The sequence below is a fragment of the Vibrio sp. CDRSL-10 TSBA genome, assembly GCA_039696685.1.
GTDB lineage: Bacteria > Pseudomonadota > Gammaproteobacteria > Enterobacterales > Vibrionaceae > Vibrio.
Window position 1 is genome coordinate 1,095,760 of the sequence record CP155566.1, and the last position, 115,343, is coordinate 1,211,102.

Below are 115,343 nucleotides of genomic sequence, written 5' to 3' on the forward strand. Positions count from 1 at the left end.
CTCCAGTAGCCAACAATGAAGGCGAAGATCTAGTATTTACAGCGACTTTCGAAGTTTACCCAGAAGTTGAACTGAAAGGCCTGGAAAACATCACTGTAGAAAAACCAACTACAGAAATCACTGATGCAGACGTAACTGAAATGCTGGACACTCTGCGTAAGCAGCAAGCTTCTTGGACTCAAGTTGACGAAGCAGCAGCAGAAGGCAAACGCGTAACTATCGATTTCGTTGGTTCTATCGACGGCGTTGAATTCGAAGGCGGTAAAGCAGAAAACTTCCCTCTGGAAATGGGCGCAGGCCGCATGATTCCAGGTTTTGAAGACGGTATCGCAGGTAAGACTGCTGGTATGGAATTCGAGATCGACGTGACTTTCCCAGAAGATTACCACGCAGAAAACCTGAAAGGTAAAGCAGCTAAGTTTGCAATCAAAGTAAGCAAAGTTGAAGCTCAGGAAACTGCCAGAACTGAACGACGAATTCGTTGCTAAGTTCGGTGTGGTTGAAGGTGGCGTTGACGCACTGAAAGCTGAAGTTCGTAAGAACATGGATCGCGAACTGAAGCAAGCGATCAAAGCTCGCATCAAAGAGCAAGCTCTGGAAGGTCTGGTAAAAGAGAACGACATCGACGTTCCTTCTGCTCTGATTGACCAGGAAATCAACGTACTGCGTCAGCAAGCTGCACAGCGCTTCGGTGGTAACGTTGAAGCGGCTAACCAGCTGCCACGTGAACTGTTCGAAGAGCAGGCTAAACGTCGCGTAGTAGTAGGTCTTCTGCTGGGTGAAGTGATCAAAGCTGAAGAACTGAAAGCAGACGAAGAGAAAGTGCAAGCGCTGATCGAAGAGATGGCGACTGCTTACGAAGATCCTTCAGAAGTGATTGCTTACTACGAGCAAAACCCTCAAATGATGGACAACATGCGTAACGTTGCTCTAGAAGAGCAAGCAATCGACGCAATCATTGCTAAAGCAAACGTAACTGAGAAAGCAGTTAGCTTCAACGAGCTAATGAACCCTCAAGTTGCTGCTTAATAAGCAAGTTCTCGTGTAGAAAGGTTGACGAGACGTTAACTATTCTGCTAACAATGGTCCGTGTGATTACCCATCATCCGGGCCATTTATTTTAGGGACATAAGACTATGAGCTACCAAGAAAAAAATGCAATGTCGCCAATCATTGACGCGCTAGTACCCATGGTGGTCGAACAAACTTCTCGTGGTGAGCGCTCATACGACATCTATTCTCGCTTATTAAAAGACCGCGTGATTTTTTTAACTGGTCAAGTAGAAGATCACATGGCGAACCTTGTCGTGGCTCAGCTGCTTTTCTTAGAATCTGAAAACCCTGATAAAGACATTTTCCTTTACATCAACTCTCCGGGCGGCAGTGTAACCGCTGGTATGTCAATCTATGACACCATGCAGTTTATCAAGCCAAACGTGAGCACACTGTGTATTGGTCAAGCTTGTTCAATGGGTGCGTTCCTGTTAGCTGGCGGTGCGCCAGGTAAACGTTACGTGTTACCGAACTCGCGTGTCATGATTCACCAACCACTGGGTGGTTTCCAGGGTCAGGCTTCGGATATTCAGATCCACGCTCAGGAAATCCTGACCATTAAGAACAAGCTGAACCACTTGCTGGCAGAACATACCGGCCAGCCTCTGGAAGTGGTTGAACGTGATACTGACCGAGACAATTTCATGTCTGCACAGCAGGCAGTAGATTATGGTCTGGTGGACGCAGTTTCTGACCCATCGTGGCGAGTAACAGTTCCGGGAATTGTTTAACGCAATTTGGTTCAAATTGTTATACACTCAAACCATAGAGAGTAAAGGCTAAGAGGTTAGCGAATGACAGACAAAAGCAAAGAGGGTGGTAGTAGTAAACTGCTGTACTGCTCTTTCTGTGGCAAAAGCCAGCACGAAGTTCGCAAGCTAATCGCAGGTCCTTCTGTTTACATTTGTGACGAATGTGTCGACTTATGTAACGACATTATCCGTGAAGAAATTAAAGATGTTTTGCCTAAGAAAGAGTCGTCGGCGCTTCCTACGCCGCGTCAAATTCGTGAACATCTGGATGACTATGTGATTGGCCAGGAACACGCTAAAAAAGTGCTCGCGGTTGCAGTATATAACCACTACAAGCGTTTACGTAACGGTGATACAACAAGCGAAGGCGTAGAGCTGGGCAAGAGTAACATTCTGCTGATCGGTCCGACCGGTAGTGGTAAGACTCTGCTGGCTGAAACGCTGGCTCGTTTCCTTGATGTACCGTTCACGATGGCAGATGCTACGACGCTGACTGAAGCGGGTTATGTGGGTGAAGATGTTGAAAACATCATCCAGAAACTGCTGCAGAAGTGTGACTACGACGTTGCGAAAGCAGAGCGTGGTATCGTCTACATCGATGAAATCGATAAGATTTCACGTAAAGCTGAAAACCCATCTATCACCCGTGATGTATCTGGTGAAGGTGTGCAGCAGGCGCTGCTGAAACTAGTTGAAGGTACCGTAGCTTCCGTTCCGCCACAAGGCGGTCGTAAGCACCCTCAACAAGAGTTTCTGCAAGTAGACACGTCTAAGATCCTCTTTATCTGTGGCGGTGCATTCGCTGGCCTGGATAAAGTGATTGAACAACGTGTGGCAACCGGTACCGGTATCGGTTTTGGCGCAGAAGTCCGTTCGAAAGATCAAAGCAAATCTGTGGGTGAACTGTTCACTCAGGTTGAACCGGAAGATTTGGTGAAGTACGGTCTGATTCCTGAATTCATCGGTCGTCTGCCAGTTACGGCGACGCTGACTGAACTGGATGAAGAAGCGCTGATTCAGATCCTGTCTGAGCCTAAGAACGCACTGACTAAACAGTACTCTGCGTTGTTTGAGCTTGAGAACGTGGACCTGGAATTCCGTGAAGATGCACTGCGTGCCATTGCCGCTCGCGCAATGAAACGTAAAACCGGTGCACGTGGCCTGCGTTCTATCCTTGAGAAACGTGCTGCTGGAGACCATGTATGAACTGCCTTCAATGAACGAAGTTGAGAAGGTGGTGATTGATGAGTCTGTGATCAATGGCGAGTCTGACCCGCTGCTGATCTACTCTGGTAGTGAAAGCCAGGCTGCCGGCGCAGAGTAAATCCCGTCACTAAATGAGAAAAGGAGGTAATTATTACCTCCTTTTTTTTATTCTGTCATTGAATCCAGTCAGTTAGCCCCCATATACTGCGATATATAGAAAGCAGAAGAGAGAAAAATATGAACTTGGAACGTTCCGAGCGTATCGAGATCCCAGTACTACCTCTGCGCGATGTGGTGGTCTATCCACATATGGTGATTCCTCTGTTTGTTGGTCGCGAAAAATCGATTCAGTGCCTGGAAGAGGCAATGGATAACAACAAGCAGGTTCTTCTGGTCGCTCAAAAGCAACCGGAGACTGACGAACCTAAAATCGCCGATCTGTTCGAAGTCGGCACGGTTGCCACCATTCTTCAGTTGTTGAAGCTACCTGACGGTACCGTGAAGGTGTTAGTGGAAGGTCAGCAGCGCGCTAAAATTCACCAATTTCATGAAGGCGAGTTCTTCTCGGCAGATGCTGAGTACTTGCTGACACCAGAGCTTGATGAAAAAGAGCAGGAAGTGATTGTTCGCAGTGCGATCAATCAGTTCGAAGGCTTTATCAAGCTTAATAAAAAGATTCCGCCGGAAGTGCTGACGTCACTGAATGGTATCGATGAGGCTGCTCGCCTTGCTGATACTATCGCTGCGCACATGCCACTTAAACTGGTCGATAAGCAGAAAGTATTGGAAATCCTGGACGTGTCTGAACGTCTGGAGTTTTTGATGGGTCAGATGGAGTCAGAAATCGATCTGCTTCAGGTTGAGAAACGCATTCGCAACCGTGTTAAAAAGCAGATGGAAAAATCTCAGCGCGAGTACTACCTGAATGAGCAAATGAAAGCGATTCAGAAAGAACTCGGCGAGATGGATGATGCGCCGGACGAGTTTGAAGCTCTGCAGAAGAAAATCGAAGACGCGAAGATGCCTAAAGAGGCTCGCGAGAAGACCGAGCAGGAACTGCAAAAGCTGAAAATGATGTCACCGATGTCAGCGGAAGCGACCGTGGTGCGCAGCTATATCGACTGGATGGTCAGCGTGCCTTGGAACAAACGTTCCAAAGTGAAAAAAGACCTGACCAAAGCGGAAGAGATCCTTAATGCAGACCACTATGGTTTGGATCGCGTGAAAGAACGCATCCTTGAGTACCTCGCCGTGCAGAGCCGAATCAACAAGCTGAAAGGCCCGATTCTATGTCTGGTTGGTCCTCCGGGTGTTGGTAAGACGTCGCTGGGACGTTTCTATCGCATCGGCGACGGGGCGTAAGTATGTGCGTATGGCGCTGGGTGGCGTGCGTGATGAAGCGGAAATTCGCGGTCACCGCCGTACCTATATCGGCTCTCTGCCGGGTAAACTGATCCAAAAAATGTCGAAAGTCGGGGTTAAAAACCCGCTGTTCCTGCTGGATGAAATCGACAAGATGGCATCCGACATGCGAGGCGATCCGGCTTCAGCTCTGCTGGAAGTACTGGATCCGGAACAGAACAACTCGTTCAACGACCATTACCTGGAAGTGGATTATGATTTGTCGGACGTCATGTTTGTGGCCACGTCAAACTCAATGAACATTCCAGGCCCGCTGCTGGACCGTATGGAAGTGATTCGTCTGTCGGGTTATACCGAAGATGAAAAACTCAACATTGCCAAGCGTCACCTGGTTAATAAGCAGATTGAGCGTAACGGCCTCAAAGCCGGCGAAATCGAGATTGAAGATTCAGCCATCATTGGTGTGATTCGTTACTACACCCGTGAAGCGGGCGTGCGTAACCTGGAACGCGAAATCTCCAAGATCTGTCGTAAGGCAGTGAAGAAGATTCTGCTGAACGGTGGTACCAAGCAAGTGGTCGTGAATCAGGAAAACCTGAAGGAATTCCTGGGCGTACAGCGTTTTGACTACGGTAAAGCGGATGAATTCAACCGTGTAGGCCAGGTTACTGGTTTGGCTTGGACTGAAGTCGGCGGCGATCTGCTGACGATTGAAGCGCAGTCAATGCCGGGTAAGGGCAAGCTGACTCAGACCGGTTCGCTGGGTGATGTGATGCAGGAGTCTATTCAGGCAGCCATGACTGTGGTTCGCTCACGTGCTGAAAAACTGGGTATCAATCCTGATTTTTACGAGAAGCGTGATATTCACGTTCACGTGCCTGAAGGTGCGACACCGAAAGATGGCCCGAGCGCGGGTACAGCGATGTGTACTGCGCTGGTTTCCAGCCTGACCGGTAATCCGGTGAAAGCGGAAGTGGCGATGACGGGTGAAATCACTCTGCGTGGTGAAGTACTGCCTATCGGCGGCCTGAAAGAAAAACTACTGGCTGCTCACCGTGGCGGTATTAAAACTGTGCTGATCCCTAAAGATAACGAGCGCGACCTGGAAGAGATTCCGGATAACGTCATCGCAGATCTTAAGGTTATTCCTGTGCGCTGGATTGATGAAGTGCTGCAGGTAGCGCTGGAAAATGACCCGACTGGTGTCGAGTTTGGCGCTAAAAAAGAGTGATGTGCAGCAAAAATAAGTAAAAGTTTACGCTGATAGGCCTAAAAAGGCTTGTCAGCGTTTTTTTTTGGGCGCTAACGTTACTCACTAAGCCTTGAGCCCAGTTGTAACAAGGCTTTAGGCCAGTTTTTACATTAATGGAACGAAATAGGCACCGAACAAAATAATAATTGGTGACCGAAGGGGAATTCACAGTGAATAAAACACAATTAGTAGAACAAATTGCAGCAAATGCTGATATCTCAAAAGCTTCAGCTGGTCGCGCACTAGACGCATTCATCGACGCAGTTAGTGACACTCTTCAATCAGGTGATCAGGTGGCTTTGGTTGGCTTTGGTACATTCGCAGTTTCGCACTCGCGCAGCTCGCACTGGCCGCAACCCTAAAACAGGTGAAGAAATCCAAATCGCAGAAGCTAAAGTACCTGCGTTCAAAGCTGGTAAAGCGCTGAAAGACGCTTGCAACTAATCGGTTCATCGGTTGCGACCCATCAGTTTTTAATCAAACAGAATGATTTTGGCCGTTTAGAGGCAAAATTAATTCGAACCTTTTGAAATTATGCGCATCATACTGATGCGCATTTCTTTTTCTGATATTATCGCGCTATTCAATTTTTGGCTGAAGTGTGTCACTTCAAACCCGGAGAGCAGTAAAACTATGATGGATCGATTACGCGAAGGCGTGAACAGCATCGCGGTAAAAATTATCCTTGGATTAATCATCCTTTCTTTTATCTTCGCAGGGGTAGGTAACTACCTGATTAGCGGCAGCAATAATGCAGCAGCCAAAGTCGGCGGAACCGAGATTGCGCGCGGCGAATTTGAACAAGCTTACCAAAACGAACGTAACCGTATGCAGTCGCAGTTGGGTGATTACTTCTCCAACCTGCTGGCAGATCCGTCTTACGTCGCATCATTCCGTAAATCTGTCCTGGATCGCATGGTCAACGACCTGCTGCTTGAGCAGCATGCTGAATCTCTGGGTCTGCGCGTGAGTGATGACCAGGTACGTCAGGCGATTCTGGAAATGCCTCAGTTCCAAAGCGAAGGCAAATTTGACCAGGATATTTACCAGTCTGCGTTACGTCGTGCTGGCTTCTCACCGGATTCATTTGCTGAGTATCTGCGCCGCGACATGGTGCGTAACCAGCTGGTTTCTGCGCTGCAGGGCAGCGAGTTTACCCTGCAGGGTGAAGTCACTGCGCAAGGTGAGCTGGTTGCTCAAACGCGTGACATCCGCACCATTACCCTGTCTCCGCAGGAGTTTTCTAAAAACGTAAAACTGACGGATGACGAGATTACCCAGTACTACAAAGAGAATCCGGATAACTACACGCGTCCTGAACAGGTAAAACTGGCGTATATCGAACTGTCAGCCGAGCAGTTGAAGAGCGATTTAGCGGTTAGCGACGAGCAGGCTAAACAGTACTATCAGGAGCACCTGGACAAGTACTCTTCGGCAGAACAGCGTAAAGTCAGCCACATCCTGATTCAGGGTGACGATGAGAAAAAAGCGCAGGCGATTCTTGATGAGCTGAATGGCGGTGCCGATTTCGCAACACTGGCACAAGAAAAATCTGAAGACATCGGCAGCGCACAGGACGGTGGTTCGCTGGGTTGGATCGAACGTGACACTATGGACCCGGCATTTGATGCCGCGGCATTTGCCCTGCAAAAAGCCGGTGATGTGTCTGGTCTGGTCAAATCTGACTTTGGTTACCACATCATCAAGCTTGATGAGCTGAAAGCGCCGGTTGCTAAGCCTTACGAAGAAGTGGCCGAGCAGATCAAAACCGAGCTGACTGACCAGCAGGCCGTTGATCGTTACTACGAAATGCAAACTGAGCTGCAGAAAGTCGCTTTCGAATCGCCGGATTCGCTTGATGATGCCGCCAAAGCGGTGTCAGCCAAAATCGAAAAGACCGATTTTGTCTCTGAGCAGGATCTGCCATCAGTGCTGAATAACCCAAGCGTGATTCAGGCGATTGACTCTCCGGAAGTGAAAGAAGATGGCCTGAACTCAGAAGTGATTGAAGTCGCTCCTGAACATGTGGTTGTGGTTCGAGTTGAAGAGGCGCGTCCGCAGGTGGTTCTGCCACTGGATGAAGTGAAAGATAAGGTTGTTGCTGAACTGTCTAAGCAAAAAGGTCAGGAGCAGGCCGAAGAGCTGGCTACCAATCTGGTTGATGCGCTGAAACAGGGTGACAAATCTCTGCTGCAAGAGCATAACCTGGCGTTTGGCGAGCTGGAGATGATTGATCGCAGTTCACCACTGGCTGAAACGGTTTATGCGATGCCTAAGCCAGAGCAGGATGCCGTGACGTACTCGCAGACCACAGATTTCGATGGCAACGTCGTGGTGGTTGAGCTGAACAAAGTGGAAGCGAAAGTCAATGATCAGTACCAGGACCAAATTGGTGCTCAGCTTTCCCGTATCGGCACTCAGCAGGACCTGTCTGGTGTGATCAGCGTACTGCGCGATAATACAGATATCGAATATTACCTTGCGAGCCAGTAATGGCTGCAATGTAACTGAGATGTTTAACAGAATGGGCTGCGAATGCAGCCCATTTTACTTTGTTGTGTTGGCGTTAGATGCGCCTTTCTGCTTCCCCTATTATCGGGGCTCATAACCTAACAAGGAGAGTCCACGATGAAACTGAAATCTTTACTGTTATCTACATTATTGGCGTTGAGCTGGCCTGCTGCGAATGCATTGGCTGCCGCAGAAGAGAATCCTGTGCAAGCCGAAACTGCACAGGGTATCGAAATTACAGTGAATGTTAATTCGGCTTCTGCCGAAGAGATCGCGACGCTGTTGTCCGGGATCGGGCTTAAAAAGGCGCAGGCCATAGTCGACTACCGTCAGGCAAACGGAGAGTTTCAAACCAAACAGGACCTGACCAAGGTTAAGGGGATAGGGGAGGCCACCGTGGCGAAAAACGAAGCGCGCATTCTGCTCTAAGCCTCTAGTCAAAATGCCCGCTATCGGGTCATATGCCGGTTGGTGCGGTTCAGAGTACGTTGCTACTGTCCAAGTGCTATTATCTTGCTCGTTGCTATTGCCTGCTGCCTGGCACAGCCCATAATGAGAAAAAACTCAGATCCCAGATCTGAGTTTTTGTTTTCTGTTTTGTAGCAAAATATAACCGTTTACCCAATCCTGCCTAGCACCCGAAGACGATTCCAACTATAATTTGCCGCCGGTAAATCGCAGACATAATCCGTCGCGAACAAAAACAAAGTGGAGTAAAACATGTCCTCTCAAACACCGGTGATTACCGTGGATGGACCAAGCGGAGCGGGTAAAGGTACGCTTTGCATGCTGTTGGCTAACAAACTCGGTTTTCATCTTTTAGATTCTGGTGCCATTTATCGTGTGCTGGCTCTGGCCGCCATTCATCACGGTGTCGATATCGAATCAGAAGATGCACTTGTGCCGCTGGCAACACACCTCGATGTCCAGTTTATTGCGGAAGGCGATCTCGTCAAAGTGATTCTGGAAGGCGAGGATGTGTCTAAAGAACTGCGCAAAGAAGAGACCGGAATGGCAGCCTCAAAAGTTGCTGCTTTGCCACGTGTTCGTGAAGCATTGTTGCGCCGCCAACGTGCATTTGCCGATGAAAAAGGTCTGGTTGCGGATGGCCGCGATATGGGAACCGTTGTCTTCCCGCAGGCTGAAGTGAAAATTTTCCTGGACGCCAGTGCCGAAGAGCGTGCACGTCGTCGATTCAAGCAGTTGCAACTGAAAGGGCTTGATGTTAAATTTGACGCCCTTTTAAGCGAAATCCAAGAGCGTGACGATCGAGATCGTAACCGCCCAGTGGCTCCATTACGCCCTGCAGAGGATGCGCTGTTGCTTGATTCTACCGAAATGTCTATCGACGAAGTGGTAGAAAAGGCACTACAATATATCGAATCGAAGCTGGCGGAATAAACCACGTCAGTTAAGAGCGTTGGTCGCAAGGATGATGACCGGCGAATTTAATAACCCCATGTGGTAGGACACCCGTGGTAGTTTACTTATTGAAGATTAATTAAATGACTGAATCTTTTGCTCAACTCTTTGAAGAGTTTCTAAACGAGACTGAATTCCAACAAGGTACTATCGTTAAAGGTACTGTAGTTGCTATCGAAAACGGCTACGTACTGGTTGACGCTGGTCTTAAGTCTGAGTCTGCAATCCCTGCTGAACAGTTCAAGAACGCTGCTGGCGAACTTGAAGTTGAAGTTGGTTCTGAAGTAGACGTAGCACTTGACGCTGTTGAAGACGGTTTCGGTGAAACTCAACTTTCTCGTGAGAAAGCGAAACGTCACGAAGCTTGGATCGTTCTTGAGAAAGCTTACGAAGAAGCTGAAACTGTTGTTGGTATCATCAACGGTAAAGTTAAAGGCGGTTTCACTGTTGAACTGAACGGTATCCGTGCATTCCTGCCAGGTTCACTGGTTGACGTACGTCCTATCCGTGACACTGCTCACCTGGAAAACAAAGAGCTAGAGTTCAAAGTAATCAAGCTTGACCAGAAGCGTAACAACGTAGTTGTTTCTCGTCGTGCTGTTATCGAATCTGAAAACAGCGTTGAGCGTGACGAACTTCTTGAGACTCTGCAAGAAGGTACTGAAGTTAAAGGTATCGTTAAGAACCTTACTGACTACGGTGCATTCGTTGACCTTGGTGGTGTTGATGGTCTTCTGCACATCACTGACATGGCTTGGAAACGCGTTAAGCACCCATCTGAGATCGTTAACGTTGGTGATGAAATCACAGTTAAAGTTCTTAAGTTCGACCGTGAGCGTACTCGCGTATCACTAGGTCTGAAACAGCTGGGCGAAGATCCATGGGTAGCAATCGCTAAGCGTTACCCAGAAGGTCACAAACTGACTGGTCGTGTTACTAACCTGACTGACTACGGCTGCTTCGTTGAAATCGAAGAAGGCGTTGAAGGTCTGGTACACGTTTCTGAAATGGACTGGACTAACAAGAACATCCACCCATCTAAAGTTGTTAATGTTGGCGACGAAGTTGAGGTTATGGTTCTGGATATCGACGAAGAACGTCGTCGTATCTCTCTAGGCCTGAAACAGTGTAAAGCTAACCCATGGCAGTCATTCGCTGAGCTACAAGCTAAAGGCGATAAAGTAACTGGTAAGATCAAGTCTATCACTGACTTCGGTATCTTCATCGGTCTTGACGGCGGCATCGACGGTCTGGTTCACCTGTCTGACATCTCTTGGAACGTTCCAGGTGAAGAAGCAGTACGTGAATACAAGAAAGGCGACGAAATCTCTGCAGTAGTTCTAGCAGTAGACGCAGAGCGTGAGCGCATTTCTCTGGGCGTTAAGCAAATGGAAAATGACCCATTCAACGCTTACGTTGCAGACAACAAGAAAGGTGTTCTGGTTAACGGTACTGTAACTGCAGTTGACGCGAAAGGCGCAACTATCGAGCTGGAAGACGGCGTTGAAGGTTACATCCGTGCATCTGAAGTTTCTCGTGACCGCGTAGAAGATGCAACTCTGATCCTGAACGTTGGTGATAGCGTTGAAGCGAAATTTACTGGTGTTGACCGTAAGAACCGCGTAATCAACCTGTCTATCAAAGCGAAAGACGAAGCTGAAGAGCAAGAAGCAATGGCATCTATCAACAAGCAAGATGACGGCGCATTCGGTAACGCAATGGCTGACGCTTTCAAAGCAGCTAAAGGCGAATAATTTAATTATCGCTGAATAAAAAGGAGCCGTAAGGCTCCTTTTTTTATCTTGCTTGACCACACACTTGAAAGCCTCTGTTTTTAAGCCCTACAGCGTGCTGACACAGTCAACGGCTGATTTGAGTGATGAAAAGATTTAGTTAAGTTTGAAATCTTTTCCTACAATATTAAGCAAGTGTTTGTTGGAACTGAGAATACTGACTATAATCAGGATAAAAACTCGAAGAGGGAAACTATGACTAAGTCTGAATTAATTGAAAGACTCTGTGCTGAGCAAACCCACTTGTCTGCGAAAGAGATCGAAGACGCGGTGAAGGACATTCTTGAGCACATGGCGAAAACCTTAGAAGATGGGGAACGCATCGAAATTCGTGGTTTCGGTAGTTTCTCTTTGCACTATCGTGAGCCTCGAGTCGGACGCAATCCGAAAACCGGTGAGAAAGTGGAATTGGAAGGTAAGTACGTTCCACACTTCAAACCAGGTAAAGAACTTCGTGAACGTGTAAACGAAGCTATCTGATTTAAGTAGTGAATTTTGTTAAAGCGGCATACTGTCTCAGTGTGCCGCTTTTTTGCGAGCTGATGTCGTGCTCGGCCTGTCAGTGCTGTACTGACTATGGTGAGATCCCGGATTGGTGTTGAATTGGACACACTCTTTATCGGGCAGCGGTTAATGCGTCTACATACGCCGCAAAAATAGGTTTAAAAGCGCTGAAGTACCGATAATAGCCATGGTTTGTCAGGCTGTTTTCCTGCATAATCAGGGTGCTTGTGTTCGTGAATAGATAGGTAATGGATTATGAAAATAATAAAAATCGTGGTGTTACTTGCTCTCTTCCTGATTGCGTTGGCATTAGGTTTCGCAGAATCAGGAGATAGTGACTTTCAATTATCTGCTGGCACAGGGCGAGTTCCATTTATCTACCCTTCTGGGTTCAGTGTTTGTGGTTGGTTTTCTGATTGCCTGGCTCATTTTTGGCAGCATGCATTTAAAATCACAACTTGAAATTCGCAAGCTAAACAGAAAGCTGAAAAAACAGTCATCGGCCAACGACGTTTCAGAGCAGAAAGCGAATATCGAATAAGGTCGTTTTTAGATGTTAGAAATCCTCTTCTTGTTATTGCCAATTGCTGCCGCTTACGGGTGGTATATGGGTAATCGTAGTGCCCAGCAAGACAAGCAGAAGCATTCCCACCAAATCTCCCGTCAGTACGTGACGGGTCTTAACCTGCTGTTGTCTGATCAGTCAGACAAAGCGGTTGATCACTTTATTGAACTGTTGCAAGTCGACAATGAAACCATAGATACCCATCTGGCGTTGGGTAACCTGTTTCGTTCGCGCGGCGAAGTGGATCGCGCTATCCGCATCCACCAGAATCTTATCTCCCGCTCCGGGCTGACCATCGACCAGAAAAACCTGGCGCTGCAGCAACTGGCTAAAGATTACATGGTGTCCGGTTTCCTCGATCGGGCCGAGAAAATCTTTGAGCAGTTGGTCGATGAGCCGGAACATCGCGAGTCGGCGCTGCAGCAACTGGCGTCTATCTACCAGCAAACCCGTGAGTGGCATAAAGCCATTGATGCCGCTCAGGCACTGGTCAAGATGGGCCGTAAACGGATGAAAACCAGTATTGCCCATTACTGGTGCGAGCTGGCCATGCTGGAAAAAGCAGACAGCAATAACAGTAAAGCGATTAACCTGTTTAAAAAGGCGTTGCAGGAAGATCCGAAATGCGTTCGAGCCAGCATCTCTCTGGGTAAGCTGCATCTCGAGAATGAAGAGTACGACAAAACCATTCAATACATGGAAAAGGTACTCGAACAGGATATCGATTTCATCGGTGAAGTCCTGCCGACGCTGGCGGAATGCTACCATCACCTCGGCCGTGAACAGGAGCTGGTTCAGTTCCTGCGTGAATGTATCTCGAATAAGGCAGGGGTATCCGCGGAGCTGATGCTGGCTCAACTGGTCGCACAGCATGAAGGCGTTGCTTCGGCACAGGAGCTGTTGACCCGCCAGCTGGTTAAAAACCCGACCATGAAAGGCTTCTATCGTTTGATCGATTACCATATTGCCGAAGCGGAAGAGGGCCGTGCCAAGGCCAGTTTGTCGACTTTGCAAAAACTGGTTGGTGAACAGCTCAAAGTCAAACCGCATTATCGTTGCCGCCGCTGTGGTTTTTCTACCCATTCACTGTACTGGCATTGTCCTTCATGTAAGGGATGGGGTTCGATCAAGCCGATCAGAGGCTTGGACGGAGAATAATTAATGATTGGCCTTACGCCGGTTATTTCAGATTTGCAGCTTGTATGAGCTGCATTTTTATAGGCTAAAAGCATATCTTAGGAGTAGAAATGAACGACCAGAAAGTGATCGTTGCACTGGATTATGACAACCAAGCGGATGCCCTAGCATTTGTCGACAAGATCGACCCTGCCAGTTGCCGGTTAAAAGTCGGCAAAGAGATGTTTACGCTCTTTGGTCCGGAATTCGTTCGTGAACTACACAAAAGGGGCTTTTCGGTTTTTCTGGATCTGAAATTCCACGATATCCCAAATACCTGTTCCAAAGCGGTCCGTGCTGCGGCTGAACTGGGTGTCTGGATGGTCAATGTTCACGCCAGCGGTGGTGAACGCATGATGACCGCATCACGCGAAATCCTCGAGCCTTACGGCAAAGATCGTCCGTTGCTGATCGCAGTGACTGTACTCACCAGTATGGAACAGAGTGACCTGGCCGGGATCGGCCTTAATGTCGCGCCTGAGCAGCAAGTGATGCGTCTGGCTACTCTGACCAAGAATGCGGGTCTGGATGGCGTGGTGTGTTCGGCACAGGAAGCGTCAGTGCTGAAACAGGGCCTGGGTCAGGAGTTCAAACTGGTGACTCCGGGTATTCGCCCGGCAGGCTCTGATGCGGGCGACCAGCGCCGTATTATGACGCCATATGAAGCACTTCAGGCGGGGTCGGATTACCTGGTTATTGGTCGTCCTATCACTCAGGCCGCCGATCCGGCGAAAGTTCTGACAGCGATTAACGCCTCGCTGGTGTAAATCCTTTTCAGGCTCGGACAATACAAAAAAGGTCAGCTTACAGGCTGACCTTTTTACTGTCTGGCTTTAATAGCCAAGCAGTGAGTATTCAGTTTAACACCGGCTTACCGCTGTGAAATTTAAAATCACTGTCCGGCGAGCGAATCAATTCAGCTTCTATCCGGCCAAAATAGGCAATGCGCTGTGAAATGTCTGTCCCGGCAATCTGCTCAGCCAGACTGAGGTAATCCTGATAATGACGCGCTTCGGAGCGCAGCAGCGAGATATAAAATTTGGCGATATCCTCATCAAGGTGAGGTGCCAGACGTGCAAAGCGCTCGCATGAGCGGGCTTCAATGTACGCGCCGATGATCAGTTTGTCGATCAGGGTTTGCGGCTCATGGGTTTTCATATGCGACAGTAACCCCTTGGCGTAGCGACTGGCCGGAATCGATTCGTAACTGATGCCTCTGCTGTGCATGATTTCCAGTACCTGATAGAAGTGGTGCAGCTCTTCTTTGATCAGTAATACCATCTTATCAATCAGCTCCTGGCTGTAGGGCGAATCTGATTTGGCCATGATGGCCTTAGAAATCTGACTTTTGCCTTTCAGCGTCTCAATGCTGCCAATGTTGCGATAGGTAAAGTCTTCATAAGGTTTAAACCAGTCGAGCAGCGAGTGCTGGCTCTGTTGGTCTACCGCATACTTACGAATCAGATACATGGCTGACTGGCCAGCCTTGAGTTCACACATCAGGTGATCAAGCAGAATGACCGGCAGGTTGTCGGGCTTACGCGCTTCCTCTATCCATTCAACTGGGGTTTCACAATGCAGAAACTGATGGATAGGCTCGAGAAGTTTTTCAATCGCTGGGGTATTTATCATGGTCGCAACAATAACAAAGGCCGCCTTGGCGACCTTTGTGTTAATTAATCGGTTCGAAAACGGCTAGTATATTACCATTTTTTCTTTTCGCCAAAGAGCATGTCCATGTCGTGCTGGCGCTCGTTTCTCTTCTTTCTTCTCCAAATCCGCCGCATTTTTGCTCTGGCGACGTTTTTCGAGATCATCGTACATGGTCTGTAGTTTTTCCCGTGCCTGTACTGAATAGCTGTCGCTCTTCGAACTCAGAACATCAAGGCCCTTGCGCAGCAACTGTATTGCTGTTCCTGGCTGACCACGCACAATCGAGTCGTTGGCGCGTTTGATCACGTTCTCGATGTTGATGCGAATTTGAATGGTCTCCAGGCGTGCATTTTCTGCCACATAAGCCTGAGTTTCAAAACGGCCTTTATTGTGTTCACTGCGGATAGTATCGCGCAGACGCTTCACCAGTTTGAGCATCACAATCGCCTGCTTATCGCTGCTCGGTACTTTAAAGGTTGTACTCTCACTGCCGGAATGATTTTGCTGCAGATTGTTGATCTGCACTTTCATGTTCTCGATGCGCTGTGCCAGTTGCTTGTTCTTCGGATCGAGTTCATACATGTTTTGCAGTGCGTCAAGAATCCGGTTGTTGAGGCACAACAATAACTCTTTGCTGTATGGCAAATGGTGCGCATTACCGATGAGATCCTCAGTGGCATCGATGATGGTCAGGTAACGGGATGACTCTTGCTTCTTCACGGTTTCAACTTTGACTTTGTACTGAAGCATGATGTTATAGCCCAAAACCAGCACCAATAAGATGGCAATCAGAGCGATAATTAAACCGATATTCATATAATCCGTGTCTTCATTTTCAAAGGCCTATTGACAAAGGATACACTATCCTAACTTTCTACTACACCAACAATTTTATAAATCGTATTATCGTCTGTTTATTGCGCAGACGCCTTAACGGATTGGTGACTTTGGGTGCCCGGTGGCAGTTTTTTCTTCAGTTGCCCGAAAAGGGCAGTATTTTCAAAAACAATTTCGTCGTTCCTCTTTGAATTATGTCCTCAACGCGTTATAACTAATAATTATAAACTATGAATTTGCGATGGCGTGCGTCGCTCAAAATCTACAGGGTCGGTTATGAAGTTGCAGCAGTTGAAATACATTGTTGAAGTGGTCAATCACAATCTGAACGTATCAGCTACCGCCGAAAGTCTTTATACCTCTCAGCCCGGCATCAGTAAGCAAGTTCGCTTGCTGGAAGATGAACTGGGTATCCAGATTTTTGAACGCAGCGGTAAACACCTGACTCAGGTCACTCAGGCCGGCGAAGACATTGTCAGAATCGCAACCGAGATTCTGTCGCGGGTGGAAAGTATTAAATCGGTGGCCGGTGAGCACACCCATCCTGAAATGGGTACCTTAAATATTGCCACCACCCACACTCAGGCCCGTTACGCGTTGCCCGAAGTCATTAAAGGGTTTACTGCCCGCTACCCGAAAGTTTCACTGCATCTTCATCAGGGCAGCCCGGCGCAGATGTCAGAAGCGATTGTCAAAGGCAGTGCTAATTTTGCCATTGCGACCGAGGCAATGCACCTGTATCAGGATGCCATTATGCTGCCTTGTTACCACTGGAATCGCGCGATAGTGGTCAGCAAAGACCATCCCTTAGCCAAGAAGGAACAGGTCAGCGTCGCTGATTTGGCCGCTTATCCGCTGGTGACTTATGTGTTCGGTTTTTCCGGCCGCTCAGAGCTGGATGCTGCCTTTCACCGTTTCGGTCTCAGCCCGCGGGTCGTGTTTACGGCCACGGATGCGGATGTGATTAAAACCTATGTCCGCATGGGGATTGGTGTCGGCCTGATTGCCAGTATGGCGGTGGACAAAGAGCAGGACAAAGATCTGGTTGCGATTGATGCCAGCCATATCTTCGGCCCGAGTGTAACCAGTATCGGTTTTCGTCGCGGCACATTCCTGCGTTCTTATATGTTTGATTTTATGGAGCGTTTTGCCCCTCACCTGACTCGCCCTGTGGTTGAGCAAGCCATTTCACTTAAATCGGGTGCCGAGATTGAAGAGATGTTCCGCGATATCGACCTGCCGGTACGCTGATGATTGGTTTGCTAAACACTGAGTTGGTTTTCTAACGATTATCGTTTCTCGCCAGCGACTGCCGAGCCGATTGCGCGGCGCAATGATTGATCTTGTAGGCGGGATTCATACAATAGCGTTCCCCGCAACAAGGCGACACCGGTGCGTATGCAAACTCTATTTCAACAGCTCGATACCTTTCTGACTCATACCCAGAATTACTGGCGTTTCGAGCCATTTCATCACAGTGCTGAGCCCCTACTTCCGTGGTCAGATCCAGCGCTGAAAGAGTGGTTACTTGGCCTCTCTGAGCCGCAGATAGAGACGTTCAAAGCGCAGCCGGATACGCTGATTGAGCAACTGGCGCCGTTTATTGCCAATCTTACCGATTTACATGCTTTGACAGAGCTGCACAAGAGTCAGCACAGTGCGCCTGATCTGACCGCGATTGAGCAGGGTGTGCCGGGTCGTAAGTACGATCAGGTCCGGTTAATGGGCGGGGCAGCGTTAGCACACCATAATGGCAGCGAGTGGCTGGAGTGGTGTTCCGGTAAAGGATATCTGGGCCGGGTGCTGGCACAAAACAGTCAGCAGCGCGTGACCAGTTTTGAGTTTCAGCACGAGCTTTGTCAGCGTGGTCAGGCAGAGGCTGATGCGCTGCAACTGGACATGCGTTTTATTCAGGGTGATGCGTTTGATGGCGCGAGTCAGACGGTTTTTCATTCGGCGCAGCATGCGGTCGCGTTGCACGCCTGCGGCGATCTGCATGTTCGTTTGATGCAATATGCCAGCCGGGCATCTCTGAGTGCGATTACCTTATCTCCGTGCTGTTACCATTTGATTGAAGATGAAACGTATCAGCCACTGTCACGATGCGCCCGCAATTCAGCTCTGAATCTTTCACGGAGCGAATTGCGTATTCCGCTTCAGGAAACGGTCACCGGAGGTGAACGGGTACGACGCCATCGTTTTGCTGAAATGAGTTATCGGCTCGGATTGGACGAGTTGCTCAGGTATGAACTGAGCATGGAGCAATACCTGCCCGTGCCGAGCATTAAAAAGTCTCTGTTGAGTGCCGGCTTTGAAGCTTTCTGCCAGTGGGCGGCGCAGCAAAAGCAGCTCAGCTTGCCTGAGGTCGATTATGCGGTTTATCAGCAGCGCGGTGAGCAGCGCTTTTGGCTCATGGAACGACTGAGCCTGGTTCAGCAAGGGTTCAGACGTTTACTGGAAATGTGGTTAGTGCTGGATAAAGCGCTTTACCTGCGCGAGCAAGGCTACCAGGTGACGGTGAGCGAATTCTGCGACCGGGCAACAACGCCGCGTAATATTCTGATTCATGCCGTTAAGGCCGGGTGATGAAGCCGGGCTGTCAGATTTTTTTCTCATAATTAATAACTAATTTATCGAATAACGCGACGCTCCTGTCGTGCCTTTGTGGCAGGAGCGCCGTGTAACTGAATCGTCTTCGTTTAACTAAACATGGTTAGCGCATGTGCCGGGTCTACGTAGTCGAGGTTAAAGTTTTCAGCGACCTGCTGACAGGTCACTTTCCCGTGAATGACATTCAACCCTTTTAGAAAGCCGGGATCTTGGCTCAGTGCACGCTGATAACCCAGATTGGCCAGTTTGATGATATAGGGCAGGGTTGCATTATTGAGGGCAAAGGTTGAGGTTTCGCGCGACTGCACCCGGCATATTGGCGACACAATAATGCACCACCTCATCGACGATAAACGTAGGATCGGCATGGGTGGTCGGGTGGGAAGTGGCAAAGCAGCCGCCCTGATCGATTGCGACGTCAACCACCGCAGAGCCTGGCTTCATGGCCTTGATATGCTGCTCAGTCACCAGTTTCGGGGCAGCCGCTCCCGGGATCAGGACCGCACCGATAACCAGGTCAGCATTCAGCACATGGTGCTCAATGGCATCTTCCGTAGAAAAGACCACGTTGGCCCGGCCCTGAAACTCTTGATCAAGGCGGCGTAATACGTCGAGATTGCGATCGAGAATCGTCACATCTGCACGCAGGCCTATGGCCATGCGCGCCGCGTTGGCACCCACGACACCACCGCCGAGAATAACCACTTTGGCTGGGGCGACACCCGGGACGCCACCGAGTAATAATCCACTGCCACCGCGTGATTTTTCGAGTACAAGTGCTCCCGCTTGAATAGACATGCGCCCGGCGACTTCAGACATTGGTGCTAATAGTGGTAAGCGACCCATATTATCTGTTACAGTCTCGTAGGCTATGCAGACAGCTTTGCTCTTGATTAGCTCTTCAGTTTGTGGAAAATCTGGAGCGAGGTGCAAATAAGTAAATAATATTTGTCCTTCTCTGAGCATAGCTCGTTCGACAGCTTGAGGTTCCTTAACCTTTACAATCATATCTGCCTGCGTGAAAACGTCGGCGGCAGTAGGAAGAATGGATGCGCCTACGGCGATGTAGTCATCGTCTGAAAAGCCGATACCGGCTCCGGCGTTTGTTTCGACAAACACTTGGTGGCCGTGTGAGAGCACTTCTCTCACGCTTGCCGGAATCATGCCCACACGATACTCGTGGTTTTTGATTTCCTTCGGTACGCCAATGATCATCCTGACTCCTTATCTTTACGTGGTTGTATTGACTATTAGCAGGGTTTTTGTATCGAATTTATTGCTAGTATAGTCAGCGTTATGTGGGATTTGATACCGAATATTAGAAAGTTGTAGTATATTTTTTTGCAAGGAAGTAATAAGGTGGAATAAAAAATGGCAGACAACTATAAAAGGCCGTCCAAGGATCTAGACCGTATCGATCGCAATATTTTGAATGAATTGCAGAAAGACGGTCGCATTTCGAACGTTGAATTGTCTAAACGTGTTGGTCTTTCGCCAACACCCTGTTTAGAACGCGTTCGTCGTTTAGAACGTCAGGGTTATATTACGGGCTACACAGCATTGCTGAACCCGCAATATCTTGATGCTTCGCTTTTGGTGTTTGTCGAAATTACGCTGAACCGTGGCGCTCCGGATGTATTTGAACAGTTTAATACTGCGGTTCAAAAGCTGGATGATATTCAGGAATGCCACCTCGTATCGGGTGATTTCGACTACTTGCTCAAGACTCGCGTATCCGATATGGGCGCGTATCGTAAACTGCTGGGTGATACGCTGCTGCGTTTGCCGGGTGTAAACGACACGCGTACGTACGTGGTTATGGAAGAAGTGAAGCAGACTAACCAGCTTGTCATCAAGACCCGCTAATTCAGTAAAAGTCAGAATAGTGGTACTTCTTGCCACATTCTGACTTTGTACAATTGGGTTTTTGTGCTTGATATGGTTAAATCTTCGAACAAACCGAGCGGCTTTTGCCGCTCGGACTGTTTTCACCAGACCAACCTGCGTATAGTGTTAGCCAGGTTGGCCATCATCATAGTCAAGTTGGTTTATGTTCAAAGAGAACAACAATAAAGTTGAGACCATTATTAAGACGAGTGAAGAGCCTCAGTCTTCTCGCCTCAATGGAGCACAACGTCTACGTGAATGCGGCCTGATTCTGGCCGTATTGGCTTCTATTCTTCTTGCCGTCGCCCTGCTGACTTTCAATCCGGCGGATCCTTCCTGGTCGCAAACGGCCTGGGGCTCAGATATCCAGAAACGCCGGTGGCATCGTCGGTGCCTGGGTGGCCGATACCCTGTTTTTTGTTTTTGGCTCATTGGCCTATCCGCTACCGGTCATCCTGACCGCAACAGCCTGGATTTTGCTGCGTAACCGCGATGCCGATGAAAACATCGATTTTATGTTGTGGGGCACCCGTCTGCTGGGCTTAGTGGTTCTGATGCTGACCAGTTGCGGTTTAGCGGATATCAACTTTGACGATATCTGGTATTTCTCCTCCGGCGGTGTGGTCGGGGATGTGCTCTCCAGCCTGGCTCTGCCGACTCTCAACGTGCTTGGTACCACTCTGGCGCTGCTTTTCCTGTGGGGGGCGGGTTTCACTCTGCTGACCGGTATTTCCTGGCTGAGTATTGTCGAGCGTCTCGGTGAAGCGAGCATCCGTGGCTTTAACCGTTTCTTGAACCGCATGCGCGGTGAAAAAGATGAACTGGTCTCACCACAACTGATGTCTGCGCGAATCGACGAGCGCAGTGAACCTGCCTTTGCTGCCGATAACCATTTGTTGGATGGATTCGGAGCAGAAGACGATGATTTAGCGGCAGATCCGCTCACCGGCAAGTCAGAGCCGATGTTGAGCGCGCAGGCTGCCCGACAGGCGAAACCAGAGCCACAAGCGCAGGTTAGTTCCCCTCGGTCTGCAGACAATGAACGCCGTTTTAATATTCATATGCCGGAACGCAGCGAGCCTGTGGTCAGCAAAGCGCAGCCAGCGGTTGAGCCGGTGTCAAACCAGGCAGCGCCTGGTCAGACTATGTCAAGTCAGACAAGCCAGCCAGTTCAGGCTCAGCCTGTGAGTAAGCCGGCACCGGTTTATCAATACGAGCAGGATGAGTCCGATAAGCCGGATCGCACGAGTCAGTTGGCTTCTACGATTGAAGAACTGGAGTTTGCTGCCCGCGAGCAGGATGACTGGGCAGATGATACCTTGCCTTGGGATGAAGAAAACGATGATCTCCAGCCTGAGCCTGTTCAGTCACAGCCTGCGGCCTACACCGCAGAACCTGTCATTGAGGAAGAACCATTCAGAGCACCTCGCGTTGATGTCCAGGAATTCGATCAAACCATCGCTGATGTCGAGCAGGATGACACGCACATTGAGCCGACGATTTCTAATTTTGATGTGCTGGATGACGAAGAACCGCGACAGCCTGAGATGTCGGCTGGCTACCAGGATGCTGCTGAGGATGATCAACCGGAGTGGCTGGACGAAGAAGACGATGAGCAGGATCAGGATGTGACAGCGTTCCAGAATATGGTCTCTGAGGCTCAGGCCAATATGGCCGGCAAACAGAATCCGTTCCTGGTGCAGCAAGAGGTCAATCTGCCTAAGCCGGCTGAACCGATGCCGACTCTGGAACTGCTCTATCATCCTGAGAAACGTGAAGACTTTATTGACCGCGAAGCGTTGGAAGAGATTGCCCGTCTGGTGGAGTCCAAACTGGCTGATTACAAGATCCAAGCTGAGGTTGTGGATATCTTCCCTGGACCGGTGATCACCCGTTTTGAGCTGGATCTGGCTCCCGGGGTTAAAGTCAGCCGTATCTCCAGCCTGTCGATGGACTTGGCGCGTTCCTTGTCTGCGATGGCCGTCCGGGTGGTGGAAGTGATTCCTGGTAAACCTTACGTTGGTCTTGAATTGCCAAACATGAGCCGTCAGACCGTGTATCTGTCAGATGTAATTAACAGCCCGCAGTTTGAGCAGTCTAAATCACCGACAACTGTGGTACTGGGCCAGGATATTGCCGGCGAAGCAGTAGTGGCCGATCTGGCCAAGATGCCGCACGTACTGGTGGCAGGTACCACGGGCTCAGGTAAATCGGTCGGTGTGAACGTGATGATCCTGAGTATGCTGTACAAATCCACGCCGGAAGATGTACGTTTCATCATGATTGACCCGAAAATGCTCGAGCTGTCGATTTATGAAGGTATTCCGCACCTGCTGTCTGAGGTGGTGACCGACATGAAAGACGCATCCAACGCCCTGCGCTGGTGTGTGGGTGAGATGGAGCGCCGCTACAAGCTGATGTCTGCTTTGGGTGTGCGTAATATCAAAGGCTTCAACGATAAGCTAAAAATGGCGGCTGAAGCGGGTCATCCGATCCATGACCCATTGTGGCAGCCTGGTGACAGCATGGATCCTGAAGCGCCACTGCTGGAGAAACTGCCTTATATCGTGGTCGTGGTCGACGAGTTTGCTGACCTGATGATGGTGGTGGGTAAGAAAGTCGAAGAGCTGATTGCTCGTCTGGCTCAGAAAGCACGTGCTGCGGGTATTCACCTGATACTGGCGACCCAGCGTCCGTCAGTGGATGTCATTACCGGCCTGATTAAAGCCAATATTCCGACCCGGGTTGCGTTTACCGTATCAACCAAGACGGACTCGCGTACCATTCTTGACCAGGGCGGGGCAGAATCACTGCTCGGTATGGGTGACATGCTGTACTTGCCGCCTGGCTCAAGCCACACGGTGCGGGTGCATGGTGCGTTTGCCTCAGATGATGATGTGCATGCGGTGGTGAATAACTGGAAAGCACGCGGTAAACCTAACTATATCACTGAAATTACCAATGGCGATCAAGGGCCGGAAGGCTTGCTGCCAGGTGAAAAAATGGAGAGTGACGAAGAAGTGGATCCGCTGTTTGATCAGGTGGTCGAACACGTGGTGGAAACACGTCGTGGTTCTGTTTCCGGGGTGCAACGTCGCTTTAAAATCGGCTATAACCGTGCCGCACGTATCGTCGAACAGCTGGAAGCGCAGGGGATTGTCAGCGCGCCAGGCCACAATGGTAACCGTGAGGTTTCTGGCTCCGGCACCGCCCCGTGACTAAGTCAGCCTGCTAGCTGCAGGTTAAAGACTTTGAGCAAATAAAGAAGGCGCCTTATCGGGCGCCTTTTTGTCATTCTGGTCTCAACTAATATTCGTTTATCAAGCTTCTCAGCGTTTTGGTTTGGCGTATTGCACCACGATAAAGAGCGCAACGGCTGCCAGGTTGGCTGCAAAAATGATGACCAGCCACTGTGGCATCGACAGGGTCAAAAATTGCCATACTACCTTACTGCAATCACCGTACGCTTCAAACATCCACGGTGCCCACTGGTTGAGTGGCGCCCAGTCCGGAAAGGTAACAAACAGGTCACAGGTTTTAAACGGTGACGGATGAAACTGGTAATCGACATGCTGTAAAGCGAGCTGCAGACCAGAGTAGGCACTGCCACCCCAAACGGCTAACCCCAGCCAGCGTATCACCGGATTCTGTGGCGCCACTAAGCCGATAAGACCGGCTGCCCCTATACCGAGCATGGCAATACGTTCATAAATACACATCACACACGGCGCCAGCATCATCACATGCTGGAAGAACAGGGCACAGGCCTCGAAAAAGAGGACAAACAGCAGCAGTAACAGCCATGCCAGACGTGATTCGGAAAAGGTTTTAAGGCTGGATAAAATATTCACAGGACAGTCCTTAGCTAAGAATAAAAAAGCTCTGATTACTCAGAGCTTTGTATCTTGGAATAGTTTCCTATTCAATCAATTTTTTAATGGCCGCTGGAGACAACGCTTTCCATATGCGGCACGCTGTGATGAGTAATCCAGCCCAAATCGTAGAACTGTGCTGTCATCGGTTCAACCAGATAGATGATACCGGCTAAGCCCACCAAGGTCAGTACCACAGTGTAAGGCAGGGCCATGATCACCATACGACCGTAAGAGAGACGGATGAGTGGTGCCAGGGCTGAAGTCAGCAGGAACAGGAACGCTGCCTGGCCATTAGGTGTAGCAACAGAAGGCAGGTTCGTACCTGTGTTGATAGCCACAGCCAGTAAGTCAAACTGGTCACGTGAGATCACGCCTTCCATCATCGCGGTTTTCACTTCGTTGATATACACAGTACCGACGAACACGTTATCCGAGACCATCGATAACAGACCGTTGGCGATGTAAAACAGCGCTAACTGAGTTTCGTTGTCCTGGATATGCAAAACCGCATCGATAATCGGTTTGAACAGTCCCTGATCGATAATCACCGCCACAACAGAGAAGAATACCGCCAGCAGAGCCGTAAATGGCAGGGCTTCTTCAAACGCTTTACCCAGTGAATGCTCTTCAACCACACCGGTAAACGCGGTCGCCATAATAATCACCGACAGACCAATCAGACCCACGGCGGCTAAATGCATCGCCAGGCCAAGGATCAACCAGAGTGCGATAAGCCCTTGAATCCAAAGTTTCGCCACATCCTGTTTGGTGCGGGTTTTACGCTCTTCTGTATCGAAGTCGATCAGGATTTTACGTACGTTTGGCGGCAATTTAGCGCCGTAACCAAACACTTTGAACTTCTCGACCAGGAAGCAGGTTGCGATACCACAGATGAACACCGGCAGAGTAACCGGAGCCATACGCACCAGAAACTCACCAAAGAACCAGCCGGCCTGGTCTGCGATAATCAGGTTTTGCGGTTCGCCGACCATAGTGGTCACGCCACCCAGTGCCGTACCGACACCAGCATGCATCAGCAGCGAACGCAGGAAGGCACGGTAGTTTTCCAGGTCATCACGGGTCAGTTCAGGGATCTGTTCATCCTGAGTATGGTCATGGGGCTGGTTAAACGGCCGTCCGGAAGCGACTTTGTGGTAGATAGAGTAGAAACCTACCGCTACGCTGATGATTACCGCGATAACAGTCAGTGCGTCCAGGAATGCTGACAGGAAGGCTGCAGCCACACAAAAGGCGATTGATAAAATCGCTTTTGAGCGAATCCCAAGTAAAATTTTGGTAAAAATAAACAGCAGCAAATGCTTCATAAAGTAGATGCCCGCTACCATGAATACCAGTAACAGTAGCACTTCAATATTGGCAACCAGCTCGTGTTTTACCTGCTCCGGACTGGTCATGCCAATCGCAACGGCTTCGATAGCTAATAAACCACCAGGTTGCAGCGGATAGCATTTTAATGCCATCGCTAAGGTGAAAATAAATTCCGCGACTAATAACCAGCCGGCAACAAAGGGATTTATTAAAAAGAAAACTATCGGGTTTATTATCAGAAAGGCGATAATGGCAACTTTGTACCAATCTGGCGCTTTACCTAAGAAATTTTTGATAAATGCGCTTCCAAGCGACATGGGCATGGTGATTACTCTTAAATTAGTTATAGATAGACATAGCTCTGTAGCTGCATATTTAATTTTGCAGTAACGTCTGATGAAAGTCTAAACAAAAATCTTTATCAACAATGACTTAGAACAATAAATGGCCGGGTTTTGCCTCTTTTCCTGAACCGTCATTCCCTAAAAACACGCTTTCCTTACGTTGTCAGCAACAATACAGCGGGCGGTTTTTTAGTCAATAATCAAGGTCGAAATGCTATACCTACCTCAACTATTTTGCAGTAAAGATCGTTTGAAGCGACGCTAGCATAACACAAAACATCGGAAAATTTCATTTAGCAGGGTAGAGCAAGAGCAGGCGCGAGTAAATATCACTTGGCTGGTTAAAAATACCACTTTTCAGTAAGTTTATATTGAAATAAATAAAAAATAGTTATGTGAGCAAGTTCTCTTTATATATTTACTAAATGTGAAGTGAATTTTATTTTGATACATTTTGAAACAAATTTAAGCAGCTATTTTGTGAGCAAGTCAGGCTTACTTTGAGCGAAATCAAGTGCATATAAAGTTTTTGCTCTATTTGAGTGGTTGTTACCAGTTTACCAACGGTTTGTTTCCGCTGGATGAAAACTAGTGGTATGATGAGTGCCATTCGACCCGAAAAAATAGAAAACTGGATAAGTACTTAATGGTCATCAAGGCAAAAAGCCCAGCAGGCTTTGCAGAGAAATATATTATTGAAAGCATTTGGAATGGTCGCTTTCCACCTGGTTCCATTCTGCCTGCCGAGCGAGAGCTCTCCGAATTGATTGGTGTTACACGAACCACGCTGCGTGAAGTGCTGCAGCGTCTGGCTCGCGATGGATGGCTGACCATCCAGCACGGCAAACCGACCAAAGTAAACCAGTTTATGGAAACATCAGGTTTGCATATTCTGGATACCTTAATGACGCTGGACGTGGATAACGCGACCAACATCGTTGAGGACTTACTGGCGGCTCGTACTAACATCAGCCCAATTTTCATGCGTTATGCTTTTAAAGTAAACAAGGAAAACAGTGCTCGTACCATTCACACTGTGATTGAATCGTGTGAAGCGCTGGTTGCTTCTGAATCCTGGGATGAGTTTATTGCGTCGTCACCTTATGCAGAGAAGATTCTTCAGCAAGTCAAAGATGACGGTGAGAAAGATGAAGAGAAACGTCAGCAACTGCTGCTGGCCAAAACGTTTAACTTCTACGATTACATGTTGTTCCAGCGTCTGGCATTCCACTCAGGAAACCAGATTTACGGCCTGATTTTTAACGGTCTGAGAAAGCTTTACGACCGGGTAGGCAGTTACTACTTCTCTAATCCGGAAGCGCGCCAGTTGGCATTACGTTTTTACCGTGACCTGCTGGACGTATGTGAAAGCGGTGACCGCGATCAACTGCCAAACCTGATTCGTCAGTACGGTATTGCCAGCGCACAGGTCTGGAACCTGATGAAGACCACGCTGCCATCCAGCTTTACTGAAGACGACAGTTAAGTTGTTATCATTGCTCCTCACCGCTGAAACACATGGCGTGTCAGAGTAGTGAGGAAGGTAAACGCAGTGAGGACGATATAAGCGAACAGAAAAAGCCCGCGTTGAACGCGGGCTTTTTGTTGCTGTGATTGATCCGTCTTGTTGCCTGTTAACGTGGTAAGAACACATAACATAGCAAGGAAGCCGATTGGCGGTTACAAATCTTCGCTGCCGCCTGCTGCCATAAACCAGTTTTTGAGATGGTTTTTCAGATCTTTCAGTTCATCCGGTCCAATCAGTGCCAGACCGAGATCTTCGGCGCGGGTGATGTCGTTATAACGCAGCGGACGGAAGCTGACCAGCATGGCTCTTGCCTGCAGTCCTCCGAGCAAATCACGCAGCGATTCCAGTTTATACAGGGTATCGTCACCGTCATCACGCATGCCTTTGGTCTTACATTCAATGATGTGCAGCTTATTGTTCACGACTGTCGCGACGTCTAGTTTCGTTGCGCACTTCGCGTTCGCCAAGCTGGCGGTAGACCTGCACGTTAAGAGAGCGATCCTGAATGGTTGGCATGTCGTCCTGAATCTGACGTACCGTGCTGTGAACCAGGGTTTCCAGCCATTCACCGTTAGAGAAGCGGCGTGCGTCTTCGTTAGCAAAGGTCAGAATGCCATTCTCGTAGGTTGCGATCTTCGCCTCGACCAGATCGGTCAGCAGCATGTTGAGTTCACGATAGCCTTGTTGTTTTTCTGACAACTCGACATCAAGACACTGCTCTTTACGACACGTGGTGGCAAGATAGTTAAGCGTGGCCAGACCCGGCCCCAATTCCAGTGCGTTGCTCGCCCAGCGTTCACCCAGTTCATACAGTTTCTGGTCAAGCTGCGGAGGCAGGTTGTGCTCGCTGAATTCGCCGCGCGCACCAAAGATGGTCAGATAGTCAGAGATGGTGATCCGGTCCTGCACCTGGGTATCTTTGTTGCCGTCCGGATAGAGCCAGCACAAACGGTCGCTGCTTGGTTCGACGACAAAAATCGGCCAGTGGTAAGTGCGGAACACTTCATAGACGGATAAAAGGCGATGACGTAAGCCACAACTGGCGTTGAGCCTGACTTCCAGATTGCGTTGTTTAAGATCTTCCGCTAACTGCTTAATAGAAGACTTGATTTCAGAGATATTGGAGCCGTTGGGAATTTCAAAAAATTCAGACGTGATGCCGCGTTGAGTCAATACGGTGTGCAACCGCTGATACATGGTTTGTTGCGAATTGTCGCCAATAAAGACGATATGACGACTCTGGGTTCGGTTATCCAGTAACGGAGTGATCAGGCGAACCGGATCCTGATCTATGATGCCAACATGAACGGCCATACGTTATCCTCATGTTTGGCTTGCGAAATTTTTGGAATAGGTAGAGCAAAAGCGTGATGCAAGCCATACTATTCATATAACGATCCCCCACATAAAAAACAAGGGTGACTCCTGATAAAAGTCACCCCTGATAGCGATATTTTACCTGGTCCTTACAAAACCAACCCGGAATTGTCTAAAGCTTGAATCTGTGCACCAGATGACTTTGTTGCCCGGCCAGTTGGGTGAGGTCGCCACTGGTGTGTGCGATGTTGCTCATTGCCTGCAAGCTTTCGTCTGCAATATGATTGATGTCATCAATGCGTTGTGCGATATCACTGGTGGTATCACTCTGTTCAGCTGCGGCCTGGGAGATGTGGGTACTCATCTGGCTTATCTCCATGATAAGCGCCTGAATTTCTTCCATGGTGCTGTTGGCGTTAGAGGCCTGATGTACCGATTGTTCCATACCTTGTTTGCAGCTTTCAATCACCTGACTTGCGGCGTTAGAGCTGCTTTGCAACCTGCCGATCATGTTTTCGATTTCAGTGGTTGAATCGGTGGTGCGCTGTGCCAGTACCCGCACTTCGTCAGCCACTACGGCAAAACCGCGACCTTGCTCACCCGCGCGCGCTGCCTCAATTGCGGCATTAAGAGCCAGTAGGTTGGTCTGCTCGGCTACGCCGCGAATCACATCCAGAATGGAACCAATCTGGCTGCTCATGTTCTGCAATTCTGTCACTGCCGCCACCGAGTCATTCAGGCGGCCCTCAAGCTGCTTGACGGTGCTGATGTTATCGCTCATCACCTGGCGACCCGATTGGGCTGCGCTTTCGACTTGCTGCACCATCTGCAGAGAGCTTTGTGCACTTTGTGCGACTTCTTGGACCGAGTGCGCCATCTGAGTCATTGCAGTCGCCACATTGGCGGTCTGCTCTCGCTGATTGTTGAGCTGCGACTGGGCGTGCTGTGAGGTTGCCTGGTTGTGTCCTGCTGTTTTGGTCAGGTTGTCGGACGCGTCATTGAGTTTAACCAGAATATCTTGCAGGCTGTCAGCCAACGAGTTGATATGACGGCTCAGGCGCGCGAAACTCATTATTATGCGTGATGCGAATGCGCTGGGTCATATCGCCTTCTGTCAGGCTCTCCAGTGTGGTTAGGATCTGTTTGAGCGGTGAACGAACGCTGCTTGCGATGTGGTAACCGATAGCGCCTGCCACCAGGACTACAAGCAAACCAATACCAACGGCTTTGTAAACGCCTTGCTGATAGACTTGGCCGGCGTCAGCCAAGGCCTGGTCGAGATCCTGTGAAGCGCTCTGGTTAAAACTATCGAGCAGCGCCATTGCGTTGTCGACTTCCCGGGCCAGGTTGGTGATATTGGCGTACAGAGCCGCGCGGGCTTTGAGATATTCGTTGTGCTGGTCAAGAACACCCCCTTTCTCACCGATATCCTGAGTGAATTTTTTTACCGGTTCATCAAACACTTTTTTAAGTTCAGGCAGTTGTGAGGTCAGCCCGCGATAGGCGTAGTTAAGATGACTGACGGCTTTATTATTTTTTTGCACCGCACTGTCGACAAACGCCATATCTGAACTGGCCAGCGCATCAGATGTGATCAGCTCGGCATCTTTGAGTTTGATGAAATAGCTTTTGGCCATCACCTTCACTGAAATGCTGCTCTGATCATCCACATACTCCTTCATGCCAATGCTCAGCTCTGAGTGCAGGCGCTGGAATTCACGCACGGATTTTTGCACTTTGCTCTGAGCGGTAAACATGGCTTGATAGTTGTTCATCGCATCATTGGCTTCACCGAAGTAACGGGTTTCCAGTGCATTGAGGGCATTCATTTTTTCCTGCAGATCAGGGTGACTGGCGCTGGCCTGTTCCAGTTGCCCTAATACCTGACTGAAATCTTGTTTGGCCTTATCGAAATCCTGTCGCATGCTGACCATGCGTTCAGCATCCTGAGTCGTCAGAAAATCTTTGAAAGACTTGTCGGCGGTCAGCAACTGAACACTGGTTTTGTTCGACAGTGATACTAAAGGTAAGGCGGTTTTGGACACGCCTTCAAAATTTGAATGAATCTGACTCATACCACTCATCATAATGGCGACCGTGACGGCAAACATTACAATGATGATTGCAAAGCCGGCGTACATGCGCCTGATGACTGAACCTTGCATACGTCTCTCCCTTGTTACATTCATGTTCTGAAATCTCGCAAAGACAGAAAAACTGTCTAAAAATTAATAAAATGAGTCACATTCTATGAATTGAGACGCGCACATTTCATGATCGGGGCGACAAAAGCAGTTTTTTGTGTAAAGCAAACTCGGTTTCTGTTAACTGAACGGTGTTTATTATTGAGCTTTGATCCGCCTTGTCGCATACTCATTCCAACAACGATTATTGCAAACACGTCTGGTGGAGACCTTCATGGCTGAAGAAACAATATTTAGCAAAATCATTCGCAAAGAAATTTCGGCTGATATCCTGTACCAGGATGATTTAGTGACGGCGTTTCGTGACATCAATCCGCGCGCACCAAGCCATGTGCTGATCATCCCGAACAAACTGATCCCGACGGTCAACGATGTCCAGGAAGCTGACGAACTGGCGTTGGGCCGTATGTTTACCGTAGCGAAAAAAATTGCCGAGCAGGAAGGCATTGCCGAAGATGGCTACCGTCTGCTGGTCAACTGTAATTCACACGGTGGGCAAGAGGTTTACCACATTCATATGCACCTGGTGGGTGGCCGCCCGCTGGGACCGCTATTGATGAGCTAATTCCGGCCGGTTACCCGTATCAGTCGGGTAACCGTCTTCATTTCTTAAAGCGGAGTGTGCAGTGAAGTTTGATTTACGACACCTGACGGTTTCGCTTAGCTGTATTTGTCTCAGTGCCTGTGCCAATTTCACTGCCGGCAATCTGTTCAGTCATTACAGCGCGCAAAATTCAGATCTCTACCAGTCATTGCAAGCGGGTGATTACCAGCAGGCGAGCGAAGAGCTGCCTGATTATGTCGCCGGTGACATTCTGGATAACCTGGAAAAAGGCCGGGTCTATTTTCTCAACCAACAGTATCCCGACAGTCAGGCGGCATTAGATCTGTCAGATCAGGCGGTCAGAGAACAGCAGGAACAAGCCACCATTTCACTGAGTGAGAGCGCCGGCAGTATTGGGTCTCTGGCTGTGAATGACAACTTGAATAGCTACACGCCAGCTGATTATGAACTGGGTTTTTTGCATCTTTATTTGGGGTTGAACTATATTCAAAACAACAGATTAGAAGATGCTTTGGTGGAAATGCGCCGCGCTAACCAAGTGCAGGAACAGGCGCGTAAAACTCGGGAAGCCGAACTTGAGCAGGCGCAGCAGGAGCTGGAAGAGAAAGGCGTTACGCCTAATCTTGGCAGTGTGCTGGCCCGTTATCCGGATGGCGGTAAAACTTTGCAGGCGGTACAAAACGGTTATTTGCTCTATCTATCGGCGCTGCTGTACGAGGCTGCGGACGACCCGAATAACGCGTATGTTGATTACCGACGCGCTCTGGCTGTCGCACCCGATAACCGGGCGGTGATCGACGGCACTTTGCGCGTTGCCAAGCGCTTGGGTATGCAGCAGGATTTGCAACAGCTCAAAGCGCGTTATGGTGATGTGTCGTCCTTGTCGGAACAACAGGGCCGGGTCATTGTATTGGATGAACAAGGTGTGGTTCAGGCGCTTGACAGCTGGCGTTTATCTTTACCGCTTTTTGACAGCCGGGGCAATACGGCGTTGTATTCTATAGCGTTGCCGTATTATCCCAAGCAGTCTCGGTCTCAATTTGCACCGTTATTATTGAACAAGCAGCCGTTGAACAGTGAGCGACTGACTGACGTGGATCTGATGGCGCAACGTGATTTGTCCGAACGCATGCCCAAAATGGTGATTCGTCAGGCGTTACGTGTCGTGGCTAAAGATCAGGTTCGCAAAGAAACGACCAAGGGTGATGGCCTGGGCAATCTGCTCTTTAACGTCCTCAACACGTTAACCGAGCAACCGGATACGCGCAGTTGGCTGACATTGCCTGCGGCGGTAAATGCGACAGAGCAGACGGTTGCCGCTGGTGAGCAAGCCCTCGAGGTGGAAGGGCGCACCTATACTTTCAATGTACCGCAACAAGGTACAACCTTGGTGTGGCTGTCGCGTCAGGGGCGTAACGCCACAATATGGCATAAACAACTGGGAAGATTGTGATGAAAAATTGGTTTGTCAGTGTATTGGCCGCTCTGGCGCTACTGGGCTGTGCCGATAATACCGCAGGTTTACGGGTAGACGGAGCGACTCAGCGAGTGCTGATCGGCGATAACGTCCTGGCCGGGCGTCTGCATATCGAAGATATCTCATCCAGCATGGTTAACGGCCATACCCGGGGTGTGGTTCGTCTTTTGAGTAATTACCGGGGTGATCAGAATCTGCAATACCGCTTTTACTGGTATGACGCTCAGGGATTAGAAGTGAACACTCAGCCTGGTGCCTGGAAACAGATCGTGATCCATGGTGAAGAGACAGTGTCGCTGTCTGAAGTGTCGGTTAAACCGGACGGTACACAGTTCCGGGTGCAAATTCGTGCAGCAAATGATTAATTTGTAGTTTAAGTTTAGAGGAAGCGTCATGAAAAAAAGTGTTATTGCATTGCTGGGTCTGGTAATGCTGTTAGGTGGCTGTGCTAACCGGGTCAGCTATGGTGATGCACAAGCGGTTGAAACCGTTACTGTGGATTTCGGTTCTACCGATTTGCAAAAAATTGCGGCGGACATGGTCGACAGCATGATGATGTCAGGCTCAGTGGCTGCCATCACCCGCGACTCTCGTCCGATTGTTTTTGTTGAACGGATTAAGAACAAAACCAGTGAGCATATCGACACCGAATCTGTGACTGACACTATCAGCACCAAGCTTCTCAATTCGGGTAAGTTCCGTTTTGTGGATATGGACCGTGTCGAATCAGTACGTGATCAGCTTAAGTTCCAGAACAATGATGAACTGGTCAACCAGAGCACCGCAATCCAGTTCGGTAAAATGGTCGGCGCGGAATACATGCTGTACGGCAACCTGTCGAGCATTGTGAAAAATGCCGGTAGTGACAAAGACGTTTACTACAAAATGACCATGCGTTTGATGGATCTGAAGACTGGCCTGATTGAATGGGCGGACGAAACTGAAATTCGTAAACAGCAGTCTAAGAGCCTGTTCGGACTGTAAACCGTCAGTAACCCGGTGACTGAATACTATGAGGTGAGTCATGGCAAGAATGTCATGGAAAGAAGCATGCAAGCTGGATCCGACCCTGCAAGGGTTGACTCACTTTTTTAGTTTCCCGCCTGAATACGCGCAAACGCTGACAGGCGGTCTCACCAACCGCTGCTGGAAAGTGGTCTGTTCGCAAGGCAACGCGTATGTCTGGCGGCCGACGACACTCATCACCAAAGCCTTTTCTATTTCCCGTTATCAGGAATACCAAATTCTTAAAGCCATCCAATCCAGTCAGCTCAGCCCGGCCGCAATGCTGGTCAACGAACAGGGGTTGCTGGTGGAATGGATAGAAGGTGACTCGCTCACCGATCAGCTCTCCTTTGATGGTCTGCTGCGTATGCAGGCGCGTATTCATGAACTGGCCATTAATCATATTCCGGTGGTTCCGTTCAGTTTCACCGCCCGGGTTGATCACTACTGGATGCAGATAAAGCCAGAGCTGAAAACGGAGCAGGTCCGGGCCTTGTATGAAGACTGGCGTAATCCCCCTAATCTGGCCGAGGTTGCCCAGTGCCTGTGTCACTTTGATCTGGCGGGCTACAACATGGTCAAAACAGAATCGGGTAACAAGGTCATCGACTGGGAGTATGCCGGTATTGCCGATCCGCGCCTCGATTTGGCATTAAGCATCAATGTGGCGGGAGAGAAGATACTCGATGCGGTGTTCCGTTATTGCCAGCTGCGTGAAATTGAAGATGTCGATAAGTGGGTCAGCGGGGTGAAAGCCTGGCTGCCAAGAACCAATATGATGGCTTTGCTGTGGTATCTGCTGGCCTACCAGTTGTGGGGTGATGAAGAGTACCATCGGCAGGCGCTCCATTTGCAGGAAACGTTCTGTTGATAGGATCACGCTTTGCAGGCTTTGCGCTGTCAATCCGGTAAAAGATTCATCAAAGCCTTACTGTTCGTGGTAGATTAAAACCTTAAGGGAATTGGGGGATAATATGATTATTTATTTGCATGGGTTTGATTCAACCAGCCCGGGAAACCACGAGAAAGTTCTGCAACTTCAGTTCATCGACGACGATGTACGTTTCATCAACTACAGTACGTTACATCCCAAACATGATATGCAGCATCTGCTGAAAGAAGTCCATAAAGCCATCGAGCAGTCGGATGACCCGCATCCGATCATTTGTGGTGTTGGCCTGGGGGGCTACTGGTCTGAACGTATCGGCTTTCTGTGTGGTATTAAACAGGTAATATTCAATCCGAATCTGCATCCGGAGCGCAACATGGTCGGCCGTATTGATCGCCCGGAAGAGTATGATGACATCGCAACCAAGTGTGTTGAGCAGTATCGGGTTAAGAACAAAGGCCGCTGTCTGGTGGTGCTGTCACGTAATGATGAACTGCTGGATAACAGTCAGACAGCCGCTGAATTACAAGATTACTATCAGATCATCTGGGATGATGCCCAGTCACACAAATTCAAAAAGATTTCCCATCATCTCCAGGCGATGAAAGCGTTTAAAAATGCCTGATTATATTGGATGAAATCAGTTGCAGCGGTCCGCGTTATGGGCCGCTTTTTCATCTATTGGTGTCGCTTTCGAGCTATGATTATTGGCTTGCGTGGCGCATTTAGCTCTATATAATGTCGGACTAACAAAAAAATTTGATAGCCGTCAAAAAAATACAGTAAGAGCAAGAAAGCAAACTTGCCCGAAATTCGCGTCCCGGGACGCCTTTTAGCCGATATCCAGGCCAAAATTTGTGACGATAGAACACAGTGAAACCTCAGACAGGCATTGATACCCAAACGACAGTTTAAACAGATTCCGCTCGGTATGAGTTTTCGTGCCGAACCATAAAAATTGATCTATGTTTTTTGAGGATTGTTGTTGTGACACGCATTATCGTAGTAGGCGGTGGCGCGGGTGGTCTTGAGCTTGCAACCAAGCTGGGACGTACCCTTGGCCGTAAAAACCGCGCAGAAATCACGCTGGTAGACCGTAATTCAAGCCATCTGTGGAAACCTTTGTTACATGAAGTAGCAACGGGTTCTCTTGATGAAGGCGTTGACGCACTGAGTTACCGTGCGCATGCGAAAAACCACTGTTTTGATTTCCAATGGGGTAGCCTGGAAGCCATTGACCGGGACAATAAAACCATTCAGTTAAGTGAACTGCGCGACGAGCACGGTGAACTGCTGATGCCAACCCGCAAACTGAGCTATGACCTGCTGGTGATGGCGATCGGTTCCACTTCTAACGACTTCAACACGCCGGGTGTACGTGAAAACTGTATTTTCCTGGACAGCCCTGAGCAAGCCCACCGCTTCCGTACCGAAATGAACAACGAGTTCCTCAAGTTGCATGCGAAGAACGGTAACGGTACCGTCGATATCGCGATCGTTGGCGCAGGTGCGACCGGTGTTGAATTGTCGGCAGAACTGCATAACGCGGTGAAAGAGCTGCGTACTTATGGCTTTGGCGATCTGGATTCCAGTAAGCTGAATGTTAACCTGATTGAAGCCGGTGAACGTATCCTGCCTGCACTGCCGCCACGCATTTCTGCTGCAGCCCACAGTGAGCTGACCAAGCTTGGAGTGACCGTGCGCACTGCCACTATGGTCACTCAGGCGGACGAGGATGGCCTGACGACTAAAGATGGCGAGAAAATCTCGGCGCAAATCATGGTTTGGGCGGCAGGCATTAAAGCCCCTGACTTTATGAAAGATATCGCCGGTCTGGAAACTAACCGCATTAACCAACTTGTGGTGAAAGACACGCTGCAAACCACGCGTGATGACAACATTTTTGTTATCGGCGATTTGGCCCAGTGTACCCAGGCGAACGGCTCATTCGTTCCGCCTCGTGCTCAGGCCGCACACCAGATGGCGTCTCAGGCGTTTAAAAACATCGTGGCTAAGCTCAACGGGCGTGAAATGAAAGCGTACGTGTACAAAGACCACGGTTCTCTGGTTTCTCTGAGCCGTTTCTCCACAGTCGGCAGCCTGATGGGTAACCTGACCAAAGGTTCGATGATGGTCGAAGGCCGCATTGCCCGCGTGGTATACATCTCGTTGTATCGTATGCACCAGATGGCGCTGCACGGTGTGGTCAAAACCGGACTTATGATGCTGGTCGGACGCATCAACCGCGTACTGCGACCAAACCTGAAGTTACATTGATTCAAGTTGTACCGATAACTGAAACGCAAAAAGCCCCGCCAGGGGCTTTTTTATATCCGGAATTGCTAAGTTGAAGCGTTGTTATGCTCTTAAGCTGTTCTGGTTATCCGCCGCTCTGGTTTAAATGAATAGGTTTAAGTGAGCGGGTTTGAGCGAAGACGTCAGGGGATCAAAGCAAACACGATACCGTCTCTGGGCTGGCCGTTAAACAGGTAGCGATTACGAGCCAGGCTCTCTTGCTGCGCGCCACAGGCTATAGCGAGACGTTGGCTGGGGACGTTATCCGGGTCACAGACGATTTCCAGCCGGGTCAGTTTCATGTGGCTGAAGCAGTACTCAATCAGAGCGTTCAGCGCCTCACGGCCCACACCCTGTTGCTGATGATGGTCAGCAACCCAGTAGCCAAGGCTGGCCATATTAAAGGTGTGATAGAACTCGTTAATGGCGACCATGCCAAGCAGGGTTTGTTGCCGTTTGTCGAAAATACCAAAACCGTAGGAATCGGCCTTCACCCAATTGAGGCGGGTGGCCAGCACAAAACGCTCGGCTTCCAGATCAGAAAAGTCAGCACTGCACCAGTCTACCCATTGATGCAGTGACGGTGACTGACGCACACAGTTTGCTAACTGCTCAGTTTCATCGAGAGTGATTAAGCGCAGCTGCAGGCGTTGGGTGACTATCTGAAAATCAGGGCTCATAGCGATAACCTGGTTTTTTGCCATAAACATAAACGCCCGCATGGGGCGTTTACACAGATATCTTTACTGGCTGTCGGCGACTTTACGTACCTGAATGATCATGCCCATCAGCGGGTGATCCAGATAGTGGGTTTCGCTGCTGCGCATACGTCGCTTCTGGTCCATGCGGTAACTTTTCAGGAAAGACTCAGTTTCCACCTGCGGAGAGACGGATTCGAGATTACCGGACTGCACGGTCGCGCCTTCGTCCTGCGGGTTCAGTGCCAGGCTTAGCGGCGAATCTTTGATGATGACGTCACGCACACTCGGTTCTTTCAGGTCGAGAGTGGTTTCGGCGTACAAGTAATGCTGAACATAGATCTGCAGCGTGCCATCAAGTTCGTACAAAGGTTTGGCGACGCTCTGTTCGATGACATCATTGACAGGTATTGCCGCATTTTTTTGTCCGGCCTGGCTGCCGTCAGCGCGAAACTCTTCTGAATAGTCGCGGCCGGCCCGGATATGAAACACCGGCGCGGCAGCGCGGCCTTCATCACCCTGACGCCATGCTGTGTGCATCAGCACTTTAAAACCAGCGTGGTTTTTCAGGCGCTGCTCCTGATCATTGAGCTGATATTGCGAAGCTGGCAGCATGGTCACGCCTTTACTCTGGCGATAACCGGCGTCGCTAAAGCTGCCGGCACGTTTCATGCTAATTTCTGGCAGGTTATCCGGCCAGGATTCACTGACTTTCTCTGCATCAACTGCCCGTTTGAAAATGATCACTTCAATATCAAACTGTCGTTGAGCCAAGCTTGGCATAGAGACAAGCAAAAGCAGTAGTGGGATCAGTTTTTTCATTATGACTCCGTCATTCAGTGCAACGCACTTGGTTCATTATGCGTCCGGCGCTTACGCTGCGCCGGTACGTTTAAGCTGCTGGTAGCAGATTTTGCTGAAACTCTTCCAGCATATTTGCTACGAACTGAATTCGCTCTCGGCGATCGACCAAAGGTATGGCAAATTTGAACTTGGTCGGCCCTTCCATCGAAAATTGTTTCGGCTGAGACTGCAATAGTTTAACCAAAAACATCGGGTTAATGTCAGCATTCGGATAGAACTCAATGTAGCCGCCTTTCTCGTGCGCTTCAATTTTACGGATTTTCAGCGTGGCTGCATCCAGTTTCAATTCGGCAATCGAGAGCAGATTCAGTGCTGCATCAGGTAATTTGCCGAAACGGTCGATAAGCTCGACTTTCAGTTCGGCCAGTTCATCACTGTGGCTGACGCTGGCGATCTGTTTATACATCGACAGACGCGTGTTGATGTCCGGAATGTAATCGTCCGGCAGCAGTGCCGGAATGCGCAGCTCCACTTCGGTTTGCTCACGCAGCAAATCATCCAGTGACGGCTCTTTGCCTGACTTCAAAGCTTCAACCGCTTGTTCGAGCATTTCCATGTACAGCGTGAAACCGATCGACTGAATCTGGCCGCTTTGTTCATCACCGAGCAGCTCACCGGCACCACGAATTTCCAAATCGTGCGTCGCGAGGGTGAAACCGGCACCGAGATCTTCCAGTGAGGCGATCGCCTCCAGGCGTTTCTGCGCATCCTTGGTCATCGCTTTCGGATGCGGTGTCAGCAGATATGCGTACGCCTGGTGATGCGAGCGGCCAACCCGTCCGCGCAACTGGTGTAACTGCGCCAGACCCAGCGAATCCGCCCGGTTCATGATGATGGTATTGGCGGTCGGGACGTCGATACCGGTCTCGATGATGGTGGTACACACCAACAGGTTAAAGCGCTGGTGGTAAAAATCGTTCATGACCCGTTCCAGCTCGCGCTCGCGCATCTGGCCGTGGGCAATGGTGATACGTGCTTCCGGAATCAGCTTCTCCAGATCAGCGGCGACTTTCTCAATCGTCTCGACCTGATTATGCAGGAAGTAGACCTGGCCGCCACGCATGATCTCACGCAGTGCAGCTTCACGGATGACGGTATCGTCACTTTCCCGCACAAAGGTTTTGATCGCCATGCGGCGCGCGGGCGGCGTGGCAATGATAGACAGATCACGCATCCCGCTCATCGCCATATTCAGCGTACGTGGGATAGGCGTTGCGGTCAGAGTCAGAATATCGACATCGGCGCGCATCGCTTTGACTTTTTCCTTCTGGCGCACTCCGAACCGGTGTTCTTCATCTACGATCAGCAGACCCAAATCGGCAAACTTGATCTCGCTGGAAAGCAGTTTATGAGTACCGACCAGGATATCGACTTTACCATCGGCCACATCCTGCAGAATTTGCTTCTGCTCTTTGGCCGATTTAAAACGCGACAGCACTTCAACCCGGATGGGCAGATTGGCGAAGCGGTCACGGAAGTTCTCAAAGTGCTGCTGGGCGAGCAGGGTAGTCGGCACTAACACCGCCACCTGCTTGTTGTTGTCAGTCGAGACAAAAGCTGCGCGCATCGCTACTTCGGTTTTACCAAAGCCGACATCACCACACACCAGACGATCCATCGCTTTTGGTTGGCACATATCTGACAATACCGCGTTGATCGCCATCGCCTGATCGTCGGTCTCTTCAAACGGGAAGCCGGATTTAAATGTGGCGTACTGGCCGCGGTCAAGCTGGAATTTATAGCCTGGCTTGAGCTCGCGTTTGGCGTACACATCAAGCAGTTTCTGCGGCCACGTCACGGACTTTCTCTGCCGCTTTACGGCGCGCTTTGGCCCAGGCTTCACCACCCAGTTTATGCAGCGGCGCAGCTTCTTCCGCACCGCCGGAGTAGCGGCTGATGAGGTTGAGCGACGACACCGGTACATACAACTTGGCATCGTTCTGATATTCGAGGGTGACGTATTCGGTGGTCATGCCGCCCGCTTCCAGCGTCTGCAGACCAAGATAACGTCCGATACCGTGGTCGATATGCACTACCGGTTGGCCAGGTTTAAGTTCGGCCAGATTACGGATGACCGTATCGCTGTTGGTCGCTTTGCGCTCTTTTTTACGTCGTTTGGCAACGCGGTCGCCCAACAGGTCGCTTTCGCAAATCAGCGCCAGTTGCTGATCGCCGAAAATAAAGCCGTGTTCGGCCGAGCCCTGAATCAGGGCAAATTTTTCATCGCTACGGCACGCCGTGGCAAAATCAGGCTGGCTGATCGGGCGCAGCTTGATACGTTGCAGCAGCTCCAGCAGAGCTTCACGGCGACCTTCCGACTCAACAGAGAAGATGATTTTGCCGGCAAACTGTTCACTGAACTGACGCAGTGCGGCCAGCGGCTCTTTGTTCTGATGCTGTACCGCTACATCCGGCAGCGGGCGGATGTCCGGATTGACCCGGCCCGCTTTCTTTTCCACCGCATCAACCGAAACGGTCAGTTGCGGCAGGGTTTTAAAGCGCGCAAATAGTTCGTCTTTTTTCAGCCACAGTTCGTGCGGCGGTAACAGCGGGCGCAGCGGGTCAACTTTGCGCTGATCGTAGCGGTAATCAACATCTTTGAGGAAGTGATCTACTGACTGTTCCAGTGCGCCGACGGTGATGAGCTGACTGCCCTCGGGCAGGTAATCAAACAGGGTTTCGGTGTGCTCGAAAAACAGCGGCTGCCAGTATTCGATACCGGCCGGCCAGGTGCCTTTCGACACCTGCATGTAGACAGATTCTGGTTCGCGGCGCGCTTCAAACCGTTGGCGCCAGCGGGTGCGAAACTCTTCAATGGCCTGCTCGTTGGACGGAAATTCATGCGCCGGCAGCAGACAAATCTCCCTGATCTCTTCGATCGAGCGCTGGTTTTCCGGATCGAAGGTGCGGATGGTGTCGATCTCGTCATCGAAAAAGTCGATCCGGTACGGATCGCTGCTGCCCATCGGGAACAGATCCAGGATTGAGCCGCGGCTGGCATATTCACCTGGCCCGAACACCTGATCAACATGGCGATAGCCGGAGTTATCCAGTTGCACTCGCAGTTTGTCGAGCGAGAAACGGTCACCCTGTTTCACCATCAGAGTATGTTGCAGCAGAAAATCACGTGGTGACTGACGTTGCAATAGAGTGCTGACCGGAACGATGGTGATACCGCGGGTTTGACCCGGCAGTTGGTACAGGCGTGAAATGCGCTCCGATATGATCTCCTGATGGGGAGAAAAACTGTCGTAGGGCAGGGTTTCCCAATCCGGGAAACAGCGCCACTCCGGCCTGGCAGAATTGCTCGATTTCTTGTTGTAGTTTCAGCGCGCTTTGTGGATCAGGCACCGCGAGCAGAGTGTGGCCCGGATGCTGGTTGGCCAGCTCGGCGATCGCCAGCGCCAGACTGGCGCCGTGCAGATTACCAATGTGTTTTTTATCGCCCGCCCCGGTGGCCGACGGCAAAGAAAAAAGAGTATGTGTAGTCATGTTAATAGTTATGATTTTTCTCGGTCTAAGGAGCGTTGACGCAGCAGTTTCTGTTGCTGATGCAGGGCCGCTTTAATCAGCAGGTCCTGGTCCGTGTCGCGCAGCAGGGTGTATTTCACCGTTGCCATAAAGTGGCCGTCTGCCGGTTCGCAGGTCACAACCTGGCCATAACAATAAATGGCGGCAGCCGGATATTCCAGAAACAACTTAGCACGAACCAACTGGCCCGGGTTGACGGCTTGAGTGCTTTTATAAGTGAACTGACTGGCGCCAAATCCGGTAGTATGAGTGCGGAAGCGCGAGTCATCCTGCTGTGACAGCATAAAACTCAGCAACAGGTTGAGTTTGGAGTTCTGGGTTTCCAGTAGCTGGATAACATTTTTGAAATCGCTGTTTTTCAGTTCCAGGCGCGCCGCTTCACTGAGTTGATCAAGCTGACTGAATTCACTGGCTACAATAAAAGGTGCCGGAATTTCCGCTTCGAAATCGGTGGGAGAAGGCAGGTCATAGTCAGCCGCTAACGGCTCAACATTGACTGTCAGTGCGTGGTGTACGGTAAAATATTCTTGTTCTGTCATAGTCGGTTCCTTCTCACCTCTGTGTTGATTATCGTCATACAGTCCAACTAATCAAGGTATGTCATTGTTATTGGTGTGAAATAAGCGCCCTCTTACAGAGATTTAGCAAAGAAAAACTACAACCTTGCGCGGATTATCGTTACAGTAGCGCCATCCTATTTGATTGGTTTTAATTATGTTTCATCCGATTTCGACCTTTATCGGCCTGCGTTATTTGCGTGGTCGCTCCGGTGACAGGTTTAGTCGATTCGTTTCTTACATGTCCACTGCCGGTATTACGATTGGCGTGATGGCTTTAGTGACCGTGCTTTCGGTGATGAATGGCTTCGAAGCGCAGTTGAAGAGCCGTATTCTTGGTGTACTGCCTCAGGCCGTGATTTCTCAGCAGCAGGATAAAACCGCGCTTACTGAGCAGGCTCCTGAGTTTATCCGTACTTTGTCGACTCAACGCGAGCCCGAACCTGTGGTGCGCAGTGAGGCTGTGATTCAGAGCGCGTCTGAGCTGTCGGCCGGGTTGTTGGTCGGGATTGCACCGGATCAGGACGACCCGATTGGGGATTACCTGATCGCAGGTCGTTTGGCTGCGCTGCAGGAAGGGGAGTACCGGGTTTTCCTTGGTCACACGCTGGCACGCAACCTCGATGTGTCGGTGGGCGATAAAGTGCGCCTGATGGTGACCAGCGCCAGCCAGTTTACGCCGCTTGGCCGTATTCCGAGCCAGCGTAATTTCACCGTTGCCGGGATTTTTAATACCGGTTCGGATGTAGATGCCCAGCTGATGATTGCGCATTTGCACGACGCGGGTAAATTGCTGCGCTTTGATGATCACACCGTTTCCGGCTGGCGCCTGTTCTTCGATGACCCCTTTGTGGTCGGCGATCTGGCCCAGCAACCGTTACCCGAAGGCTGGCAGTGGAGTGACTGGCGTGACCAGCGTGGCGAACTGTTCCAGGCAGTACGGATGGAAAAGAACATGATGGGTCTGATGCTTGGACTTATCGTTGGCGTTGCCGCATTCAACATCATTTCTGCGCTGATCATGGTCGTGATGGAAAAGCAGTCTGAAGTTGCGATTCTCAAAACTCAGGGCATGACTAACCGTCAGGTGCTGACCATCTTTATGGTACAGGGCGCGAGCAGCGGCGTGATTGGCGCTATTGTGGGCGGCACCCTTGGGGTGTTACTGGCCAAAAATCTTAACGCAGTGATGGAATCGACCGGGGTTGCGCTGTTCCCTATGGGTGGCGAACTGCCGGTGGTCATTAATCCGCTGCAAATCTGTATCGTAGTTGTGCTGGCGATTTGTCTCAGCCTGCTGGCGACCTTATTCCCTTCTTACCGGGCATCTTCTGTTAAACCCGCCGAGGCTTTACGTTATGAATAACCTTTTACGTTGTCACCAAGTTTGCAAAACCTATCAGGAAGGGGATCTGGAAACGCAAGTGCTGAAAGGGGTCAGTTTTGAACTCAAGCGTGGCGAACTCGCATCGATTATCGGTTCATCCGGCTCGGGTAAAAGTACCTTGCTGCACATTCTGGGCGCACTGGATGACGCCTCCGAAGGCGAGGTCGAATTTCTCGGTCAGCAGCTCAGCACGCTGAGCTCTAACAAGCAGGCCAGGATTCGCAACCAGCATCTGGGTTTTGTGTATCAGTTTCACCATCTGCTGGCGGATTTTACCGCACTGGAAAATGTTGCGATGCCTTTGCTGATTGGTGGTAAAAAAGTGGCGCTCGCCAAACAGGAAGCGGAAGCGTTATTGGCCCGGGTCGGTTTGTCACATCGTCTTGAGCACCGCCCGTCCGAGCTTTCCGGTGGTGAACGGCAGCGCGTTGCGATTGCTCGTGCTCTGGTGAATAAGCCGGACCTGGTGCTGGCGGACGAAACCGACCGGTAACCTGGATCATAAAACCGCACTGTCGATCTACGATCTGATGCGTGAGCTGAACCGCGAATCGGGCACTGCATTTCTGGTTGTTACTCACGATGGTGAACTGGCGGCCAAAATGGATCGCCAGTTGCACATGCAAGATGGTCTGTTGCTCAATGCAGAGGGGGCGTGAGTGTTTAGTTCTCTCTCTCTGTTTATCGGCGGCCGTTTTAGCCGTGCTAAACAGCGCAACAAGATGGTGTCGTTTATCTCACTTTCTTCGACGATTGGGATTGCAGTCGGTGTTGCCGTGATCATCATTGGTTTATCGGCGATGAACGGTTTTGAACGTGAACTGCAAAACCGGGTGTTGTCGGTGATCCCGCACGGTGAATTTGAAGGGGTGAAAGGCCCGATCAATGACTGGCAGACACTGATGGCTCAGGCGACCAAGAGTCCGCAGGTGGTGGCTGCTGCGCCTTATGTCAAATTTACCGCGCTGGCGGAAAAAGGCACCCAGCTTAAAGCGATCGAAGTGCGCGGCGTGGATCCGCAGCGTGAGCGGGCGGTGTCCCGTTTGTCTGAGTATGTGACTGATGAGGCCTGGTCGCAGTTTGCTCCCGGACAGCAACAGGTCATTCTCGGCAAAGGTGTGGCCGATCAGCTTGGTGTCGGCGTCGGTGATTATCTGACACTGATGATCCCGGGTAGTGACGGCTCTGCCCGGGTGCAGGCGCCGCGCCGGGTGCGGGTTCAGGTCAGCGGCTTGCTGGCGCTCAATGGTCAGATTGACCACAGCCTGGCTCTGTTACCGCTGCAAGATGCCCAGCAGTATGCCCGTATCGGCGATGCGGTCTCGGGAGTGGCAATTAAAGTCACCGATGTGCTCAATGCCAGCCGCATTGTGCGCGATGTCAGCCAGACTCTGAACGAATATGTCTACCTGCGCAGCTGGCAACAGAAATTCGGCTTCCTGTACCGCGATATTCAGATGGTGCGTACCATCATGTATCTGGTCATGGTGCTGGTGATTGGAGTTGCCAGCTTTAATATTGTTTCGACTCTGATGATGGCGGTCAAAGATCGGGCAGCAGAAATTGCGATCCTGCGTACCATGGGCGCTTCCGATGGTCTGGTAAAACGGATTTTTGTCTGGCAGGGGGTATTTTCCGGTGTGCTGGGCAGTATTGTCGGCAGTATCTTAGGGGTACTCATCGCCTTTAATCTGACCACTTTAATCAAAGGGCTGGAGTCATTGATTGGTCACCATTTCCTGTCCGGCGACATATACTTCGTCGATTTCTTGCCATCACAGGTACAAAGTGGTGATGTACTGCTGGTTTCCGGAACGGCGATTGTTCTCAGTCTGCTTGCCACCTGGTATCCGGCCAAACGAGCCAGCAAACTTAATCCGGCCAGTGTACTGAGCAGTAAATAACGCTTTAGCCATCAAGAGAATCATTATCTACGACTCAAGATAGCAGGCACAAAAAAGGACCTTTCGGTCCTTTTTTTGTGCCTGTGAGTCAGCGATGAATTGAGTGACTGCTGGTTGTAACCGCTGCGCATTGCGTTACTGCGAATATCATTTGCTCAACTTGTATGTGCTGAGCAGGTGTGCGCTTAACGGTTTCTGGTTCAGCAGGTCTTTCTCAACAAGCATTGCAGAGCAAAATACCGGCTCTGTCGTAAACCCGGCAAAATCACTCAAAGCCAGCGACAAATCAGGTTAGATTTTGCGGCAGTTTGGTTACGCGGCGTTTTTGCCAGCTGCGCACCACAGAATAACGCCACAAACCGCGGATACCGAAGTAGCCGATGATTGATGACACCACAGCGCACACACCACAGCCGAGTAAAAACGGAGGTCCAATGGTACTCATCTGTTGCATGATGAAGTCCCAATTGAGTTCAAAATGGAACGGCTGGGGTGGCACATTCATTAACCAGGCACCCAATTTATACGCAAAATAAAAAATAACCGGCATGGTTATCGGGTTTGTGATCCACACCAGAGCAATGGACAGCGGCAGGTTAACGCCACAGGCGATAGCCAGTCCGGCCGACATAATCATCTGGCTTGGCAGGGGCACAAACGCCATAAACAGGCCAACTGCAAACGCACCAGCCGCTGAGCGTCGGTTAAGACACCACAGGTTGGGGTTATACAGCACATTGCCAAAAACTTTTAATGCCTTTTGACGTCTGATGACATCAGGGTTAGGCATGAACCGCTTAATGTATTTTCTTGGCATCGGGGAACATGACTCTCTTTTCGAATTACTGGACGCTCGCTTCGTTCTCGCTCACCATACTGTCAGCGCCTTACTGGCCGTGGATGCCGGGATGGGGCGTTGCACTTTTATGCCTTGCATTGTGCTTTGCTGCTCTTACTCTGCCACAATGGACGGGCAGATTGAGAGGAGTGGGAGGGATTGCGTTCGCCGTGCTGGTTATCATAACACATGCACAGTTAGTGAGATCTCAATCCAACACTATTTTTCAAGCAGGGCAAGATATTACCATAAAAGGCGAAGTTGACAGCTTTTTTAAACAAATTACTTACGGATATGAAGGAAGTGTGGTAGTCAGATCAATAAATGGTCAAGTTCTGCCTAAGTACCAATATCCAACTATACGCTTAGTATCGCCCGTGCCGCTTTATCCGGGCGATGATTTTGAATTTTCTGTGACGGTAAAGCCTGTGTACGGCCGCCTGAATCAAGTCGGTTTTGACCTCGAATCTTTCTATTTTAGTCAGGGCTGGGTTGCGCGGGCAACGGTGCAACGGGCGTCCTCATTTCGTATCGTGTCTAATGCCAGTTGGCGCTCAGAACTCTATCAGCAAGTAAGGGCATGGACGGAACATAGTCAGGCTCAAGGCCTGGTGCTGGCACTGACATTTGGCGAGCGTGACCTGATTTCAGATCAGCAGTGGCTCTCTCTGCGTGACAGCGGCCTGATTCATCTGGTGGCGATTTCCGGGTTACATATCGGTATGGCATTTGGCATCGGTTATCTGCTTGGCCTGCCTCTGATGCGTATTCATCGCCATCTGTTGTGGAGCCCGATGTTACTTGGTGCTTGCCTGGCTCTGGGTTATGCGTGGCTGGCCGGTTTTACCATTCCCACCCAACGTGCACTTATTATGTGCTGGCTGAACGTAGCGCTGACGGTCAGCCGGGTTACTGTCACTGCGCCGCAGCGTCTGTTGCTCACTTTGGCTGTGGTTTTACTGCTGGCGCCGTTCTCTTCCCTCAGTCGCAGTTTCTGGTTATCGTTTCTCGCGGTCGGGATTGTGCTTTATCACGTGTGTGACGCGGCTTCGCAGCGTCCCTGGTGGCAAAAGCTGCTTTATAGCCAGTTCAGTCTTACGTTGCTGATGTTGCCGGTTTCCGCGTTTTTCTTCGCCGGATTCAGTCTCAGCTCGGCCCTGTATAATCTGGTGTTTATTCCCTGGTTTACTCTGGTGATTGTGCCCGGACTATTTATGGCGTTACTGCTGAGTCAGATACTACCTGACAGCGTTTGGCTCTGGGATTGGGTTGATATCAGTTTTATCCCGCTCGATTATGCTTTGGATTGGGTTGGTCCGAGCTGGGTTTCGCTCAGCCAAACCAGCAGCTTAGTGCTGCTGAGCGGCCTCGTGCTGTGGGTCATACGTGAAGTGTTCAGTCGCCGTCTGCTGCTGGCCATCGGTGCGCTGTTTGCGGCTCACTGGTTGTCGATACCGAATAAGGACGACTGGCGGGTTGATGTGCTGGATGTTGGGCATGGCCTGGCGGTGATGATAGAGCGCCATGACCACTATCTGTTGTATGACACTGCAAGCAGCTGGCCGGGTGGCAGTTTCGCCCGTAGCCTGATTGAACCGTTATTGGTGTACCGGCGGGCCAGGAAACTTGATGGGGTGATTATTAGTCATACTGATAACGATCACGCCGGCGGTCTGGCCGATATTATTGAGCGTTTGCAGCCGGGCTGGATCATTGGCAGTCAGCAGAACCCTGACTGGCTGGCTTGCACTAAAGGGCAGCGCTGGCAGTGGCAGGGGCTGGAACTCACCGCCTTGTGGCCTCCTGCGCAAGTCTCGCGGGCGGACAATCTTCACTCCTGTGTGATACGGATTGAAGATAAAACATTCGGTCACTCACTGCTGTTGTCCGGTGATGTGACGGCAGTCGGTGAGTGGTTACTTAGTCGCGAGCCTTCTGCGGTGGCGAGTGATGTGATGATCGTTCCACATCACGGCAGCCAGACCTCTTCCAGCTCAGGCTTAATTGGCAGGGTTCAACCTGAGATTGCGATTGCGTCACTGGCTAAAGGTAACCAATGGCATCTGCCTCATCCGCGCGTGGTCGCCCGCTATCAGGCGGCTGGTGCGCAATGGGTTGATACCGGCGCGAGCGGCCAGGTTTCATTGATATATCGAGCACAAACTCGTCACTTATCGACCATGCGCCAAAGTACAGCTTCGACTTGGTATAGGCAGATGCTGCGTAAAGAGGTAGAATGAGCGCCAATATTGTCATCAAAATAAAGCCTATCTATGTCACTGAATTCTGACGAAACAACCTGGCAAACCTTTAAACGTTTGTGGACCTACATTCGCCTGTACAAGTCAGGGCTGGTGGTCGCTGTCATCGCACTGGTTGTTAATGCGGTCTCTGATACTTATATGATTTCTCTGCTGAAGCCTCTGCTGGACGAAGGTTTTGGCAACAGTGAGTCCAACTTTCTTAAGACTCTGCCATTTATTATTCTCGGCCTGATGTTGGTGCGCGGTATGAGTGGTTTTGTCTCTTCTTACTGTCTGAGCTGGGTGTCAGGCAATGTCGTGATGCTGATGCGTCGCCGGATTTTTAACCAGTTCATGCACATGCCGGTCAGCTTTTTTGACCGTGAATCGACAGGTGGTCTGCTGTCGCGCATTACCTACGATACTGAACAGGTTGCCGGAGCAACCAGTAAAGCGCTGGTCAGTATTGTGCGTGAAGGCGCCAGTATTGTTGGTCTGTTAGTACTGATGTTCTGGAACAGCTGGGAGTTATCGCTGGTCCTGCTGGTGGTTGCTCCTCTGGTTGCGGTAGGCATCCGTGTGGTCTCAAAACGTTTTCGTAAGATCTCGAAAAGCATGCAGACGACCATGGGCCACGTCACGGCGTCGGCTGAGCAGATGCTGAAAGGCCATAAAGTGGTGCTGAGCTATGGTGGTCAGGATGTTGAGCGCAAACGTTTTGAATCAGTCAGCAATAAGATGCGCCAGCAAACCATGAAGCTGGTTTCTGCTCAGGCAATTGCCAACCCTGTAATTCAGATGATTGCGTCGATGGCGCTGGTAGCGGTGCTTTATCTGGCGAGTTTCGACTCGATCCGTGAGCAACTGACACCGGGTACCTTTACTGTCATTTTTTCGGCGATGTTTGGCCTGATGCGCCCGCTGAAAGCACTGACCAACGTTACTTCAGATTTTCAGCGTGGTATGGCGGCAAGTTCGACGCTGTTTGACCTGATGGCGCTGGAGACAGAACGTGATAACGGTTCTTTCCACACCGAAAAAGCGCGTGGTGACATTGCGGTGAAAGATGTGACCTTCACCTACCAGGGTAAAGAAAAGCCGGCCTTATCTCATGTGAGTTTCGATATTCCGCAAGGCAAAACCGTGGCCCTGGTGGGGCGTTCAGGATCGGGTAAGTCAACCATAGCGAACCTGTTTACCCGTTTTTATGATGTCGATTCTGGCTCGATTGAGCTCGATGGCCGCGATGTGCGCGATTATAAGCTGACTAACCTGCGTCAGCACTTCGCGCTGGTTTCGCAAAATGTCCATCTGTTCAACGATACTATTGCCAATAACATTGCTTATGCGGCGGAAGGTGAATACAGTCGCGAGCAGATTGAAGCGGCGGCGCGCCTGGCGCATGCGATGGACTTTATCGATAACATGGCCGATGGTCTGGACACCATGATAGGTGAGAAACGGGGCCAGCTTGTCCGGTGGTCAGCGTCAGCGTATTGCGATTGCTCGTGCCTTACTGCGTGATGCACCGGTACTGATTCTGGATGAAGCGACTTCTGCGCTCGATACTGAATCAGAACGTGCGATTCAGGCGGCGCTGGATGAACTGCAGAAGAACAAAACTGTGCTGGTTATTGCGCACCGTTTGTCTACTATCGAACAAGCAGATGAAATTCTGGTTGTGGATGAAGGTGAAATTATTGAACGTGGTAAACACGCCGAGTTATTGCAACAAGATGGTGCTTATGCACAACTGCATCGTATCCAGTTTGGTGAAGGTTAAGCGCTTGCTGGTGAGCACATCATGATCGAGAAAATTTGGTTCCACCAACACCCGATGCGATATGTATTGTGGCCGCTGTTGTGGCCACTGAGCCGGGTGTTCGGCATGATAAGCCGCTCACGTCGCCGCGACTTTGAATCGGGGAAGAAAAAGCGTTATCACGCGCCGATTCCTGTGATTGTGGTGGGTAACATTACCGCAGGTGGTAACGGTAAAACACCGGTGGTGATCTGGCTGGTGGAGACGTTGCAAAAGTTAGGCTACAAGCCGGGGGTGGTATCGCGCGGTTATGGTGCCAAAGCACCGCGTTATCCATTGCTGCTACAGCACACAACGCCGACCGCGCACTGCGGTGATGAACCTAAACTGATTCAGCAGCGTACCGGGGTGCCGGTCGCGGTCGATCCGGTGCGGGCCAACGCAGTGAAAGCCTTGTTGGACCAGGATGTGGATATTGTGGTGACCGATGATGGGCTGCAACATTATGCCCTGGAACGGGATATCGAATTTGTGGTTGTGGATGGCGTACGCCGGTTTGGCAATGAACAGATGATCCCTTTGGGGCCACTGCGCGAATCCTTGCGTCGCCTGAAAGAAGTGGATTTTATCATCACCAATGGCGGTGAAGCGCAGGATGGCGAAATTGCCATGACACTGCAGGCAGATTTGGCCGTCAATCTGGTGACCAAACAACAGTTGCCGGTGAGTGAACTGGGTAATGTAGTGGCCTGGGCCGGTATCGGTCATCCGCCCCGTTTTTTCAACACCTTGCAGCAACTGGGCGCAACGCCTGTAGTGACGCACAGTTTTGCCGACCATAAGAATTTTGATGTCTCCGAGCTCAAGGCGCTCGCCATGCGCGGAGACAACGTCATAATGACAGAAAAAGATGCCGTGAAATGCACCGGCTTTGCACAGGATAACTGGTGGTATCTGCCGGTATCTGCGCATATTGCAGCCGAAGATGAACAGTGCATTGTGGAAACTATTAAAGAGGTAATGGAACAGTATGGATCACCGTCTGCTTGAGATTGTCGCTTGCCCGGTATGTAAAGGCAAACTGACTTACGATAAAGATAATCAGGAACTGATTTGCAAATTAGACCGCCTGGCTTATCCAATCAAAGAGGGCATCCCGGTCCTGCTTGAAACTGAAGCGCGCACCATGTCGATGGATGAGGGACGCTAATGTCTTTTACGGTCGTTATTCCTTCCCGTTACCAGTCAACCCGCTTGCCGGGTAAACCGCTGGCTGACATTGGTGGTAAGCCGATGGTGCAGTGGGTTTACGAACAGGCAATGCAAGCTGGTGCGGAACGTGTCATTGTCGCAACAGACGATGAGCGGGTGAAAAGTGCCGTTGAAGCGTTTGGTGGTACGGTGTGCATGACCTCTGCTGACCATCAGTCAGGCACTGAGCGCCTGGCGGAAGTGGTGCAACTGATGGGTATCGAAGATGATCACATCATTGTTAATGTGCAGGGCGACGAGCCGCTGATCCCGCCGAGCATTGTGCGTCAGGTCGCGGATAATCTGGCCGCCAGCAGCGCGCCAATGGCCACGCTGGCAGTGGAAATCAGCGATGCTGAGGAAGTGTTTAATCCAAACGCGGTTAAAGTTGTCACTGACAAGGATGGCTATGCGCTGTATTTCAGCCGTGCCACGATTCCCTGGGATCGTGACAATTTCGCTCAGGACAAGAACATCGTTCAACCGCTGATGCGCCATATAGGTATTTATGCTTACCGTGCAGGTTTCATTAATACCTACATAAACTGGCAGCCGAGTCAGCTGGAAAAAATCGAAAGCCTCGAGCAGTTACGGGTGCTCTGGTACGGCGAAAAGATTCATGTCGCCGTGGCCCTGGAAGCACCTCCGGCGGGGGTTGATACTCCGGAAGATTTGGCCGCAGTACGCAAGATCGTTGCTGGTTGAAAGATCTTTGACGGCCGCTGACCCGCGTGGTTACCTGGCAGCCCGACCTAAATGCAAAGCCCCAGAATACTGGGGCTTTGTTATTAAAGTGAGTGTTAGATGTTGTGTTTTTTTGCCCGGATCAGATGTTACTGTCGTAATCATTCTTCTTTGGGCAGGTTGAGAGGATCTCTCGTCTTCCTGTTTCTTTGACCTCCTCTAGTTTGACTTCAAAACCCCATAGACGGTGCATATGTTTCAGCACCTCCTCGTAGCTTGGATCTAAAGGAATTCTATCTTGTGGAATGTATTGCAGGGTGAGCGAAACGGTCACCTCTGACATCCACGTTGTAGACTTGAATGTTTGGTTCTAAGTTACTGAGATTGTATTGGGAAGCCAGTTTTTCTCGAATCTGGCGATAGCCCAGGTCATCGTGGATGGCACTCACCTCGATAAAGTTTTTATGGTCATCATCGCTGATCGCAAACAGTTTAAAATCGCGGATCAGTTTGGGTGATAAGTACTGACTGATAAAGCTCTCATCTTTGAAGTTATGCATCGCAAAGTGCACGGCATCCAGCCAGTCACTGCCGGCCAGTTCAGGGAACCATTCCCGGTCTTCATCAGTGGGCTCTTCACAGATGCGGCGGATGTCGCGGAACATGGCAAAACCCAGTGCATAAGGGTTAATACCGCTGTAATAAGGGCTGTTGTAAGGCGGCTGCGCCACCACACTGGTGTGGCTGTGCAGAAACTCCAGAATAAACTTATCTGAAACCAAGCCTTCGTCGTACATATGGTTGAGGATGGTGTAATGCCAGAAGGTCGCCCAACCTTCGTTCATTACCTGAGTCTGTTTCTGAGGATAGAAATACTGGCTGACTTTGCGCACGATGCGCACGATCTCGCGCTGCCAAGGCTCAAGCAGAGGTGCATGCTTCTCGACAAAATAGAGAATGTTTTCCTGCGGTTCACTCGGGAAGTGGCGCTGGACTTCTTCTTCCTGGGCCTTTTTTGGTACGGTGCGCCATAAGGCGTTAACTTGCGATTGCAGATAGGCCTCACGTTCTTCCTGACGCGCTTTTTCTTCCGCTATCGAGATCTTTTCCGGACGTTTGTAACGGTCGACACCGTAATTCATCAGCGCATGACAGGAGTCGAGCAGTTTTTCGACGTCCGCAACACCGTACTTCTCTTCACATTCGGCGATGTAATTTTTCGCGAACAGCAGATAGTCGATGATCGAACTGGCATCGGTCCAGGTCTGGAATAAGTAGTTCCCTTTGAAAAACGAGTTGTGACCATAACAGGCGTGGGCCATAACCAATGCCTGCATGGTGACCGTGTTTTCCTCCATTAAGTAGGCAATACACGGGTCGGAGTTAATTACGATCTCATAGGCCAGACCCATCTGGCCGTGTTTGTAGTTTTGCTCGGTCTGGATAAACTTTTTACCGAATGACCAGTGGTTGTAGTTAATCGGCATACCGATACTGGAGTAGGCATCCATCATCTGCTCTGAGGTAATCACCTCAATCTGGTTTTGATAGGTGTCTAACCGGTAATGCTCTGCCACCCGTTTAATTTCGGTGTGGTAACGCTCCAGCAGGTCGAAGGTCCAGTCCGGACCATCCGGCAGCAGCTTACTTTTTGGCTTACGCTTCGGCGCGGCTTTGGTTTTCGTCGTCATATGCGCTCCCCCTTATGCCGTTTCCTTGTGGAACAATTCTCTGAACACAGGGAAAATGTCTTCCACACTGCGGATATTTTTCATGGCAAAATTACCAAATGAAGGCTGGAGTTTTTCGTACTCGTGCCAAAGTGTCTGATGTGAACGACGCGTGATCTCGATGTAAGCGTAATACTGACAACACGGTAACAGCTTATTGGTCAGCAGCTCTTTACAGCGCGGCGAGTCATCGGCCCAGTTATCGCCGTCCGAGGCCTGAGCGCCATAGATGTTCCATTCACCAAGCGGATAGCGTTCCCGGATGATTTCATCCATCAGTTTCAGCGCGCTGGAGACGATGGTACCGCCGGTTTCCTGTGAGTAGAAAAACTCATGTTCATCGACTTCTTTTGCCTGAGTGTGGTGGCGAATAAACACTACTTCCACGTTTTCATAGGTTCTGGTCAGGAACAGATAGAGCAGAACATAAAAACGTTTGGCGATATCTTTGGTCGCCTGATCCATTGAGCCGGACACGTCCATTAAACAGAACATCACTGCCTGGCTAGAGGGGACCGGGCGTTTTTCATAGTTCTTAAAGCGCAAATCGAAAGTATCAATGAACGGGACGCTGTCGATTTTCTTGCGCAGATCGTCGATCTCCTGCTTGATGCGACGCTCTTCAAGCAGCTGTGCCGGTTCACTGTTTTGAATCCGGTCCAGCTCCAGCTCCAGCTCACGCATCAAACGGCGTTTGCCTGCTGTCATCGCAGTACGACGGGCCAGCGATTGCTGCAGTGACCGCACGATAGCGATATTGGCCGGTACACCGGCTGTCTGGAAACCGGAGCGATGATTTTTCCACTCGGTGATCTTGTTGAGTTGGTTTTTTTCAAGGTTAGGCAGTTCCAGATCTTCAAACAGAATATCGAGATACTCATCTTTGGAAATCTGAAATACAAAATCGTCCTGACCTTCGCCGTCCGGGCTGGCTTCACCCTCACCCGAACCGCCTCCCTGTCCACTTTTTGGCCGTTCAATTTTGTCACCGCGGGTGAACTGGTCATTGCCGGGGTGAACGCGTTCTCTGTGCCCGCCTTTACCTTGATGGAAAGATGGCTCTTTGATGTCACGGTTCGGAATCGAGACATCTTCACCGGTTTCGGTATTGGTGATTGAGCGACGATTAACGGCATCGGCTACCGATTCCTTAATCTGCTCCTTGTAACGGCGTAAGAAACGCTGTCTGTTGACTGCGCTCTTGTTCTTACCGTTCAACCTTCTGTCGATAAACTGCGCCATGAGATTCTCCCTGTAAACATCCCTCAGTGAGCAATCATTTGCTCCTATCGCCTGGGGCATTCCCTGAACTGATAGATGAGGGACGGTCGTGCCGTCACTCTCATCTGACCGGAGTCAGGTGAGGCGCTTGGGGCGCCTTCACCTTTTGCTCAGGGGTGGCTGGCTGTTAAGAGGATTTACGCACGCGTAAATACCACTCAGACAGCAAGCGTACTTGCTTCTCTGTATAGCCTTTCTCCATCATACGAGCGACAAAGTTGTCGTGTTTTTTCTGATCTTCAGAAGAGGTTTTCGCATTGAAAGAGATAACAGGAAGTAACTCTTCGGTATTGGAGAACATTTTTTTCTCAATGACCGTACGCAGTTTTTCGTAACTGGTCCAAACCGGATTCTGGCCATTGTTGTTGGCGCGGGCACGCAATACGAAGTTAACGATCTCATTACGGAAATCCTTCGGATTACTGATACCGGCGGTTTTTTCAATTTTTTCCAGTTCACTGTTCAGCGCTGAGCGGTCGAACAGTTGGCCGGTTTCCGGATCTCGGTATTCCTGATCCTGAATCCAGAAATCAGCATACGTGACGTAGCGGTCGAAAATGTTCTGACCGTATTCGGAGTAAGACTCAAGATAAGCGGTCTGAATCTCTTTGCCGATGAACTCGACATAACGCGGTACCAGATAACCTTTGACAAATTCCAGGTAGCGATCAGCGGTTTCCTGCGGGAACTGCTCACGTTCCACCTGTTGTTCTATCACGTAGAACAGATGTACCGGGTTAGCTGCGACTTCGGTCTGGTCGAAGTTGAATACGCGCGACAGGATCTTAAAGGCGAATCGGGTCGACAGACCGGCCATACCTTCGTCAACACCTGCGTAATCGCGATACTCCTGGTAGCTTTTCGCTTTCGGGTCGGTATCTTTCAGGGTTTCACCATCATATACCCGCATTTTCGAGAATATGGATGAGTTTTCCGGTGCTTTCAGACGTGACAGTACACTGAACTGAGCGAGCAGATCTAAAGTGCTTGGCGCGCACGGCGCGTTGGACAGCTCACTGTGATCGAGCAGTTTCTGATAAATTTTTACCTCTTCAGAAACGCGCAGACAGTATGGTACTTTGACGATGTAAACCCGGTCGAGGAATGCCTCGTTGTTTTTGTTGTTACGGAAAGTCTGCCATTCTGATTCATTGGAGTGAGCCAGAATCATGCCGTCAAACGGTAGCGCAGACAAACCCTCTGTACCGTTATAGTTGCCTTCCTGAGTTGCGGTCAGCAACGGGTGCAGCACCTTAATTGGCGCTTTGAACATCTCAACGAATTCCATCAAACCCTGGTTGGCACGACACAGAGCACCTGAGTAGCTGTAGGCATCAGGATCGTCTTGTGAGAAGTGCTCAAGTTGACGAATGTCGACTTTACCGACCAGAGATGAGATGTCCTGGTTGTTTTCATCACCTGGTTCGGTTTTCGCTACTGCAATTTGATCCAGGATAGAAGGGCGTACTTTGACCACTTTAAATTTGGTGATGTCGCCGCCAAACTCATGCAGACGCTTCGCCGCCCAAGGTGACATAATTGAGCGCAGGTAACGTTTTTCGATACCATACTCTTGTTGCAACAGGTCGCCGTCTTCGTTGACGTCGAACAGACAGAACGGGTGGTCGTTGACCGGGCTGCGTTTACCGTTGGCGGACAAAACGTAGATAGGCATTTGTTGCATCAATGCTTTCAGTTTTTCAGCCAGCGATGACTTACCACCGCCCACCGGACCGAGTAAGTACAGGATTTGTTTGCGTTCTTCCAGGCCCTGGGCCGCGTGTTTCAGGTAAGAAACGATTTGTTCAATTGCCTCTTCCATACCGTAGAAATCTTCGAACGTTTTATAGCGCGAAATGACCCGGTTGGAGAAAATTCGGCTCAGGCGAGAGTCTTTGGACGTATCCACAAGCTTGGGTTCGCCAATGGCCATCAGTAAGCGCTCGGCAGCATTGGCGTAAGCACTTTTGTCTTCTTTACACAGAGCCAGAAATTCCTGAATGGAAAGCTCTTCGTCCTTGGCTGCTTCATAGCGTGCCTGAAAGTGGTCAAAAATACTCATAGTAATTCCCCTCTAAAAATGTCGTAGTGACATACAACCGCTTAAAAACACAATTCCCTAACAACTTAAGCCTAGTTCGGTATTCTCGATTTTGCTTAGAGATTATGTATTTATTTCAATTTCGTGATTGAAATTACGTCTCACGCTCACAATGTTTTTACGGTGAATATGAACTAAATGTTCAATTGTTCTGCTGGATATATCCTCAGCAAAAGCAGTGCCATGAAGGGTTGGTCAGGATGAAAAGTCACCGGATTGGGACGGAAAAACGAGAAAAAGAGGGGCAAAGATTGTGTCTGCATAGGGCAAGACGTATCATCATTATCTCTTAAACATATGCAACGAGTTCACAAAGTATGCGATTAAACTCTACTTCGTTAAGCGTGGCTGCGGCTGCGCTGCTGATGGCAACAGCAGCTCAGGCCGAAAACTCTCCGTGGTCTGTAGGGATGGCGGCGGCGTACTCGCCAGCGGTTTATAAGGACACTGATTCGGATCGCACGGTTATCCCTGTGATTGGCTATGAAGGCGAACACCTGTTTTTGCGCGGCTTCAATGCTGGGTACCGTCTGTTCCCTCGCGGATCAGAGCAAAATATCATTTTCCGCCTTGCTTATGATCCTCGTACATTGCAGCCGGAAGATTCGGATGATGCGCAGATTCGCCAACTGGACAAACGTAAATCCACTGTACTCGGTGGGGTAAGCTATCAACTGCGTACCCTGGCGGGTGTATGGGAAGCGAGCTTTGGTGGTGACGTGGCCGGGCGTCATAATGGTATGTACGGTGAGCTTGCGTGGCGCATGCCATTTAATTTCGGCAACTGGGGCCTGACCCCGAGTATCGGTTACTCGTACAACTCCAGTCAGCTTAATAACCATTTGTACGGGGTGTCGAAAGCGGAATCAGACCGTACCGGGCTGAGAGAATTTGACGCCGGCTGGGACGGACAATACTTTATCGGTGCTTCCGCTTACTGGCAGATCACTCAGAATATTCAGGTTAACGGTGGTATCCGTTATTCGAATCTGGACAGCAAAGTGTCTGACAGTCCTGTGGTCGGTTCCAGTGCCGCGACCATGGGTACAGTCGGTATTATGTACCAGTTCTGATAGTCACATCTGATATCAGGTATCTCACTAAAAACAACAAGGCCGGAGTTTATCCGGCCTTGTTGTTTGTTCTGAAATTTGTTTGTTCTGAAATTTGTTTGCTCTGAACCTTGTTTATTCTCAACCGCTGTTAAGACAAGGGTGTTCAGGCATTGACGATTTGACGCAGTTCAGCCGCTGATAAATGGTACTGACGCGGGCAGGTACGCCATGTCACCAGCATACGACGATATTTGTCCAACATCGGTACCTGGCTGTTAAAGTGGTGATCGCCTTTGTCAAATTGTGGGTACAGTCCTTCTGAATTGACCAGAAAGCGCACATAATTGACCAACGATGCTTCGGCGGCGAGATCAAAGCCAAGGAAGTTCAGGCGACGCTTATCCACGTCAGCGCGTTCGGCATCTTTGAGCAGATTGTGGGATTCCTGCATCGCGTGGTACATCTCCATAATGTCGATGACTTCGCGACATTGAGCTTCAGACAGGCATCCGAACTCTTTATTGAGTTCACACATCTGCAGCTCGTAACCACGTTCTACAATGGTGCGCAGACGTTTGTATTGAGCGGCATTGGCCGGATCGAGCTGAGACATTAACTGGTACTGGTTAGACAGGATAAGACGTTGTGCGTTAGTCATTTCCATCGCTGGCCTCACTAAAGTTAAACTGTGTAATTTTTCTGAATTAAGATTACCAGTTTTCATGATTGACCAATCTTGATCTGACCACGTATCTGCGTCAGAAAATCAAAATTATCTTTTCCGTCTTTGATCAAATTCCGCCTTAGTCCGTTACAGACTACGCAGTCACGCATGCTCTGTCTTGCAGGCACAAAAGGTAACGAAAGCAGCGTTGCGGATTACTTGTTGTGATAGTGATTGTAAATGTAATCCCGATCTGAAAAGACTCTCAGCCATTCGGGTTTGAATACCGACAGGACAGCCAGCGCCATGCCGTTAAGTAACCCTTCCGGAAAGGCGATCAGCGGAGCCAGCATCAGGTAATTATCGACGATGGTCGCCCAGTCGTAACTGCTGAATGTATATTGATACAGCGAGTTTGACACCAGGTGCAGTACGGCTGTCAGACCGCCGTTGAAGAAGCCGGCCACGAAAATAAACACAAAAATATTTCGTGGCAGATGATGATAACTGAGGGCAAAAACCGCGTAGCTGATTAAAATTGGCAGCAGTGCAGACGTCACCAGTGTATGCAGCGCGTCAGCGGCACTGAGGCTGCCGACGGTCATCAGGGCACCAATAACCGGGATGGTCAGGAAGTAAGCACAGCGCCAGCCGTACATCATGGTTAATGTTGTCAGGGCGAGAAAATGAATGTGCAGATCCTGTTTGACACTGGCGCGTGCTGACCAGAGCAGAAACAGGGCGAAGATGACAAAAAAGGTCAGATGCTGAAATGATTTATCATCGCTGAACTTGGGCCAGAAATTGGTCCTTACATCGCGTAAGGCAATGACAGCAAAGGTCAGGGCGATGATCAGAGACAAGACAGTTTCAGGCTCCACGTAAACTCCAAAAAAATACCAGCATCAGGCTGGTATTTTTTACGATTCGCGGCGCAGATTGAATCAGTATTTTACATTTGAGTGATACTGCTCAAGAAACTGCCACGATTTTATCCATGGTTTCTTTGCTCGGCGGATTAACGCCCTCAAGCGGATACTCTTCGCCCATCGCTTCCCATTTGTGCGCGCCCAGTTTGTGATAAGGCAGCAGTTCTATTTTCTCGATGTTGTCCATATCCCGGATGAACTGGCCAAGCAGGTGGGCAGACTCTTCGTCATCGGTATAGCCCGGTACCACGACATAACGCAGCCAGGTGGTTTTACCCAGTTTGTGCAGATAACGGGCGAAGTCCAGGGTACGTTTGTTGGAGACACCCACCAGATCCTGATGGATTTCATCCTGCATCTGTTTGATGTCGAGCATCACCAGATCGGTTGCTTCCAGCACTTCATCGATAACAGGTGTGTACTTACGAATATAACCGTTGGTATCGAGGCAGGTGTGCATGCCCTCCGCCTGAGCCGCGCGGAAAAAGTCACGCACAAATTCAGGTTGCAGCATCGATTCGCCGCCGGAACAGGTTACGCCACCGCCGGATGCGCGCATAAAGTGACGGTAGGATTTAGCCTCTGTGATGATTTCATCAACGGTCACTTCCTTACCGATATGGGTATCCCAGGTATCGCGGTTATGACAATACTTGCAACGGAATAAGCAACCCTGCAGAAAAATAATGAATCGGATTCCCGGACCATCAACGGTACCGCAAGACTCAAAAGAATGGATACGACCAGTAGTAGACATAAGTTGCTCTCGTTTGCTGACTGTTTTCGTTATTTTATTACAAAAGGGGGGATGAAAATAGCTTTACCTTACCTAAAGTGAGGTTAAATTTGCGTGCTACACCTCGCCACTGAGTGTCCATTCTCAGTATTGAATTTTTTATGAATCAGTAGGTTGTTACTATCACTGTGCTAAACAGAACACCGGCAGCTGCTGCTGTCGATATTGAATACATGTGATGCCTGTTGAAAGAAAAAATCCCCGCTCCTGTGGAGCGGGGATTGCGCATTAACAGAGTATGTTAATCAGCTCAGTTATTACAGTGACTCAGTGAAAGTACGAGCGATAACGTCTTGTTGCTGCTCAGTCGTCAGAGAGTTAAAGCGCACTGCGTAACCCGATACACGGATAGTCAACTGCGGATATTTCTCTGGGTGTTTCACTGCATCAAGCAGAGTTTCACGGTTCAGTACGTTCACGTTCAGGTGCTGACCACCTTCGATACCCGCTTCGTGGTGGAAGTAACCATCCATCAGACCAGCCAGGTTCGCTTTTTGCGCTTCAGTATCTTTACCCAGTGCATTTGGTACGATAGAGAAGGTGTACGAGATACCATCTTTCGCATCTGCAAACGGCAGTTTACCGACTGAAGTCAGAGAGGCGACTGCGCCTTTCTCATCACGGCCGTGCATTGGGTTAGCACCCGGTGCAAATGGCGCGCCTGCTTTACGACCGTCAGGTGTCGTACCTGTTTTCTTACCGTATACCACGTTTGAAGTGATAGTCAGGATAGACTGAGTCGGAATCGCGTTGCGGTAAGTTTTCAGTGCACGAATCTTGTTCATGAACATAGTGACCAGCTGACAAGCGATATCATCAACACGAGGGTCGTTGTTACCAAATTTAGGGTAGTCGCCTTCGATTTGGAAGTCGATCGCTACGCCGTCTTCGTCACGTACCGGTTTCACTTTCGCGTACTTGATTGCAGACAGAGAGTCAGCCGCAACAGACAGACCAGCAATACCACACGCCATAGTACGTTTCACGTCCAGGTCATGCAGAGCCATCAGAGACGCTTCATAGCTGTATTTGTCATGCATGAAGTGGATAGCGTTCAGTGCAGTGACGTACTGTTTTGCCAGCCAGTCCATGAAGTGGTCCATGCGTTGCATCAGGTCGTCGTAGTCCAGAACTTCGGCGCTGATTTTTTCCATCTTAGGACCGACCTGGATTTTCAGTTTCTCGTCCACGCCACCGTTGATGGTGTACAGCATGGTTTTTGCCAGGTTGGCACGAGCACCGAAGAACTGCATCTGTTTACCGACCACCATTGGTGATACACAACATGCAATGGCGTAGTCGTCAGATTCCATGTCCGGACGCATCAGGTCATCGTTCTCATATTGGATAGATGAGGTGTCGATAGACACTTTGGCGCAGAACTTCTTGAAGCCTTCAGGCAGGCTCTCAGACCAAAGCACAGTGATGTTTGGCTCTGGAGAAGGCCCCATGGTGTACAGGCTGTTCAGGAAGCGGAAGTTAGTACGAGTGACCAGTGTACGGCCGTCAAGGCCCATACCGCCCATAGATTCAGTTGCCCAGATTGGGTCACCAGAGAACAGCTCATCGTACTCAGGAGTACGCAGGAAACGTACCATACGCAGTTTCATGACGAAGTGGTCGATCATTTCCTGAGCTTGTTCTTCAGTCAGTTTACCTGCTTCGATATCACGCTGAATGTACACATCCAGGAAGGTTGAAGTACGACCCAGAGACATGGCTGCGCCGTTCTGAGATTTCACTGCAGCCAGGTAGCCGAAGTAAGTCCACTGAATCGCTTCTTGAGCGGTTTCAGCCGGACGAGAAATATCGTAACCGTATTTTGCGGCCATCTCTTTGATTTGGCCAAGCGCACGGTGCTGTTCAGCGACTTCTTCACGCAGTTGCATGGTCAGTTGCAGATCTTCGCCATTTTCGAATTTCGCTTGCAGAGAGCTGAACTGAGCAAATTTATCTTTCATCAGGAAGTCGATACCGTACAGAGCGATACGACGGTAGTCACCGATGATACGGCCACGTCCGTAAGCATCTGGCAGACCGGTCAGAACGCCGGACTTACGACATTTGATGATGTCAGGTGTGTAGATATCAAATACACCCTGGTTATGAGTTTTACGGTACTCGGAGTAGATTTTTGAAACTTGAGGATCCAGCTCACGGCCGTACACTTTACAAGAGCCCTCAACCATGCGGATACCGCCGTTAGGGATGATGGCACGTTTCAGTGGTTTTTCAGTCTGAAGACCAACAATCGTTTCCAGATCTTTATTGATGTAGCCTGCATCGTGAGCAGTGATGGTAGAGATAACTGAAGTATCAAAATCAACAGGAGCGTGAGTTGAGTTTTCCTGTTTGATGCCTTCCATTACCTGTGCCCAAAGCTTGTTGGTTGCTTCAGTACCTTCAGAAACAAGGAAAGATTCGTCGCCTTCGTACGGTGTGTAGTTCTTCTGAATGAAATCACGAACGTTTACTTCGTTTTGCCAGTCACCTGCTGCAAAACCTTCCCAAGCTTTAGCAAATTGCTCTGCCATGACATACCTACCTTTTTAGTAGCAAAAAATATACGTACTGTTTCGCCGTTGAGCCAGCTATCTCTCTGACAGGAGAGAAGCAGTACACTCTTAATAACAATATCTGTATTCAAATTTACTTCTGTATCCTAATCCACTCTATGAAAAAGATACTCATCTGTTTGAATATAGATATTGGTATTTGTTTCCCTTGATTTGCAATTTAAGCTAAAAAAAATCCGCAAACCTTAAACTAAATCAATAAAAGTTAAAAAATTAAAATAAAGTTTGGGTAGTGACTGGCACTACCCAAGAATTTTGCTGATTTCGCCGCTGTCAGCCGCTTAAAGTCACGGACAGAAGCGCTATCAATGCTGTTGGTTTATGCCATCTATCAGTGCAGCCATGCCTGTAAGCCGTACTGGCTTTCCAGCATGCCCACAGCAAGCATAGCCACTAAACAGACAATTAACACACCACCCGGAATGATCACTTTATCAACAAAGGAAAGCTTAGCGGCGCGCTCTTTGTCGCCAATCAAACCGTTGTTATCCAGCAGCATAGTCAGTGCCCAGGCCAGAACCGGGTTAACCACAGCAGAGCCGAAAATACAGATACCAGCTGCTTGTGACGATTTGGTGTCTTTAATCATTTGCATGCCAGCTTCCAGCAGCGGCAGGAACACACCAACCAGCAGAGCACAGCGCATCACTGGTGGCCATACGGCAACGTCCATCGGGAAGCCAAGAAACCGCGATGGTCATGACCAGCAGACCAAGAATAATGGCGCCGCCTGGAATCGGACGTTTAGCGATAGCCGCAGGAATCATATAGGTACCCCATGACGAGGTGATGTTACCGCCACCCAGTGCGGTGCCCACCATCTGACGAACAGAACACATGGTCATGGTGTCATCGACATCCATCAGCACTTTTTCAGTCTTACGCGGATAGTTGAGTTCCTGGAAGATGCGGTGACCGAGAAAGTCCGGCGACCACATTGCAACGGCCAGGATGGCAAACGGCAGCGAAGCGATGAAGTGTTGCAGATTTGGCAGACCCAGCATCCAGCCTTCTGTGGTTGATCCCCACCAGTAGACCGGGTTCAGGTTTGGCAGACCCATCTGGGTTTCAAAACGCAGATCAAAACCTGCGCCAAGTACCATGGCAATCACCAGTCCGCTCATGGCACAGACCGGAATAGCCAGCCAGCGCAGACTGAGCTTAGCCAGAATCGCGTAGATAACGATGTTGATACCCAGTACGACTAAGCCGACATAACCCATGCTTCCCGCCACGACATCCGCAGACTGCAGGCTGGTGGCCCAGGTTTGAATCGACGTAATCTGACTCATGGTTCCGGTAAAGCCAAGGAAGATGAGCAGACCACCGGCAGTACCTTCAGAGGTCAGGTTGACCAGCTTGGAGCCACCTTTAAAGTAGCTCAGTAATAAACCGAATACGCCAAGCAGAATAGCCAATGCAAGAGGGTGAGCACCGGCCAGTGCAATAGAGCCGATAAGAGGGATCATTGGTCCGTGGTTGCCTGCCAGGTTGGCACGCGGGTTAATAAAACCTGAGGCCAGCACACAGAAAAACAGCGCCGGCAGCAGCATTTCGACCCGGGAGACTTCGATAGCGAATTCTTTACCCAGGTTAATGTGGTCCCAGGCCTGAGTCAGGCCGTCGGCCCAGGACATCATCACCGCAGAATACATCGCGATGATGCCGATAGTACCAGCCAGAGCGGGTACCAGGTCTTCCAGTTCAAAACGAAAATCACGTCCGGGCAAATTGAGACCGAAACGGCGCGGTTTCATGATTTGCAGTTCGTGATCCAGATAATCGGAACGGCTTGCAAACTCAGATGCAGGACGATGGAGCTCACTGTAGCTCTTTTTGTCGATGTCTGAGCGCTCTAGGTTGGCTACGTCTGACATAGATTCCTCATATTTTAAAGTAAGTGATTTTTGATTTAATTTTGAAAAACACGTCGTTGTTCAAAGGGGGAAAACGTTCACCGCACGGGTTGAGTGCCGGTGTGGAGACAGTTAACCCTATAAAGTTGATGGTATTATTAATACTTTTATTAGTGGCGAGTTTAACGTGCTTAAATCGGGGGCTGATTGATCTTGATCAGGTAAAGAACCGAAATGAAAGAAAGCTACATATCGGCAGAGAAATCAGCAACATAACGCTCAGTCATCAGGAAAATATATTTCAGAGTGTAATGTTTACTACGATTTCTAAAGTGGAACACAGACATTTAGCAAAACGTGAAATGTGTTAATGATAAATTTAGTACTAGCTCGTGTTTTTACGAAAATGTTAATAAATCTGAGTGGAATATTGTGCTTGTACAATGTGTTTATATGCGTATTTTGAAGATGAATTGGCTAAAATATGAATTTATACTCAGATAAAACAACTAAATATCATTGTTTTGTAGGTTAATAATTTGTTGCATGTTAAGAGTGACAATGCTAGTTTGTATCGAAAATTAAGAGCGAAAGCTCGACAGATATAAAATTCAGGGAGTTAGAGCGCATGACAGATGTACCAGCGCTGGATATAAAAGACCTGCACAAAACTTTTGGCCAGAATGAAGTACTGAAGGGCATTTCTCTTCAGGCTCATAAGGGTGATGTCATTTCGATTATCGGATCATCCGGCTCGGGTAAAAGTACCTTTCTAAGATGCATTAACTTGCTCGAAACCCCGACCGCCGGGGAAATTTGGGTTAAGGGCGAACAAATTCAGATGAAGAAAGACCGTCAGGGTCACTCTTCACCAGCTAATGAAAAACAGGTTCAGCGTATCCGTTCACGCCTGGCAATGGTTTTTCAGGGCTTCAACCTGTGGTCTCATATGACGGTACTGGAGAACGTAATTGAAGCTCCGGTGCATGTTCTCGGTGTGCCTAAAGCACAAGCGATTGAAAATGCGGAACTATTGCTGAAAAAAGTAGGCTTATACGAACGTCGCGATTATTATCCGGGCCACTTGTCCGGTGGTCAGCAGCAACGTGCTGCGATTGCGCGGGCTCTGGCTGTTGATCCGGAAGTGATGCTGTTTGATGAACCTACATCGGCGCTTGATCCTGAGCTTGTCGGTGAGGTGCTCGGGGTTATGCGTGACCTGGCTGAAGAAGGTCGCACCATGCTGGTGGTGACGCATGAAATGGCGTTTGCCCGTGATGTGTCTAACCACGTGATGTTCTTGCATCAGGGGCGGGTTGAAGAGCAGGGCGATCCGGCGAAATTGTTTAAGAATCCGGATTCACAGCGTCTGAAGCAGTTTATTTCCTCGATTTACTGAGTCGTATCGTCTTCGTACCGACGATAAAGCAGAGGAGTCATGCGGTCTGCACAGGATGTAAGACGGCAGCGACGGACAGTTCACCTATACTAATTTTTTATAATTAAAAATTTTATAAACAAAACAATACGATCACAGGAGTATGGAAATGAAAAAGTGGTTACTAGTGGCAGCATTAGCCGCAACAGCAGCAACCGGTGTTGCTCAGGCTAAAGAATGGACAACCGTACGCTTCGGTATTGAAGGCGCGTACCCTCCGTTCAGCTGGACTGAAGCAGATGGTTCACTACAGGGTTTTGATGTGGATATGGCCAATGCATTGTGTGCAGAAATGCAGGTGCAATGTAAGATCGTACCACAGGACTGGGACGGTATTATTCCGTCACTGCTGGCGCGTAAGTACGATGCGATTATTGCGGCGATGTCTATCACTGACGAACGTCGTAAGAAAGTCGACTTCACTCATAAATACGCGTTGATTCCAAACAAATTTATCGCTAAGAAAGGCGCTAACCTGGATTTCTCTGCTGATGGTCTGAAAGGTGTGAAGATTGGTGTGCAACGTGCGACTACTCACGACAAATACCTGACAGATAACTACGGTGACTCGGTAGAAATCGTTCGTTACGGCTCATTTGATGAGGCTTACCTTGACCTGGCAAACGGTCGTATTGCCGCTGTACTGGGTGATGCTTCAGCGCTGGAAGATGGCGTGCTGAACAAAGAAGGTGGCGAAAACTACGAATTCGTTGGTCCTTCTCTGACTGATCCAAAATGGTTTGGTGAAGGCTTCGGTATCGCGACTCGCAAACAAGATAAAGATCTGACGGAAAAACTGAATGCAGCAATCGACTCGCTGCGTAGCAAAGGTGAATACCAGAAGATCGCGGCGAAGTACTTTAAGTACGACGTTTACGGTGAATAATTAGCCCGTTTGTCTCCGGTAATAATACCGGGCTGCCGGCCATAAGGCTGCGCTGAAAGACAAAAGGCATTCCTGGTTGCCGGCTCCTAGTTCGTAGCAGTACCCGGCAACCAGGTGTTTAGGGTCAGGTGATCCTGTGTGACTAATATGACTCTTTCGAGAGAACAGCGAATCCATTGAGTTAACCGGATTGACCCTAGGACTAGGAAACATTTTTTTATGCTGGATTTACAGGGATATGAAGCCTCTATTTTAAAAGGGGCGGTTTTGACCATCGAAGTTGCGTTGTTATCGCTGCTGCTTGCGATGGTACTTGGTATGTTGGGTGCACTTGCCAAAATGTCACCTTATCGTTCGGCGCGCGCAGTCGCGACCGTTTACACCACTATTATTCGCGGCATCCCGGATCTGGTGCTGATGATGTTGATTTTCTTTGGCGGACAGATCCTGCTCAACAACAGCTTGTATGCCATCAATGAATGGCTGAATAACTGGTTCACCTCCAGTGATCCGAATCATGAGTGGGTCTCTTATCTGCCGGACTACATTGATGTCAGCCCGTTTATCGCCGGTGTACTGACGATCGGCTTTATCTTCGGTGCTTACATGGCTGAGACATTTCGTGGTGCGATCATGGCGGTCGATAAAGGTGAAATGGAAGCCGCTAAAGCGTATGGCATGAGTTCAGTCCTTGCGTTCCGTCGTATTCTGCTCCCGCAGATGGTACGTCACGCCTTACCGGGTTTCGGTAACAACTGGCTGGTACTGCTGAAAACCACCGCTCTGGTTTCAATCATCGGTCTGGAAGATATGGTGCGGGTCAGTTCGCTCGCTGCCGGTTCAACTAAAATGCCGTTCACTTTTTACATGGCGGTGTCGATCATCTTCTTGATCTTTACCAGCATTTCTACCGGTTTACTGAAACTGGTTGAGCGTAAATTCAGTATTCATATGAGGTAGATATGGACTTTTCATTAATCATTGATAGTTTACCTATCTACTTCAGCGGCCTGTGGACCACGGTATGGCTGGTTGGTCTGTCGTTAATTATCGGTCTGAGCATTGCGATTCCGTTAGCGATTGCGCGCAACAGCCGCAATTACCTGTTTAACGCGCCTGCATGGGCATACATTTATTTTTTCCGTGGTACGCCGCTGCTGGTGCAGCTGTACCTGATTTACTACGGTATGGATCAGTTTTTTCCGGTGAAAGATACCCTGTGGGAAAACGCCTGGTTCTGTGCGCTGGTCTCATTCGTGTTCAACACATCCGCTTATACAGCAGAAATCATCCGCGGCGCCATCAATGGCCTGCCAAAAGGTGAAGTGGAAGCCGCTAAAGCCTACGGTATGGGTACCTGGAAGATTTATCGCCGTATTATCCTGCCAAGTGCATTGCGCCGCGCGTTGCCGGCCTACAGCAATGAAGTGATCTTTATGGTTCACGGCAGTGCAGTTGCCGGTATCGTGACCATCATGGATTTGACCGGTGCCGCTCGTCTGGTTAACTCGCGTTACTATGCGCCTTTTGAGTCTTTCCTGACGGCTGGTCTGTTCTATATGTGTCTGACCTTCATCATCATCTGGTGTTTCAAAAAAGCCGAAAAACGTTTTCTGGCTTATTTGCGCCCGCTGAGTTAATGACAACCGGTTAGCGAATACCACGAAATAGCCCCGCTTTTGCGAGGCTATTTGTATTGGTGCTTATATCAGGGTTGAAGTCTGATTAAGCGCTGAAGGTCGACCAGATTGGCGCGTGATCGGAGGGTTTATCGATACCACGCAGCTCATAATCAATTCCGGATTCGGTGCATTTCGCTGCCAGGCCCGGTGTCGCCAGAATCACGTCAATACGCAGTCCGCGGTTATCATCGAAGCCGCGAGAGCGGTAGTCAAACCACGAAAACTGGTCGTCGACTGACGGGTGTAACTTACGGAATGTGTCCTCGAAGCCCCAGTTCAACAGGGTCTGCAACCACTCGCGTTTCTTCCGGCTGGAACGAGCATTTACCGGTTTTCAGCCAGCGCTTACGGTTCGGTTCGCCGATACCGATATCGAGATCGACAGGACTGATGTTGATATCACCCATCACGATTAACTGGTCATCAGAGGTATGGTAATCATGCAGGTAGCTCATCAGGTCGCGATAAAACTGACGTTTGTACGGAAACTTCGTTTCGTGATGAATGCTGTCGCCTTGCGGGAAGTAGCCGTTGAGTACGGTCACTTTTTCACCTTGCTCATTGAGGAAGGTGGCCATAATCATGCGCTTCTGGTGTTCTTCACTGTCGGTCGGAAACCCTTTGCGCACTTCAACGGGCTCTTGTTTACAAAGCATGGCAACACCGTAATGCGCCTTTTGTCCGTGGAAATAGACTTTGTAACCCATGGCTTCGACATCGGCCAGAGGAAACGCCTCGTCATGTACTTTGATTTCCTGCAGGCCAATCACGTCGGGCTGGTGTTTGTCGATCACTGCCTGTAACTGGTGCAAACGTGCTCTCAACCCGTTGATATTGAAGCTGATAACTTTCATATAATTTGGAACCCCTTGATTACCGTGGTGGTTTTTCTATTAGCCGGAATAGTAACACTTTTAGCTGCGGTTTACAGAGTACAGCGGTGGGCACTGAGTTGAACTTATACTTGTATCAGCCAAAGACTCACATCAGCGATATTCAATCTAAGTTCCACGATTATTCGCTCGATAATCTTTGGCCTCACTGATACTGATCTGATTATCGGGTCGTGAATAAAAAGCGAGAGCCGTGTGAACACGACTCTCGCTGTTTCGTTTGCTGATAGCCAAGATAGACTTAACGCCCAATAGGAGATTCAATCAATCCAGCTCTCGCTTCTCAGGACGACTGAGCGATCCTGTGTTCCAGATCGGCCTTGACGATTTCCAGGGCTTTGAGTGCGACTTCAGGGTCAACGGCATTGCTTTCCAGCAGGTAAATCAAATCAACAGCCAGTTTAATTTCATCCGGTGCATCACTGAGGGGAACATTAGGCTGGGTCATTACTGGTTCTTCTCTCTGTAGGTAATCTGTTTTTCAATTTTGGCCTTGGCATCCTGACAGCGTTTGAGTCGCTGTTCGACAGTCAGCAATGCTGTCTGGGCAACCTGTTTTTGAAAGGCCGGAGCGCTATCCAGGGCATATTGTTTGTCTCTGACCATCTCCATCAGACGACGTTCCCACTCCTGGTGCTGTGCAAGATCCTGATACAGGTCACTGATCGGTTTGCGGTAATAACTGCTGTGTTTCGGCTCACTTTTGCGGATTGCCTGGGTGGATAACTCGCGCTGAATGGCACTAATCTGGGCCAGAAGGCGTTCCGTCAGATATTCCGCACGCGGATGAGTCAGTTTACCCGCCTCCTGTTCACGCAAAATAGTGGTCAGGGTACTTTGCGCTTCCTGAACACATGGGGTCAACAGCTTACCGTGACAATGAAACAGCACCTCATCAAACAGCGGTTGGTGATGCTCGCCACGACGGCGGTCTAATTGCGCAGCGTTCTGCTTAAGCTGCTCTAACAGGTTATTTAAACGGGAAAAATCACTCATAATTTAGCTTATTGTCCGTTCAGGTACGTTTTGCGTTCAAAATCTAGCGTCCGAAAAGGTGACGTCACCGTTGTACTGCGTCTGTTTGAATCCGAACCGATCAATACTCGATTTTGCGTTTAAATGGCGGCAAAGAATCGAGCAGAGACTTACCGTACCGTTTTGAAACGATGCGGCGGTCGAGTAGTACCACTCTACCGCAATCGCGCTCCTTACGCAGCAAACGCCCCACCGACTGAATCAGCTTTTTACTCGCTTCCGGCACCGTAATTTGTAAAAACGGGTTGCCGCCGCGGTTCTGGATGTATTCTGCGTGTGCTTGTTCTACCGGCGAAGTCGGTACTGCAAACGGAATCTTGGTGATAATCAGGTTTTCCAGTAATTCTCCCGGTAAATCAAGGCCTTCAGAGAAACTTCCGGTGCCAAAAAGCACACTGGTTTTACCTTTTTCAACCAGGATTTTATGTTTATTTAGAATTTCTTTCCTCGATTTTTCACCCTGAATTTGCAGCGCCCAGCCTTTTTTGATGAACAGCTTGGAAACGATCTCCGCGACTTCTTTCATCTGCCAGTAAGAGGCAAAAAGCACCAGGTTGGCTTTGCCATCTTCGATATAAGTGTCGATTTTATCGGCCAGATAACGGGTGTACTCCGGAGCCTGCGGTTCATATTTCATCGCTGGTATCAGCAGTTCAGCCTGATTCTGGTAATCAAACGGCGAGGCCAGAGCGAGAAACTGCACGCCATCTTCGGCTTTGTCACTGATGCCGGCCTGACGACAGAAAAAACTGAATGAATTTAGCGCGCGCATGGTAGCAGATACCAATACTGCGCCAACGCAGCGGCTCCAGATTTGTTGATCCAGCTGCCAGCCAATCTCTAACGGTGATACGTTGACCACATAGTCACCTTCACGCTCCGGGCTTAATTCCAGCCAACGGGCGAGGGGAGCGCCTTTATCACGTTTCGGTTCCGCCATTAAATGCCATACCTGGGCCAGGTTTTCCAGGCGCTGAATATAAAACCCAAGTTCGGCCAGGGCTGGTTCTGCCAAGCGTGAAGCCAATTCACCGTCTTTAACCCGTTCGGCAATCAAGTCGGCAATTTTAGCCACCGCCTGATTGGCCTTCTGGCTCTGGCGCTTGAGCTCTTTTGATTCCTCTTCGAGCCAGGCCGGTAAATCGCCGTGCTCAAAGCGATAGCGTTTATCTTCAAAGGCCATCGGGTCAAACTGTTTGGGCATCTGGGTCAGAGTCGGGATCAGGTGCTGCAAGGCGGACTGGGTTTCATTACGAAAGCGGGCTACGCGTTTCTCGTCTGCCAGACCGGCAAATTTGGTCAGCGTTTGATTAAGTTTTTCCAGCCAGGAAGCGGCACCTTTCATGGTCGCGGCTGCAGAAGCGTGCTCGCGTGCGACGTGCGGAAGGTGGTGGGCTTCGTCGAACACGTAAATCGTGTTTTCCGGCTCAGGTAAGATCACCCCTCCGCCGAGGTCGGCATCCGCCATTACCAGGCTATGGTTGGCAATAATGACATCGGTTTTATCCAGTTCTGAGCGCGCTTTCTGGAACGGACACTGACGATGAGCGCTGAAACTGCCGTTGCAGCTGTGCTTATCACTGACAATAGCACTCCAAATCGCGTCAGAGAGGGTATCTGGCCATGAATCCCGGTCACCGTCCCATTTACCTTGTGAAAGCTGGCTGTAGAGCTCCTGCAGCGTTTCTATGTCGTTTTCCGATGGCTTGGATTCAAACATCGCCATCTGGCCGCCATCCGCCCCGCTGGCAACGGCCAGTTTTTCCGCACAGCAGTAACGTTGACGGCCTTTGGCGAGAATAAATGAGAAGTTTTGGTCCGTGATGCGGCGAAACAGAGGCAGATCTTTGTTTATCAGCTGCTCTTGCAGTGCCACCGTGGCGGTTGAAATCACCACTTTACGATTGTTATTCACCGCGACCGGAATTACGCCCATCAGATATGAAAGAGATTTGCCGATCCCGGTTCCGGCCTCTGCAACCAGCATTCGTGTCGTTTTGTGATAGTTGCCACATAATGTCTTGGCAATTTCCGCAACCAGAAAATTTTGTGCGCGTCTGGGAACGAAATTGTCCAGTTGACTTTGGAGGTTTTGGTAGCTGGTTTTGATGGATTTTTGAATTTTTGTTGTGAGCATAACGGGACCTGCATATCGGGAGCAGGATGTTAGCACACTTTACTAAGCGATACGTAGTTCACGAAAACGAATGCTTTTCGGATAAATCTAGATCCTGTTCACAAAAAAAAACTGAACCTTCATACACTTAAATTTAATTTGAAATATGAAAAATATAAAACTCCAAAAATACCGTTAGACATGTATTTTATTCTGCAATTATTGCTTAATAACGATAGTTTCAGCGATAAATATCAAGATGTTAATTTTTTTAACATTTAGGCTTTCTTAGTTTTTTGCTCATAACTTGGCCTTTTTTAGGTGTTTTTTATTGCTAAGTACATGATTTATAAATATTTGTTTGTTTTTTATAAAATTTTTATAAGCCATTTGACAGGCAGCATTATCTTTTGCAATCTAAACCTCGAAATTAGTGGCGATGGTAAGTGAACGAAGAGTCATGCAACCATCATCAATAAAAACAAAAGGGAATCGAAACGGACTTCCCATCTAAGAAAAGGCAGTGGATTAATATGAAAAAGACGCTACTAGCGCTTGCTGTTATGGCAGCAGCCGGTTCAGCGAATGCAGCTGAAGTATACAAAACTGACGACGCAACTGTTGACTTCTACGGTCAGCTACGTGAATACGTTGAGTTCTCAGACGTAGACAACGACGACGACGCGAAAATTGACAAGAGCTCTTCTCGCTGGGGTGTAAACCTGTCTTACCAAGCGAATGACAGCCTAGCTGTGCTGGGTAACGTTGAGATGGCTGTTGAAGGCGGCGATCTGCGTACTCACTACATCGGTTTCGCGACTGATACATATGGTACTCTGACGTTCGGTCAACACACTCCTCTGTACGATGATATCTACGGTGCAATCTACGCGTACAACTACGACATGGGTCCATTCGCTGGCGACTTCAGTGACAACTACTTCCAGTCAAGCTCAATGAAGTACGCTCTGAGCTCAGACGCTGCATGGTTCAAAGCTCAATACAACCTGCCAGAAAACGACGCGAACCCAGAAATGGGTGAAGCCTTCGTAGGTACGGCATTTGGTGACCTGGCTGTACACGTTGGTGGTGCATTCATGGGCAACCAAGTTGGTACGAACGACCAAGATTCTACTTACTTTGAAGCAACTGCAGAATACTACATCGGTTCTGGTGTGGTTGGTCTGACTTACGCTTACAACGACCAAGACGACAAAACAGCAGCTAACAACGACGTTGAGTCAAACAGCTTCCACCTAGGTGCGAAATTCGAAGTTGTTGAGAAAACTTCTGTGTACGGTAACTACCAGTACTGGGATTTCGACGGTGATACTGATGAAACCACTAACATCGTAGTTGGTGTAGATCACATCTTTGCTAAATGGGCTCGCGTTTACGCAGAGTACAACTTCCACTCGGAAGATGGTGCAGAAGATGCGAACAAGCTAGCACTGGGTGCTCGCGTATACTGGTAATTTAACCGGTTATTGTTAACATAAAGCCCAGCTAAGCTGGGCTTTTTAGTAGGAGATAAAAGTGGCTATTTCTTCGTTGAAAAATATTGGTAGTGCATTGGTAGTAAGTTTAATGTTGTCGGGTGCTGCACAAGCTGCGGTCACGGTCAATGTTCCGGAAGAAATAGACTTACATGTAGTCAACTTGGAAAAGCCGGAGATTCAGGGAAGTATTTTTGATGCGGCTCGTAGAATTGAATTACCAGATGGTTTGAATCAGATTGCGTTTCGTTATTCGCAGAACTTTGTGAAACGGGATATTGCGAAACGAGTGTATAGCGATTTGATTATTTTTAAGTTTGAAGCATCGGATCAGGAATTGACCTTTTCAGTCCCTGACTATCGTAATGCTCGCGAGGCCGAGAATAACATCAGCGACTTTAATTGGGCACTTGTCGACACCAAAACAAACCAAAAAATTACCACAGTGAATGACAAAATATCGCCAAATGGTTTTGTGATCGGGCAGAATTTCCGTGATGAAGTCGAGAGCTACAACAAGAAAGGCGGTAAAGCGGCCGTAGGCCTGACTTACGTAACCATCGCGAATCCAGCATCGGTGGGAGCACAAACAGCTTCTGCACCTCATACAGCCGTCAGTACTCAGATCGTTGATACGCAGCCTGCACCTCAAGGTAGTGTTTCTGGGCGGTCTGCAGCGCCAATATCTGCAGGCATCTAAGGAAGAGCGTAAAGCATTCCGCAAATGGATGATCGATCAGGAATAATACTGATAAGATTGATAAGCAAAGGGCCGGATTATCCGGCCCTTTGTTGTTCTGGCTGCAGTCTTTCCTGACTGTATGAGGTTAGCCACAGCACTTTTTGAATTTCTTAGCGCTGCCACACGGGCAAGGATCATTACGTCCTGCTTTTACGCTTGGCTTATTTTGCGGAAATTCGCCGTCGATATAAAACCACAGGCCGTTTTCACGGATAAAGCGTGAACGCTCCTCTAAACAATAGCTTTGGCTGTCATCGCTAAAATAGGCTTTGAAGTGAACAAACCCCTCATCCGTATGGCTACCCGGATCCGAACGGATCACTTCCAGTTTCTGCCAGTCACTGTCAATTGACTGGGCGATGGCCTCTCGTTCTGACTCGGCTTCACAACTTGGGTAGTAAGTGGCGACCACAAAATCGACCAGGCCGAGGACATGGGCGCTGTAACGGGAGCGCATCAGCTGTTCCGGTGTGTTTGCCTGGCTGTGGTCCTGATGGATCGGCTGGCAACAATCAGCGTAACTGCTTTGACTGCCGCAGTAACATTGAGTCATGTTCTACTCTCTGACGTAACAAAATAATGACGCACAGTGTATGAGCTACGTGTGCGCATGTCGAGAATTGGTGTGAGTGGTTATCAATCGTAGGGGTTATTCTGGACTGATATTGAGCAGGTCGGCAGTCCAGTTTACGGCATCGTCGTAACAGGCACTCAGTTCTGCATCGGCGATGCCAAGTTGGCTGGCAAGTTGCGACACCTTCTGCCATTGTGCCTGTTCATACGCTTTGGTCAGTGCCAGTATAGTGCCTAATACGCCTTTCTCTTCCAATAGCGCTTCTTTGACTTGATCTTCGAGCGGGATCTCGCTGACGATTGACTCCAGGGTTTGATCCAGCAGGCTGTCGAGCAGGGAGAACATCCCGGTCAGAAAAGCGTTACCGGTTTCGCCATCCTTTTTAAGTCTGGCGTAGAGCTGCTCGCAATAACGAGCGCGCTGAATCGACAAGCCGTACAGGTAATCCGGTTTTTCTGATTGAGTGGATGCGATAGCCACCAGTGAGACAAACTTGCGTAGTCGCTCTTCGCCCAGATACACCAGTGCCTGTTTGAACGACTGTATTTTTGAGCTGACCACGGAGGAGGAGTTCACCAGGGCAAGCAGCTTGTAAGACAGGGTGACGTCCTGAACGATCAACGACTCAAGCTTTTTGTAGTCAATCTCTTCGCTGGCGACTTCTTTACACAACTGCACCATGGTCCAGAACGCTGGTTCTAATGCTTTGCGTTGTACCACCTCAGGTTTACTGAAAAAGTAACCTTGAAAATAGCTGAATCCTGCCGCTTTTGCTTGCTCAAATTCCTGATATGTTTCAACTTTTTCTGCCAGAAAGACAATTTTGGACTCACGCAGTTTATAGATGAACTGTCTGGCCTTTTCGATCGGTATGATTCGAATATCGAATTTAATAATGGAAACGTAGGGCAGAAAGGGCTTCCATTCAACACTTGGGACAAAATCATCCAAGGCGATTTTGTAGCCCATGCGTGCCATCTTCCGCACCGCTTCTAAAAGCTCAGGAGTCGGAGGGCAATCTTCCAGCACTTCGACCACCAGACTATTGGTCGGGAACAGAGTTGGCACTAAGTTGATCAGACTTTGATAAGGGAAATTAACAAAGCCGAGATGCTTACCCAAGGTACTGTAATGGGTAGAGAGGAAGTGATCCGACAGCAGTCGGCTGGTGGCTAAATCCGGATCGATCTCCGGAAACGTATTCTTAGGCCCATCACGAAACAGCAGTTCGTACCCAATGGTTTTTCGGTTGCTATCCAGAATAGGCTGACGCGCGATATATGAATTGGTCAAGGCAGCATTTACCCCAAAAATTGACGTTGTCGAAACTAGGTGAACTTAATCCAGGTTGAACTTAACGTGTTACCACTGCATTAAAATCGCGCCAGTCGCGACAAACATCAGAAATAGTTTTGAGGCGCTGGCGTTCAGAGCGATGATTGCTGAGTGAATAAACGGTTTTCCAGTGAATAACCACTGTCAGAATAGACCAATACTGAGCCTTGTGTGTACCAGTCGCCTAAAACGATTCTGGTTTTTTGCGAGTCATCACTTAACTGATGAATGGCAGGACGGTGAGTATGACCATGAATCATCAGGTTAACCTGATGGCGCTCCATCACGCGGATAACTTCATCCGGAGTCACATCCATAATCTCCATCGCCTTCTGACTTTTATCACTGCGAATGTCGGTCTGAATTTTCGCCACAATACGCTTTTTGACCCAATAAGGTAAGCGATTAAACACCCATTGCAGCCAGGGCTGATGGACTTTTTCCCGAAATGCCAAATAGCGCACATCCTGAGTACACAAAGTGTCGCCATGCAAAATAACGGCTTTGGTGCCATACAGATCAATGGTTGCTTCTTCGTCAAGTAAGGTCACGCCTGTTTGTCTGGCGAAACGACGGCCGACCAGAAAATCACGATTACCGTGGATAAAATAACAGGGTACGCCATGTTGAGTCAGTCGCTTGAATTCCTGTCTTATCTGGTTGGCAAAGTCGGTCGGGTCATCATCACCAATCCAGAAATCAAACAGGTCACCCAGCACGTAAAGTGCATCGGCATTGACTGCTTCGTTACGCATAAACTGAATGAAACAACCGGTGATGTCCGGGCGATGGGGGGTCAGGTGGAGATCTGAAATAAATAAAGTATGCATAGAGTTTGAATTCGGAGCGCCGCTGGCGGCGCTCCTGCGTCGATTATTCTTCGATGGTGGTGCCAGTGATGACCACTTCATCCAGTGGTACGTCCTGGTGCATGCCGTAAGAAACCGGTGCTTACACCTTTGATTTGGTTAACCACGTCCATGCCTTCAACAACTTCACCAAATACACAGTAACCCCAACCATCCAGGCTTTCTGAGCGGAAATCCAGGAAAGTGTTGTTGTTTACGTTGATGAAGAACTGAGAACTTGCAGAGTGCGGTTCCATAGTACGCGCCATTGCCAGCGTACCGACTTTGTTGCTCAGGCCGTTATTCGCTTCGTTGCGAATCGGTGCACGAGTTGGCTTTTCACGCAGACCAGACGTCATGCCGCCGCCCTGAACCATAAAGCCATCGATAACACGGTGGAACAGAGTGTTGTCGTAGAAACCGTCACGGCAGTATTGCAGAAAGTTTGCGCTGGTTTCCGGCGCTTTTTCCTCGTTCAGCTGAATTTTAATGTCACCAAAGTTTGTGTGAAGGGTGATCATGTGCATTACCTTTGCTTGTTTTGTGTGAATAGGCGATTTTAGCCTAACTTTTTGTCCATTCAAAACATCAAATGGATGACCAGACGATAACAGAGTTGTTATACTGTGGCACTATTTTGGTTTTAACGGTAATTAGATAGCGATCATGTTGAAGATTTATAACACACTCACGAGACAGAAAGAGGAATTCAAACCCATCACTGCCGGTAAAGTTGGCATGTACGTGTGTGGAGTCACAATATACGATCTCTGTCATATCGGGCACGGCCGTACCTTCGTCTCATTCGACGTCGTGTCCCGTTACCTGCGTTACCTGGGTTACGATCTGACCTTCGTACGTAACATTACCGACATCGATGACAAAATCATCAAGCGTGCGGCGGAAAATCAGGAATCCTGTGATTCGCTGACCGAGCGCCTGATCCAGGAAATGTACGCAGACTTTGATGCGCTGAACATCAAACGTCCGGATGTTGAACCACGCGCAACGGCTTACATTGAAGAGATCATTGCTCTGGTTGAACGTCTGATCGAACGGGGTTTCGCCTATGTTGCCGACAACGGCGACGTGATGTTTGAAGTTAACAAGTTTGATCAGTACGGTAAGCTGTCGAAACAGGATCTGGACCAGCTGCAAGCCGGTGCTCGTGTTGATATCGAAACCGCGAAGCGCAGCCCGCTGGATTTCGTACTGTGGAAAATGTCTAAACCGGGCGAACCAACCTGGGAATCGCCTTGGGGCCCTGGTCGTCCGGGTTGGCATATCGAATGTTCAGCGATGAACTCGTCGATTCTGGGTAACCACTTTGATATCCACGGCGGCGGTTCTGATCTGCAGTTCCCGCACCACGAGAACGAAATCGCCCAGTCTTGCTGCGCGCACGGCACTCAGTATGTTAACACCTGGATGCACAGCGGCATGGTGATGGTTGACCGTGAGAAGATGTCTAAATCACTGGGTAACTTCTTTACCATCCGTGACGTTTCTGAAACATTACGATGCTGAAACGGTACGTTACTTCCTGATGTCCGGTCACTACCGCAGCCAGCTCAACTACAGTGAAGAGAATCTGAATCAGTCTCGTGCTTCACTGGAACGCCTGTACACAGCGCTGCGTGGTCTGGACATGACGGTTGCGGCAGCCGGTGGCGAGGAATACCTCAGCCGCTTTACCAGCGCCATGAACGATGATTTCAATACTCCGGAAGCGTACTCAGTGCTGTTTGATATGGCGCGTGAAGTGAACCGCCTTAAAACCGAAGATATGGATAAAGCCAGCGCACTGGGTGCACTGATGCGTGAACTGGCTGATGTTATCGGCATTCTGTATCAGGATCCGGAAGCCTTCCTGCAGGGTGATGCAGGTAGTGATGATGAAGTGGCTGAAATTGAAGCACTGATCAAGCTGCGCAACGATTCGCGCGCCGCCAAAGATTGGGCGAACGCAGATATGGCTCGTGATAAACTGAACGAGCTCGGCATCGTCCTCGAAGATGGTCCGGACGGGACGACCTGGCGTCGTAAGTAACAGCTGTACAAAGTGGGCGTTATCGCCCACTTTTGCTTTTAGTTCCGGGCGAAATAGTTCCAGGCGATTAGTACCGAGCGAATAGTACCGGACTAATAGCTCCGGGCGAACTACAGTCAGCCGATTGTCTATCATTAAAACGATTCAGCTATCGATAAAACGATACAGTGATTATCACAACGATTCAGTCATGAATCAGCGGATTTACCGTGCTCTCTGGTTGCAGCCGGTAGAATCTTCAAACTTGTGCGGGGCAGCGCGATGGCGTTTATCCGTACAGCTTTATCCGTACAATTCTCAACCAGCAACATTGTGACAACGATTGCGAGCACGCACAAACGTCACCAGTCATGAAACCAAGCAGTAAGGAAATCCTATGGCAGGTCACAGTAAGTGGGCAAACATCCGACATCGCAAAGCGGCGCAAGACGCCAAACGCGGTAAAATTTTTACTAAGCTGATCCGCGAAATCGTGGTGTCAGCCAAAGAGGGCGGCGCGGAAGTGGAAAATAACCCGCGCCTGCGTGCAGCGATAGACAAAGCGCTCTCCAACAACATGACCCGTGACACCATTAACCGAGCGGTCGCGCGTGGCGCCGGCGGTGAAGGTGATGAAGGGATGGAAACCGTGATTTATGAAGGTTACGGTCCGGGAGGCACCGCGGTGATGGTCGAGTGTCTGACCGACAACCGCAACCGCACCGTATCCGGTGTTCGGCATGCTTTTTCTAAAGCGGGCGGAAACCTGGGGACCGATGGCAGCGTCAATTACCTGTTCGACAAGAAAGGCGTCATCTCTTATCAGCCGGGTCTGGAAGAAGATGAGGTGATGGAAGTGGCACTGGAGAGCGGTGCAGAAGACATCGACACTGCCGCAGATGGTGCGATTGATGTGTACACCACACCGGAAGAGTTTGGCGCGGTGAAAGACGCCCTGGATGAAGCCGGTTTTGCCGCCGACAATGCCGAAGTGACCCTGGTTCCTGCTACCAAAGCGGAACTCGATGAGGAGACGGCTCCTAAACTGCTGCGCCTTATTGATGCACTGGAAGATCTCGATGACGTACAGGAAGTCTATCATAACGGTGATATCTCTGATGAGATTGCCGCAACGCTCTCGCTTTAGAACAGGAAGACAACATGTCGATTATTCTGGGCATTGACCCGGGTTCACGTATCACAGGTTACGGTGTGATTCGTCAGCAGGGACGGCATCTGCATTATCTCGGCAGCGGTTGTATCCGTATGTCGGAAAAAGAGCTGCCGCTGCGTCTCAAGCAGATTTACGCAGGCGTAAGCGAGATCATCACTCAGTTTCAGCCGGATGTGTTTGCGATAGAACAGGTGTTTATGGCTAAGAAACGCCGATTCAGCGCTTAAACTCGGCCAGGCGCGCGGCAGTGCGATCGTGGCGGCCGTGAATGCCGAATTGCCGGTGTTTGAATACGCGGCCCGTCTGATTAAACAGGCGGTGGTGGGAATCGGTGGCGCCGACAAGGCCCAGGTCCAGCACATGGTGCAGCAGATGCTCAAGTTGCCGGCTAAGCCGCAGGCCGATGCCGCGGATGCGCTTGGGGTGGCAATTTGTCATGCCAACACCAATAAAACCCTGGTGGCTCTGGCCGGACATGCGACCAGCGCCCGACGCGGCCGATACCGTTAACTCCCGTTTCCTGCCTCTATAAAGCCGGTGCTTCCTGCGCCGGCTGCCTATCTTTCACTGGCTATCCATCCAGTTATTGATTATCATCTTTGCCATTCGTACTGATAAAAAACCAAGGATTTTCCCTGTGATTGGACGTCTTCGTGGCACCCTGATAGAAAAACAACCTCCTCAAGTATTGATTGATGTCGGCGGCATTGGTTATGAAGTTCAAATGCCGATGAGCTGCTTTTACGAACTCGACAATGTTGGAACCGAGGTCGTGATTTATACCCATTTTGTCGTTCGGGAAGATGCACAACTTCTGTATGGATTCAATACTGTCAATGAGCGAGCACTGTTTCGTGAAGTGATAAAAGCGAATGGCGTCGGCCCGAAAATGGGGCTGGCGATCTTGTCTGGCATGACAGCCAGTCAGTTTGTCGCCTGTGTTGAACGGGAAGATATTTCAACCTTGGTCAAACTGCCTGGAGTAGGTAAAAAGACTGCCGAACGTTTGGTGGTCGAAATGAAAGATCGCCTTAAAGGGTGGGGTGCGGGTGACTTATTTACCCCGGCAACCGATGCTGCCCCGTTAGATTCTGTGTCTGGTATTGCAGACCAGAGCGCCGAAGAAGAAGCGGTGAGCGCGCTGCTGGCGTTGGGTTACAAACCGGCACAAGCCTCGAAGGCGGTCTCTCAGGTAGCGAAACCAGAGATGAGCAGCGAACAGCTGATCAGAGAAGCACTAAAATCTATGGTGTAGCCAGAAGACTGAGTGAAACAGAAAGCGGCTGAGAGGGCCGCTTTCTGTTTCGACGTCTGTTAACTTTTACTGAGATGATGGTCAATGTCATCATCTGTGTGCCGACAGGAACTCTGTAATGATTGAAGCCGATCGCCTAATTGCTCCGAGCAACCCTTCATTTAAAGATGAAGAAGTTATCGACCGCGCGATTCGTCCTAAGAAACTGGCTGACTACCGAGGTCAGGATCACGTGCGTGATCAGATGGATATTTTTATCCAGGCTGCCCAGCGTCGTAGCGAAGCGCTCGACCATTTGCTGATATTTGGTCCGCCGGGCCTGGGGAAGACCACGCTGGCCAACATTGTCGCCAACGAGATGGAAGTGAATATTCGCACCACATCCGGTCCGGTGCTGGAAAAGGCCGGTGATCTGGCTGCGCTGCTGACCAACCTGGAAGAGAACGATGTGCTGTTCATCGACGAGATTCATCGCCTGAGTCCGATGGTGGAAGAAGTGCTTTATCCGGCGATGGAAGACTATCAGCTGGATATTATGATCGGTGAGGGACCTGCGGCACGTTCGATTAAAATTGATTTGCCGCCGTTTACCTTGATTGGTGCCACTACGCGAGCCGGTTTCACTAACCTCTCCGCTGCGTGACCGTTTTGGTATTGTCCAGCGCCTTGAGTACTACAAGGTGGCTGATCTGCAGCATATTGTGCAACGCAGTGCCGATTGCCTGGGCTTGTCCATGGACGCTGAAGGCGCGCTTGAAGTGGCACGACGTGCACGTGGTACGCCGCGAATTGCTAACCGTCTGCTGCGCCGGGTGCGAGATTACGCGGAAGTGAAAAGTGATGGCCATATCAGTGCCGATATCGCCGACAAAGCGCTCAACATGCTGGATGTCGATCATCAAGGCTTTGACTATATGGACCGTAAACTCCTGCTGGCAATTATGGAGAAGTTCAGTGGCGGGCCAGTCGGACTGGATAACCTGGCGGCGGCGATCGGTGAAGAAAAAGATACCATTGAAGATGTACTGGAGCCGTTTCTGATCCAGCAGGGTTATCTGCAGCGTACGCCGCGCGGACGCATTGCGACAGACCGGGCTTACCTGCATTTCGGCTTGGAAAAATAAGGTTACAATTAAGTTTACTAAAGACTAAGAACGTCAATCTGTGGATCTAGATCACATTTTGGTATTTTCCCTGATTCAGTAGGGGTTAGTTATTTGGGGGTAGTTGTTAACCCTTTGTTTTCAGATTCGTGGAACCAAGGGCGTATTTTACCTATTCCTAACAAGATATTTTGCCTTTCATTGATCTGCATCATTTTGTGTGATTTCTGTACAGTTTTGGAAGGCAAAAATTGATTTGTATCAAGGCGGTTTCTTCCTATAAACCTTTTGAAACAAGAGGTTTTTGGCAGTAGTATCACATGCAGCTATATTAGCTGATGCTTAAACAATTAACTAACCACAATGGTACATAATTGCAACAAATTGCGCCGGTTAACCAACAAACATGATGAGGTATTAACCAATCATCGTGCGGGTTAATCAGGCGAACTTACGTTTGTATTATGTCGAAAGTGTCTCTCAGCCGACACAAAGGAGTTACCATGATTGACGTAGTTGATCTGTCGCGATTGCAGTTCGCAATGACCGCGATGTATCACTTCTTGTTCGTTCCACTGACTCTTGGCATGGCGTTTCCTGCTGGCCATCATGGAGTCTTTGTATGTAATGACCGATAAGCAAATCTATAAGGACATGACCAAGTTCTGGGGTAAGCTGTTCGGTATTAACTTTGCTCTGGGTGTGGCCACCGGCCTGACCATGGAGTTTCAGTTTGGTACCAACTGGTCATACTATTCTCACTATGTAGGCGACATCTTCGGTGCTCCTCTGGCGATCGAAGCTTTGGTTGCATTCTTCCTTGAATCGACATTTGTTGGTTTGTTCTTCTTTGGTTGGGATCGCCTGTCTAAACGCCAGCACTTAGCCGTAACCTGGCTCGTGGCACTCGGCTCTAACTTCTCTGCGCTATGGATCCTTATCGCCAACGGCTGGATGCAAAACCCGGTTGGTGCGAACTTCAACTTTGAAACCATGCGTATGGAAATGGTCAGCTTTGCGGAAGTGGTGTTTAACCCGGTTGCTCAGGTTAAATTCGTTCACACCGTTGCAGCCGGCTACACAACAGGTGCTATGTTCATCTTAGGCATCAGCGCATACTACCTGTTGAAAGGCCGTGACGTTGCTTTTGCCCGTCGCTCATTTGCGATTGCCGCCTCATTCGGTATGGCTTCAGTGCTGTCTGTTATCGTGCTGGGTGATGAATCCGGTTACGAAGTCGGTGAAGTTCAGAAGGTGAAATTGGCTGCGATCGAAGCCGAATGGCACACCGAACCGGCGCCAGCATCGTTTACTCTGTTTGGTTTCCCGAATCAGGAAAACATGCACACCGATTATGCGATCAAAATTCCTTACCTGATGGGTATTATCGCTACGCGTTCCATCGATACACCGGTGACCGGCCTGAGCGATCTGCGTGAAGAGCACGTCGACCGTATCCGTAACGGTATGTACGCATACGAGTTGCTGGAACAACTGCGCGCCGGTAACAAAACACCAGAAAACGTTGCCGCGTTTGATGAAGTAAAAGATGACCTGGGTTACGGCCTGTTGCTGAAACGCTACACCGAGAAGGTCACTGATGCTTCAGAAGAGCAGATTCAGGCTGCTGCTGACGATTCTATCCCGACAGTATGGCCGCTGTTCTGGTCATTCCGCATCATGGTGGCATGTGGTTTCATCATGCTGCTGGTATTCGGTGCTGCCTTCGTTCAGACCTGTCGTCAGAAGATCACGCACAATACCTGGGTACTGAAAGCGGCGCTGTTTAGTATTCCTTTGCCTTGGATTGCGGTAGAAACCGGTTGGTTTGTGGCTGAGTTTGGTCGCCAGCCATGGGCAGTCGGTGAAATTCTGCCAGTGAATGTCGCTGCCTCTGCATTGAGTGCGGGCGAAATCTGGACGTCACTGTTTGCGATTGTGGCACTTTACACCGTGTTCCTGATTGCAGAAGTGTACCTGATGGTGAAATTTGCACGTAAAGGTCCAAGCAGCCTGAAAACAGGTCGCTACCACTTCGAGCAGGCCGGTAACAGTGTCGAAGACAAAGTCAGCCGTCAAGTCGAAGCGTAAGGCAGGGAGATAAGATTATGTTTGATTACGAAATCCTACGATTTATCTGGTGGGTCCTGATCGGTGTGTTACTGGTTGGCTTCGCCATTACAGATGGTTTTGACATGGGTGTAGGCGCTCTGCTCCCTGTGATTGGTAAAAACGATAACGAACGCCGTGTGATGATCAACTCGATCGCACCGCACTGGGACGGTAACCAGGTATGGCTTATCACCGCTGGTGGTGCGCTGTTTGCGGCCTGGCCTCTGGTTTACGCGACCTCATTCTCAGGTTTCTACCTGGCGATGATCGTGACTCTGGCGGCGCTATGGCTGCGTCCGATTGGTCTGGACTACCGTTCTAAACTGGAAGATCCGAAATGGCGTCAGGTATGGGATATCTGTATTTCGATCAGTGGTTTTGTACCGCCAATCATTTTCGGTGTCGCCTTTGGTAACCTGCTGCAAGGTGTTCCGTTCCAGCTGAACGAGTTCTCTATGCCGTCGTACCATGGTTCATTCTTCGGTCTGCTTAACCCGTTCGCACTGCTGTGTGGTCTGGTCAGCCTGGCGATGATCCTGATGCAGGGCGCGACCTGGCTGCAGATGAAAACTACCGATGCGGTTCATGTTCGTGCACGTAATGTGGCGCAAGCTATGGGGCTGCTGACTGTGATCCTGTTTGTGGCGGCAGGTTTCTGGGTTCAGGGTATTGAAGGCTACGTGATCACCAGCGTGATCGACACAGCCGGCCCGTCGAATCCTCTGAGCAAAGAAGTGATTCGTGAAGCGGGTGCCTGGATGCATAACTTTGAGCAGTATCCACTGCTGTGGGCTGCACCTGTGCTGGGCGTGGTTATGCCTCTGCTGGCGGTGATTGCTTCTCGTGTTGAAAAGGGCGGTCTGGCATTCCTGGCATCAAGCCTGGGTAACGCAGGCGTGATCTTCACTGCGGGTCTGGCGATGTTCCCGTTCGTGATGCCTTCAAGCCTGGAGCCAAGCCACAGCCTGACTATGTGGGATGCAACCTCAAGTGAGCTGACGCTGAATCTGATGACAGGCGTTGCGTTCGTGATGGTGCCTATTATCCTGGGTTACACCACCTGGTGTTACTACAAGATGTTCGGTCGTCTGGATGACAAGTTCATCGAAGAAAACAAAAACTCACTGTACTAAGGAGCCTGACTTATGTGGTATTTTGCGTGGATTCTGGGTGTATTGCTCGCCTGTGCATTCGGCATCATCAACGCTCTTTGGTTAGAGCACTCAGAGATGATGGACAAAGACAGTGAGTAACTGGTCGACACAACTGACCAATCTGCACGCCCCGGTGGACAAAACGTTAATCAAGGTTTTGTCCCTGGTACTCGGTTTCTACCACGTTGCAATGGTGATGTGGGATCCGGCGGCGTACAGCAGCAGTATTGGTGGTTTTAACGCTTTTGTCGCCCCGTTGCTGATATGGGCCGTGTGCTCCAGCATGGTGTTCGGCGTAGGCTTTAAACCGCGCAGCTGGATTTGGCAGTTAGTGTTCAGCCCTTATATTTCACTGCCGATTTTGCTGTATCTGCTGGGCTTACGTCTCAGCTGATACAGACCTATTGTTGATGATTTATCTGAATAAGCGCTTTCTCTCTGAGTCAGCGCTTATTTTTTTAGCAATTGGCCGGGAAATTTTAGTCCTGAGCCGCTAAATCTGGTTCAGGCCCTTGTACTAACCGCGCTCAGATGCGTTATAGTAACCCATTGATCAAACATTGAGTGACACGGTATACGCCCATTATGCAAGTATTCCACTGGCCCATTACCATTTATTATGAAGATACCGACGCCGGCGGCGTGGTGTACCATTCCAATTACCTCAAATTTTTTGAACGTGCCCGAACCGAAATGCTGCGTGCCATCGGCGTGTCACAGCAGGTTTTGCTGGAACAAAGGGTAGGTTTTGTTGTCCGACATGCAGAGATCGACTTTAAACAAGGTGCACGTCTTGACGATCAACTGACAGTCGTAACCTCAATTGCTGACTTAAAAAAGGCCTCGCTGACCTTCTGTCAAGAGCTGGTCAATCCTGAAGGGCAACTATTGTGTAAAGCAATAGTTAAGGTAGCATGTATCGACAATGAGAAGATGAAACCCAAGGCGATGCCTCAATCAATTATTTTGGAGTTAACCCATAGTGACTGCTGATATTTCAATCCTCGACCTATTTTTGCAGGCCAGTTTCCTGGTGAAAGTGGTGATGCTTATCCTTTTGGGAATGTCGATTGTTTCATGGGCCATGATCATCAAACGCAGTAAGGTACTTGCTCAGGCTACTCGCAGCGCGGAAGCCTTTGAAGACAAGTTCTGGTCTGGCAGTGATTTGTCGGTACTGTACCAGGACGTGAAAAAGCGTCGTGATGAACTGTTCGGAACCGAAGAGATCTTCTATTCAGGTTTCACCGAATTTGCCCGCCTGCGTAAAACCAACGCGGCTTACCCTGACTACGTTATGGAAGGCACCGGCCGCGCGATGCGTGTTGCGGTTGCACGTGAAGTGGATGAGCTGGAAACCAGCTTACCGTTTCTCGCCACGGTTGGCTCGATCAGCCCGTATATCGGCCTGTTCGGTACCGTATGGGGCATCATGCATGCGTTCATCGCTCTGGGCGAAGTGAAGCAGGCGACGCTGGCTATGGTTGCACCGGGTATTGCTGAGGCGTTGATCGCGACAGCAATGGGCCTGTTTGCCGCAATTCCTGCGGTAATGGCCTACAACCGCCTGAGCAACAAAGTCGGCAAACTGGAACACGGTTACGCCACGTTTCTCGGAAGAGTTTCACAGCATTTTGCACCGTCAGGCGATGGCAGGTAAGGAATAAGCGATGGCAGGTTATCAACCGAAAAAACGGAAGATGACGGCTGAGATTAACGTCGTGCCATACATCGATGTGATGTTGGTACTGTTAATCATCTTTATGGTCACATCGCCTTTTATTACCCAGGGCGTTGACGTTGAACTGCCGAAAACTTCCACCGCCAAGCCGACGTCGGAACTTGCCGGTGACAGTGACGCCAGTTTTATCATTGTTGAAATTGATAAAGACGGCAATCTTGGCCTGAGCGTCAACGATGAAGATGTGCAACGCGGTTTGTCGCTGCAGGACGTCATCGTGCGCATCAAGGCAGAACGTTCTATCAATCCGAATTCACCGGTTGCGGTCGGTGGTGACCGGGCAACGCCGTATGCGGATGTGGTCCTGGTGCTGGATGAATTGAGTCAGGCAGGTATCCCGAAAGTGGGCTTGCTGACGGATATCAAGGAATAGGCCACAGACCGCCCATGAAAGAGAACAAATCGAAAAACAACGATTTCAAGAAACCGCTGGTTGTTTCGGTTGCATTACATGCGGCATTAGTCGCGGCGCTGCTGTGGGGCACAGATTTCAACATGTCCAAACCTGAGCCGAGTGGCAACATGGTTGAAGCCGTCGTGATTGACCCTAACCTGGTCAAGCAGCAGGCGCAGCAGATCCGTAGCCAGCGTGAGGCGGCAGCGAAACAGGAGCAGGAGCGCCTGGACAAGCTGCGCCGTGAAAGCGAACAACTGGAAAAAAGCCGCAAAGCGGAAGAAGAGCGTATTCGCCAACTGAAAGAGCAGCAAGCCAACGAAGCGAAAGCGGCTCGTGAAGCGGAAAAGCAGCGCCAGCAGAAAGAACAGGAACGCGAAGCGGCGGCCGAAAAAGCCCGGGTTGAGCAGGAACGTGCTGCCAAAGCAGAAGCTGAGCGCAAAGCCAAAGAACAGGCGGCGGCCAAGGCCGAAGCAGAACGTGTAGCGAAAGCGAAAGCCGCGGCTGAAGCCAAAGCTGCCGCTGAAGCCAAAGCTGAACAAGAGCGCATCGCGCGTGAAAAAGCCGCAAAAGAAGCGCAAGAAAAAGCGCGACGCGAAGCCGCTGCTGCCAAAGCAGAACAGGAACGAATAGCGAAAGAGAAGGCAGCGAAAGAAGCTGCGGAAAAAGCTCGCCTCGAGAAAGAGCGTGCAGCGCGCGCGGAGCGTGAGCGTAAAGAGCAGGAAGCGGCGCTGAACGATATTTTCTCCGGCCTGGAATCTGAAGCACAAAGTAACTCTGCAGCCCGTTCGCAATACGTGACCAGTGAAGCACAGCGTTGGGGAGCCATCTACACTCAACTTATCCAGCAGAACTTATTGCTGGAAGATAGCTTTAAGGGCAAGCAGTGTAAGGTGAATTTGCGTCTGATTCCGACCGGGACCGGCGCGATTGTCGGCGACCTCAAAATTCTGGATGGCGACAGCCGGTTGTGCTCTGCAACCAAACGTGCTGTAGCGCAGGTAGGGACTTTCCCGTTACCGAAGAAAGATGAAGCTGACATCATCGAAAAGCTGAAAAACATTAACTTAACTGTAGTACCAGAGTAAAAGGAAAAGCTTGTGTTTAAGCGACTAATATTAGGATGCCTGCTCGTGGTAACGAGCAGCGTGCAATTTGCCAATGCGGCACTGGAGCTGGTGATCACCGATGGTATCAACTCAGCACGTCCAATCGCGATTGTCCCGTTCAAATGGGAAGGCGCCAATAAATTACCGCAGGATGTCTCTGGTGTGATCGCCTCTGACTTACAGCGTAGTGGTAAGTTCAGCCCGATTCCGACCAGCAAAATGCCGCAAACCCCATACACCGAGAGCGATGTGAAATTTGATGCCTGGAGTGGCCTGGGTGTGGATGCACTGCTGACCGGCAGCATCAGCCAAAATGCCGAAGGTAACTATGTGATTCGTTACCAGCTGGTGGATGTGGTACGTGGCCAGCTGACTCAGGGTCAGAGCCGCGCCTTAAGCGCAGACGGTAACCTGGTTGAATCTAAAGATCATGTTCTGCTCAACAAGGTCGCGACCGTTCCGGCACAGCGCATGCGTGAATACGCGCACCGTATTTCCGATCTGGTTTACGAAGAGCTGACCGGTGAACGTGGTGCTTTCCTGACCCGTATCGCTTATGTGGTGGTGAATGATAAAGATGACTATCCGTACCAGCTGCGTGTGGCGGATTACGACGGCTACAACGAACGCCTGGTACTGCGTTCTAAACAGCCGCTGATGTCACCTTCCTGGTCCCCGGACGGCAAGACGCTGGCGTACGTCAGCTTCCAGAACGGCCAGGCCGAAATCTTTATGATGAACATCTATACCGGTAAGCGTGAGAAACTGACTTCATACCCACGTCACAATGGTGCACCAAAATTCTCACCGGATGGTAAAACCATGGCATTGGTGTTGTCGAAAACCGGAACCCTGCAAGTGTATACTCTGGATCTGACGACCCGTAAGCTGACTCAGGTCACTCATGGTCGTTCTAACAATACCGAACCATTTTGGAATCCGAATGGTCAGTCATTGATATTTACTTCGGATCGGGGTGGTAAACCACAGATTTATCAAGTAAATTTGGCTGATGGTTCGACAAAACGTCTGACTTGGCAAGGTAGTCAAAACTTGGGTGGTCAAATTACACCGGATGGTCGATTCCTGGTTATGGTGAATCGCAGCAATTCCGGCTTCAATTTGGCGAAGCAAGATCTTGAGACCGGCTCGGTACAAATTCTGACCAAGACGCTGTTGGATGAATCGCCAAGCATTGCACCGAATGGTGGCATGGTCGTTTACAGTTCTATCTATAACAAAACAAACGTATTGTCGATGGTTTCAATAGATGGACGATTTAAAGCTAGATTACCGGCAACAAACGGGCGCGTAAGAGCTCCTGCTTGGTCTCCGTTTTTATAGCAACTAACTATTACATAGTAAGGAAAATAAGATGCAACTTAACAAAGTTCTTAAAGGGCTACTGATTGCGCTACCTGTTCTAGCAGTGACTGCATGTAGTTCAAGCGACGAAGCAACAGGCGCCGCTGGTTCTGAAACCAACCAAACTACATCAGGTTCAGCAAACAACATGGACACCACTGTTGTTTCGCCAATGGATGAGAATGCACAACTTTCTGAGCAAGAGCTGAAAGAACAGGCTCTGCGTGAAACTCAAACTATTTACTTCGCATTCGACAACGCAACTATCGCGAGCGACTACGAAGACATGCTGGCTGCACACGCAGCATACCTGAGCAAAAACCCAGGCATGAACGTGACTATCGAAGGTCACGCTGATGAACGTGGTACGCCAGAGTACAACATCGCACTGGGCGAGCGTCGTGCACAAGCCGTATCTAAATACCTGCAGGCGCTGGGTGTTCAGGCTGACCAAATCTCTATCGTAAGCTACGGTGAAGAGAAGCCGCTACTTCTTGGCCAAAGCGAAGAAGTATACTCTAAGAAACCGCCGTGCAGTTCTAGTGTACTAATAATCGAGGATGAACCTCATGTTCAGTAACTTAAAGCGCGTATTCACGCTTACGTTACTGGCAAGTGCAGCGAGCGCTTCGTTCGCTGCACCAGCTCCAGTATCGGACCTCAGTAACAGCAGCCAACTTTCCTCCACACGTTCGGCTTCGTCCGAAAGCGATGTGCAACGGTTAGAGCGCCTGCTGGAAAACCGCAATCGTGTTCAGTTGCAAATGCAAAAGCAATTGGACGATATGTCCCTGGAAATGAACAACTTACGCGGTCAAATCGAACGTAATAACTACGATATGCAGCAGATGCAGCAGCGCCAGCGTGAACTGTTTGTTGAGCTCGATAAAGTTCGTAGTGAAGTCAAAACCCGTCCGGCTCCTGCCGCTGATAACAGCGCGAAAGAGGAACTGGTTGAAGGTACGTTCAGCAGCGATGCGGATGAACAGGCCGCTTACCAGAATGCCGTCGATTTGATTTTGAAAAAGCGTGATTACGCTGGAGCGATTGCCGCGTTTCAAAAATTTCAGAGCGACTATCCCGACTCCTCATTTGCGTCTAATACGCACTATTGGTTGGGACAACTTTACTTTGCCAAGAAGCAAGACACCGATGCCGCGAAGAGCTTTGGCGCTGTGCTAGCATACAAAGACTCAAATAAACGCGCTGATGCAATGGTGAAGCTGGGCGATATCGCCAAGCGTAATAATAATGCAGAGCAGGCAAACAAATACTACCAGCAAGTTGTGGATGAATATCCCGACAGCGCTTCGGCCAGCCTGGCCAAAGAAAATCTTAAGTGATGCTGATTTGTTGACTCTGTGAAGGGCCGCTTTGTGCGGCCTTTTTGTTATCTGAATATTGTGAATCATTGAGTGCCTGAATTGCCAACCCAAGTCGGAATCACTTTTGCCTATCGCTGAGGTTACGGTGTACAATGCGCGGATTAAAGGAAGTTGCGTAGAGCAGAGCAATGAGTCATATACAGGATAAGATTGATACGGTTTACCCGTTCCCACCAAAACCGATCCCGTTAACAGATCAAGAAAAACAGACCTATATCGCGAGCATCAAACAGCTGCTGCAAGAAAAAGACGCTGTGCTGATTGCCCACTATTACACCGATCCTGAAATTCAGGCCCTGGCGGAAGAGACTGGCGGCTTCGTCGGGGATTCTCTGGAAATGGCTAAGTTTGGTAACCGCCACCCGGCCAGCACACTGATTATTGCCGGTGTGCGTTTCATGGGTGAGTCGGCAAAAATCCTGACTCCGGAAAAACGGATCCTGATGCCGACGCTTGATGCAGAGTGTTCATTGGATCTGGGTTGCCCGGCGGATAAGTTTACTGAGTTCTGTGATGCGCACCCTGACCATACCGTTGTGGTTTATGCCAACACCTCAGCCGCAGTGAAAGCACGTGCGGACTGGGTTGTTACCTCAAGCATCGCTCTGGAAATCGTCGAACATCTTGATGGCGAAGATAAGAAAATTATCTGGGGCCCGGATCGTCACCTCGGTTCTTACATTGCGGATAAAACCGGCGCTGACATGCTGCTGTGGCAGGGTGAGTGTGTGGTGCACGATGAGTTCTCCGCTGACGCGCTGAAAAAAATGAAAGCGCTCTATCCGGATGCGGCAATTCTGGTTCACCCTGAGTCACCATCCAGTGTGGTTGAACTTGCGGACGCGGTTGGTTCAACCAGCCAGTTGATCAAGGCAGCCAAATCTCTGCCACAGCAAAAAATGATCGTTGCCACCGATAAAGGCATCTTCTTCAAGATGCAACAAATGGTGCCGGAAAAAGAGCTGATTGAAGCGCCAACCGCCGGTGCCGGCGCGACCTGTCGCAGCTGCGCGCATTGCCCTTGGATGGCGATGAACGGCCTGAAAGCGATTGAAAAAGCATTGCGTGATGGCGGCGAAGAGCACGAAATCTTTGTTGATGAAGCGCTGCGGGTGAAATCGCTGATCCCGCTTAACCGCATGCTCGATTTTGCTGAGCAGCTCAATATGCAGGTCAAAGGCAACGCCTGAGCCGTATAACGCAGTTGCTGACAATAGCGCGCGGCATCTGACAGCCAGACCGCAAACATTAAAAAGCCCGCTTAAATAAAAGCGGGCTTTTTCTATGATGCACCGTTTTAAACGCAAAAACGCAGAGCAGGTATAAGCCGGGGCTTATACCTGCTCTGCCAGCGCCACACCACGCTGGGTCAGACCGCACAGCATGACCGGAATCGCGTGGTAAATCTCTTCAAATTGGTCGAGACCTTCCAGACCTTGCTCAGACAGCGTCGCCAGCGAGGTTTCCGGATCGAACAGCATGCTCAGTGACAGCAGTACACCGCCCAGCAGCGCGTTGTCCTGGCTTTCTTGTGGCATCAGCACTTCCCAGTCGTCACGGGTCAGCTGCCAGCCTTGCAGAACGCCTTCACATAAGTCACGTGCAGCCTGATTGACAATCTCGGCTTCGTCTAACTCGCAGCCTTCCGGCCAGGCCCAGCTGCCTTCCAGCAGGGCTGCGCGATACAGATTCCACATATCGATGATCGTTTGAAAATAGCTTTCCATCAGTTCAGCATCTTTGAACGGTGCGACCTCTTCGCCGCCCCACAAAAATGGCAACCACTCTTCCGGTGGCAGAATGTTTGGCGCGGAGGCCATTGCGGTGACAAAACCACGAGTTTTCGCTTCGCCCAGCAGGCGGCCTTCAAGTTCAGGTAAGGAAAGAATGTCGTTTAGGGTCAAAATAGAGTTCCATGCTTAGCTGGTGGAAATAAAGCGCCCATATTAACCTTAAACTGCCGCTTAACGCGAGTGAGTTTGGCCCTCCGGCGACGAACTGCAGGACAAGTAAGCGCTGCTTTAGTCACGAATTCAGATACTGTCCGGTATCACTGAGGAAGTTTTTCACTATACTGGTTGCAGGATGCCAGCCTCAAACGGAAATAATTCAACCAGTTATGCAAATTCACTCCTCACTCAAACGCAAAAGTATGATAGCTCTGGCGGTGTACCTGTTTCTGTTTCTGGTCACCGCTGGCTCGGTAACGTATTGGGTTGTGGAAGCGCCGCTGCGCCAGCAGGCACAGCAAAATTTTGATTTGCGAACCGAGATGCTGGCGACGGAAATTCGCCAGCCACTCGAAAACTCGCTCGGTGTACTGCAGAGTATTGTCAGTATTGGCCAGAGCGGACGGGATCAAAGTGAGCAGGGACGTATGCTGCGCGCTCTGTTTGAAGTGCTGGACGGGGTGGTGATCAGCGGTGGTATCTGGCCGAAAGCGGGGAGTGTTTTTACCAATAAGGAATTCGCCAGCCTGTTTTTTAACAAAGCGGCGGACGGCCAGGTCGATCAGCTCATTTCCTGGAATAACCCGGCTGCTGGTGGTTATACCGGCGAAGACTGGTATTTGTCCGCGCTGGATAAAGCGCCCGGCAAGGTATTCTGGTCGCCGGTCTACGTCGACTCTTATACCCAGGTGCCGATGATTACTGCATCCATGCCGTATTATGTGCATGGCGAATCAGCCGGTGTCGCAACCGTCGACATCTCTCTCGAAGGTTATACCGATTTTATCACCGCACAGACCGAAGAGTATGGCCTGGGAGTGAGATTGCGAGACGCGATGGGTACGATTCTCACCGAGCACAACTTTCGCTTACGTGAAGACGCTTATATTACCCATTACCCGTTCAGTGAATACCATTGGCAGTTAGATGTGGTGAATGCCGATAAATTAATTAAGGATCAAGTGTTCGAACTGGTCACCCGGGTAGAGCAGGGCCTGATCCCGTTGTTGCTGTTGTGCGTCATGCTGGGCTATTACCTTATTAATCGCTATCTGATCAACCCGGTGGTGGTAATTGCGCGCCAGGTGGATGAATCGCGTGAAGGTGGGATCATTGAGGTGAACTACAACAGCCAGGACGAGATTCGCTATCTGATCGACACGTTTAACCAGAAAACCGTGTACCTCGAAGCAGAGCGAATTAAGGCTCAGGCGTCAACACAGGCGAAAAGTGCCTTTCTCGCCACGCTCTCCCATGAAATCCGCACGCCGATGAACGGGGTGCTGGGCACCGCACAACTCCTGCTTAAAGGCGACCTGCAGCCTCGCCAGCGCCAGCAAATGAAAAGCTTGTATGAATCAGGCGAGCACATGATGACCCTGCTGAACGAGATTCTGGATTTTTCTAAAATCGAGCAGGGGCGTCTCGAGCTTGATTACAGCGCGTTTTCACTGGAATCGATCATCGGCAGTATCACCAGTGTTTATTCGACTCTGTGCAGCGAGAAAGGACTGCAGTTCAAAGTCTATAACCATATAGAAGACAATCGCTGGTATTACTCAGATAAAGCCCGCCTGCGCCAGATTCTGTTCAACCTTCTCAACAACGCCGTGAAGTTTACCCATCGCGGCCTGGTTGAAGTGACGTTTACGGAAGAGCAGCAAGATGAACAGCTCTACCTGAGTATGCAAATTCGTGACACCGGAATCGGGATTGCTAAAGAGGCCCAGGACAAAATCTTCAAGCCGTTTGAACAGGAAGAGTCTTCCACCACCCGGCGCTTTGGCGGCACCGGACTTGGCCTGGCCATTGTTAAGCAGATCGCCGAGGTGTTGGGAGGCAGCGTCAGCGTTATCAGCGAAGTCGGCATCGGCAGTAATTTTATCGTCCGTGTCGCCGTGGAGAAGGCGGAGCCTCAAGTGGCGGCAGATAAGCCCTCACGCCATATTCACTGCACAGGATTGAGCGTACTCATCGTTGAAGATAACCGCACCAATAGCATCATTCTTGAAACCTTTATGAAAAACAAAGGATTCGACTGCACCTGCGTGGAGAAACGGTGCCCAGGCGATCAAAGCGGTGCAGGAGCGCTGTTTCGATTTGGTGTTAATGGATAACCATATGCCGGTCAAAGATGGTGTTTCTGCCATTGATGGTATCCGGCGTCTTAATGTCAGGCAGTCTGGTGTGCTCATTTTTGGTTGTACCGCTGATGTGTTTCGTGAAACCCGTGAGCAGATGCTGAATGCCGGCGCGGATGCCATTATCGCTAAGCCTATCGATGAAAACGAGCTGGATGATGCGCTGTACCGCTTCACCAACAAACTGTACCAGTTCCGCTCTGGGGCGAATTTGCCGACCTTCTCCGGTAACACTGAAGAGCTGCTGGTTCAGCTCTATATTGCGCTGGATAACCGTTCGACCGAAGAAGCCGCCAGCATACTCCAGAACTTGCAGCAGTCGCTGGAATTCCCTGATGATCATTCTCTCTCGCAAAGCATACAGGCTTTGCTTTCTCATCTGCGGCGGGGACGTCTGCCTCCGGCCAAGGAAGTTGACCTTCTTACCGTACTCCTGACGGATTTCTGTAATTAAATTACATACCCGTCGTTTAGATAAACGATTGCTTGTTAAACGCTTGTAAAATCAGCGTTAGATGCTACTTCCTGCTTTCTTTTTGGTAGTTTATTTACCATTCGAATTTAAAAACGGAACCTAAAACTATTATTGTTGTGATTTAATAGCGCCATAAACTGGAATAAAAATAATATCCAGTGATATGTTTTACAAAAGTCGCAATTTTATAGTTTCATGTTTTATTCGAGGATGTAAATGAAAGCACGTGGTCCTTTTTGTATCAGGCACGCGGCGGCGGACACTTTCGCTATGGTGGTGTTTTGCTTTGTTGCCGGCATGATCATCGAAATTTTTGTGTCAGGAATGAGTTTTGAACAGTCTCTGGCCTCACGAACCCTGTCGATCCCGGTTAATATCGCCATCGCCTGGCCGTACGGGGTGTTTCGTGACTTCGTACTGCGCCAGGGCAAAAAGCTTGCTGAAGGCAGCGTGATGAAGAATGTGGCCGACCTGTTCGCCTACGTGCTGTTCCAGTCACCGGTATACGCCGCAATTCTTTACACCGTGGGCGCATCGACGGATCAGATCATCACCGCCGTTGCCAGTAACGCTGCGATTTCCTGTGGCATGGGTGTACTGTACGGCCACTTCCTCGATATGTGCCGTCGCTGGTTTCGCGTGCCAGGCTACTATCAGAGTGTGTAATCGGCGTTTAATTGCACGAATCAGACAATTAGTAGACAAACAAACTACACGGGGCAATTTTTTTCGGTTTTGTACTTGACCATTCCCAGCATAATCATTAAATTAGCGCCTCGTTAGCCGAAGAGGTTAACACAACGGTGAGTTGTCCGAGTGGCTTAAGGAGCACGCCTGGAAAGTGTGTATACGGCAACGTATCGAGAGTTCGAATCTCTTGCTCACCGCCACATTCTAGTCCGTAGACGTTCGTCTACGGACTTTTTCGTTTTAGGTCCGTGAATTTCGCTGAATTTATCGTTTTTAGTCGTTCGCCCCCGCCCACTCTTTTATGTATGCCAGAATATATGCTAAAAGTAAGATCATCAATTTGGCATACTATCTAGACTATTAATCGTTCGGCATAATAGATTGAAAATTTATCAATCTTTATAAAGAAATAAGTAAGGTAAAACAGTCAGTTAATACTCTAAATGTATGCATTCAAAATTGCTCAATTTGGGCTAAATTTCGCTACTTTCGTTTTCCTCGAGTATCCATCAATGATTACGTCAATCTTACCGTAAAATGAGATGTAGAACTGGGCCTTTACATACCTTCGAAAACGGTCCCTCCCAATGAGCTTCGTGTACCATTTTTATTACGTCGACTGGAAGTCTCGTTCTTGATATGAAATGGAAAATGCTCGCAACGAATAAAGAAGCATCGGTGTATAGAAGAAATGTTAGCCGTTGGAGCTGTTTTGACTATTTTTTCGAATTTCACTGAGAGTAATACTGACGAGAGCTCCACCAATTACGAAAAAACAGCAACAACAAGTGGCCAGCTAGACGAACTTCGACCGATTGAAGATTCTCTCCGTCCATAGATACACCAAGCGACACAAATCAACCGTACAGGGTAATAAATGTGTCCCACAAAGCCAATTTGATCGGGTTACGGTATTTTGTTGTAATGTGCCACGCTCAAGAGACTCCTAACAATATAAACGGAATTGAAATAAAAAAAAGATTCCAGAAGATACATCATTTGTATAGATTTTGATGTCATGGCTGGTAAATCCACCGCGCAATGGCATCTGTTATCTACTAACGTCCCTCAAAACTGTACGCAAGTACATACTCAGAAAGATTTTACCTACCAAACGCACACAAATTATGGTCTTATATGAGATCTATAACATAGAAGTTTTACTAGACTCGAAAATCAGTTGTGCACATAGGTTGAAAATGGAATTCATCAAGGCGTTAAGTCTACTCTCCAAATCTTCTCCGTTTGCGGTGAGTACTGAAAATGCGGAGCACGACAGTGCTTTGGTTGTGTATAAAGATCACCTGTATATCAAGACAGATATCGAAACCGATTTTGAAAAGGCACTTCTAAAATGCCGTGGTGGAGAAATCATCTTTTTGTGCGGCAGTAGCGGTGATGGAAAATCGGAAATATTGACGCGCTACAGTAAGAGGCACCGTGCAACGACTGATTTTCATCTCGATGCGACACACTCTTTCAGTCCTAGTCAAACGGCTATCAATGCATTGGACGATAGATTCTCGGCGTTTAAATCCAACCGTCGTCCCTTAGTCATTGGTATTAACACCGGTATGCTTGGTAATTATGCCGAAGAAGGGGCTGATGAGCACAATGATATCAAATCATCGATAAAGCAGTTTTTGTCGGGTGAGCCAACACCTCCGCAGCATAGCTATCTGGATTTTGAATCTTATCCAAAATTCCATTTTTCTGATGGAATGAGCCATTCTGATTTCACTGAAAAATTCATGCATCAATTAACATATGCGGATTTTAATAATCCATTTTATACCTTATATGAAGCAGAGAAATCTCGTTCAGGCTGGACGAAATTATGTACCAATTTTGTATTGCTTGGTAATGCATCGGTACAGCGTTCGATCGTTGAATTACTATTGAAGTCTCGACTAATGAAGGATCAATTCCTTACAGCTAGGTCGTTGCTCGATTTTGTTTATCAAATCTTGACTATGAAAGGCTATTTGTTTGATAACCTTTTCACTGCAATTGATAACGAAATTCTCGAACAACTGAGGAGCTTTGACCCAAGTGCTACTCACACAAGAGACATAGACGAATTCATTTTGCAGTTTGGCTTGGGTATAGAACATACTGGATATGTTGAGTTAAAAGGTAAGCTTGCCACTCTCGGAATTACAGATATCTCTTCACCACGATCATTTTTGAGAGCAATTTACCTTCTCAAACATGATGAAAGATTCGTCAATCACTATTCGAAGCAGTTAGTGAATAGTTTTGATAATCGATTAGTTGATCGGTATGCAAGCATATGGTTACTGCATCGAGATTATGATGGAACACCTGAACTTCGTAACGAGCTGAATAAATTCTACAGGGAATCGTTAATACCGGCAGTACACAACTACTGCAATAGAAATGCTCCGACTTTAGAAAAAGGTACATTCTTTGTAAGTGAGTACAATGGATATAGCCTTGCAACGGAGTTAGACATTAAGCCTGATTTCCCCGCAATTCAAACTCAACCAATATCGAGAATTAGTGGTTTTGATGCCAGGTTAAAAATTGGTGATGACACGTTGAAGGCTATTCCTATCAATATCAACCTTTTCCAACTTTTGGAAGGGATTAATCACGGTTACCGGCCAAACAAACACGATAAAAACTCAATCTTGCAACTCGATGACGTTATAGAACAGATTATCAGTGCGGCCAACAACAATCATGTTCTGCATGTTTTTTCTAATCAGGCCAAGTTTAAAGTCGTCAAACAAGATAGCGACTATTTTGAAGTCAGTGGGATTTAGATATGAATGATTTTGCTTTACCGTTTAAATCGGATCTTGCGGTGACCAGCCAAGATGTTGCAAACAAAAATACGTTAAACAGCTTTTTATCGATTCGAACCAAGGGGAATGATTTTGAGTCGGATATTGTCGTCGGGATGGTCCTTAGCGCGTTACTTAGGAAAAAGATCGAAGGCTACAGCTACGATGATTTCAGAAATGACTGCAAAGGTCGGTTTGAGACGAAATTAGACGACGCCCGTTTTTGGTCGGTGTTGGATAAGATGTATTTTGAAACTGAAGCACTGTTTAATATCAGCCCCGAAACCTTACTGTTCAAAGGGCAAAAATCTCATAGTAACAACAAAACCAATGACCGTTTCGCATCGCTATACATTAGTTTGCTACAAGAGCTACGGATCAAAGAATTTGATACCAAGCTTAATTTTTTAGAGCATGAAATTTTATCCACGCTGAATGAAAGAATGAGGGAAGCAAAAGAGGCTGCGTATACTGCGAAAGAAAAGCCTTACTTGCCATTTTTATCTCAGTCTTTCAGACAAGATTTACAGTTTCTTTCGCAACATCCCAAATATTTGCTCTCTCAGATTAAGCCATTTCTCAATATTTATGGATTCGTCTACGTATCTCAACTAGCGCTTTCATTAACTGATTGGCGCCGTTGTGGCGAGCCTACGCATAAACCTCTTTACTTCATCATGGATCACGAAAAAGCCAGCCAAGAAAGGGCACATGTAAGAAATCATGGTTACAAGCTATTCGAAAGAAGCTGCTATCGATTATTTCCTTATTTATCCATGTTAGAGATGCTGCAACCAGATGCCAATTCCCTTGAAAAAGAGAAGAAAATACCTCTGTGGGAACTAGCATCAAGAATCGAACGTAATAAAAACCAAACAACCAGAGAGCGGTTAGAGTTTTTTGCAAAAGCTTTTAAATCAAACCGTAATCTATCAAACGTGCTCCCTGATAGTGGAGATGCCCTGGATTGGCTGGAACAAATATTAGGTCTCGCTATCGCCCAATTTGAAGATACTTCAACCGAACGTCCAGCTATCAATAAAAAGTATGTCGGTGAAGTTGAAAAGTATTTAGCGAGTGATTTCGTTCAAAGACGTGGTCGTGCTGGCCGGGTGTTAGTCCTAAACCAAGATCATCTGCTTCTTTTAGCCAATATTGCAATTGGTGACCGGGACAAACTGCGTTTTCAGGAACTCATCGCCGAATTCCGTAAGCGCGGTATTTACCTTGATAAACAAACTGAAATTGAATTGATAAAGTTTTTTGAGCGAATTGGTAACGTTGAAAAAATGAGTGATAGTGGAGATGCAGTCTATGTCCGAAAAACAATTTGAACGTTTCCTAGCCAAGCAATTTAGTCATTGGGCTGAACAAGGTATTCCTGCCGGATTTCGTTTTCACTTTAAATCACCAGATGGTGCGAACAGTCAACGTTTGTACAACGCCATGATGGAGCAGGCTAATGGACGTTTAGCAACAGAACAAGGTATTGAACTCCCATTTATTGAAACCGCGCTGAGTAACGTTATTCCGGTGTTGCATGGGGAGGGTGAGGATGGCACGTATACAGAAAACTACATTTCGCATCTACGAGATTCTATTGCCGGTCAAGAGGGTGTATTTCGAGGTTGTTCACTACTCGTTATTCATAATAGCTTGTTGGATACACTTATTAATTCTGCCGATAACTTGGCGAGCAAAGGCCAAGTTTGGAGCCCCGGTCGAATTTGTGATGCACTCAAGCAACTCGTTGACAAAGATGATAAAAACCGAGATGTTTCGGTATGTTTGCTTGAAAATCAATTCGAAAATATTTTAGAAGATGGTGCGACCATGTTCGGTTTTGAAGCTCTGTTCAATGCCGTTGAAGATGGGGATTTGCTGTTCCACGAACTGGATATGTTCGATGACCCGCTCATTACTAAAATGGGCCAAAATAAAAAGCAGATTCAAGGTCGACTAGAGACTAACCGGCAGTTGTATCAAGAGATCTCCTTTGAAGTGGAAAACTTTAGTGATGATCTGGTTGAGCACTTAAAGGCATTTAGCGAAAAATTCGTACGAAAACACTTTATCGATGCTGAGCCTGACGCTTGGCGTTCATTAGAGCTAGAAACGCTGCTACAAGAGAAGAAAAACAATACCAAAGCACAATTGGTTTTGAAAAAAGAAGAGTTATCGGGTGGCGAGTTGACCGCAAGAAACCGTGCTGAGTCAAAAGCCGGTATGCGTGATAGACATATCATTGTCGAACTTAACCCTGAACAAAATGAATTTGAGCTAAAACTATCCTTCGAAGGCACCAGTGATTTAGACAAGCAACAATTAAAAATTCAACCCGCCAAAGTCTTCAATCAAAAAGAAGAATGGGTGGTACGCAATTCGTTTAAGAGCGCATTTGCAACATTAAAAGCCACATTCACCGGCTCACCAACCTATTTTTCGATTGTATTGAAACGTGACAATACAGCGGAAAGCTACAAGTTCAGTTGCTTACTTGTGCCAAAGGGAATGTTTTATCTGGGACCACTAAAAAATATTTTCACGCTTGAGCCGAAAAAGGCTCGTATAAAACTCAACATGGATGAGAACGTGCTGCGAATCAATCCTGATATCCAACACTCTTATCATTTGCAAGATACTAAATCAGTTATTGATAGGGCTGCATTTGGGGTTGTGGATTTTGATGCGTTAGCTGGAGAGTCCGACGAGATAGAGTTCTCTATTTCATCGGGTGAACATCAACTCGATGTTCGTGTTGAGGGAAGCTTAGCAATAGATTCCTTACCATTGCCACTTCTACTGAATCGAGGTCGCTACTACAAGTTGTTTGATGATGAATACAACGGCGAGTTTTTAGCGGGCAAAGGCAAAGTTGCTCTGGATAATAGTGAATTTACCATAACAGCGACTCGTTTGCAGTTACTCAAGATTGAACATCAGATGGTAAGCGAATCACTGTTGTTTATCGACAGTGACCAGGAGTTGAAGCTCGATGACATTTGTGAATATGCGCCGGCGATTTGGCAAGCGTATAGTGAGTTATTTGAATACCTAAATAGAAATCGAACGACTCCTTCACTTGTCTCTTGGGGCGAAGATCTTTCGGCAATTGTTGACCGTATTACAGGCGCATTCATTGAATACTACGAAAATATACCAACTGATGGTCCTCTTTCCGATGAACAGAAAAGGATTATGAACATAGGGCGTGTATGTTTGGAGGGGGATGAATTCTATTCGCCTTATCACCCGTTAGTTCTAGCGTACTTCTCCAACTTGAAAACTCAGATTCAATCAGATGAACAAGATACATTTACCAATATTCCGTCAGTGACTTTGGAGCGCTTATCTCCAGCCGGATTGTTACCGTTTAGCTATCACCCTCATTTTGAGTATGCCTACAACCAACAGGTAAAAGAAAATGCCTTTTGGATTCGCAGTGTTCCCCAAGAAAAAAGCACCTATGGTTTCATCCGTAAACTTGTGAATGAAAAAATTGATGAGTTTCAAGCGGCATTTAGTCAACTATTTGAAGATGAAAATAACAGTTTAATTGTGAATGCCGTGAACCTCGAGAAAAGTGAAGAGCTTTTCTTGGGCATTGTTGATTATATGAAGGCTAACTTGGATGATGCTTCATCTATGCACGTCAATTTGTATGACCAAGAATTGCAGTTTAATGCGTTTGACCAGTTTGCAGAGACCGTTGACTATGACGTACTCAAGCAGTGGTTGGGTTTAGACAAGGGAAAAGTTCGAGAGATAGCGGATACGGTCATTGACCTTCTCCGGACGCGATTAACCTACAGTAAGTTCACTAACAAACAAATTGAACAACAGGAACAGGCTTATTCGCACCTTACCTTTTTCCGGAATAACAGCAAAGTAGATTGTACTGAAGTCGATATTGATACAATGGAATCGGGCGTTGCTGCTGATGGCATTTTATCTGGTGAAGCTTCTCAAAGTAAGCAAGGTTCTTATTACACCGGCTTTGGTTTGAAGAATGTCGATTATAGTGATAAGCCTCATCTTAGAGTTGCAAAATTAATAGGGTCCTTGATTAAGCCTGCTTTGGGTAAAAACGTCCAATATCACGGGAAAAATGCCGTTTCCTTAGCGGTAAGTGAAGATTTCAGAACACTACTAAAACATTCGTACGATAGCTCGATCTGGACCACGATCATTGATCCTAAAGTGACGCTTGATTTCTTCCATAGTAATGAGGATGTGGTATTAATTCACTATTCCGATCAGTACACCACGTCATCCAGTTACGATGCGATCACCGTTACGGCACAACGTCACCTGTTTGAAAAAGTGTTGTCTCAGCAAAATGGCGGTTTTGTCGACGAGTTCAATGCGTTTAATGGTGACTGGCTACTTAAAATGGTCAGTGCACCAACTAATGGCCATAAATCGGTTGAGCAGTTTGACAAGCTTAAAAAAGAGCGTCGTGGAATTATTGGCGCCTATAAGTTTGTAACCAGTATGGTGAGCCAATCGGATATCACCTGGGTTCCACTGTCCGTCTCTGAAATGATCCGAGTTTCCGGGAATTTAGGCCTGAAAATGTCAGACAGCGAATTTTCGCGCAATGTTAATGGCTATCGACAAGGTGCAATTTCAGATGACGTACTTATGGTTGGTTTAAAAGACCAAACCATGTACCTACTGCCTTTAGAGGTTAAAACCGGAGCAGTCCCTAATTACGCTAAAGCAATTGAGCAAGCAAAAGAGTTAGGTCGCTATTTACGAGAAGATATTTTAGGTGGTTCGGGGATTGTTCCTCAAATATTTCGTAGCCTGTTCATTCGCCAGATCTTAATGCAAGTCGATAAGTACCGCCTATACAAAGTATTTAGTGAAGGCTACTTTGACCATCTGCTAGCAGAAAAAGAGCAATGGTTAGCTGGCCATTTTCAATTGGGGCAATTAGCCAATTACCCAGAAGGCTTCGTGGTCAGTCATTTGGATTCTGCTGCATGTTTGGATACCAACTATACAATGCAGGATGACATCCTCAGGATTGAGCTGCCAATGTCGTTGCTCGATACATTGGTTACAACGCCGCTTCAGCAGTTGTTACAAGGCCAATCAATTAGTCAGATCTGCAAAGTGCCAGAACAGTATCTGTTAAATGCCATTGAGGAGCTCGCTATACCAACACACGAACTTAGTGTTGTTAGTGAACGGCCTGATTCTGGTGTTCAACCTCAAGAGGAAGATGAACTGCCTCAAGTCGCAGAGTTGAGTGTGAATGGTGGCTATATCGCGGATAAAACAAGCTCAAATAACCTAAAAGTCTTGTTTGGTCATAATACACTAAATGATCAGCCTCTGATTTGGGAGCCAACCAACACCGCCAAATTTATGAATACCAATACTGGCATTATTGGCACCATGGGGACGGGAAAAACGCAGTTTACTAAATCGGCGATCACTCAGTTATACCGTAATCAGTCCAATAATGTGGATGGGCAACCAATCGGTATGCTGATCTTTGACTACAAGTCAGATTATGTTGATGACGAGTTTCAGCAAGCTGCAGGTGCAAAGAAGTTTAAATTATTCCACTTGCCTTACAACCCATTGAGTTTGTTTGGTGATACACCAATGCTTCCAGTTTCATACGGCTCGTGGTTTCTCTGAAACGGTGGGTAGGGCATTTAATCTTGGTCAGAGACAGCAGCTCAAGCTGCGCCAGTTAATTAGTGATGCTTATGAGTTGGCTGGTATTCACAAAGCCGATCCAACAACCTGGTCAAAGTCAGCTCCAACAATAGAAGATGTGTGGCAGCTATTCTTGAGTAATGAACCTGAGCTTGATTCTCTTTATGCAGCGCTTGAAAGCCTATGTGAATTAGAAGTGTTTGAGACCGATCATCAGCAATGTCAGAGCTTATATGACCTCATCGATGGGATAACGGTGATTGAACTTGCTGGTTACCCTAGTGAGATTCAAAGTCTTGTCGTGGCGCTGACTCTAGACCTGTTTTATATGCAAATGCAGAAGAAGGGCAAGCCGCAAGTACAGGGTGACTTCCGCCAAATCACCAAGATGATTTTGGTGGATGAAGCGGACAACTTTATGTCGCAGAACTTCCCAAGCTTACGCAAGATCCTCAAAGAAGGGCGTGAGTACGGCGTTGGTGCTATTCTATCAACCCAGGATATTACGCATTTCCAAACCGGTGAAAATGACTACTCAAGTTATATCCTCACCTGGGTGATTCACCGTGTGGCTAAGATTAAGCCGCAAGATATCAAGGCTATGTTTAGCGTGAATGATAAGGCTGAACAGGACCGGTTAATGGATACGATTCAGAAATTAGATAAGCATTTTAGTTTATATATTGATGGTGCTAAGAACGTTGTGAAAATGCGTGATAGTGCATTTTGGGAACTTATACAATAGTTAAAGATTTTGTTGCCTTTTTGATGCTTTTCTTAGAAGTATTTCGTAGAGGGTTTTATCTATTTACTTTTTATTCATTGCTTGGCCTTCTTCACTTGCAATGGTTTGTCTTATGTATATAACACATTGATTAATATGAATAAAATAACACATATTTGTTGGAGCTGCTGTAGTATTGTTGAACTACTCAAACAGGTAAGATTATGATTAATCGACAGGACCTATTGGTTTTATACGAAAAGTTAAGAAAAAAATTAACACCATCTTGTAAGTGTCATTTTTTTACGTTGGTACAGTTTGTTGTTACATCCTTGTTTTCGTTGTTGCCATTGTTAGTTGATTCAGCGGTCCAATCGAGTCTAGCTAAATCCAACTTTGTTGGTGTTTTTGTCAATAGATTTTTTGCTGATTCAGTATTTATATATACATCAGCGTTTATAGCGCCATTTTTTATATTGACTTGTATTCATCTTATACGAGAAAAATCAAGCAGCTTTGCGTTTTATCCTTTAGTTGCATTAATGAGTGTTTATTCATTATTACTGGGGGCTTTATTTTACTCTGGCGTTGTTTCACGAGAATTGTATGATTTTGGTACAGGTTCCACCAGTCCTGTCAGTTATCCAACTAAAGCTGATATTTCTATTTTTATCACAACGCTTTTCTCATGGTATTACTGTACCTATAAGGCAACTTATAAACCAAATGATTCTTTGAATACTTACGAAGAGAATGAACAAAAGAATAGACGTAAATTTGATAAGGAACTAAGAGATGCCTAATATTCCAATTAAAGCAATTAGAGTTGAGCAGCCGATTGGTGAGTTTCTTCGTCGGGAAAATGAAAGCACAAGATTTGTTAGATATATCCTATTCTGATGTTAGACGTCTTGAAAATGAAGAAAGAGATGTTGAAAAGTATTTGGGTATTCAAAGGCCATTGAAGAAAAACAGAGTCAAAGAAATTAATTCCTATATTAATACTGTTGATGCTACTTTTCCTAATTCAGTCATATTGTCTATAGATATTGAAAATATATATTGGAATGGTGATGAGCTAGTCATCGAATATGACGAGGATGAAAAAAATAATATTGCTAAAGTATTAGATGGACAACATAGACTTGCCGGTTTTGACTCAAATAATACAAAATTTATAGATTATGAAGGAAATAAGAAAGATTTCGAAGTATTAGTAACTATCTTTGTAAACGCAGATATGGCTGTACAAGCAAAAGTATTTTCAATGGTTAACCAAAACCAAACTAAAGTTAATAAAAGCTTAGTTTTTGACTTGGAGTCTTTAGCTCAATCAAGAAGTCCTTGGAAAACCTGTCATAGTATTGCCGCTTATGTAAATGAAAAAGATGGCTCTCCTTTCTTCCATAGAATAAAACGGCTGGGGGTAAAGACATATTTAGATGAGTTTCAACCATTAACACAGGCGGCATTTGTTGATAATTTGGTTAAGTTGATCACGCCTAATGCCCAGATTGATAGAAATATAATTTTAGGTAAAGATAAAGGATTTTTAGGCTTTGCTAGTAAAAAGATGCCTCATATGGATACTGATAGTTTATATAAGTTTCCATTTAGAAAATCGTTTGTTGACGATGAAGATGAAGTGATTTTACGTACTGTATATAGATATTTTGAAGCAGTAGAAAGTGTCTGGGGTGTCGCGTGGAATAAAAATAATAGTAGCTCGGTATTAAATAAAACTGTTGGTCTGATATCAATGCTGCGATTGCTGGGTTTTATTTTGAGTACTTTGCTTTTAGACGATAAGATTGATTTTAAATTTGAAATATCTAAAAATGAATTTGAAGATTTACTAATTTCATCTGGTATTGAGAATGAATACTTCTGTTCATTAGATGCGACGTCTAAGACTAGTGTCGCGATGTACAATGAGGTAAGAGAAAAAATAAACCTATCAAATTTTAGAACACGATAAGATAAGTTTTAGAAAAGGTCACATTGCTGTGACCTTTATTTATCCGATAATTTATAGCGCTTTGGTAAAACAAAGCGTATTTCTATGATTCCTAACAGAAGCTATCCCATCCTCAACATGAGCAGCCCATGCCTGTTGGTGCTGCTTGCTATCTAAATCAGGATAATACAACTTTAACATCATTTCGGTTACATCAGCGGTTTCACCAAGCCAAGTAAATTTATCCAATACTAATGGACCATCTAACTTGGCCTCTTCACCCGTGTATCTAAAATCACTCTCAATTGATCGAAAGAATGCGATACGAGCAGAAACGTTTGGTGTAATCCCAGTGTAGCCTTTTAGCTTTTTAAGTTGCTCTTCGGTCGAACGGGTTAAGTTCATACGGTTTGGTAGCATTACACTGCCTCCTGTACTGCATTTTTCCAGAAATAGCCTTGTGTTAGGTGAGATGACTTGCTCTTACCGTCAAAACAGATTTCATAAGTCTTGGCGATATCATCCTGGATCAGGTTGATATAGTCTTTATCAATTTCAGTATCGGTCGATAAAATCACAACTTGGTGGCTGGCTGTCGGGAAGTAGTTTTCAACGAGCTTATCGCGGTGATGCGAATCTAAACGACCTAACGGTGTATCAATGATAATTGGCAGTTTACGCCCTGAGGTTTTGCCAAGAGCTTCAAGAATGGAGATCGCATAGATCTGTTTTTCACCAGCAGACATTGCTTTACGATTGATCTTGGTATCGTTCTCATCGATAAGTTCAACGTCAAAAGTCTTTGGATTGATAGACGCAGTAAGCTGTAGATCTTCCTTACGAGCTAGTTTTTTGTATGACTCAACAAAATGTTGCTCTAAAGATTTTACGCGTGCTTTTGTTAGTTGTTCTGCAAACTTATCCATTAACAAGATAGTATTTTGTGCGTTTTCAACGCTCGCGTTTTTGTTGGCATTGTCACGATGCTTATCATGCAGTTTCTGTATATGCCTAGCTGTTTCAAGTGCCAGTCTAAGCTCTTGCTTAGCATCTTCTAGCAACGCTTGGTAATCATTAGATAATTCTTGCTTCTTCTTGTCTTTCTTGCGGATCTTATCTAACGTCTCCTGCAATTGCTCTTTTTCTGGTGCTCGTGCAACGTTTTGCGAGATGTTATCTAGCTGGTATTCGACTTCAGTTAGTCGCTGACGCGCTTCATCAAACCGTTGGAATGATTGGCTACCACCTTGATTGATTTGATAGTCAATGGCGTTTGCTTGGCGTTTCTGAGATGTCTAATAGCAGTTGTTCGTTGTCTTGCTCAACGTAATCGTTAAAACAGTCTGTAACGGCTTCCATGGCGACAGACGAATCGGCTAAACGAAAGCCGAGGTCTTTGCGCAGGGTATCGAGAAACCCATCCAATTCTCTAGCGAAGGATTGGCGCTGTTTAACCGTTTGCTCTTTTTCAATCTGCTCCAATAGTGATTTCATCGCATTTGGTGCGAGAGAAAAGGGGAGGCTAGTCTCCATCTCCATGCGGATCTGCTTTTCTAACTCAACTTTTTCTTTGAGTAGTTGGTCGATCTTATCCTGTTCTTGTTCGCGTGTTTGTGCCCAAGCACCGCCGTTACTTGAAAGCTCGGCTTCTAGCTTTTGTATCTGCTCTGATTCATGTTCAATTTGAATCAATACCTGATTGGCTTCGTAACGTAGTTTCTCAGAATTACGTTCGTGCTGAATACGTTTCACATCCAAACTATCGAGTTGCTGCTTGATTGATTGTTCAAGCAATGAAGCACCTTGCTTTTTGAGGTAGATATTTAGATCACTCTTTAGTTTGGCGATTACATCCAGACCCAACAAGCGTTTTACGGCTGTATTAAGGACCGTGCCCGATTCATCTTCAGCAAGTTCCGCGATTTTTTCCCCATCAAAGAAGAACAGGTCGGCAATGCCGTTTGGAATTAGCTCATTTAAAAAGCCTTGGCATTGATCGTAGCTTAATTCAGAGAGGGTTTGACCATCTTGCTCCAACGTTAAGTTGTCCGATTTACCGCGTTTCCAGCTACGAGTCACTTTGTATAAGTTTTCACTTCCAGCTTGGTTGTGGGTAAATTCTAACTCTACATAAGCTGTATCCGGGGCATTGATACTATTTCCCTTGTGGATCAGTTGAGATAGCTCTTCAACATACTCATTGTTATGTAGGGGCTTACCAAAAGATTGTCGGCCATACAGGGCAAGGCGGACGGCGGTTAGGATTGACGTTTTTCCTGCACCGTTTAGACCGCCAAATAAAATAATAGGGCGCTCGGTACCTTCTATCGCTTCGCCGAGCTTGTTGTAAGCTGGGCCAGAAGGGGTTAGGTCAATTTCATGAAGTCCACAAAAGACGCGAAAGTTATTAAGACTTAATTTGGTAATTAGCATCGTGTGGCCTAAAATTCTTTTTTAATAGCTAGTTCAATTTCTTCTAACTGCTGATTGTAGCGGTCAATTTCTTTTTGGTGCACATCATATTCTGAACGGCTTTGCAGTACGGAGTGCTTTTCTTTAATTGATTCTAGGCTACCCCAATCCTGTTTTAGCAAAGCAGCAATTTTGTCACTTATACCACTACGGCGACTCAAGCCTTCCATTGATACTTCGAGCTCAATAAGTTTCATCACCATTTCTGGTTCAATATTGAAATCTTCGCTTAGCTCAGATAGTAGTTCAGCTTCATCTTTGCCAAAACTAGCTCCATCATCGTAGACCCAATCTAAATCAAAACCGTAGATCTCTTTAAAAAGACCAGGTAGTGAATCATTCCAATCTGGCTCATTTGGATCGTGTAGCCATTCCTGACGAATCGCATGTAATTCAGGTGCAGTGATTAGCTCAATTTCACGTTGCTCGTCTTTGAATTGCTTATCCAGTTTGAGTAACTCGGTTAGCCACTGCTTACGATATTTCAGCCAATATGGACCCGGTACGTGTTTGCGCTCGGCGGTGATGTCCTCACCATCTTTGGCGTATTGATAAGTGACCTTACCAGTACGGCGTTTGAAATTACGAAACTCATCTTTATTTGCGGGATCCGTAGTAAAGGCCAGCTTGTTACGAAACTCTAACAAGGGGCTCATCCACTCTTCACCATTTTCGATAAGGCTTTCCATCGCTCTATCTTTGGTAACGACGGTACAAGTCCAGCATCCAAAGCGTGAGTTGCCGCATGACGGAGTTGTTTCGTCAATGACCATAGGACATTCACCTTGGCCGGATGAGTCCTTATACAAGTTCCACAAGGTTAAGTTTTTTCCGCCCCAAGGATTTTCCCACTCCAGTTCGTAAATGTCTTTCCAGATGTTTTTAACACCATATGGAGTATCTTGAGTGTCAAGATGACATAGACGTAAAATTTTCCAAACATCATCAACTGACCAGGTATCGATTGGCGTGAAGATAAATGCGTTAGCCAGAGTAGTATGGCGAGCTAGGCGGGAACCTTCGATTTTATGTTTAGCAATCACTTGAGCACGCGAGGCACTCTCTTGGCTTCTTGAACCGAGTACAACAATCACTTCATCATATTTTGAAACAGTTGATTTGATAAAATCGCTGACTGGATCGATTTTCATCCGTTCTGTGCACCAACGAAATGAACGTGTTGGTGCTGGGTAGCCTTTACCTAGGAGATTTGTCCAAAAAGTGTCATTACTTTTGGGAACCACTTTATGTGTCGTGATTGGCAAACCATCTCTTTTGGCTCCGCGTTCAATAGCGGCAAGTGAGTCTTTGATATGATTAACCACCACTGGCGTTTCAACCAGAGTATCTGAAGAGACGACGAATACAGGCTTGTGGCGTTCTTCCTCTGGCAACCCCAAAAGTGCCATATAGACGAGAGACATCACAGCTGATGAATCTTTACCACCACTGTATCCAATAACCCAAGGGCGTTTATCTGCGCAATAAACACGTTGAACATCAGCGATATAGTGGCTTAGTTTGTTGTTTGCGAAGTCTTCTGCATTGATAAAGTCTTCGTATTCGGCAAGATCTTCTGCTAATTGTAGCTCGTTTATCATGATAACTGTTTCTCTTGAGCTTTTTCTTCTGGGGTTAGTGACAACCCAAGTTCAATTTTTAATGCGTTTGCGGTAAGTTGAATATTCGTAGTCGACTTACTTAATTTACCGTGGTTCATGCTTCGTTTTATCCACTCTGGATTGGTTTTTAACCAGTTTACTTTAGTGAGTGGTTGAAGCTTCTTTTTCCAATTGTTTGGCTCTTGGCACAGAAGGTGTTTGCCTAAAAGACCGATGGCATGTAAGCCCACCCCATGAGCATGAATGTATTCTTGCCTTAGCTGTACTGGTGAAACTTCTTTATCCATAACCATTTGCCAATCTTTAATATGACGAGTGACTTCTTCCCAAAATTCAGCGGCTAACTTCTTTTCATCATCACTGAAGCCGTCTTTTGGTCCTTTACTTAAAAGTGCGCGAGTAGACTGCTTGATACTACTTAAAGTGAAAAGTTTGTTGGATTTTGGACTGATGTTGGATTTCTCCATTTCAGTCAGCCCGATAAATGGTTTCACTTTGGTGGCTAGCTCGCGTGCAAGCTCTGAGCTCTCATCTCTGTGGTCATATAGTGTCCCCAGCGAAGTACTTGGTTTTACTGCATATTTATTAAGGTCGGCAAACATTTGCTGGCTTCGATCTAACCCTTCGTCAACAAAAAACAGAACAGGTATATTGTCTTGCCCCAGGTCTGGGTTTTCTTTTAGTGCTTCCTCTATAGCTTTTCGACGATGCTGACCATCATTAATCAAAATCTGTGCATCCATAGGAATTTGTAGGATCCCCAGGTTGGGAGCACCTTCATGATCGTGAAAAGAGATATCGACCCCAACCGAAGCTGTTAAAGCTGAGAATACGTACTCTTTC

Annotated in this window: 73 protein-coding genes, 1 tRNA gene and 26 pseudogenes (2 of these 100 only partly in view); 66 read left to right on the forward strand and 34 right to left on the reverse strand. The window is 48.5% G+C overall.

Translation table 11 applies throughout. The features are described 5' to 3' along the window. From tig to pyrF, 13 genes and pseudogenes are all read left to right on the forward strand, one after another. Window positions 1–1,029, forward strand: a pseudogene (gene tig / locus ABDK09_12550) (trigger factor); it begins 277 nt to the left of the window's first position. A 107-nt stretch (window positions 1,030–1,136) separates the two neighbouring features. Next, window positions 1,137–1,764: pseudogene (clpP, locus tag ABDK09_12555) on the forward strand (ATP-dependent Clp endopeptidase proteolytic subunit ClpP). 83 nt (window positions 1,765–1,847) lie between these two features. After that, window positions 1,848–3,129, forward strand: a pseudogene (gene clpX / locus ABDK09_12560) (ATP-dependent protease ATP-binding subunit ClpX). A 119-nt stretch (window positions 3,130–3,248) separates the two neighbouring features. Continuing rightward, window positions 3,249–5,604: pseudogene (gene lon, locus ABDK09_12565) on the forward strand (endopeptidase La). Between the two features lie 191 nt (window positions 5,605–5,795). Next, window positions 5,796–6,069 (forward strand): annotated as a pseudogene (locus ABDK09_12570) (HU family DNA-binding protein). Between the two features lie 189 nt (window positions 6,070–6,258). After that, a complete protein-coding gene (ppiD, locus tag ABDK09_12575; protein ID XAW90272.1) occupies window positions 6,259–8,118 on the forward strand; it encodes a peptidylprolyl isomerase in 1,860 nt (619 codons plus the stop codon). A 135-nt stretch (window positions 8,119–8,253) separates the two neighbouring features. Then, a complete protein-coding gene (locus ABDK09_12580; GenBank protein ID XAW90273.1) occupies window positions 8,254–8,565 on the forward strand; it encodes a ComEA family DNA-binding protein in 312 nt (103 codons plus the stop codon). Between the two features lie 291 nt (window positions 8,566–8,856). Beyond that, entirely contained in the window at window positions 8,857–9,537 is a 681-nt protein-coding gene (gene cmk, locus ABDK09_12585) for a (d)CMP kinase (GenBank protein XAW90274.1), read from the forward strand. Window positions 9,538–9,641: 104 nt separating this feature from the next. After that, window positions 9,642–11,312, forward strand: a complete 1,671-nt coding sequence (rpsA, locus tag ABDK09_12590) for a 30S ribosomal protein S1 (protein XAW90275.1) — start codon at window positions 9,642–9,644, stop codon at window positions 11,310–11,312. A 174-nt stretch (window positions 11,313–11,486) separates the two neighbouring features. Further along, window positions 11,487–11,831, forward strand: a complete 345-nt coding sequence (gene ihfB / locus ABDK09_12595; GenBank protein XAW90276.1) for an integration host factor subunit beta — start codon at window positions 11,487–11,489, stop codon at window positions 11,829–11,831. Window positions 11,832–12,110: 279 nt separating this feature from the next. After that, window positions 12,111–12,396 (forward strand): annotated as a pseudogene (locus ABDK09_12600) (lipopolysaccharide assembly protein LapA domain-containing protein). A gap of 12 nt (window positions 12,397–12,408) precedes the next feature. Then, window positions 12,409–13,578 (forward strand): lipopolysaccharide assembly protein LapB, encoded by a 1,170-nt coding sequence (gene lapB, locus ABDK09_12605; protein ID XAW90277.1) that lies wholly within the window; start codon window positions 12,409–12,411, stop codon window positions 13,576–13,578. 89 nt (window positions 13,579–13,667) lie between these two features. Next, complete coding sequence (gene pyrF, locus ABDK09_12610) at window positions 13,668–14,363, forward strand: orotidine-5'-phosphate decarboxylase (protein ID XAW90278.1); 696 nt, start codon at window positions 13,668–13,670, stop codon at window positions 14,361–14,363. 88 nt (window positions 14,364–14,451) lie between these two features. Here the strand turns inward: pyrF and ABDK09_12615 are convergent, their stop codons facing one another. Both ABDK09_12615 and ABDK09_12620 read right to left on the reverse strand, forming a co-directional pair. Continuing rightward, window positions 14,452–15,228, reverse strand: a complete 777-nt coding sequence (locus ABDK09_12615; protein XAW90279.1) for a tRNA isopentenyl-2-thiomethyl-A-37 hydroxylase MiaE — start codon at window positions 15,226–15,228, stop codon at window positions 14,452–14,454. 71 nt (window positions 15,229–15,299) lie between these two features. After that, window positions 15,300–16,065 (reverse strand): annotated as a pseudogene (locus ABDK09_12620) (DNA repair protein). Between the two features lie 297 nt (window positions 16,066–16,362). Between ABDK09_12620 and cysB the strand changes: the two are divergent. Both cysB and ABDK09_12630 read left to right on the forward strand, forming a co-directional pair. Next, on the forward strand, window positions 16,363–17,337 hold the full coding sequence (cysB, locus tag ABDK09_12625; protein ID XAW90280.1) for an HTH-type transcriptional regulator CysB: 975 nt from the start codon (window positions 16,363–16,365) through the stop codon (window positions 17,335–17,337). A 147-nt stretch (window positions 17,338–17,484) separates the two neighbouring features. Then, a complete protein-coding gene (locus ABDK09_12630; protein ID XAW90281.1) occupies window positions 17,485–18,672 on the forward strand; it encodes a methyltransferase in 1,188 nt (395 codons plus the stop codon). 113 nt (window positions 18,673–18,785) lie between these two features. Here ABDK09_12630 and ald read toward each other — a convergent pair. Then, window positions 18,786–19,911 (reverse strand): annotated as a pseudogene (ald, locus tag ABDK09_12635) (alanine dehydrogenase). A gap of 156 nt (window positions 19,912–20,067) precedes the next feature. On the opposite strand from ald, the gene lrp reads away from it, so the two are divergent. Both lrp and ABDK09_12645 read left to right on the forward strand, forming a co-directional pair. Continuing rightward, complete coding sequence (gene lrp / locus ABDK09_12640) at window positions 20,068–20,562, forward strand: leucine-responsive transcriptional regulator Lrp (GenBank protein XAW90282.1); 495 nt, start codon at window positions 20,068–20,070, stop codon at window positions 20,560–20,562. Between the two features lie 184 nt (window positions 20,563–20,746). After that, a pseudogene (locus ABDK09_12645) lies at window positions 20,747–23,805 on the forward strand (DNA translocase FtsK 4TM domain-containing protein). Window positions 23,806–23,912: 107 nt separating this feature from the next. Here ABDK09_12645 and dsbB read toward each other — a convergent pair. After that, window positions 23,913–24,434, reverse strand: coding sequence for a disulfide bond formation protein DsbB (dsbB, locus tag ABDK09_12650; protein XAW90283.1), 522 nt, complete (start codon window positions 24,432–24,434; stop codon window positions 23,913–23,915). Between the two features lie 83 nt (window positions 24,435–24,517). Continuing rightward, on the reverse strand, window positions 24,518–26,110 hold the full coding sequence (gene nhaB, locus ABDK09_12655) for a Na(+)/H(+) antiporter NhaB (protein XAW90284.1): 1,593 nt from the start codon (window positions 26,108–26,110) through the stop codon (window positions 24,518–24,520). Window positions 26,111–26,777: 667 nt separating this feature from the next. Here nhaB and fadR point away from each other — a divergent pair. Continuing rightward, window positions 26,778–27,617 (forward strand): fatty acid metabolism transcriptional regulator FadR, encoded by an 840-nt coding sequence (gene fadR / locus ABDK09_12660; protein XAW90285.1) that lies wholly within the window; start codon window positions 26,778–26,780, stop codon window positions 27,615–27,617. 194 nt (window positions 27,618–27,811) lie between these two features. Here the strand turns inward: fadR and ABDK09_12665 are convergent. Next, window positions 27,812–28,973, reverse strand: a pseudogene (locus ABDK09_12665) (DUF1887 family protein). 175 nt (window positions 28,974–29,148) lie between these two features. Next, window positions 29,149–31,141 (reverse strand): annotated as a pseudogene (locus ABDK09_12670) (methyl-accepting chemotaxis protein). 253 nt (window positions 31,142–31,394) lie between these two features. On the opposite strand from ABDK09_12670, the gene hinT reads away from it, so the two are divergent. The 7 genes from hinT to ABDK09_12705 all read left to right on the forward strand — a co-directional run bounded on the left by hinT (window position 31,395) and on the right by ABDK09_12705 (window position 37,393). Then, window positions 31,395–31,745 (forward strand): purine nucleoside phosphoramidase, encoded by a 351-nt coding sequence (hinT, locus tag ABDK09_12675; GenBank protein ID XAW90286.1) that lies wholly within the window; start codon window positions 31,395–31,397, stop codon window positions 31,743–31,745. Between the two features lie 61 nt (window positions 31,746–31,806). Beyond that, on the forward strand, window positions 31,807–33,198 hold the full coding sequence (locus ABDK09_12680) for a hypothetical protein (GenBank protein XAW90287.1): 1,392 nt from the start codon (window positions 31,807–31,809) through the stop codon (window positions 33,196–33,198). Continuing rightward, a complete protein-coding gene (locus tag ABDK09_12685) occupies window positions 33,198–33,587 on the forward strand; it encodes a YcfL family protein (protein XAW90288.1) in 390 nt (129 codons plus the stop codon). The genes ABDK09_12680 and ABDK09_12685 overlap by 1 nt, the downstream gene beginning before the upstream one ends. A gap of 28 nt (window positions 33,588–33,615) precedes the next feature. Further along, on the forward strand, window positions 33,616–34,206 hold the full coding sequence (gene lpoB, locus ABDK09_12690; GenBank protein XAW90289.1) for a penicillin-binding protein activator LpoB: 591 nt from the start codon (window positions 33,616–33,618) through the stop codon (window positions 34,204–34,206). A 40-nt stretch (window positions 34,207–34,246) separates the two neighbouring features. Beyond that, window positions 34,247–35,098 (forward strand): phosphotransferase, encoded by an 852-nt coding sequence (locus ABDK09_12695; protein XAW90290.1) that lies wholly within the window; start codon window positions 34,247–34,249, stop codon window positions 35,096–35,098. A 103-nt stretch (window positions 35,099–35,201) separates the two neighbouring features. After that, the gene (gene ycfP, locus ABDK09_12700) at window positions 35,202–35,741 is read left to right on the forward strand and encodes an alpha/beta hydrolase YcfP (GenBank protein ID XAW90291.1); all 540 of its coding nucleotides are present in this window, start codon (window positions 35,202–35,204) and stop codon (window positions 35,739–35,741) included. A gap of 362 nt (window positions 35,742–36,103) precedes the next feature. Then, a complete protein-coding gene (locus tag ABDK09_12705) occupies window positions 36,104–37,393 on the forward strand; it encodes an NAD(P)/FAD-dependent oxidoreductase (protein ID XAW90292.1) in 1,290 nt (429 codons plus the stop codon). Between the two features lie 161 nt (window positions 37,394–37,554). Here ABDK09_12705 and ABDK09_12710 read toward each other — a convergent pair whose 3' ends face one another. The 4 genes and pseudogenes from ABDK09_12710 to ABDK09_12725 form a co-directional block, all read right to left on the reverse strand. Continuing rightward, window positions 37,555–38,091, reverse strand: a complete 537-nt coding sequence (locus ABDK09_12710) for a GNAT family protein (protein ID XAW90293.1) — start codon at window positions 38,089–38,091, stop codon at window positions 37,555–37,557. Window positions 38,092–38,154: 63 nt separating this feature from the next. Next, window positions 38,155–38,931, reverse strand: coding sequence for a peptidoglycan binding protein CsiV (locus ABDK09_12715; GenBank protein XAW90294.1), 777 nt, complete (start codon window positions 38,929–38,931; stop codon window positions 38,155–38,157). Between the two features lie 70 nt (window positions 38,932–39,001). Beyond that, window positions 39,002–42,465, reverse strand: a pseudogene (gene mfd, locus ABDK09_12720) (transcription-repair coupling factor). Window positions 42,466–42,473: 8 nt separating this feature from the next. Continuing rightward, window positions 42,474–43,043 (reverse strand): PilZ domain-containing protein, encoded by a 570-nt coding sequence (locus ABDK09_12725; protein ID XAW90295.1) that lies wholly within the window; start codon window positions 43,041–43,043, stop codon window positions 42,474–42,476. A gap of 175 nt (window positions 43,044–43,218) precedes the next feature. Between ABDK09_12725 and lolC the strand changes: the two genes are divergently transcribed. The 3 genes and pseudogenes from lolC to lolE all read left to right on the forward strand — a co-directional run bounded on the left by lolC (window position 43,219) and on the right by lolE (window position 46,352). Next, window positions 43,219–44,427 (forward strand): lipoprotein-releasing ABC transporter permease subunit LolC, encoded by a 1,209-nt coding sequence (gene lolC / locus ABDK09_12730; GenBank protein XAW90296.1) that lies wholly within the window; start codon window positions 43,219–43,221, stop codon window positions 44,425–44,427. Then, a pseudogene (gene lolD, locus ABDK09_12735) lies at window positions 44,420–45,107 on the forward strand (lipoprotein-releasing ABC transporter ATP-binding protein LolD). Before lolC ends, lolD begins: the two are co-directional and overlap by 8 nt. Then, a complete protein-coding gene (lolE, locus tag ABDK09_12740) occupies window positions 45,108–46,352 on the forward strand; it encodes a lipoprotein-releasing ABC transporter permease subunit LolE (GenBank protein ID XAW90297.1) in 1,245 nt (414 codons plus the stop codon). A 286-nt stretch (window positions 46,353–46,638) separates the two neighbouring features. Here lolE and ABDK09_12745 read toward each other — a convergent pair whose 3' ends face one another. After that, window positions 46,639–47,169, reverse strand: coding sequence for a DUF2062 domain-containing protein (locus ABDK09_12745; GenBank protein XAW90298.1), 531 nt, complete (start codon window positions 47,167–47,169; stop codon window positions 46,639–46,641). 8 nt (window positions 47,170–47,177) lie between these two features. Between ABDK09_12745 and ABDK09_12750 the strand changes: the two genes are divergently transcribed. The 5 genes and pseudogenes from ABDK09_12750 to kdsB all read left to right on the forward strand — a co-directional run bounded on the left by ABDK09_12750 (window position 47,178) and on the right by kdsB (window position 53,151). After that, entirely contained in the window at window positions 47,178–49,430 is a 2,253-nt protein-coding gene (locus ABDK09_12750) for a DNA internalization-related competence protein ComEC/Rec2 (protein XAW90299.1), read from the forward strand. Between the two features lie 33 nt (window positions 49,431–49,463). Then, a pseudogene (gene msbA / locus ABDK09_12755) lies at window positions 49,464–51,216 on the forward strand (lipid A ABC transporter ATP-binding protein/permease MsbA). Window positions 51,217–51,237: 21 nt separating this feature from the next. Next, on the forward strand, window positions 51,238–52,245 hold the full coding sequence (gene lpxK, locus ABDK09_12760) for a tetraacyldisaccharide 4'-kinase (protein XAW90300.1): 1,008 nt from the start codon (window positions 51,238–51,240) through the stop codon (window positions 52,243–52,245). After that, complete coding sequence (locus tag ABDK09_12765; GenBank protein ID XAW90301.1) at window positions 52,226–52,405, forward strand: Trm112 family protein; 180 nt, start codon at window positions 52,226–52,228, stop codon at window positions 52,403–52,405. The genes lpxK and ABDK09_12765 overlap by 20 nt, the downstream gene beginning before the upstream one ends. Continuing rightward, window positions 52,405–53,151: a 3-deoxy-manno-octulosonate cytidylyltransferase gene (gene kdsB, locus ABDK09_12770; protein XAW90302.1), complete on the forward strand. Its 747-nt coding sequence runs from the start codon at window positions 52,405–52,407 to the stop codon at window positions 53,149–53,151. Before ABDK09_12765 ends, kdsB begins: the two co-directional genes overlap by 1 nt. 121 nt (window positions 53,152–53,272) lie before the next feature. Here kdsB and ABDK09_12775 read toward each other — a convergent pair. The 3 genes and pseudogenes from ABDK09_12775 to ABDK09_12785 form a co-directional block, all read right to left on the reverse strand. Next, window positions 53,273–54,821 (reverse strand): annotated as a pseudogene (locus ABDK09_12775) (SpoVR family protein). Between the two features lie 12 nt (window positions 54,822–54,833). Then, the gene (locus ABDK09_12780; GenBank protein ID XAW90303.1) at window positions 54,834–56,102 is read right to left on the reverse strand and encodes a YeaH/YhbH family protein; all 1,269 of its coding nucleotides are present in this window, start codon (window positions 56,100–56,102) and stop codon (window positions 54,834–54,836) included. Window positions 56,103–56,268: 166 nt separating this feature from the next. Then, window positions 56,269–58,203: a PrkA family serine protein kinase gene (locus ABDK09_12785; GenBank protein ID XAW90304.1), complete on the reverse strand. Its 1,935-nt coding sequence runs from the start codon at window positions 58,201–58,203 to the stop codon at window positions 56,269–56,271. A gap of 356 nt (window positions 58,204–58,559) precedes the next feature. Here ABDK09_12785 and ABDK09_12790 point away from each other — a divergent pair, with 356 nt between their 5' ends. Further along, entirely contained in the window at window positions 58,560–59,315 is a 756-nt protein-coding gene (locus ABDK09_12790) for a MipA/OmpV family protein (GenBank protein XAW90305.1), read from the forward strand. A gap of 145 nt (window positions 59,316–59,460) precedes the next feature. On the opposite strand, the gene ABDK09_12795 is transcribed toward ABDK09_12790, so the two are convergent. The 5 genes and pseudogenes from ABDK09_12795 to ABDK09_12815 all read right to left on the reverse strand — a co-directional run bounded on the left by ABDK09_12795 (window position 59,461) and on the right by ABDK09_12815 (window position 66,139). Further along, window positions 59,461–59,961, reverse strand: a complete 501-nt coding sequence (locus tag ABDK09_12795) for a YfbU family protein (protein XAW90306.1) — start codon at window positions 59,959–59,961, stop codon at window positions 59,461–59,463. A gap of 215 nt (window positions 59,962–60,176) precedes the next feature. Then, a complete protein-coding gene (locus ABDK09_12800) occupies window positions 60,177–60,818 on the reverse strand; it encodes a hypothetical protein (protein XAW90737.1) in 642 nt (213 codons plus the stop codon). A gap of 87 nt (window positions 60,819–60,905) precedes the next feature. Further along, window positions 60,906–61,647 (reverse strand): annotated as a pseudogene (gene pflA, locus ABDK09_12805) (pyruvate formate lyase 1-activating protein). Between the two features lie 296 nt (window positions 61,648–61,943). Further along, window positions 61,944–64,220 (reverse strand): formate C-acetyltransferase, encoded by a 2,277-nt coding sequence (pflB, locus tag ABDK09_12810; protein ID XAW90307.1) that lies wholly within the window; start codon window positions 64,218–64,220, stop codon window positions 61,944–61,946. Between the two features lie 373 nt (window positions 64,221–64,593). Then, window positions 64,594–66,139, reverse strand: a pseudogene (locus tag ABDK09_12815) (DUF3360 family protein). Window positions 66,140–66,746: 607 nt separating this feature from the next. Between ABDK09_12815 and ABDK09_12820 the strand changes: the two are divergent. The 4 genes from ABDK09_12820 to ABDK09_12835 all read left to right on the forward strand — a co-directional run bounded on the left by ABDK09_12820 (window position 66,747) and on the right by ABDK09_12835 (window position 70,082). After that, window positions 66,747–67,517, forward strand: coding sequence for an ABC transporter ATP-binding protein (locus tag ABDK09_12820; protein XAW90308.1), 771 nt, complete (start codon window positions 66,747–66,749; stop codon window positions 67,515–67,517). Window positions 67,518–67,665: 148 nt separating this feature from the next. After that, the gene (locus tag ABDK09_12825; protein XAW90309.1) at window positions 67,666–68,442 is read left to right on the forward strand and encodes an ABC transporter substrate-binding protein; all 777 of its coding nucleotides are present in this window, start codon (window positions 67,666–67,668) and stop codon (window positions 68,440–68,442) included. Window positions 68,443–68,661: 219 nt separating this feature from the next. Then, window positions 68,662–69,402 carry an ABC transporter permease gene (locus ABDK09_12830; protein XAW90310.1) on the forward strand — a complete coding sequence of 247 codons (741 nt, stop codon included), beginning with the start codon at window positions 68,662–68,664 and terminating at the stop codon, window positions 69,400–69,402. Window positions 69,403–69,404: 2 nt separating this feature from the next. Next, window positions 69,405–70,082 carry an ABC transporter permease gene (locus ABDK09_12835; GenBank protein ID XAW90311.1) on the forward strand — a complete coding sequence of 226 codons (678 nt, stop codon included), beginning with the start codon at window positions 69,405–69,407 and terminating at the stop codon, window positions 70,080–70,082. 85 nt (window positions 70,083–70,167) lie between these two features. Here ABDK09_12835 and xthA read toward each other — a convergent pair. The 4 genes and pseudogenes from xthA to dinG form a co-directional block, all read right to left on the reverse strand. Beyond that, a pseudogene (xthA, locus tag ABDK09_12840) lies at window positions 70,168–70,978 on the reverse strand (exodeoxyribonuclease III). A gap of 322 nt (window positions 70,979–71,300) precedes the next feature. Continuing rightward, entirely contained in the window at window positions 71,301–71,465 is a 165-nt protein-coding gene (gene rsmS, locus ABDK09_12845) for a pleiotropic regulatory protein RsmS (GenBank protein ID XAW90312.1), read from the reverse strand. Then, window positions 71,465–72,013, reverse strand: coding sequence for a primosomal replication protein (locus ABDK09_12850; protein ID XAW90313.1), 549 nt, complete (start codon window positions 72,011–72,013; stop codon window positions 71,465–71,467). The genes rsmS and ABDK09_12850 overlap by 1 nt, the downstream gene beginning before the upstream one ends. Before the next feature lie 100 nt (window positions 72,014–72,113). After that, entirely contained in the window at window positions 72,114–74,189 is a 2,076-nt protein-coding gene (gene dinG / locus ABDK09_12855) for an ATP-dependent DNA helicase DinG (GenBank protein ID XAW90314.1), read from the reverse strand. A 512-nt stretch (window positions 74,190–74,701) separates the two neighbouring features. On the opposite strand from dinG, the gene ABDK09_12860 reads away from it, so the two are divergent. Continuing rightward, window positions 74,702–75,643 (forward strand): porin, encoded by a 942-nt coding sequence (locus tag ABDK09_12860; protein ID XAW90315.1) that lies wholly within the window; start codon window positions 74,702–74,704, stop codon window positions 75,641–75,643. Between the two features lie 61 nt (window positions 75,644–75,704). Continuing rightward, the gene (locus tag ABDK09_12865; GenBank protein XAW90316.1) at window positions 75,705–76,364 is read left to right on the forward strand and encodes a DUF2057 family protein; all 660 of its coding nucleotides are present in this window, start codon (window positions 75,705–75,707) and stop codon (window positions 76,362–76,364) included. 127 nt (window positions 76,365–76,491) lie between these two features. On the opposite strand, the gene ABDK09_12870 is transcribed toward ABDK09_12865, so the two are convergent. From ABDK09_12870 to ABDK09_12885, 4 genes and pseudogenes are all read right to left on the reverse strand, one after another. Then, on the reverse strand, window positions 76,492–76,959 hold the full coding sequence (locus tag ABDK09_12870) for a YchJ family protein (protein ID XAW90317.1): 468 nt from the start codon (window positions 76,957–76,959) through the stop codon (window positions 76,492–76,494). Window positions 76,960–77,055: 96 nt separating this feature from the next. Then, a complete protein-coding gene (locus tag ABDK09_12875) occupies window positions 77,056–78,273 on the reverse strand; it encodes an EAL and HDOD domain-containing protein (protein XAW90318.1) in 1,218 nt (405 codons plus the stop codon). A gap of 134 nt (window positions 78,274–78,407) precedes the next feature. Continuing rightward, window positions 78,408–79,145, reverse strand: a complete 738-nt coding sequence (gene lpxH / locus ABDK09_12880; GenBank protein ID XAW90319.1) for a UDP-2,3-diacylglucosamine diphosphatase — start codon at window positions 79,143–79,145, stop codon at window positions 78,408–78,410. A 43-nt stretch (window positions 79,146–79,188) separates the two neighbouring features. Continuing rightward, window positions 79,189–79,684, reverse strand: a pseudogene (locus tag ABDK09_12885) (peptidylprolyl isomerase). A gap of 145 nt (window positions 79,685–79,829) precedes the next feature. On the opposite strand from ABDK09_12885, the pseudogene cysS reads away from it, so the two are divergent. From cysS to nadA, 17 genes and pseudogenes are all read left to right on the forward strand, one after another. Continuing rightward, window positions 79,830–81,213 (forward strand): annotated as a pseudogene (cysS, locus tag ABDK09_12890) (cysteine--tRNA ligase). A gap of 376 nt (window positions 81,214–81,589) precedes the next feature. After that, the gene (locus ABDK09_12895) at window positions 81,590–82,339 is read left to right on the forward strand and encodes a YebC/PmpR family DNA-binding transcriptional regulator (protein ID XAW90320.1); all 750 of its coding nucleotides are present in this window, start codon (window positions 81,590–81,592) and stop codon (window positions 82,337–82,339) included. A gap of 14 nt (window positions 82,340–82,353) precedes the next feature. Next, window positions 82,354–82,876: pseudogene (gene ruvC / locus ABDK09_12900) on the forward strand (crossover junction endodeoxyribonuclease RuvC). A 127-nt stretch (window positions 82,877–83,003) separates the two neighbouring features. Next, window positions 83,004–83,621 (forward strand): Holliday junction branch migration protein RuvA, encoded by a 618-nt coding sequence (ruvA, locus tag ABDK09_12905; protein XAW90321.1) that lies wholly within the window; start codon window positions 83,004–83,006, stop codon window positions 83,619–83,621. A 118-nt stretch (window positions 83,622–83,739) separates the two neighbouring features. Next, window positions 83,740–84,745, forward strand: a pseudogene (ruvB, locus tag ABDK09_12910) (Holliday junction branch migration DNA helicase RuvB). Window positions 84,746–85,227: 482 nt separating this feature from the next. Beyond that, window positions 85,228–86,815, forward strand: a pseudogene (gene cydA / locus ABDK09_12915) (cytochrome ubiquinol oxidase subunit I). A 17-nt stretch (window positions 86,816–86,832) separates the two neighbouring features. Beyond that, window positions 86,833–87,969 carry a cytochrome d ubiquinol oxidase subunit II gene (cydB, locus tag ABDK09_12920; protein XAW90322.1) on the forward strand — a complete coding sequence of 379 codons (1,137 nt, stop codon included), beginning with the start codon at window positions 86,833–86,835 and terminating at the stop codon, window positions 87,967–87,969. Between the two features lie 12 nt (window positions 87,970–87,981). Next, on the forward strand, window positions 87,982–88,089 hold the full coding sequence (gene cydX, locus ABDK09_12925; protein XAW90323.1) for a cytochrome bd-I oxidase subunit CydX: 108 nt from the start codon (window positions 87,982–87,984) through the stop codon (window positions 88,087–88,089). After that, window positions 88,082–88,384, forward strand: a complete 303-nt coding sequence (ybgE, locus tag ABDK09_12930) for a cyd operon protein YbgE (protein ID XAW90324.1) — start codon at window positions 88,082–88,084, stop codon at window positions 88,382–88,384. The genes cydX and ybgE overlap by 8 nt, the downstream gene beginning before the upstream one ends. Window positions 88,385–88,575: 191 nt before the next feature. Next, window positions 88,576–88,983, forward strand: a complete 408-nt coding sequence (gene ybgC, locus ABDK09_12935; protein XAW90325.1) for a tol-pal system-associated acyl-CoA thioesterase — start codon at window positions 88,576–88,578, stop codon at window positions 88,981–88,983. Continuing rightward, a pseudogene (gene tolQ / locus ABDK09_12940) lies at window positions 88,973–89,657 on the forward strand (protein TolQ). The gene ybgC and the pseudogene tolQ overlap by 11 nt, the downstream one beginning before the upstream one ends. Before the next feature lie 3 nt (window positions 89,658–89,660). Beyond that, a complete protein-coding gene (gene tolR / locus ABDK09_12945) occupies window positions 89,661–90,104 on the forward strand; it encodes a protein TolR (protein XAW90326.1) in 444 nt (147 codons plus the stop codon). A 14-nt stretch (window positions 90,105–90,118) separates the two neighbouring features. Continuing rightward, window positions 90,119–91,213: a cell envelope integrity protein TolA gene (tolA, locus tag ABDK09_12950; protein ID XAW90327.1), complete on the forward strand. Its 1,095-nt coding sequence runs from the start codon at window positions 90,119–90,121 to the stop codon at window positions 91,211–91,213. Between the two features lie 12 nt (window positions 91,214–91,225). Further along, window positions 91,226–92,578: a Tol-Pal system beta propeller repeat protein TolB gene (tolB, locus tag ABDK09_12955; protein XAW90328.1), complete on the forward strand. Its 1,353-nt coding sequence runs from the start codon at window positions 91,226–91,228 to the stop codon at window positions 92,576–92,578. A 31-nt stretch (window positions 92,579–92,609) separates the two neighbouring features. Continuing rightward, a pseudogene (pal, locus tag ABDK09_12960) lies at window positions 92,610–93,150 on the forward strand (peptidoglycan-associated lipoprotein Pal). Window positions 93,151–93,168: 18 nt separating this feature from the next. Continuing rightward, window positions 93,169–93,942: a tol-pal system protein YbgF gene (gene ybgF, locus ABDK09_12965; protein ID XAW90329.1), complete on the forward strand. Its 774-nt coding sequence runs from the start codon at window positions 93,169–93,171 to the stop codon at window positions 93,940–93,942. Window positions 93,943–94,112: 170 nt separating this feature from the next. Continuing rightward, window positions 94,113–95,174: a quinolinate synthase NadA gene (gene nadA, locus ABDK09_12970; protein ID XAW90330.1), complete on the forward strand. Its 1,062-nt coding sequence runs from the start codon at window positions 94,113–94,115 to the stop codon at window positions 95,172–95,174. 144 nt (window positions 95,175–95,318) lie between these two features. On the opposite strand, the gene ABDK09_12975 is transcribed toward nadA, so the two are convergent. After that, complete coding sequence (locus ABDK09_12975) at window positions 95,319–95,888, reverse strand: UPF0149 family protein (protein XAW90331.1); 570 nt, start codon at window positions 95,886–95,888, stop codon at window positions 95,319–95,321. Between the two features lie 215 nt (window positions 95,889–96,103). On the opposite strand from ABDK09_12975, the pseudogene ABDK09_12980 reads away from it, so the two are divergent. The 9 genes and pseudogenes from ABDK09_12980 (at window position 96,104) to ABDK09_13020 (ending at window position 110,427) form a co-directional block, all read left to right on the forward strand. Further along, a pseudogene (locus tag ABDK09_12980) lies at window positions 96,104–98,528 on the forward strand (ATP-binding protein). A gap of 237 nt (window positions 98,529–98,765) precedes the next feature. Continuing rightward, entirely contained in the window at window positions 98,766–99,215 is a 450-nt protein-coding gene (locus tag ABDK09_12985; protein ID XAW90332.1) for an L-alanine exporter AlaE, read from the forward strand. 136 nt (window positions 99,216–99,351) lie between these two features. Further along, window positions 99,352–99,439, forward strand: a tRNA-Ser gene (locus tag ABDK09_12990). 999 nt (window positions 99,440–100,438) lie between these two features. Continuing rightward, window positions 100,439–102,028, forward strand: coding sequence for a DNA phosphorothioation-dependent restriction protein DptF (gene dptF, locus ABDK09_12995; GenBank protein XAW90333.1), 1,590 nt, complete (start codon window positions 100,439–100,441; stop codon window positions 102,026–102,028). 2 nt (window positions 102,029–102,030) lie between these two features. Then, window positions 102,031–103,383, forward strand: a complete 1,353-nt coding sequence (gene dptG / locus ABDK09_13000; protein ID XAW90334.1) for a DNA phosphorothioation-dependent restriction protein DptG — start codon at window positions 102,031–102,033, stop codon at window positions 103,381–103,383. Beyond that, window positions 103,364–107,704: a DNA phosphorothioation-dependent restriction protein DptH gene (gene dptH / locus ABDK09_13005; protein XAW90335.1), complete on the forward strand. Its 4,341-nt coding sequence runs from the start codon at window positions 103,364–103,366 to the stop codon at window positions 107,702–107,704. The genes dptG and dptH overlap by 20 nt, the downstream gene beginning before the upstream one ends. Then, window positions 107,655–108,470 carry a hypothetical protein gene (locus ABDK09_13010; protein ID XAW90336.1) on the forward strand — a complete coding sequence of 272 codons (816 nt, stop codon included), beginning with the start codon at window positions 107,655–107,657 and terminating at the stop codon, window positions 108,468–108,470. Before dptH ends, ABDK09_13010 begins: the two co-directional genes overlap by 50 nt. 203 nt (window positions 108,471–108,673) lie before the next feature. After that, window positions 108,674–109,252, forward strand: a complete 579-nt coding sequence (locus ABDK09_13015) for a hypothetical protein (GenBank protein XAW90337.1) — start codon at window positions 108,674–108,676, stop codon at window positions 109,250–109,252. Between the two features lie 38 nt (window positions 109,253–109,290). Continuing rightward, window positions 109,291–110,427: a DGQHR domain-containing protein gene (locus ABDK09_13020; GenBank protein ID XAW90338.1), complete on the forward strand. Its 1,137-nt coding sequence runs from the start codon at window positions 109,291–109,293 to the stop codon at window positions 110,425–110,427. Between the two features lie 51 nt (window positions 110,428–110,478). Here ABDK09_13020 and dndE read toward each other — a convergent pair whose 3' ends face one another. The 5 genes in view from dndE to dndB are tightly spaced (at most 8 nt apart) and all read right to left on the reverse strand, a layout consistent with a single transcriptional unit that may run on beyond the window. Continuing rightward, window positions 110,479–110,826, reverse strand: coding sequence for a DNA sulfur modification protein DndE (dndE, locus tag ABDK09_13025; protein XAW90339.1), 348 nt, complete (start codon window positions 110,824–110,826; stop codon window positions 110,479–110,481). Next, window positions 110,826–111,674: a DNA sulfur modification protein DndD gene (dndD, locus tag ABDK09_13030; protein XAW90738.1), complete on the reverse strand. Its 849-nt coding sequence runs from the start codon at window positions 111,672–111,674 to the stop codon at window positions 110,826–110,828. The genes dndE and dndD (ABDK09_13030) overlap by 1 nt, the downstream gene beginning before the upstream one ends. Continuing rightward, a complete protein-coding gene (gene dndD, locus ABDK09_13035; GenBank protein ID XAW90340.1) occupies window positions 111,670–112,839 on the reverse strand; it encodes a DNA sulfur modification protein DndD in 1,170 nt (389 codons plus the stop codon). The genes dndD (ABDK09_13030) and dndD (ABDK09_13035) overlap by 5 nt, the downstream gene beginning before the upstream one ends. 8 nt (window positions 112,840–112,847) lie before the next feature. After that, a complete protein-coding gene (locus ABDK09_13040) occupies window positions 112,848–114,479 on the reverse strand; it encodes a DNA phosphorothioation system sulfurtransferase DndC (protein XAW90341.1) in 1,632 nt (543 codons plus the stop codon). Next, a protein-coding gene (gene dndB, locus ABDK09_13045) for a DNA sulfur modification protein DndB (protein ID XAW90342.1) crosses the window boundary here: on the reverse strand, window positions 114,476–115,343 show its 3' portion. Its footprint extends 212 nt past the window's final position; the window shows 868 of its 1,080 coding nt (coding positions 213–1,080); the start codon falls outside the window, past its right edge; it ends in the stop codon at window positions 114,476–114,478. Before dndB ends, ABDK09_13040 begins: the two co-directional genes overlap by 4 nt.

Excerpts from the sequence above, each read along its gene's own strand:
- rsmS (XAW90312.1), bottom strand. The coding sequence starts at position 71,465 with ATGACCCAGCCTAATGTTCCCCTCAGTGATGCACCGGATGAAATTAAA.
- ABDK09_12835 (XAW90311.1), top strand. The coding sequence starts at position 69,405 with ATGGACTTTTCATTAATCATTGATAGTTTACCTATCTACTTCAGCGGC.
- ABDK09_12715 (XAW90294.1), bottom strand. The coding sequence starts at position 38,931 with ATGAAAAAACTGATCCCACTACTGCTTTTGCTTGTCTCTATGCCAAGC.
- ABDK09_12615 (XAW90279.1), bottom strand. The coding sequence starts at position 15,228 with ATGATAAATACCCCAGCGATTGAAAAACTTCTCGAGCCTATCCATCAG.
- ABDK09_12830 (XAW90310.1), top strand. The coding sequence starts at position 68,662 with ATGCTGGATTTACAGGGATATGAAGCCTCTATTTTAAAAGGGGCGGTT.
- ABDK09_12580 (XAW90273.1), top strand. The coding sequence starts at position 8,254 with ATGAAACTGAAATCTTTACTGTTATCTACATTATTGGCGTTGAGCTGG.
- fadR (XAW90285.1), top strand. The coding sequence starts at position 26,778 with ATGGTCATCAAGGCAAAAAGCCCAGCAGGCTTTGCAGAGAAATATATT.
- ABDK09_12825 (XAW90309.1), top strand. The coding sequence starts at position 67,666 with ATGAAAAAGTGGTTACTAGTGGCAGCATTAGCCGCAACAGCAGCAACC.
- ABDK09_12750 (XAW90299.1), top strand. The coding sequence starts at position 47,178 with ATGACTCTCTTTTCGAATTACTGGACGCTCGCTTCGTTCTCGCTCACC.
- cysB (XAW90280.1), top strand. The coding sequence starts at position 16,363 with ATGAAGTTGCAGCAGTTGAAATACATTGTTGAAGTGGTCAATCACAAT.
- ABDK09_12820 (XAW90308.1), top strand. The coding sequence starts at position 66,747 with ATGACAGATGTACCAGCGCTGGATATAAAAGACCTGCACAAAACTTTT.
- ABDK09_12790 (XAW90305.1), top strand. The coding sequence starts at position 58,560 with ATGCGATTAAACTCTACTTCGTTAAGCGTGGCTGCGGCTGCGCTGCTG.
- pflB (XAW90307.1), bottom strand. The coding sequence starts at position 64,220 with ATGGCAGAGCAATTTGCTAAAGCTTGGGAAGGTTTTGCAGCAGGTGAC.
- ABDK09_12725 (XAW90295.1), bottom strand. The coding sequence starts at position 43,043 with ATGACAGAACAAGAATATTTTACCGTACACCACGCACTGACAGTCAAT.
- lpoB (XAW90289.1), top strand. The coding sequence starts at position 33,616 with ATGAAAAAAAGTGTTATTGCATTGCTGGGTCTGGTAATGCTGTTAGGT.
- kdsB (XAW90302.1), top strand. The coding sequence starts at position 52,405 with ATGTCTTTTACGGTCGTTATTCCTTCCCGTTACCAGTCAACCCGCTTG.
- cydX (XAW90323.1), top strand. The coding sequence starts at position 87,982 with ATGTGGTATTTTGCGTGGATTCTGGGTGTATTGCTCGCCTGTGCATTC.
- ppiD (XAW90272.1), top strand. The coding sequence starts at position 6,259 with ATGATGGATCGATTACGCGAAGGCGTGAACAGCATCGCGGTAAAAATT.
- dndD (XAW90340.1), bottom strand. The coding sequence starts at position 112,839 with ATGCTAATTACCAAATTAAGTCTTAATAACTTTCGCGTCTTTTGTGGA.
- ABDK09_12985 (XAW90332.1), top strand. The coding sequence starts at position 98,766 with ATGAAAGCACGTGGTCCTTTTTGTATCAGGCACGCGGCGGCGGACACT.
- ybgF (XAW90329.1), top strand. The coding sequence starts at position 93,169 with ATGTTCAGTAACTTAAAGCGCGTATTCACGCTTACGTTACTGGCAAGT.
- dptF (XAW90333.1), top strand. The coding sequence starts at position 100,439 with ATGGAATTCATCAAGGCGTTAAGTCTACTCTCCAAATCTTCTCCGTTT.
- lpxK (XAW90300.1), top strand. The coding sequence starts at position 51,238 with ATGATCGAGAAAATTTGGTTCCACCAACACCCGATGCGATATGTATTG.
- ABDK09_12765 (XAW90301.1), top strand. The coding sequence starts at position 52,226 with ATGGATCACCGTCTGCTTGAGATTGTCGCTTGCCCGGTATGTAAAGGC.
- lpxH (XAW90319.1), bottom strand. The coding sequence starts at position 79,145 with ATGCATACTTTATTTATTTCAGATCTCCACCTGACCCCCCATCGCCCG.
- ABDK09_12895 (XAW90320.1), top strand. The coding sequence starts at position 81,590 with ATGGCAGGTCACAGTAAGTGGGCAAACATCCGACATCGCAAAGCGGCG.
- ABDK09_12860 (XAW90315.1), top strand. The coding sequence starts at position 74,702 with ATGAAAAAGACGCTACTAGCGCTTGCTGTTATGGCAGCAGCCGGTTCA.
- ABDK09_12710 (XAW90293.1), bottom strand. The coding sequence starts at position 38,091 with ATGAGCCCTGATTTTCAGATAGTCACCCAACGCCTGCAGCTGCGCTTA.
- ABDK09_12745 (XAW90298.1), bottom strand. The coding sequence starts at position 47,169 with ATGCCAAGAAAATACATTAAGCGGTTCATGCCTAACCCTGATGTCATC.
- dndE (XAW90339.1), bottom strand. The coding sequence starts at position 110,826 with ATGCTACCAAACCGTATGAACTTAACCCGTTCGACCGAAGAGCAACTT.
- pyrF (XAW90278.1), top strand. The coding sequence starts at position 13,668 with ATGAACGACCAGAAAGTGATCGTTGCACTGGATTATGACAACCAAGCG.
- lrp (XAW90282.1), top strand. The coding sequence starts at position 20,068 with ATGGCAGACAACTATAAAAGGCCGTCCAAGGATCTAGACCGTATCGAT.
- cydB (XAW90322.1), top strand. The coding sequence starts at position 86,833 with ATGTTTGATTACGAAATCCTACGATTTATCTGGTGGGTCCTGATCGGT.
- ABDK09_12795 (XAW90306.1), bottom strand. The coding sequence starts at position 59,961 with ATGGAAATGACTAACGCACAACGTCTTATCCTGTCTAACCAGTACCAG.
- ABDK09_12785 (XAW90304.1), bottom strand. The coding sequence starts at position 58,203 with ATGAGTATTTTTGACCACTTTCAGGCACGCTATGAAGCAGCCAAGGAC.
- hinT (XAW90286.1), top strand. The coding sequence starts at position 31,395 with ATGGCTGAAGAAACAATATTTAGCAAAATCATTCGCAAAGAAATTTCG.
- ABDK09_13015 (XAW90337.1), top strand. The coding sequence starts at position 108,674 with ATGATTAATCGACAGGACCTATTGGTTTTATACGAAAAGTTAAGAAAA.
- ABDK09_12850 (XAW90313.1), bottom strand. The coding sequence starts at position 72,013 with ATGAGTGATTTTTCCCGTTTAAATAACCTGTTAGAGCAGCTTAAGCAG.
- dptH (XAW90335.1), top strand. The coding sequence starts at position 103,364 with ATGTCCGAAAAACAATTTGAACGTTTCCTAGCCAAGCAATTTAGTCAT.
- tolA (XAW90327.1), top strand. The coding sequence starts at position 90,119 with ATGAAAGAGAACAAATCGAAAAACAACGATTTCAAGAAACCGCTGGTT.
- tolR (XAW90326.1), top strand. The coding sequence starts at position 89,661 with ATGGCAGGTTATCAACCGAAAAAACGGAAGATGACGGCTGAGATTAAC.
- ABDK09_12780 (XAW90303.1), bottom strand. The coding sequence starts at position 56,102 with ATGGCGCAGTTTATCGACAGAAGGTTGAACGGTAAGAACAAGAGCGCA.
- lapB (XAW90277.1), top strand. The coding sequence starts at position 12,409 with ATGTTAGAAATCCTCTTCTTGTTATTGCCAATTGCTGCCGCTTACGGG.
- nhaB (XAW90284.1), bottom strand. The coding sequence starts at position 26,110 with ATGCCCATGTCGCTTGGAAGCGCATTTATCAAAAATTTCTTAGGTAAA.
- rpsA (XAW90275.1), top strand. The coding sequence starts at position 9,642 with ATGACTGAATCTTTTGCTCAACTCTTTGAAGAGTTTCTAAACGAGACT.
- ABDK09_12630 (XAW90281.1), top strand. The coding sequence starts at position 17,485 with ATGCAAACTCTATTTCAACAGCTCGATACCTTTCTGACTCATACCCAG.
- nadA (XAW90330.1), top strand. The coding sequence starts at position 94,113 with ATGAGTCATATACAGGATAAGATTGATACGGTTTACCCGTTCCCACCA.
- ybgC (XAW90325.1), top strand. The coding sequence starts at position 88,576 with ATGCAAGTATTCCACTGGCCCATTACCATTTATTATGAAGATACCGAC.
- ycfP (XAW90291.1), top strand. The coding sequence starts at position 35,202 with ATGATTATTTATTTGCATGGGTTTGATTCAACCAGCCCGGGAAACCAC.
- dinG (XAW90314.1), bottom strand. The coding sequence starts at position 74,189 with ATGCTCACAACAAAAATTCAAAAATCCATCAAAACCAGCTACCAAAAC.
- ABDK09_13040 (XAW90341.1), bottom strand. The coding sequence starts at position 114,479 with ATGATAAACGAGCTACAATTAGCAGAAGATCTTGCCGAATACGAAGAC.
- ABDK09_12870 (XAW90317.1), bottom strand. The coding sequence starts at position 76,959 with ATGACTCAATGTTACTGCGGCAGTCAAAGCAGTTACGCTGATTGTTGC.
- dptG (XAW90334.1), top strand. The coding sequence starts at position 102,031 with ATGAATGATTTTGCTTTACCGTTTAAATCGGATCTTGCGGTGACCAGC.
- ABDK09_12695 (XAW90290.1), top strand. The coding sequence starts at position 34,247 with ATGGCAAGAATGTCATGGAAAGAAGCATGCAAGCTGGATCCGACCCTG.
- ABDK09_12685 (XAW90288.1), top strand. The coding sequence starts at position 33,198 with ATGAAAAATTGGTTTGTCAGTGTATTGGCCGCTCTGGCGCTACTGGGC.
- cmk (XAW90274.1), top strand. The coding sequence starts at position 8,857 with ATGTCCTCTCAAACACCGGTGATTACCGTGGATGGACCAAGCGGAGCG.
- lolC (XAW90296.1), top strand. The coding sequence starts at position 43,219 with ATGTTTCATCCGATTTCGACCTTTATCGGCCTGCGTTATTTGCGTGGT.